Here is a 113,532-nt window from a genome sequence, read left to right as displayed (position 1 = left end):
CCTTTTCGTCCTAGGAGGGATCACATCCCGTTTTCTCTATCCCGCGTTTAGCGCTGTCCGTTACGTTAGCATCGCGGATTTTCTAGAACACATTGAAGCCATCGTAATGGCCCTTTGGGTAGCAGGGGTTTTTGTGAAGATTGCCGTCTTTTATTACGCTTTAGTGTTAGGAACAGCTCAATGGCTGAATTTGTCAGATTATCGCCCGATCACTTTTCCCATAGGATTTTTACTGCTGTTATTTGCCGTCTGGTCGGCGCCGAATTTAATCGAATTGACCCATTTTCTAGGAAGCTCTTCTCCGTTTTACCGAATTTCGATCCAAACAGGAATTCCTCTTATTCTGCTATTCATCGCAAAATGGCGCAGAAAAACCAATAACCAAAAGTTAACACAACAAGGATAAGGATAGCAACGAAACAAGGGGTAAAAAGGAGATCAATAAGAATGAGCATCGTACAAAAAGCAGCAAAAATTCTTTTCGTTTCCGTTCATCTTATTTTGCTAAGCGGCTGCTGGGACCGAACGGAAGTAAACGATTTAGCGCTAATTGTAGGGTTAGGAATTGATCAAAAAAAAGATGGGAAAATCATGATTACAGCGGAACTAATCGTCCCGCAAGCAGTCGGTGGAGGCGGTCAGATGATGGGAGGAGGTGGCGGCAGCGGTGTCAGTGGTCAAACGGTAGTAAGATCGGGAACGGGTACCACCGTGGCTGATGCGATCTCGAACCTGCAAGAAAAGCTTTCTCGCCGTGTCTTCTGGGGACACACCAAGGTGGTCGTGTTTGGAGAGAAAGCAGCAAAAGCAGGGATTCGCCAGCATCTAGACTTTTTGAGCCGCAATCCGCAAATTCGCCTTCGTTCCAATGTATTAGTAAGTAAAGGAACTGCCAAAAATGTGCTCGAATTGCTCCCTCCGATTGAACAAAGCTCAGCAGAAGTGCTGCGGGAATTGTCAGAATCGCAACTTTTATTGCGAGTAACGATAAAAGAAGCTATGCAAATGCTAAGCAGCGATGCCGATGCAGCGGCTCTTCCTATGGTGAAGATCTTGCCGCCGGAAAAAGGGAAAAAAGATCTACAAACTATTGCGTTTATTCAACGTACCGCCATTTTTAAGAAGGATAAAATGATCGGGGATATTGATGATAAGTTGACTCGAGGTGTACTTTGGCTCAGAAATGAGATCAAACGAGCGAATGTCACAGTTACGCTTAAAGGGGAAAAGGGAAATATCACAGCTACGCTGATAAGAGCGCATACGGAATTCATTCCCAAATATGAGAAAGGTAGATGGAAGATGATCGTGAAAGTGACCGCGGAAGACGATATTATATTAAACGGAACGAAATTGGACTTGCTAAACCCTAAGTATACGAAAATGATCGAAAAAGAATTGGAAAATGAGACAAATAAACGCATTAGAGCCGCATTGAAGACAGTACAAAAAGAGATGAAAGCCGATATTTTTGACTTTGCAGACATTTTCCACCGAAAATATCCAAGAGAATGGAACCAGGTAAAAAATCGTTGGGAGCAAATCTTCCCGACCGTTGAAGTGATCGTAGAGACTAAGGCGTACGTCCGCAGACCGGGAGTGAACGCCGCTCCGCAAGGATTGCCTGAACAAGAGGTGAAACAATAATGAAAGCGGGGGTTATACTAGGTACTCTTGTTCTGGTTGCGCTCATCTTTCTATACGAGTGGCCGCGAATAAATCGAACACAAAAAAAAGAAAAAGTTGTTTTTATTGTGCTGCTAAGTCTTGGAACAATTCTTGCGATTATGTTAATATTGAACCCCGATCTTCCAGGTCCGACGCAGATGATTGAATACATTTATAAACCTCTGGGGCGAATGTTTGGAAAATAAAGGAAAGTTTCCTATTCTGTCTCGTGGATTTTTTGTCTTAATAAAAATAGAAACTATATCATTCAAAACAGGTTCTTTGTCAATGGGATGATGGATGAAACATAGAAGTACAGAACAAGATTGATAATGGAGTTGATTTACGTCCACTTTCTTACTGCGATTAAAGGGGGGGACATCAAATACATTGACAAATTTCAATAATTTAAAAAAGGTTTATGTTCATGAGGTGCGTTTGATGCTCGACGTTTTCACTGCTTTGGAAGCTGACTCGATTGGTGATCATTGAGTCAGCTTTTTTGATGTTATCTTCTTGAGTCTTCCAGCGCGTGTCGGGGGCAAGCAAGTCGCTTTTGCTTTTCTTGATCGTCTAGCTTCTGCTTCCCCATTTTTCTTAGTGTTTATTTCGTTCTCTTGCCGCTTCGGGATCTTCGAGTCTTCCTGCTCCTTTGTATGTGAGGGATTGGTCGCGATCAGATTCCACACGATGCGATTGTTTAAGTTTTTTTTCTTGGCGGTCTTTACCCATTTTATAACGCTCCTTTCTTTTTTCTCATTTTTACTATAACTGTTTTTTGTTTTTCTTATACGCGGATTAACTTTCATAAAAAATGAAATAATGGAGATAGTAGGAGGTAGAAAAAGTGGAAGGGATTTATTTTTATATATTTTTTTGGATGATATGGATAATCGCAACTTTTTTTATGAAAAAAACGGAGCGACGGACAAAGTTAGCTGCGGCTACACTAATGACAATGGCATTATCTCGTTTTGGCATGAATATTGGTTCGTTTCGGGTAACACTTTCATTTTTGTTTCTTCTAGTAAGTGCTTATTATTTATTAGCAGCAAGGCAAGCAGTTTGGAATTTAGCGTATATGTTTCTTGCAACGATTACCATTACGTTCGCGTATACTTCCTTCCGCTTGCTTGCGTTATGTGACCCGATATGGATATGGACGAATCCCACATGGATGATGGCCATCATATTATTGATCATCTCTTTCATGTTTTATCGAGATATGGTTGCACGGTTTTTATGTCTTATCATTGGCAGTTGTCAAGGTGATGTGTTATATGCTTTTGTTTTGAAATCGTTTTCGTTTCCGTATATCATTGGGTCTTTTTCATTTTTTGATACCATCTCCGTGTGCTGCTTCTGTTTGCTAGGTTGGACATTGTTAGAACAGCTACCGTTGCACGTGGATTTGAAAAAGCCGGCAAAAGGGACGAAGCAAACATGAGAATATATTATCTAGTGCATTGATCGGAGTGTATTTGTTAAAAACGGATTATTGTCAATATCCTGCGCATTTACACGTACGAATTATTCAATATTGTGTGAGGAGTCGTTTCGGCTGGATTAGGAATAATTGCTGTTCCGGCGATTATGGGCACAGAGTTTGCTTTTAGTGCTTGCTGCTTCACAAATTCGTGATGCGTATAATATAGAGCGATTGATCAATATGAGCTCGTTCCGCGTGGGAAAGCATATATCGAATTGCAATATTGTTTGAAGGGCGAATTTATTTAGTTATTTTCGATGAATATTTGGCGGCGATTGTCGTAAGCATTATCGGACCATTTATGGTGCGAAAATGTATGTCTGGCAGCCGTTTAAAGGATATTGTTGATATTGAATATGTGGAGCCGCATTTTGAAGAGGCGGGATCGCATGTTGATAACATTTATATTATGAATATTGGGTTATCGGCACGACATGACATGTCGAAAAACTCTAATGCGCAGTCAACAATCGCCAACCTAGGACAACGGCAAGCGATATCACACGATAATTTTGACAGCGCCCGGTGTGTACGATGGTAGACGTGTCGGTATTTTTATTTTGACACAAGAAAAAGACATGGAAAGGGCGCAGGTGATCATTGGAAATGTTCCAAGACATAGAAAGTGCGATTCGTATGCCGACAAGATCAGAAGCGAATAAGAAAGGGAGAAGGTTATGATGACGCATGAAAAAGTCATTGTGGCGGCCATGACAACGAACAGGAAAAAATCGCTGGCGTTTTATATGCGAAACAAAAGAAGAAATGAAACAAGTGGCGGCGCATTTAGAAGAGATTCTTAACGGTATTACCCATGAGCAGTTAATTATTGTGAAGCATTAGCCTGTTTCTATTGTTGTACGCTGTTGTTTTTGATACAATAAAACAGCTGTACCCTTCTTTTGAAGGGTTCTTTTTTGAGGACAAGAAAGTATACATTTTCAAACACTGTCTAGCGTAAGCGCCTAGCTCTCTTGTTTCAAATAACCTTCACGCTTTCGAAGTGACAAACTGTCTTGTGCATGAAGAACATTTGACTTCGGGAGCTGGCCATGGCGCTTCCGCTTTTCTTACAGTCGCGATATGAAGAGAAAGGGTGATAATATGACCAATCCAGTCGTAGCTATTGTTGGTCGTCCAAACGTCGGCAAATCAACGATTTTTAATCGAATTGCTGGTGAGCGCATTTCGATTGTGGAAGATGTACCTGGAGTCACTCGCGACCGAATTTATAGTAGCGGAGAATGGTTAAATCACAAATTTCACATTATTGATACAGGCGGAATTGATATTGGCGATGAGCCACTTTTAGTGCAAATACGCCAACAGGCGGAAGTTGCAATTGATGAAGCAGATGTCATTATTTTTATGACGAATGGACGCGATGGAGTAACGGCGGCGGATGAAGAAGTCGCAAAAATGTTACATCGCTCCAACAAACCGGTTGTATTGGCTGTGAATAAAATTGATAATCCAGATATGCGCGATTTGATTTATGATTTTTATGTGCTTGGGTTTGGTGAGCCATATCCGATTTCCGGCGCGCATGGCACGGGACTTGGCGATTTATTGGATGCAGTTGTTCGCCATTTTCCAAAACGCGAGCCAAACGACTATGAAGAAGACGTCATTAAATTTTGTTTAATCGGCCGCCCGAATGTCGGTAAATCATCGCTTGTAAATGCCATTTTAGGAGAGGAAAGGGTCATTGTAAGCGATATTGCTGGAACGACACGGGATGCAGTCGATACGACGTTTACACGGGAAGGACAAGAATACGTTATTATTGATACCGCGGGAATGCGAAAAAGAGGAAAAATCTATGAAAACACCGAAAAGTATAGTGTATTGCGCGCGTTGAAAGCTATTGAACGTTCCGATGTTGTTCTTGTTGTGTTGAACGCGGAGGAAGGAATTATCGAGCAAGATAAAAAAATTGCTGGGTACGCTCACGAAGCAGGACGCGGTGTGATTATTGTGGTTAATAAATGGGATGCGGTTGAAAAAGACGATAAAACATTGATTGAATTTGAGCGGAAAATCCGCGACCACTTTCAATTTCTTGATTATGCGCCAATTTTATTCGTCTCAGCGAAAACGAAGCAGCGACTACATAAGCTGCTGCCACTCATTCAAACTGTGAGCGAAAATCATGCGATGCGCGTGCAGACGAACGTATTGAATGAAGTCATTATGGACGCAATCGCGATGAATCCAACGCCGACGCATAACGGGCAGCGGTTGAAAATTTATTATGTGACGCAAGTAGCTGTAAAACCACCAACATTTGTTGTCTTCGTGAACGATCCAGAGCTGATGCATTTTTCATACGAGCGCTTTTTAGAAAATCGTATTCGCGATGCATTCGGTTTTGAAGGTACGCCAATCAAACTGATTGCTAGACCGAGAAAATAAACTAAGGAAGTGAGAGACGGTGGAGCAAGTTGCGGTGTTAGGAGCAGGAAGCTGGGGAACGGCGCTCTCGATGGTGCTTGCTGATAATGGACATGCTGTTCGCCTTTGGGGACATCGACCTGAACAAATTAAGGAAATTAATACGAAGCGAACGAATGAAAAATATTTGCCGGGCATCGAGCTTCCTGAACTGATTGTTGGATATGCCGATCTTTGTCAAGCATTAGAAAACGTGCGAACGGTTGTATTAGCGGTTCCAACGAAGGCGATTCGCGAAGTGTTAGGAAACGTGCGTCAATGTCTGAAAGAACCGATTACGATCGTGACGGTCAGCAAAGGAATCGAGCCGGATACACATAAGCGCATTTCTGAAATTATTGAAGAAGAAATGGGCTCGCTGTTGCAAGATGTTGTTGTATTATCAGGACCGAGCCATGCGGAGGAAGTCAGTTTGCGTCATCCGACGACAGTGACGGTATCCTCAAAAAATATGAAGGCAGCGGAACGTATTCAAGATTTGTTCATGAATCATCAATATTTTCGTGTTTATACGAACCCGGATTTAATCGGTGTAGAAATCGGTGGGGCGCTCAAAAATATTATCGCCTTGGCCGCTGGAATTACCGATGGATTAGGGTATGGAGATAATGCGAAAGCCGCTCTCATTACAAGGGGATTGGCAGAAATTGCTCGATTAGGAAGCACGCTTGGGGCAAATCCACTTACATTCTCTGGGCTTACAGGGATTGGCGATTTAATTGTGACATGTACGAGCGTTCACTCACGAAATTGGCGGGCAGGACATTTGTTAGGAAAAGGGAAAAAACTTGATGAAGTGCTTGATAGTATGGGAATGGTAGTGGAAGGTGTCCGAACGACAAAAGCCGCCTATCAGCTGGCGAAAAAGCTCGGGGTGAAAATGCCGATTACGGAAGTGCTTTACGATGTATTGTTTAATGAAAAAAATCCAAAAGACGCTGTCGATTCTCTCATGTCACGTGTAAAAACACATGAGATGGAAGACTTAGTGAACATTTTGGACAAATCGGAGCAAGAAAAGTGACAAAAATAGGCATTCGATGATGCAAGGTATTTATGCGGCGCATACAATACTACGAACAATTATAGACCTGAGCTTCCGGACAAAGGGTATCATTGTCTGACTGAAGTAAAGTAGCCCCGCTTTACTTCAGTTTTTTTTTGTGTGAGTCTAGGCTAGGATAGTGAAAATAGAGCCGCTTATTGTTATAATAATTGTCGAAAAAGGGGGAAACACACGTGTCACCGGGATTAATAAAAATGTGGATTGCACTTACGTCAATGGCTTTTATGTTTATTTCTGTATTTTCGATTTATTTGAGCCGGTATAAAATAAAAAATAAAATCGTTAAATTTATATTGGCGTTAATCGCTTATATACTCATGATTTTAGCGGGTATCATTATTATTTTTGTTGTATTTAGCGGGCCGGTTCAAGAATAATGGACATGCAGCCAAAGGATGGATCGATATGAAACTCATTTTTCGACTGATCATTTCTATATGTATGATGTTCCTGCTCTCGGGGTGCTTATACCCAGAAGAACGATTAAAACAAAATCAAATTCCATATGCAGATCAAGTTGCCGCAGTACAATCAGCAGTGGATCAGTACCGTGAGGCGACAGGAGGATTGTTGCCGATTCAGACGCGCGATATGAAAACGCAGATTTATCAAAAGTACCCGATTGATTTTCATCGTCTCGTTCCACGTTATATGCAAGAGCCACCGGGGAATGCGTTTGAAAGCGGCGGTGTCTTTCAATATGTCCTTGTTGATGTGGAGAAGCACCCGACGGTCAAGCTCCTTGATTTACGTATGGCGGAGCAAATTCGCGATGTAAAACTGCGCTTAAAAATGTATCAAGATTCTCATGGGTACCCTCCATTTAAAGACATGTTAGCAAAAGGGATTTTTACGTTAGACTATAAAAAATTAGGTTATAAAGAACCACCGTATGTTGTTAGTCCTTTTTCTGGAAATAATTTACCGCTGATTATTGATTATAATGGTGAAATTTACGTTGACTATCGTATTGATTTATACGAAGCATTGAAAAAAACAAAACATTCTTACAAACCTGGAGATGATATTCGCGATATATTAGTAAAAGATTCTTTATTTGTTCCTGCCTACTCCCTTCCATATACAATTGATCCGCAAAAAAACGAGCCTATTTTTTTAACGAAATAAGTCATGAACCCTTCTCTAGCGAAATACATTCTAGAGAAGGGATTTTTTTATATATTTTAGTCATAAATGAATAGGACAACATCATATTCATATAGTGTCCTAGAGTACTAGCAAACAGGTCTATCGAACATAACGACTCAAAGACTGGAGGGGAGTCATTTGGAAAAAGTGGATATCTTCAAAGAAATCGCCGAACGCACGGGGGGCGATATTTATTTAGGAGTAGTCGGTGCCGTGCGAACCGGTAAATCGACTTTCATAAAAAAGTTTATGGAACTCGTTGTTATTCCTAATATTGGAAATGAAGCGGATAAAGCGCGCGCGCAGGATGAATTGCCGCAAAGTGCGGCAGGAAAAACGATTATGACAACAGAACCGAAATTTGTGCCAAACCAAGCCGTGAAAGTAAAAGTCGATGAAGGATTAGAAGTCAACATTCGCTTAGTTGATTGTGTTGGCTATGCTGTTCCAGGGGCGAAAGGGTACGAGGACGAAAACGGCCCGCGAATGATTCATACACCTTGGTACGAAGAACCAATTCCATTCCATGAAGCAGCGGAAATTGGCACAAGAAAAGTGATTCAAGAGCATTCCACGATTGGCGTCGTCATCACAACGGACGGCACGATTGGAGAAATTCCGCGCCAAGACTATGTAGACGCAGAAGAGCGCGTCATTAATGAGCTTAAAGAGGTAGGAAAACCATTTATTATGGTTATTAACACTGTTCGTCCGCATCATCCAGACACGGAATCACTTCGCCAACAGTTAATCGAAAAGTACGATATTCCAGTGTTGGCGATGAGCGTAGAGAGCATGCGTGATGCCGATGTATATAATGTGCTCCGTGAAGCATTATATGAATTTCCAGTTTTAGAAGTGAATGTGAACTTACCAAGTTGGGTAATGGTGCTCCGTGAAGATCACTGGCTTCGTGAAAGCTACCAAGAGGCTGTACGCGATACGGTGAAAGATATTAAGCGGTTGCGCGATGTTGACCGTGTTGTTCAGCAGTTTGGCGAGTACGATTTTATTGATAAAGCAAGCCTTGCCGGCATTGAAATGGGGCAGGGGATAGCGGAAATTGATTTATATGCTCCGGATGATTTGTACGATCAAATTTTAAAAGAAGTCGTCGGCGTCGAAATTCGGGGGAAAGATCACTTGCTTCAATTGATGCAAGATTTTGCGCATGCGAAAGCGGAATATGATCAAATTGCTGATGCGTTAAAAATGGTGAAACAAACTGGTTACGGCATTGCTGCTCCGGCCCTTTCCGACATGAGCTTAGATGAGCCGGAAATTATTCGTCAAGGGTCGCGCTTCGGGGTGCGCTTAAAAGCGGTGGCTCCGTCCATCCATATGATTAAAGTTGATGTCGAATCGGAATTTGCACCGATTATCGGTACCGAAAAGCAAAGTGAAGAACTTGTCCGCTATTTAATGCAAGACTTTGAAGATGACCCGCTATCTATTTGGAATTCCGATATTTTTGGGCGTTCGCTCAGCTCGATTGTTCGCGAAGGCATCCAAGCCAAACTCGCATTAATGCCGGAAAACGCTCGTTACAAATTGAAAGAAACGCTAGAGCGAATCATTAACGAAGGTTCCGGTGGATTGATTGCTATTATACTGTAAACGATAGACTCCAGTTTTGGGGTCTTTTTTATGTGTAAACCTCGACAAAAAAGTGTTCAGGGATGTTTTTTTACAAAAAATAAATGAAAGCCTAGAAAAACAAGGATTTTTGTCTTGATAACACATAGGACATGTGATAATCTTTTATCAGAAAAAGTTAGTTTCTTTGGTGAAATGTGCCTAAATTGCATTCATGTGCTGAAAATATGTTGAATTATGACGATAAATCATTTAATATTAGGCATGTCACCAGCTTATATGTATAGAAATGCGAGAAAGTGTGAAGAAATGGAATAAGCAATGATTTTTTTATACATTCCTTGGGAGGAGGTGAATGGCATGAACAAGACAGAGTTAATCAATGCGGTTGCAGAAACAAGCGGTCTTTCTAAAAAAGACGCAACAAAAGCAGTTGATGCTGTATTTGAGTCTATTACAGAAGCTTTAAAAAATGGCGATAAAGTTCAATTAATCGGTTTTGGGAACTTCGAGGTGCGTGAACGCGCAGCGCGCAAAGGACGCAATCCGCAAACAGGGGAAGAAATGGAAATCCCTGCGAGCAAAGTTCCTGCATTTAAACCAGGTAAAGCTCTTAAAGATGCTGTAAAGTAAGTTTTACATAAACGAGGAACAAGCTTTTCAAGAGCTTTCAAGGAAGGGTAAGCTATTGCGCTGCCCTTCTTTTTTGCTTTTTTTTCATCATCTATGCTAGAATCGGGGTACATGTAGCATTTATCTTGCAGGAGGATGTTGGTTGATGTTAAACGTAAATTATGAGCAAATTGAACATGCGGTTCGTTTAATTTTGGAAGCGATTGGCGAAGATCCGAATCGAGAAGGACTTAGAGATACACCAAAACGTGTTGCGAAAATGTATGCGGAAGTATTTGCTGGATTAGTCGAAGATCCGAAGGAACATCTTCAAACAGTGTTTAGCGAAGATCATGAAGAATTAGTTCTTGTAAAAGATATTCCGTTTTTCTCTATGTGTGAACATCACTTAGTTCCGTTCTTCGGGGTTGCTCATGTCGCTTATATCCCACGCGGTGGAAAAGTGACAGGATTAAGCAAGCTGGCGCGCGCTGTCGAGGCGGTAGCTCGGAGACCGCAGTTGCAAGAACGCATTACAGCGACGGTTGCAGATGCAATTATGGAAACATTAGAACCACACGGTGTTATGGTGGTAGTGGAAGCCGAGCATATGTGTATGACAATGCGAGGAGTGAAAAAGCCGGGAGCGAAAACGGTCACGACGGCTGTGAGAGGGACATTTGAAACAAACGATGCTGCCCGTGCGGAAGTGGTTTCGCTTATTAAAAAAGGCTAAAATCATCTTTTAGTTATGAATTCTTTCATTTTGTGGAAAAATAGAAGGGAGGGCGTCTATGTATCCAAACAGTGATTATATCGTCATTAAAGCATTAGAAGATGGGGTCAATGTGATTGGTTTGACAAGGGGGGCAGACACTCGTTTCCATCATTCAGAAAAACTCGATAAAGGTGAAGTGCTGATTGCTCAATTTACAGAACATACATCAGCGATTAAAGTACGAGGCAAAGCGCTCATTCAAACGAACCACGGCGAAATTCAGTCCGAAGGGAAAAAGTAATGGGCGATATTTTCTATGAAACTAGAGCGTTTCATAAAAAATTATGTTATAATTAAAAACGCTATGTTTTGATACGAATTTCTGGGGACAAGGGTGATTGATATTGAAAACCATCATGAAAAAAATGGTGATGTTAAAGGAACAAATTGAGCGTTTTCTTCATCATCCATACTTGTTACAACATATCTCAACAAGACAAGTTGATGAAGATCGGATTTTACTGTCATTATCTATATTAGAAGATGCACGCATCTCGTCTGAAGAAGTCGAGCATTATATCATTCCGATGATGCTTGTACAAATCGCCCTTGATACCCATGACGAAGTGACGAATTCTCTTCCTTGTTGCGAAAACGATGAGTTGAAAACGAGGCAATTAGTTGTTCTTGCAGGGGATTTATATAGCGGTTTATATTATGACTATTTAGCGAAACTGAACCAAATTCCCATTATTCGCCTTTTTGCAGAAGCGATTAAGGAAATTAATGAACATAAACTCCGCTTATATCAAAGGGATATTGAACGAATCGAAACGCTTTTTCATAGCGTTGGAGTGATCGAATCCTCCCTTATTTGTAAACTCAGTGAACATTGTTCATCGCCGCTATGGTCGAAGTTTGCGTATTATTATTTGCTGTTAAAACGTTTGCATAATGAAAAGGAGAAATTCATGAACTTAGGCTCTTCGACCATTTTTGAACAGATGGCAACTATTTTATTTCAAAAAACGAAAATAATGACGAAAGAACAAAAACATTATTTACTTCATATTTGTAATCGTTACATTGATCATTGCAAGAAAGAGCTATTGAATATGAAACTCGATTTGAACGATTTATTGCAAACGCGCATTTCCGAACTTATTGGCAACTTTTCGGTCATCGCGAAAAAGACGGTGGAAGAAGGGTAAAAGGTATGCAGCAATCGAAGGAAGAACGAGTTCATCATGTATTTGAGAAAATTTATAAAAATTATGATCAGATGAATTCGGTGATTAGTTTTCGACGCCATCTCAAATGGCGCGAAGATACGATGAAACGAATGAATGTACGAAAAGGGGCGAAAGCGCTTGACGTTTGCTGTGGTACGGCCGATTGGACGATTGCACTTGCCGAGGCGGTAGGTCCTGCCGGTGAAGTATATGGGCTTGATTTTAGCCAAAATATGCTGCAAGTGGGAGAAGAAAAAGTAAAAGCGCGCCATTTGCAAAATGTGAAGCTCATCCACGGTAACGCGATGAAATTGCCGTTTTCGGACAATACGTTTGATTATGTAACCATTGGGTTTGGGTTGCGCAATGTCCCTGATTATATGACCGTGTTAAAGGAAATGTATCGCGTCACTAAACCGGGGGGGAAAGTCGTTTGCCTTGAAACATCGCAGCCAACCTTAATCGGTTTTCGCCAATTATATTATTTTTATTTTCGTTTTATCATGCCTCTTTTTGGAAAAATATTTGCGAAAAGTTATGAAGAATATTCATGGCTACAAGAATCAGCACGCGATTTTCCGGGAATGGATGAATTAGCACAAATGTTTCGAGATGCCGGTTTCGTTGACATTGAGGTGAAACCGTATACGTTTGGTGTAGCGGCGATGCACTTAGGTTATAAAAAATGACTTGAAAGATGATGTTTTGTACCGGTTGGGCGAACGGGAAGTAACGCTTGTGGAGTGGAAGGGGCGCCTTCGACGATGAAGCAAGAATTCACGGGGCTTGCCTCGTGTGAGTGTCAAAAATGTTGATAAAGATTAAGGTGAACATCATGAAGTTAAAAGCGATGTATTCGTTTTTGAATACAGATTTGCATGCCGTTGAACAGGAATTAGAGACGGCGATTCAGTCGGACTATTCGTTGCTTAGCGAAGCGGCCCTTCATTTGCTACAAGCCGGAGGAAAACGAATCCGTCCTGTTTTTGTATTGCTTTCAGGAAAGTTTGGTGACTACGATATTCATCGAATGAAATACGTGGCTGTCGCATTAGAGCTTATTCATATGGCTTCTCTTGTTCACGATGATGTGATCGACGATGCTCAGCTGCGTCGCGGCCGGGAGACGATTAAAGCAAAATGGAGCAATCGCTTTGCCATGTATACAGGGGACTATATGTTTGCCCGTTCCCTTGAGCTGATGGCGCACCTTGAAAATCCGCTTGCTCATCGTATTTTGGCGCATACAATTGTCGAAGTGTGTCGCGGAGAAATTGAACAAATCAAGGACAAATACCGCTTTGATCAAAATCTTCGCTGTTATTTACGGCGCATTAAGCGCAAAACCGCGCTATTGATTGCCGTCAGCTGTCAACTTGGAGCGATAGCGGCCAATGCTGCCAACGATATCTCTGAGCGACTTTATTTATTTGGTTACTACGTCGGGATGTCGTTTCAAATTACAGACGATATTCTCGATTTTATCGGTACGGAAGAGCAGCTTGGCAAGCCAGCAGGCAGCGATTTGCTGCAAGGAAACATTACGTTACCGGTTCTTTTTGCCATGGAAGATCACAGGGCAAAAGAAAAAATTATACAAGTGACCCCGCATACATCAGCTGATGAAATGAAGGAGATTATTTCGTTGATTAAGCAGACGGGAGCGATTGAAAAATCGTACGCTGTTAGCGACCTTTATTTGGAAAAAGCATTTCGTGTATTAGAAACATTACCGAAGAACAAAGCGCGTTCCACGTTATATGATTTAGCAAAATATATTGGAAAGCGGAAATTTTGACAGGCATACATAAGTCGCTCAAGCAGGCGAGCTGTCTTGTCTGCTTGAGCATGATAAGCTGCATCGTTGACGAGAAAAAATAAAGCGTTTTCATGGTTGATATTGCTAATCGACGAAAACAATGGTACTATTTTGATGGGAATCCTATTTCCTAGTACATATAATGATGGCAGGGGTGGAGAATTCGCTATGGAAAGAACATTTTTAATGGTCAAACCTGATGGGGTTCAACGCAATTTAATTGGTGAGATTGTTGCTCGTTTTGAGAAAAAAGGATTTCAGCTTGTTGGTGCCAAACTGATGCAAGTGTCCCGTGAATTAGCAGAACAACATTATGCTGAACATAAAGCGCGTCCATTTTTCGGCGAGCTAGTCGATTTCATCACATCTGGTCCTGTGTTTGCAATGGTTTGGGAAGGAGAAAATGTCATTGCGACAGCACGCCAAATGATGGGGAAAACGAATCCACAAGATGCAGCACCTGGCACGATTCGCGGAGATTTCGGTTTAACCGTCGGCAAAAACGTCATTCATGGTTCCGATTCACCAGCAAGTGCTGAACGCGAAATCCATCTATTTTTTAAAGAAGAAGAACTTGTCGATTATTCAAAGCTAATGAATGAGTGGGTATATTAATGAAAATGGGGGCGATTGGCTTGATAGATGAGCTAGTCGCCTTTATCGTTCTACTAAACTGTCTCGTTCTCTTATGTCGAATAACCTTTGCCGTAGAAATAATGAAAATTTCTACAGATGAAGCACATTGGCTTCAAGATATCGCCGCAGCGCTTACATTTTTCTTATCATATCCAGAATTTAAGTCTTACTTCCTTTTTTAAGGAGAATGGTCTAGCTCGCCTCTGTTTTTCTTGTTGTCTAGCGCAGGCTCCTGACCAGTTCACTTCTTGGATAGCCATCCATGCAAAACTTGCGCCATAACTTGAAACGTGACGTTTTGCACCAATTGGAGCATACCAGCCCTCAGGGGGCAAGATGTTTTGCAAGGAAAGAGCATTTCCCATCCGCGCGCAGAGGACGCTTTTTTATAAAATCTGCTATTTTTTCTCTTTTATTTTACGATATACTAATGATGAGAGATATTGGTGAAGGCAATTTTAGACTAATGGGAAGAGGAGAAGCGCTGAATGAATGATTACCAGCAGTTTATCGTAAACATAAAAAAGAAAACGGGCATTGATTTAGCCCAATATAAAGAAGCTCAAATGAAACGGCGATTAACGTCGCTGTATGAAAAACGAGGATTTAAAAACTTTCAAGAATTTTTTCAAGCGATGGAGACCGATCAAAACTTATTTCATGAGTTCCTTGATCGGATGACGATTAATGTGTCCGAGTTTTACCGCAATGCCAAGCGGTGGGAAGTGCTGGAACAGAGGATTTTGCCGAAGCTCTTTGAGCGAAATCGCCGGCTAAAAGTATGGAGTGCCGCGTGTTCGACAGGGGAAGAGCCGTATACATTGGCGATGATTTTATCAAAATTCATGCCGCTTTCTCAAGTGTCGGTTTTAGCGACCGATTTAGATGAAAATGCGATTTCACGAGCCAAAATCGGAATTTACCCGGAGCGGTCGCTGCAAGAAGTTCCTGATGAGGTGAAGAAAAAGTTTTTCACAAAAGAAGGAATATATTATAAAATTGATGAACAGGTAAAAGGGGCTGTTACGTTTAAAAAACATAATTTGCTTGCGGATCCATTTGAAACAAACTATGATTTAATTGTGTGTCGTAATGTATTAATTTATTTTACGGAAGAAGCAAAACAATCACTTTATCATAAATTTAATCAGGCGTTGCGGCCAGGAGGCATTTTATTTGTAGGCAGCACCGAGCAAATTTTTAATCCGTTATCTTATGGATTCGAAACAGAAGATACATTTTTTTATCGAAAAGTCGAATAAGAATAGAAAGGGTTCATCGACACGATGAATTCTTTTTTTTCATAGACTCTTTTAATTTGCTGAAATTATGATATATTGTTACATAAACGCGTTAAAGAGTTGAAGGGAGAGAGAAACATGAGATATTTAACAGCAGGCGAGTCGCATGGACCGCAACTAACGACCATTTTAGAAGGGGTACCCGCTGGCTTGACGCTTCTAGCTGAACATATTAACACAGAGCTAGCAAGGCGGCAAAAAGGATATGGACGTGGAAGAAGAATGCAAATTGAAAAAGATGAAGTGAATATTTTAAGCGGTGTACGACACGGAAAAACGTTAGGGTCACCGATTACGCTCGTTGTGGAAAATCGCGATTGGAAACATTGGACAAAAATTATGGCGATTGAGCCAGTTGAAGAGGAAGAAGTGAAACGAAAAGTGAGCCGTCCGCGTCCGGGGCATGCCGACCTAAACGGTGCGATTAAGTATGGGCACCGCGATATGCGCAATGTGCTCGAACGTTCGTCAGCCCGGGAAACGACGGTGCGCGTTGCCGCTGGAGCGGTAGCGAAACGCATTTTAGCCGAGCTTGGCATTCAAGTGGTTGGTCATGTACTCGAAATTGGTGGAGTGCGTGCTCAGCATCTTTCGTATTCTTCCTTAGAAGAATTGCAGCGTGTTACTGAAGAATCACCGGTGCGCTGCTTTGATCAAGAAGCAGCGGTGAAAATGATGGAAGCGATCGATGAAGCGAAGAAAAACGGTGATTCGATTGGCGGCATCGTCGAAGTTATTGTCGAAGGGGTACCGGCGGGAGTCGGTAGTTACGTTCATTATGACCGGAAGCTCGATGCGAAAATTGCCGCAGCGATTGTTAGCATCAATGCGTTTAAAGGAGTAGAGTTCGGCATCGGCTTTGAAGCGGCACGACGTCCGGGCAGCGAAGTGCACGATGAAATTATTTGGAACGAAACGGAAGGATTTAAGCGGCGCACGAATCGCGCTGGTGGATTTGAAGGCGGGATGACGACCGGCATGCCGATCATTGTGCGCGGAGTGATGAAGCCGATTCCGACGTTATATAAACCGCTGCAAAGCGTCGATATCGACACGAAAGAACCGTTTGCTGCAAGCATCGAACGTTCCGACAGTTGCGCTGTTCCAGCGGCGAGCGTTGTCGCTGAAGCGGTCGTTGCCTGGGAAATTGCATCGGCGATTGTCGATCAGTTCGGTCAAGATCGAATGGATGTCATTAAAGAAAATGTCGATAACATGCGCCGTTATGCAAGGGAGTTTTAACGATGGAACGAATCAACATTGAAACAAAAACAAAACAATATCCGGTTTTTCTAGGAGAAGGAATCACCGAATCGCTCCCGCATCTATTAGCACAATTATCGTTTCCGAGCGGAACAAAAATCCTGATTGTCACCGATGAAACCGTCGAAGCGTTATATTGTCCAAAGCTTCGTTCCGTTTTATCCCAACAATACGATGTGTACACCTACGTGGTGCCAAGCGGGGAGAGCTCGAAATCATTTGAGAACTATTATGCATGTCAAACAGCAGCGCTTACATACGGGCTCGATCGCCATTCCCTTATCATTGCGTTCGGTGGCGGTGTTGTTGGCGATTTAGCTGGCTTTGTTGCGGCGACGTTTATGCGCGGCATCCCGTACATTCAAATGCCGACGACTTTGCTTGCGCACGATAGCGCCGTCGGAGGAAAAGTAGCGATTAACCACCCGTTAGGGAAAAACATGATTGGAGCGTTTCATCAGCCGGAAGCGGTTATTTATGATATCGCCTTTTTGCGGTCGCTTCCGGAAAAAGAGTTGCGGTCCGGTTTTGCCGAAGTTATTAAGCATGCCCTCATTCGCGATCGTGCTTTTTATGAGTGGCTGAAAAGAGAAATCCATTGCTTAGATGATTTAGAAGGACAAAAGTTGCAGTATTGTATTCACAGAGGAATCCAAATTAAAGCAGGGATTGTCCAGGAAGATGAAAAAGAAACGGGTATTCGTTCCTATTTAAATTTCGGACATACGCTCGGCCATGCGCTTGAGAGTGAGCTTGGTTACGGAACGATCACGCATGGAGATGCGGTCGCAGTCGGCATGTTATTTGCTCTGTTTGTGAGCGAACGTCTGTATGGTGTTTCGTTTCATGACCATCAGTTTTGTTCGTGGTTTCAAACATACGGTTTTCCAACTTCGCTTCCGCCGCATATTTCCCCTGAACAACTATTGCAAAAAATGAAAGGGGATAAAAAATCAAAAGCGGGAACTGTTCGCATGGTTTTATTAAGAGACATTGGAAACGTACAAATTGAAACAATCGAAGATGAACAACTGCTATCGTTACTTCATGAATTTTTGGAAAGAAAGGAAGAAAAAAATGATTAGGGGGATCCGAGGAGCGACGACCATTGAGAAGAATGAGGCGAACGAAATCATCGATGCAACGGAGGAACTGTTGCGGGAAATGATTCGTGCGAACGATGTTAAAGCGAGCGATGTTGCATCTGTACTTATTTCCGCAACAGAGGATGTAACCGCGGCGTTTCCGGCACAAGCGCTTCGCCGCATTGAAGGCTGGACGTACGTACCGGTCATGTGCATGCAGGAAATTCCTGTCCCTCATTCGTTGCCGCGTTGCATTCGCGTCATGATGACGGTTCATACGACGAAGGCACAAGAGGAAATTGCCCATATTTATTTGCGGAACGCCGTCCAACTACGACCAGATTTGTCATTGACAAGAAAAAAGGAATTATAATATGATAGAAACTAAAGTAAGGCATGAGTTGAGTGAGACGAGTATAGGGTAGATGAGAATGAGCGAGTTTAGTTGAGGTAAGCTTTACGTATCAATGAAATGAAATCTACCCAAAGACCATCCGTCTTTGGGTTTTTTTATTCCTCACAACCAGCCTCACAAACCCTCATTCTCCATCCGACAAGACGGAGGAGAGAAGGATGAAAAACTGCAATATCACCACCTTTTTGGAAGATGCCGGCCGGTTTCGAACGATTCCAATTGTGCGCCGCTTTTTTGCTGATGTGTTTGAACCGCTACAAATCTTTGAAAATCTCAAGCAGGAAGCAACGTTTTTATTAGAAAGTAAAGATGAACAATCCCCATGGTCGCGTTACTCGTTTATTGGCTTATCACCGTTTATGACGATTGAAAGTGAGACAGGGCATTCGTTTTCGGTTGTCAATGAACGGGGAGAAGAAATGACAGCTACTTCATCTTTGAAAGAAGCGTTTTTGTATGCAGAACAACAGTTGCGAGTGAAACGGATCGTTACGGAAATTCCGTTTATCGGCGGCGCCGTTGGGTTTTTAGGGTATGATTTGGTCTCTTCCATCGAAAAAGTTCCTTTCCATCCCAATCATGATTTGACAATGAAGGTTGCTCATTTTACATTTTGTGAATCACTCATTGTTTTTGATCATATGAAACGCGAGATCGTTTTCATTCACTACGTTCGTCTCCTTGATAATGACAGCGAACGAATGAAACGGCAGAAATACGAAGCAGGGGCAAAGCGGATTGAGTCATTAATGAAGAAGGCAGCAAGCGGATTGAAGCAGCCAGTATTACCGCTTGTAGATGATGAGCAAGATACGTATGTTTCGTTCGATCGTGTGATGTCGACGTACGATCAAGAAACATTTATAAGAGACGTTGAAAAAATTAAGGACTACATCGCAGCAGGGGATATTTTTCAGGCGGTATTGTCGCAACGATTTACCGTTCCGATTCGCGTAAACGGGTTTCAGTTGTATCGCGTGCTTCGCAACATTAATCCATCGCCGTATATGTTTTACATTCAGACGGACGATATCGAAATTATCGGAAGCTCACCAGAAAAGTTAGTTCAAGTGCAACACGGCCATATGGAAATCCATCCGATCGCCGGAACAAGGAGGAGAGGGAGATCGCCGAAAGAAGATGTACAGCTTGCCGAGGAGCTTTTCAACGATCCGAAAGAACGTGCAGAGCATTACATGTTAGTGGATCTAGCACGCAACGATATTGGAAAAGTTGCGAAATATGGAACAGTCCAAACACCAGTCTTAATGGAGATTGGCAAATTTTCTCATGTGATGCATCTTATTTCGAAAGTAACGGGAGAACTGAAAGACGATGTTCATCCGATCGATGCGTTGTTAGCGGCGTTTCCAGCTGGGACGGTGAGCGGGGCTCCAAAGGTGCGAGCGATGCAAATTTTACAAGAATTAGAGCCGACAGCAAGAAATTTATACGCGGGTACCATCGCTTATATCGGATTTGATGGAAATATCGATTCATGTATTGCGATTCGCACCGCTGTTGTAAAAGACGGTTATGCTTATGTGCAGGCAGGAGCGGGCATTGTTGCTGATTCCGTTCCTGAACTCGAGTGGAAAGAAACGCGCAATAAAGCAAGTGCACTCATCAAAGCGATCGAAAGGGCGGAACGATTGTTTGTGAAAGGAGAGAATCTCTATGTTTAAACAGCTATTAGCCAAATGCATCGAAGGATACACATTAACGGAACAGGAAGCGTATGATGCGATGGGCGCGATTATGTCAGGGGAAGTAACTGCAAGCCAAATAGCGAGTTTTTTGTCTATTTTGCGTTTGCGCGGCGAAACGGTTGAGGAATTAACCGGACTAGCTCGAGGAATGCGCAGCCGGATGATGACGATCCATTATGATGAAGAGGTCATTGATACATGTGGCACAGGAGGAGATGAGGCTTCCACCTTTAATATTTCCACAGCAGCAGCGATTGTTGTTTCATCACTTGGAGTGAAAGTAGCCAAACACGGTAATCGTGCTGTTTCTTCAAAAAGTGGCAGCGTTGATGTACTTGAGGCGCTTCGCATTGATATTCAAGAAACCCCAGAGGAAGCCAAAGAGTCATTGCGCACGAAAGGGTTAGCCTTTTTATTTGCACCGCTTTACCATGCTGCAATGAAATACGCAGCCGCACCGCGCAAAGAAATCGGCTTTCGCACCGCTTTTAATTTGCTTGGACCTCTTGCCAATCCGGCGAGATGTAAGCGGCAAGTTATTGGTGTTTACTCTACACGTTATGCGGAAAAAATTGCCGAAGCATTAGGGCGTCTTGGCTCGTCACACGTTGTGTTAGTAACCGGCAAAGATGGCCTAGACGAATGCAGCATTACGACAGAAACCGATGTCGTCGAATTGAAAAATGGAGAAATTCGCCGTTATATACTAACACCCGAAGAGTGTGGATTGTCGCGCGGAAGTTTGAAAGACATTCAAGTCCATACCGTTCAGCAAAGCGCCGAGTTATTGAAAGCGGTAATGGAAGGAACGGCAAACGAAAGTGCCATTAATATTGTAAGCTTAAACGCTGGAGTTGCTTTGTATGTCGCTGGAAAAGTCACGTCGATTCGCGAAGGGGTAGAGATGGCAAAAGAAGCGATCATTACCAAGCGAGCATTGATGCAATTTCAACGCTTGCAAACGAAAGAGGTCGAAAAATATGCTTGAACAAATTCTCACAACGAAACGAAAGGAAGTCACAACATTAACGTTGCCGTCAACATGGTCGGAGGTGAAACGTGCATCGTTGTCAGCGGCATTGCGAAAACCGAAACGATCGATCGGTCTCATTGCTGAAGTGAAAAAAGCGTCCCCATCGAAAGGATTGATTCGTCCGGACTTTCATCCTGTAGACATTGCCAAAGCTTACGAGCAAGCGGGCGCTGACGCGATTTCTGTCCTTACTGATGTGAAATATTTTCAAGGGCATCGCCAGTACCTGACGGATGTGAAACAAGCCGTTCAACTTCCTGTTCTTCGTAAAGATTTTATTATCGACCGCATTCAAATTGAAGAAAGTGTCAGAATCGGTGCGGATGCCATTTTATTAATCGGTGAAGCTCTTCCTCCAAAAACGTTATATGAGCTGTACAAAGAAGCGTATGAAAAAGGATTAGAGTGTTTAGTTGAAGTGCATAAACGTGAAACGTTGGAAAACATTTTAGCGATATTTACACCGGAAATCATTGGGGTTAATAACCGTGATTTATGCACGTTCGTTACTTCATTAGAGACGACAAAAGAAGTAGTGCCGTTCGTGCCGGCCGACAGCATCATTGTCAGCGAAAGCGGCATCGGTAATGCTTCTGACTTGACAACGGTGCAAACATACGGAGCAAAAGCTGTATTAGTTGGAGAATCGTTGATGAGAAAAGAAGATGTCGGTGCAGCAGTTCATGAACTGTTTCAGGAGGTGGACGGTATTGTCCGTTCTTCTTAAGTATTGCGGAAATCGTTCGGCAGCGGATTTACAAAAAAGTGCAAACAGCGGTGCTCATTATCTCGGATTGATTTTTGCAGAAAGCAAACGGAAAGTAGAGGCGCATGAGGTAAAAAAATGGCTTGAGACGGTATCATTGAACGGAAAACAACTTGTCGGTGTATTCGTTAATGCTTCAGTTGAAGACATTTGTAAGGTTGTGCGCACCGTCCCGCTTTCCGTCATTCAATGCCACGGCAGTGAAACGGTTGAACAAGTAGTAAAAATTAAAGAAGCCACCAATCTTGTTGTTTGGAAAGCGATTCATCACCAAGAAGACGCTCTTGAGAAAATGAAACAATATGCAAGTTTTGTAGACGGCTATGTCGTTGATAGCCGAGTTAGCAGCGCATGGGGAGGAACAGGCATTTCATTCGATTGGCGCCACATTCCATTCTATTTAGAAGAGGCTGAGCGCCAAGCTGTTCCTTGTTTGATTGCTGGCGGAGTGAACCCCGACAATATTGAAGAGCTGCTTTGCTATCGCCCGCATGGCATAGACATCAGCAGTGGCATTGAAAAAAACGGAGAAAAATGTACAAGAAAAATGAAACAGATTGAAGAGAAGGTGAACCGATATGTACAATGTTCCGAATGAGAATGGGAGATTTGGTGATTTCGGCGGTAAGTTCGTGCCAGAAACGCTAATGCTGCCGCTTGAAGAAATCGAGCAGGAATTAACAAAAGCGCTAGCAGATGAACAGTTTAAAGCTGAATTTGTTCATATTTTACAAGAATATTCAGGGCGTCCAACACAGCTGACGTACGCTCCCAATCTGACAGCAAAGCTAAATGGTGCGAAAATTTATTTCAAACGTGAAGATTTAAACCATACAGGTGCCCATAAAATTAATAATGCAATTGGACAGGCGCTGCTTGCAAAACGAATGGGAAAGAAAAAATTAATTGCTGAAACGGGAGCGGGGCAGCATGGGGTCGCAGCGGCAACGGTTGCAGCGCGCTTCGGAATGGAATGCATTGTATTTATGGGAGAAGAAGATATTAAGCGGCAGGAATTAAACGTTTTTCGCATGAAATTATTAGGAGCGGAAGTTGTTCCTGTCTACAGCGGAAACCGGACGCTAAAAGATGCAACAAACGAAGCGATTCGTTATTGGGTCCAACATTGTGACGATCATTTTTACATGATTGGCTCGGTTGTCGGTCCGCACCCATATCCGAAGATGGTGCGTGAGTTTCAACGCATTATCGGCGATGAAGCAAAACGTCAATTTTTAGAGCGTGAAGGAACACTACCGGATGTTGTTGTTGCGTGTGTCGGAGGAGGAAGTAATGCGATTGGTATGTTTTATCCATTTTTAGAAGATGATGTGATACTTGTTGGAGTGGAAGCAGCAGGAAAGGGAGTGGATACACCTTATCATGCCGCCACGATAACAAAAGGAACAAAAGGGGTTATTCACGGCTCTTTGACATATTTGTTGCAGGATGAGTACGGGCAAATCCTTGAGCCATATTCGATTTCTGCCGGTCTTGATTATCCGGGTGTCGGTCCAGAACATGCGTACTTAGCGAGCATTGGCCGAGTGCGTTACGAAAGTGTAACAGATGAAGAAGCGCTTGCGGCGTTCCAATTGGTCGCAAGAGAAGAAGGGATTATTCCGGCGATTGAATCCGCTCATGCTCTGGCAAAAGCGTTTCAAATTGCTGCAATGCTTCGAAAAGATGAGACGGTGCTCGTTTGTTTATCGGGACGCGGTGATAAAGATGTGCAAGCGGTCATGAATGATCTCAAAGGAGGGCTCGACATTGCAACTACTCACAACAGCTAAACCGATGTTTATTCCTTTTATTGTTGCTGGTGATCCACATCCAGATGTAACAATCGAGCTGGCGCTTGCGCTCGAGGAGGCAGGCGCCGATATATTAGAGCTTGGCGTCCCTTATTCTGATCCGCTGGCAGATGGACCGATTATTCAACGAGCAGCGGCACGGGCGTTGCGTCATCGGATGACACTGCAAAAAGCGATGGAGTTAGTGCCTGAGATGAGAAAAAAAGGCGTAAAAATACCAATTATTATCTTTACGTACTACAATCCTGTGTTACAATTAGGAGAAGAATCCTTTTTCGCTTTAGCGCGAAAAAATGGGGTGGATGGCATCCTTATTCCTGATTTACCATTTGAAGAAAGCGAACATATTCGAAAGCGGAGTGCTGAAACCGGGATCTCGTTCATTTCGTTAGTTGCACCGACGTCTAAACGGCGAATCAAAGCGATCGCTTCCCATGCTCAAGGATTTTTATATTGTGTATCATCGCTGGGAGTGACGGGGATTCGTGACACATTGCCGGATGAATTAGGCGAGTTTTTAGAGGAAGTCAAGCGATATAGCCGCGTTCCAGTTGCTGTAGGGTTTGGGATTTCTTCGAGCGAGCAAGTGAACATGCTGAAAGACCGCTGTAACGGTGTAGTGATCGGCAGTGCGCTTGTGCGAAAAATCGAGCAGCTGGCCGATAAGTTGCAGCAGGAAGAGACAAAAACGGATGCACTAAACGAATTTCGCAGCTACGCCCAATCATTGGTTGCACCGTTAGAGTGAAATGTCTTGAACCCGGTGGACAAAGTGCAAATTTTCACAATGGGGTGAGAAAATGAAAATTAAAAATCAGTTACAAGGGTTACCTCCTTATCAGCCAGGAAAACCGATAGACGAAGTGAAACGGCAATATGGGTTAACCAAAGTCATTAAGCTTGCTTCCAATGAAAATCCGTACGGCTGTTCACCATCTGTGAAAGAAGCGATCGCGAAAGAGCTAGATCAGCTTGCCATATATCCAGACGGATATGCGCGCAAGCTTCGCGAAAAAGTCGCCGAACATGTAGGGGTGAACGAAACACAATTGATTTTCGGCAACGGTTCTGATGAGCTTGTACAAATTATTTGCCGCGCCTTTTTATCAGCTGAAACGAACACAGTGATGGCGACTCCGACGTTTCCACAATACCGCCATAATGCGACGATCGAAGGGGCGGAAATTCGTGAAATCCCTCTTGTCGATGGCCGGCACGATCTCGAAGGAATGCTTGCCGCGATCGATGAACAAACTCGCGTTGTCTGGATTTGTAATCCGAACAACCCAACAGGGACGTATGTCAATGAATCAGCGTTATTATCATTTTTACAGAAAGTCCCAAAACACGTTCTCGTCGTGCTCGATGAGGCCTATTATGAATACGTCACAGCGGACGATTATCCAGAGACGGTTCCGCTGCTTCGCCAATATGATAACATCATGATTTTACGTACGTTTTCCAAAGCATACGGATTAGCGGGGTTGCGCATCGGTTATGGCATTGCGAGCGAAACGCTTGTTCGTCAAATCGAACCGGCGCGTGAGCCGTTCAATACATCAATTGTGGCTCAAGCTGCAGCGATTGCCGCTTTAGAGGACCAATCGTTCATCAAAGAATGCGTGGAGAAAAATCGACGAGGGATGGAAACTTTTTATCGCTTTTGTCAAGAAAATGGGTTACACTACTATCCATCTGAAGCGAACTTTATTTTGATTGATTTTGGAATCGAAGGAAACAAAGTGTTTCAATACTTGCTAGAGCGCGGCATTATCGTGCGCTCCGGCAATGCGCTTGGGTTTCCGACTTCTGTACGAATTACGGTTGGCTCCGAGGAACAAAACGCACAAATTTGCGAAGCGTTACAACAAATGATCAAAGAAAAACAGCTTGTATAAACGGACGGATAACGCGCCCATTGCTTATTGGGCAGCAACGGGCGCGCGTAAAAAGAGAAGGTGAAATCGTTGAAAGGAAACATCTTTGTTGTTGGACTTGGATTGATTGGGGGATCGCTAGCGTTAGCGATTAAAAAAGAACATTCAGAGGCTACGATCATCGGATTTGATGTCAATGAAGACGAAGCGAAGTTAGCGCGCTCGTTAAAAGTGATTGATGAAATTGCTGTTTCCCTTGAAGACGGTATGGAGCGCGCCGATGTCATTATTTTAGCGACACCGGTTATGCAAACAGAAAACATTTTAGCTGATATGCTGGAATTTCGCCTCAAGGAAACGGTAATCGTTACCGATGTTGGCAGCACGAAGCAACGAATTGTCAAGCAAGCGGAACGATTATTACAGCGGGGAATTACATTTATCGGTGGTCACCCGATGGCAGGTTCACATAAAAGCGGCGTTACCGCAGCGAGAGCACATTTGTTTGAAAATGCATTTTATGTATTAACACCGACATCAGAAGTTCCTTCCGACAAAGTTGAAAGATTGCAAGAATGGTTGAAAGGAACAAAAGCGCAATTTGTCATTCTTTCGCCGAGAGAACATGATCGAATTACTGGCGTCATTAGCCACTTTCCGCATATTATTGCCGCTAGTCTTGTTCATCAAGCGCAGCAATATGAAAGTGAACATGCGCTTGTCAGCCGCCTAGCAGCGGGTGGATTTCGTGACATTACGCGCATCGCTTCAAGCAATCCGGAAATGTGGCGTGATATTTTCATACATAACAAGGAAGAACTTCTCGCCCTGTTTGACCGTTGGCTGTCGGAAATGAACATGATCCGTTCATTGGTCGAGCAAGAGAACAGCGAGAAAATTTATCATTATTTTTTAACAGCCAAACAATTTCGTGATGGGTTACCGGTGAGAACGAAGGGAGCGATTCCGTCATTTTACGATTTATACGTCGATGTTCCTGATTATCCGGGCGTTATTTCCGAAATTACAGGCTATTTAGCAAAGGAAAACATCAGCATTACGAATATTCGCATCATTGAAACGAGGGAAGAAATTTACGGGGTGCTTCGGCTTAGCTTTCAAAGCGAAGAAGACCGGGCGAAAGCAAAAGCGTGCATCAAGAAGCATACAAATTATGAAACGTACGAAGTGTGAGGAGAGGAGAATCCTATGCAACCATTGCGGACGAATGTCTCGTCGCTGAACGGAACGATTCATGTTCCGGGCGATAAATCGATTTCGCATCGCGCTGTGATGCTGGGAGCGATCGCGAACGGGACAACGAAGATTTCGAACTTTTTAACGGGAGAAGATTGTTTAAGTACGATTGACTGTTTTCGTAAAATGGGTGTTTCAATTACGCAAAACGGAAGTAAAGTCGTTGTCGAAGGAAAAGGAATTAACGGATTACAAGAACCAAAAGAGATTTTAAATGTTGGAAATTCTGGAACCACGACACGATTATTGCTTGGTATTTTGGCTTCCTGCCCGTTTCATGCGTGCCTCATTGGCGATGAATCGATTGCGAAACGGCCGATGGCACGGGTAACGAAGCCGTTGCGCATGATGGGAGCGCATATTGATGGGCGGGATCATGGTAACTATACGCCGCTTTCGATTCGCGGAGGGAGCTTAGAGTCGATTCAATATGAATCACCGGTAGCCAGTGCACAAGTAAAATCAGCCATTTTATTGGCGGGGTTACATGCTCGCGGCACGACGTCCGTTACAGAGCCACACCAATCGCGCGACCACACCGAACGCATGGTGCGATTATTCGGCGGCGAAGTTGTAGTAGATGGTGTAACTGTTTCTGTTACCGGATCACAGCAACTAACAGCGACAAGCATATACGTTCCTGGTGACATTTCTTCAGCTGCCTTTTTCTTAGTGGCTGGTGCGATTGTGCCGAACAGCGAGATCGTCTTAAAAAATGTTGGTTTGAATCCAACAAGAACAGGCATTATCGACGTACTTCAACAAATGGGAGCGGACATTGTAATTGAAAATGTCCGAAATGAAGAAACAGAGCCGCTCGGTGACATTACGATCCGCACTTCCGAATTAAAGGGGACGGAAATTGGTGGTGCCCTCATTCCGCGCCTAATCGACGAAATCCCGATCATCGCCCTGTTAGCTACACAGGCGGAAGGAACGACGGTCATTAAAGACGCAAGCGAGCTGAAAGTGAAAGAGACAAACCGTATTGACACCGTTGTATCAGAGTTACGAAAACTAGGGGCCGATATTGAAGCGACAGAAGACGGGATGATCATTCACGGAAAAACTCCGCTGAAGGCGAATGGAACGATCGTCGATAGCCATGGTGATCATCGCATCGGTATGATGCTGGCTATTGCTGCCTGCATCGCCAAAGGAGAAGTCTTTTTGCAACGCCCTGAGGCGATTGCGGTTTCGTATCCGATGTTTTTTGCGCATCTTCACTCTTTAATAGAATGACGAAAAGGCAAGAAGCCGTGTTACGGTTTCTTGCTTTTTTATTCATATGTTTCTCATTTCCTTCATAGCTTGTCTTAAAAGGAGGGATGAAAACATGCCTTATATTATTGATGAAGCACATTTAGTAAAAAATCAGCGAATTGAGCGCTGCTCATTAGTTGTTGACGGGAATCGCATTGATTACATAAGCGGTCAGACAAAGCAGTATCAATGGATTCGCATGCCGGTAAGAGAATTTTTGCTGACACCCGGGCATGTTATGCTTGACTTTTCTTTTCAACAGCCGCGTACTTTTTCCGAATTTAAGCAATATGTACAGCAACACTTGATTGCAAGAGGATGTACAACATTGCTTGCTGTATGTGATGTTGTATATGAAAAACAATTACCAAAAGCATTACAACAATTGCGACAACATTTATTAAACAGCCCCATTGATTATTTCATCGGTGTGAAGATCCCTCTCCGTACGCTAACTCCATCATTTGTTCGAACATGCAAACGGCTGAAAATTCCAGTCATTTTTATTGACTTGCAAGGGGACGAAGTATTGCACGATATCCCATGGAGCTGGATTTACGAAGCGCTGTATTCGTATCCGCTTACGTTCGTTCCACATTGGATGAACAATGAACGATCAAAAAAGCTAGAAGCGCTCTGGTGCAAGGTGTTATACGCTAATCGCCTGCCATTTGTCCCGTTTTCACTACAAGAGCGTACACCATTGTCGTTAGACGTATTGAAGAAAATTGGTATTTATCCACAAAAAGGAGATCTGCGCATTGGTGGCGAAGTAGATTATAACCTGTATGAGCATGAGTTATTGAGCCGTTTAGTTGCTCAAAATGAGATTGTCGATTATGATAATCATGTTCCTGTTATTACAGTTCATAAAGGAAGACTGTTAAAAGTACAGGAGCAATTCTTTTTCTACCCCGGCTTTGGCAAAGAGCGAACGATTCGCGCGCCGGGAATGTTTTCCGCATACTTTGAGTAAGGAAGGGTTTTATACATGAAACGAATCGACGAAATCGTCCAGCTTGTTGAAAACAGGGAAATTGAAAAAGCGTTAGCGCTCGTTCCAAAAGTAAAAGCGGAATGTAGCGATGAAGAAAAATATATGCTCGCGGAACACTTGTTTTCGTGGGGAATGTTAGATGAAGCTCGCGCGATTCTCGAGGAGCTGGCGCTTCGTTATCCCGATGAAGGAGACGTGTTGCTATTTTTAGCAGAAGTGTATACGGAGCTTGATGAAGAGGAAAAGGCGCTCGACATTTTAGCGGACATTGACGAAGACGACCCGTTGTTTCCACGTGCGTGCTTGCTTGCGGCAGACCTTTATCAAATGCAAGGGTTAGAGGAAGTGAGCGAACAAAAGTTAAAGAAAGCATATGAGAAAATGCCCGATGAGCCGATTGTTCAGTTTGCTCTTGCTGAACTTTATTTTGCGAACGGACATTATCAAAAAAGCATCGACTTTTATCAGAAAGTATTGGAAAAAGAGACGACCATTGCTGGAACATATATTCCACAGCGGATGGCCGAAGCGCTTAGCTTACTCGGAGAGTTTGAACAAGCACTTCCATATTATGAGCAAGCATTACAGGAAAAAGTGGATAGCCATACGTTGTTCGGCTACGGATTTACCGCATTTCAAGCGGAATATTATCAAACCGCCATTGAAAAATTCACAGAACTAAAAACTCTTGACCCAGAATATGTACCATTATATTTGTATTTAGCGAAAGCTTATGAGCATGAGGGACAGCTCGATCAAAGCTATGAAACAGCCAAACAAGGATTGGCGATTGATGAATGGAACAAGGAGTTATTGTTATATGCTGGAAAAATTGCTTTGAAACTTGGAAAAGCGGATGAGGCGGAACCGTTCTTACGTAAGGCAATTGAAATCGATCCAGGATATATTGAGGCACTGCTGACGCTAACAAAAGTATTATTGCATCAAGAACGCTATGAGGACGTAGTTGCTTACATCGAAGAATCGATCAAACAAGGAGAGTACGATCCGCAATTTGAATGGGATTTAGCTCGTGCCAAACATAAGCTAGAGATGTATTCCGATGCATTAAATCATTACCAAGAGGCATATACTTTCTTTAAGAATGACGCCGACTTTTTGGAAGAATATGGTTATTTTCTTATTGAAGAAGGACAGCGCAAGGAAGCAAAAGCCATTTTTCAAGAGATCGTTCGCATCGATCCTACACATACAGAGGCAGCGCATATGTTACTTGAGCTAGAAGAATAATAATGTACGTGTATCGGGGGAACATGACCTCTTTCTTGGAAAACGATAGAGGAGGGAAGCAAATGATGGCCCATGTATCCGTAAATGAGAAAAAGGAGTTTATTCGCTGGTTTTTAAGTCATTATCAACTCAAAAGACGTGAGTGTGTATGGATTTTAAACTATTTAATGAGCCATGACCAGTTGATGCAAAAAGTTCATTTTGTCGAAAATGCTCAATATTGCCCGCGTGGCATCGTTATGTCCACCCATTGTGTGGACGACGTGCCGTTTCGTTTTTATAAAGGAAATGTAATGACAACAGATGCAGAAAAATCATTTCATGACATTCGTTTAAACCGCGATGAAGATATTTATATTCAGCTGAATTTCCGTGCTTCCTTCCATTCGCCGCAATACGTCGCCGTATTAGAAGAAAATCCATACGCACCAAAGCACTTGTATGTAAATGAAAAAGACCAGATGTTAGCAGAACAATTTTTAGAAAAATCGCTCCATGATTTTCAAAAAGAACGCCTAATGAAGCTTATCGATGAGGCATTAGATCGCCAAGATGAAGAAGAATTTAAGCGATTGACAGAAAAGTTAAAACGATTATAACACCTTGCTGCCGGCAAGGTTTTTCTTTTTGGCTGTAAATATGGTATGTTGATAAGGGATGATTTTGTAAAAAAGAGGAGAGAATGAATGTGAAGTGGACCGTCAATGATGTGGAATTGTATTTAAAAGAAAAAGACTATATTGATACCGCGGTGATTCCGCTTATGCCGCTTTCGCTTTCTAGCGGAGCGAAGGCTACTGCTTCTGTGGGGGAATTCGTTCAACTGTTGACAGGGGAACTGGAGCGACAATTAAAAGGACGGCTATTTTTATTACCACCGTTTACTTATTTCGTGACGGAACGACATGAGGAGCGAGTTCGGCGACTAGCAGAATGGACAAGAGAATTAAAGGAAAACGGTATGAAACACGTGTTTTATGTAGCGTGCGACCGTGAATGGAAGGAAGCAGAATCCAAGCTGGAAGGGACGCTTTTTTCATTGCCGATGATTCCGTTTTATGATATGGACGAAACGTACAAGCAACAAGTCATTCACGAACAAATATCTCAATTGTTAAGCGCATTCATTTCGCAATGGACATAGATGGATATTTTTTGAATGTTAGCGATTACACTGATGATAATATTGACCTTGTCGGCGTCTTGAGCTATCATTAGAATGTCCTAGTTTTATATGTGTTATACGATTCTGTCCGGATGGACTTAACTTTGTATAGAGGGGGGAAAACGATGAGCAACAAACATCGGGTGTCTAGACGTCAATTTTTAAACTACACGTTAACAGGTGTTGGCGGATTTATGGCTGCTGGAATGTTAATGCCGATGGTGCGTTTTGCACTCGATCCGATTCTAAAGGAAGAAGCTGGTGCAGAGATGGTACCGGTGGCGCAAGTAAAGGATATCACGACAGAGCCTCAACGCTTTGACTTTAAAGTCAAAGTGAAAGACGCATGGTATGAATCGGAAGAGCCGAAATCTGCGTGGGTGTATAAGAATGAGAAAGGCGATATCGTCGCATTATCTCCAATCTGTAAACATCTTGGCTGTACGGTCAACTGGAACGCTGATAAAGAACACCCAAATCAGTTTTTCTGTCCGTGTCACTATGGACGTTACACAAAAGATGGTACCAACGTTCCGGGAACACCGCCTATGCATCCGTTAGACCGTTACGAATACAAGGTCAAAGACGGCAAATTATACTTAGGTAAAGCGAAACCACGAGGGGGGGCGTAATACGTGTTAAATAAGATTTATGACTGGGTGGACGAACGTCTAGATATTACGCCTTTGTGGCGCGATATCGCTGACCATGAAGTTCCGGAACATGTGAACCCGGCACACCATTTTTCTGCGTTTGTTTACTGTTTTGGCGGATTAACATTCTTTGTCACGGTCATTCAAATTTTATCTGGAATGTTTTTAACGATGTATTATGTTCCGGATATTAAAAACGCTTGGGAATCTGTATATTACTTACAAAATGAAGTCGCGTTCGGGCAAATTGTACGCGGTATGCATCACTGGGGAGCAAGTCTCGTTATCGTCATGATGTTTTTACATACATTACGTGTCTTTTTCCAAGGTGCGTACAAAAAACCACGTGAGTTAAACTGGATTGTCGGCGTATTAATTTTTATGGTTATGATGGGACTTGGCTTTACAGGATACTTATTGCCTTGGGATATGAAAGCGCTATTCGCGACAAAAGTAGGTTTACAAATTGCAGAGGCAACTCCTGTCATCGGAACAGCGGTGAAAACGTTACTTGCTGGTCACCCTGAAATCGTCGGTGCCCAAACGTTAACGCGTTTCTTTGCGATTCATGTGTTTTTCTTACCGGGAATATTGCTGGGGTTAATGGCTGCCCACTTCTTAATGATTCGCAAACAAGGGATTTCTGGTCCGCTGTAAAATGTACAGGCTGTTCATGAGAGCCTATGAGAAAAAGGAGGGGAACATATGCATCGCGGAAAAGGGATGAAATTTGTCGGCGATTCCCGCGTTTCTGCCGTAAGAAAGCCGAATATTCCGAAAGACTATTCGGAATATCCTGGGAAAACAGAAGCGTTTTGGCCGAACTTCTTATTAAAAGAATGGATGGTCGGTTCCGTCTTTTTAGTCGGATTTTTATGCTTAACCGTTGCTCATCCGTCTCCATTGGAACGTATCGCTGATCCAACCGATACGTCGTATATTCCGCTTCCAGACTGGTATTTCTTATTCTTGTATCAATTGCTCAAATATTCGTATGCGTCAGGTCCTTATACGGTGGTTGGCGCTATTATTATACCGGGCCTTGCCTTTGGTGCTTTGTTGTTAGCGCCGTTTTTAGATCGTGGACCGGAGCGTCGTCCGACGAAGCGGCCAGTGGCGGTAGGAATGATGTTGTTAACGCTTGCTGCAATGATTTTCCTTACTTGGGAGTCAGTTGTTACTCACGACTGGAAAAAAGCGGCTGAACAAGGGAAAATTCGTGCACAAGTGGAAATTGATAAAAACGCCGAAGGATATAAAATTGCTCAAGCCAATACATGTACAACATGTCATGGCGAAAACCTTTCTGGTGGAGCAGCAGCACCTTCACTTGTTGGCACAGGCTTAAAACCGGAAGAAATCGCGAAAATTGCGAAAAACGGTAGAGGTAACATGCCACCGGGCGTCTTTAAAGGTACAGACGAAGAGTTGAAAAAGCTTTCTGAATTTATCGCAGGATTAAAAGAAAAATAATGATACACAACAGAAAAAAAGCTGGCTACTGTTAGTCAGCTTTTTTCTTTACGGCTACATAGAAAGTAGGTGTAACATATGAAGTGGATATTTCCTTTCCTTATTCATCGTTCCGTTTTATGGATGTTATTGATTGTTAATATCATCGGAACTGTTTATGGATACATATGGTATGGTAACCAATTATCTGAAACTCCCGCGAAATTTTTATTATTCGTTCCTGATAGTCCGACGGCCAGTTTATTTTTTGTATTCGTGCTTATTGCTTTTTTACTGAAACGAAATTGGCCGCTAATGGAAGCGTTGGCAATCGTGACATTGTTTAAATACGGCATTTGGGCGGTTGTCATGAATATATTAGTATGGAAGGTAACTGGAACGCTTGATCCGATTGCTTGGATGCTCATTTTATCACACGGGGCGATGGCGATCGAAGGGATCGTGTACGCGCCATTTTATCGTATAAAATGGCCACATTTAGCCGTTGCCGCGATATGGACCTTACATAATGATGTCATTGATTATGTGTTTCGTATGTTACCGCGATATAGTGTCCTTGAACAATATATTCCACAAATCGGCTACTTCACATTTTGGTTAAGCATTGCTTCCATTAGTATTGCATATGTTCTATGTGTTCGAAACGATCGCCTTCACTTTCCGTTAAAATAATGGTCTACTCTTGTCCACCTCCTCATACATTGATAGTAGTTAGCGGAGGAGGGACAAGAATGAGGCGAATATCGCTATTGTTTATGATAATAATATGTTTATTTCCGATCATTACTTACGCTGCTTCCGATCAAGCAGGCTGGGAAAAGCTTGATCAAATTTCCGATACAGCATTACAGCTGGCAAAAAACGAACGCTTTGAGGAAGCGAAGGAAGTACTCACATATTTTTCGAAAGAGTTTTTGAAATTGCATGCCCGTGAACAACTTAAATCGGCGGATGAGCTTCGTGCCATTACGATTACCCATGAAGGTGCCTTAAAAACGCTTACTGCATCCACATTGCCAACAGAAGAACGCATTGACAAGGTCATCCAATTTCGGCTTGTTGTGGATGCCATTCATTCGACTCATCAACCACTTTGGTCGGAAATGAAAGAACCTATTATGGAGGCGTTCCAACAACTCAAGCAAACAGTTGAGAGAGGAGAACAGCAAGCATTTGAAACATCCCTTCAGCAGTTTTTAAATCAATATGAAATCATTGAACCAAGTGTAAAAATTGATGTTGAGCCAGAATGGGCCAAGCAAGTGGATATCGACTTACAGCGGTTACAAACTCCGCAATTCCGGCAACTAAGTCAAGATGAGCAAATGAAACAACTGAATGATATGGAACAACACTTGCAAGCGGTATTTGACCATGTGAAAAAAGATGAAGCAGACTCATCATTATTATGGGTAATGATTTCTACAGGAAGCATCATTATTTTAACGTTAACCTACGTCGGTTGGCGCAAATATCGCGGTGAAAAAGAAAAAAATCGGACACATGAGCAAGAATAAAAGTAACGTTTTATACGCGACGCTAAAAGGGGCTGCGCTAGCCCCTTTCGTAATATTCTTTGGTAACCATATTTCTCAATAAAAGACTAATTTTCAATCGGTCGTTTATTTTCATCAAGAGTAAAGCCCTCGCCCAGCACATCGTGTACATCGCTCACCGCTACGAATGCATGAGGGTCAACAGAAATAATAACGCTTTTTAAGCGCGGCAATTCATTTTTAGCGACGACGCAATACAATACATCGCGGTCGCGCTTCGTATATGAACCCCTTCCTTTTAATATCGTTACCCCTCGTTCCATTTCCGTCAAAATTTTATTCGCGATTTCTTCACTTTTTTCCGAAATAATCGTCGCTCCTTTTGCCGCATATCCTCCTTCTTGCATAAAATCGATCACGCGAGCAGCGACAAAGACAGCGACAAGCGTATACATCGCTTCACGATAGGAAAGGTATAAAAGCAGCGAAAGAGTAATCACGACGGCATCGAACGTAAACATCGTTTTTCCCATGCTGATGCCTTTATATTTATAAATAAGCCGAGCAATAATATCGACACCACCTGTCGTTCCGCCGTAACGAAAAATAATTCCAAGTCCAATTCCAATAAATACGCCGGCAAATAACGCGGCTAACGTTAAATCATGCTTGAGCGGCATATGAATCGTATAGCGCTGAAAAATCCAGAGAAAAAGCGATAATCCCACTGTTCCGATAATCGTATATAAAAACGAATTGCGACCAAGCAATTTCCATCCGATAAAAAACAGAGGAACGTTGAGCACCAAATTTGTAATCGATGGATCAATCCCAAACAGGAAATAAAGAAGCAGCGTAATGCCGGTAAATCCCCCCTCAGCCAAATTATTTTGCATATTAAAATGGACAAGCCCAAATGCAAAAATCGCAGCACCAAGTAAAATAAAAAAGATATTTTTTATTTTCAGCCCGAAAACCATAATCACCCTCCATATATCCAGAAATAGTTGGCGCCCTTAATTATAGAGGAAGTTTTTCATACAAGCAATGTAGCGCAAAAATATTTGTCAAAACCCTCTCTTTTAGCTAACATGAAAGAATGAGAGGTGACATTCATGCAAGAAAAAACGATGAAACAGCTTCAACAAGAAGTCGATGCGTATATTAGTCAATTTAAAGAAGGATATTTTAGTCCGCTTGCCATGCTAGCAAGACTGACAGAAGAGCTTGGGGAATTAGCTCGTGAAGTGAATCATTATTATGGTGAAAAACCGAAGAAAAAGACGGAGAAAGAAAAAACGATTGAGGAAGAATTAGGGGACTTATTATTTGTACTCATTTGTTTTGCCAATTCACTTCACATCGACCTTCAACAAGCTCATGATCTAGTTATGGAAAAATTCCGTACGCGTGATCAACATCGCTGGACAAGAAAAGAGGAATAGGAGTGGAAAAATCATGCAAACGATTAAAGTAGTTGTGGCAGGCCCGCGTGGACGTATGGGACGAGAAGCGGTCTCTCTTGTTCATCATACTGATCATTTTGAACTTGTCGCTGTAATCGATCGTATCAATGATGGTGGAAATTTGGCAAATATCGATGGTTTTGCTGGGATTGAAGCTCCGATTTTCACCGATATTGAACGCTGCTTTCAAGAAGTGAAGCCGGATGTTCTTATTGATTTGACAACGCCGGAAGCCGGAAAAAAACATACGGAGATTGCTTTGCAATATGGAGTTCGTCCTGTTGTCGGTACGACCGGCTTTACGGAGGAGGACTTGGAGCGGTTAACAAAATTAGCGGAGGAAAAAGGACTTGGAGCGATTATCGCCCCGAATTTTGCAGTTGGTGCGATTTTAATGATGAAGTTTGCCCAAATGGCAGCGAAATACTTTACTGATGTTGAAATTATCGAGCTGCATCATGATCAAAAACTTGATGCCCCGTCTGGAACAGCGGTGAAAACTGCCCAATTGATTTCCATGGTGCGACCAACGAAAAAACAAGGACATCCAAATGAAAAAGAAACGCTTGAAGGCGCACGCGGAGCTACGTATGATGGGATTCCAATTCATAGCGTTCGTCTCCCGGGTCTTATCGCGCATCAAGAAGTCATTTTCGGCGGTCATGGACAAGTATTAACAATTCGCCATGACTCGTTTCACCGTGCTTCATTTATGTCCGGAGTAAAGCTTTCCGTTGAGACGGTGATGAACTTACATACTCTCGTGTACGGTCTTGAACATATTATTGAATAATCAATGGAGGTGTCCTTTTGAAAATCGCGTTAATCGCACATGATAAGAAGAAAGCCGATATGATTCAATTTGTCACGGCTTACAAAGCTGTATTAGAACAGCATGAACTGTATGCGACAGGAACAACCGGCTTGCGTATTCAAGAAGCGACAGGGCTGCACGTGCATCGTTTTCAATCAGGCCCATTAGGCGGCGATCAAGAAATTGGGGCGATGATTGCACGAAATGAAATGGATATGGTGCTGTTTTTCCGTGATCCGTTAACGGCGCAGCCGCACGAGCCGGATGTCAGCGCGCTCATTCGTCTATGCGATGTATATTCTGTTCCTTTGGCAACCAATATGGGCACGGCCGAAATTTTAATCAAAGGACTGGAGCGCGGCGATTTTGCATGGCGCGATATTATTCATAAAAGACAAGGTGAAACATATGATGAGTGAACGATTGCACATCTTAGCGTTTGGGGCACACCCGGATGATGTCGAAATCGGCATGGGCGGAACGATTGCCAAATATGCAAAAAAAGGTTATCGAATTGGCATTTGTGATTTAACATTAGCTGAATTGTCTTCAAACGGAACGGTAGAGATACGCCAACAAGAAGCAACGAAAGCGGCTGCAATTTTAGGGGTGTCCGTCAGAATCAACCTTGGTCTTCCCGACCGTGGATTGTACCGGACGGAAGACGCGATTCGCCGCATCGTTTCCGTTATTCGAACGTACCGTCCGCAAGTTGTGTTTGCTCCGTATTGGGTCGATCGTCATCCTGATCATGGGCATTGTGGGGCTCTTGTCGAGGAAGCTGTGTTTTCAGCGGGAATTCGTCGTTATGAGTCAGCACAATTGCCAGCTCATCGCGTCAATCATTTATACTACTATATGATTAATGCATGCGAGCGCCCGAATTTTGTCATTGATATTAGTGAAACGATCGATGCGAAACTGGACAGTTTGCGTGCGTACGAAAGCCAATTTACAAAAACAGCTGAATCTGTCGATACTCCATTAACGAACGGGTATATTGAAATGGTTGAGAGCCGGGAACGATTATGGGGAAAAGAGGTTGGTGTCGCCTTTGCCGAAGGATTTATGACGAAAAAACCTATAATCATCTCAAACGATTTGTTAGGAGAGAAGACATGAGATTAAAAATAGGAATTGTTTGTTATCCAACTGTCGGTGGCTCAGGGGTTGTCGCCACAGAATTAGGAAAATTATTAGCAGAGAAAGGGCATGAAATTCATTTCATCTCATCAAGCATGCCGTTTCGCTTGAATAAATTGTATGGAAACATCTATTATCATGAAGTTAGCGTGAATCAATATTCTGTTTTTCAATATCCACCATACGATTTAGCACTAGCGAGCAAAATTGCGGAAGTCGCTAAACGTGAAAAGCTTGATGTGCTGCATGTACACTATGCGATTCCGCATGCCGTTTGTGCTGTGCTTGCACGACAAATGGTCGGCGAGCATTTGAAAATTGTCACGACTCTGCATGGTACGGACATTACGGTTCTTGGATACGATCCATCGTTAAGCGATATGATTAAATTTGGTATTGAACAATCCGACATTGTTACTGCTGTTTCAAATGCTCTTGTCAACCAAACGTACGAACTGCTTGATGTTCAAAAACCGATTCGTACCGTTTATAACTTTGTTGATGAGCGCGTGTACCGTAAAAAAAATGCTGCTCATTTAAAAGAAGAATACGGTATTCGTGAGGATGAGAAAGTGCTCATTCACGTATCCAATTTTCGTCGGGTAAAGCGAGTACCGGATGTCGTTCGCGCTTTTTCGCTCATCCGAAAGCAAATTCCAGCGAAGCTATTGCTTGTCGGTGACGGACCAGAAATGATCGTTGTTTGCCGTTTAGTGAGACAGCTTGGCTTAACAGATGATGTACGCTTTTTAGGAAAACAAGAGAAATTAGAGGAACTGTATTCAATCAGTGACGTAAAATTACTTTTATCAGAGAAGGAAAGTTTTGGGCTTGTGTTGCTGGAAGCGATGGCGTGCGGCGTTCCATGTATTGGTACGAGTATTGGCGGTATTCCGGAAGTGATTGAAGACGGAGAGACAGGATTTCTCTGTGAACTAGGAAATATCGAAGAAGTGGCGGAAAACACGTTGCGAATTTTAATGGACGATCACCTTCATACATACATGGCAGAGCGCGCACTCCGGACCGTTTATGAAAAATTTCATTCCCAACAAATCGTACAACAATATGAAGACATTTATATTTCGCTCGTAAAAGAGGTGAAGGGATGAAAGAACCATTCCAAACAGCGCTTGGCATCATTCGCACATTGCAACAACATGGACATGAAGCATATTTTGTCGGAGGAGCGGTGCGCGATCTATTACTAAACCGGCCGATTGGCGATGTCGATATTGCGACATCTGCATTGCCGGAAGAAGTGATGCGCCTATTTCCGAAAACGATTGCCGTCGGTCTTGAACATGGAACGGTCGCTGTAATACACGAGGGAACGCCGTATGAAGTAACGACGTTTCGCACTGAAGGAAAATACGAAGATTACCGTCGACCTGAATCGGTGACGTTTGTTCGTTCACTTTATGAAGATTTACAGCGTCGCGACTTTACGATGAATGCCATTGCGATGGATGAACATGGACAATTGATTGATCCGTTTCATGGACAAGAAGCGATTTCACAGCGTATTATTCGTACTGTTGGCAATGCGAAGGAACGCTTTTCCGAAGATGCGTTGCGAATGATGCGCGCGCTTCGCTTTGTTAGCCAATTAGGGTTTCAACTTAGCGAGGAAACAAAACAGGCGATCATCGAACACACTTCACTTCTTGCCCATATTTCTGTTGAGCGAATCACGATCGAATTTGAAAAATTAATGGAAGGACCGTTTGCCCAACAAGCTTTTTCCTTGTTAGTGGAAACGCAATTATTTTTGTATTTACCGGGGCTTCGCGCCAAGGAAGCGGAACTTCGAACGCTCATCGATTATGACTGGACAGCTCTTTCTTCGCGTGGACAGCGGTGGGGATTTCTTTGCTACATGCTTCATCTATCGGATGTTCATTCATTTTTACGTGCTTGGAAATTACCAAACCGTCTTATCAAGGAAGTTGAAGCGATTTTACACATTATGAACATAATCCAGTCGTACGCGGATTGGACAAAAGAGCGTTTGTACGAATTCGGGATTGAACATTCCTGCGCAGCGGAAGCGATTCGTTCCCTTATATCTGGGGAATCAATCTTAGAAAATCAGAACCGATTGCAACAGTTATTCGCTTCTTTGCCAATTAAAGAGCGAAAAGAATTAGCGATTAACGGAAAAGATTTAATCGAATGGTACAAGCGTCCGAGCGGACCATGGATTGCGGATATGTTGGCGATGGTAGAGCGGGCTGTTATCAATGGGGTCATCGATAATAAAAAGGAGCAAATAAAGGAGTGGCTCATTCCGTGCAATCAGAAACACGAAAAAAACTGCTAGAGTTATTTTCTGAGGCAAAAGGCGATTTTATTTCCGGACAAAAAATTAGCGAAATTCTTGGCTGTTCACGCACAGCCGTATGGAAGCATATCGAGGATTTGCGCAAAGAAGGGTTTGAATTAGAGGCGGTGCGCCGCCTCGGCTATCGCATTGTGAACACACCGGATAAAGTGACGGCGAATGAAATTCAGCTCGGCTTAAAGACGGAAACGCTTGGGCGATACATTCATTTTGAAGAAGAAGTTACATCGACGCAAACAATTGCGCAAAAATTAGCGTATGAAGGGGCAAAGGAAGGGACGCTTGTTGTGGCCGAACAGCAGATAGCTGGCCGTGGACGTATGGCGCGGAATTGGTTTTCTCCAAAAGGAACAGGGATATGGATGAGCTTAATTTTACGCCCGCCGATTCCGCCGCAAAAAGCTCCTCAGCTGACATTGCTGACAGCTGTTGCGATCGCTCAAGCGATTCAGGACGTTACAGGTCTTGTTCCCGATATTAAATGGCCGAACGATATCTTAATTAACGGGAAAAAATGTGTGGGCATTTTAACCGAATTACAAGCCGAACCAGACCGTATCCATTCTGTTATTATCGGAATGGGGATTAATGTCAATCAAACGGTCGAACAATTTCCGGAAGATATTCGTGCCATCGCTACATCGCTAGCCATTGAAAAAGGAGAAAAAATCAAACGTGCTGAATTAATCCAAGAAATTTTATTCAAAATAGAGATGCTTTATCGTCAATATTTACAACATGGCTTTCGACCAATTAAATTATTATGGGAAGGGTATGCGATTAGCATTGGCAAAGAAATTACCGCTCGAACATTGAGCGGGACGCTTCGTGGAATGGCGCTCGGTATTACGGACGAAGGAGTATTAATGCTCGAAGACGCCGATGGCAACATTCATTATATTCACTCCGCTGATATTCAATTATAAAACATTCGTCTGGAAAAATTATTAAAATTTTGTTAAAATACGAACGGAAGCGGTAAGGATAGCTTCGCGCATTCCGAAAAAGGGCAGTATCTTTGATAAGAACTGCACCGACTTGAAGCGAAAACAGATGGTGAAACAATCTGCCTTGATCCGTTGAAGGACTGGGACAGAGGGATGAACTCAACCGATAGGTGTCTTGTGTCCTTCTTTCTCAAGGTAGAGAAAGAAGGTTTTTTTGTTCGGTGATTCATCTCCTCTGCAACAAAAGAGGAGGGACATAAGATGAAAACAAAAACGGATTTTTTGAAAATGAAACAAAACAATGAGCCGATTGTTATGCTGACAGCGTATGACTTTCCGTCAGCGAAATTAGCTGAAGCAGCGCAGGTCGATATGATTCTTGTCGGAGATTCGCTTGGGATGGTCGTGCTAGGATATGACTCCACCATTCCTGTCACGGTCGAAGATATGATTCATCATACGAAAGCAGTGCGTCGCGGCGCGCCAAATACGTTTATCGTTACGGATATGCCGTTTATGTCTTATCATTTATCAATGGAAGATGCACTCCGTAATGCGCAACGAATCATGCAGCAATCCGGTGCGAATGCGGTAAAAGTAGAGGGGGCCGATCAAGTCGTTGATGTCATCCGTGCGTTGACACAAGCAGGAGTCCCTGTTGTTGCCCATCTCGGACTTACTCCGCAGTCGGTTGGGGTGCTTGGCGGTTATAAAGTACAAGGAAAAGATGCTGACAGCGCCCGTAAATTAATGAATGATGCCAAATTATGTGAGCAAGCTGGAGCCATTGCGCTTGTATTAGAATGTGTCCCAAAACAAATTGCCGCGGAAATAACGAAACAGTTGTCCATTCCGATAATTGGCATCGGGGCGGGAGACGAAGTCGATGGTCAGGTGCTCGTCTATCACGATGTGCTTGGATATGGGGTTGAGCGAATACCGAAATTTGCAAAAATGTACGTCAACGTGCAAGACATTATCACCGAGGCGTTAGCTAATTATGTGGCTGACGTGAAACTGCGACAATTTCCTGAAGCTTCTCATATGTTTACGATGAAAGAAGAAGAGTGGATTGCTTTGTATGGAGGAAGACAACAATGATAGTCATAACTAAAATAAGCGATATGCAGAAAATAATGAACGAATATCGTCTCGAACGAAAAACGATCGGCTTTGTCCCAACGATGGGATATTTGCATGAAGGGCATGCAACGCTGTTACGAGAGGCACGTCGACAAAATGATATTGTTGTATTGAGCGTATTTGTAAATCCGCTTCAATTTGGTCCAAATGAAGATTTTGAACGGTATCCGCGCGATATCAAACGCGATGAACAAATCGCTCAAGAGGCCGGAGTTGATGTGCTTTTTTATCCTGACGTTACTGAAATGTATCCGCGCCCATTAAGCGTGCAAGTTGTCGTTAAAGAACGTGTCGATGTGCTTTGTGGAAAATCGAGACCAGGACATTTTGATGGAGTAGCAACAGTTTTAACGAAATTATTTAATATTGTTATGCCAACTCGTGCGTATTTTGGAATGAAGGACGCTCAACAAGTAGCTGTTGTTGATGGGTTAATTCGTGATTTTCATTTTCCGATTGAATTAATTTCTGTTCCGACTGTTCGTGAAGAAGACGGGCTTGCCAAAAGCTCACGCAATGTCTATTTATCTGATGAAGAACGGAAGGAAGCTCCTGCTTTATACGAAGCATTACAAAAGGCAAAGATAGCGATTGAAAACGGAGAACGCAATCCTGCTGCGATTTGTTCACTCATTGAGGATCATATCAAAACAAACACGCATGCGGTCATTGATTATGTAGAAGTGTATTCATACCCTGACTTGACACCGCTGCAACGGTTGTCGGGTAGGATTATCATTGCGCTTGCAGTACGGTTTACAAATGCACGTCTCATTGATAATATAACACTTGACGTGAATTAATGGATTTATACATTTCATTCATATTATTTTAGGGGGTCCCTTGTATGTTTCGAACATTAATGAATGCAAAAATTCATCGTGCCCGCGTAACCGAAGCGAATTTAAATTATGTTGGAAGCATTACGATTGACGAAGATATTTTAGATGCAGTCGGCATGGTTGCTAATGAAAAAGTGCAAATTGTTAACAATAATAACGGGGCGCGTTTTGAAACATATATTATTCCCGGTGAACGTGGCAGCGGCGTATTTTGCCTAAACGGTGCGGCAGCACGTCTCGTTCAAAAAGATGATATTATTATCGTCATTTCGTACGCGCTTATTCCAGAGGAAAAAATTGCCCAACACCGTCCTAAAATTGCGATTATGGACGAGCAAAATCGCATTCAACAATTAATTGTCGAAGAACCAGCCAACACGATTTTATAAGAAAAGAAGAGGTAGCGCGATGAGCTCTTGAAGCCATGCGTTTTTCACCTAGAGAGGTGCTTGTCACCTTGAAGGGGTTGGTTTGGTGTAACTAGCTTCTAAACTGAACGACGCAGAAAAGCGAGGGCGAACGTGTCTAACGTTTAATGAAAAAGATTCTTTGCCTGCCTTGCTGGTTTGAGATATAAGAGTAACGAAACAATCGTAACGGAGAATGACAAAAGGGGGCTGTTTCTCAAAAGAGAAAGCCCCTTCTATACGTTTTTCTGTGTATTGAGGTGAAACAATGAACGAACGATTTGTTGTCATAGATTTAGAGACAACAGGCAATACACCAAAAAAGGGAGATCGCATTATTCAAATTGGAATGATTGTCATTGAAAATGGACAAATTATCGAACGATTCTCGAGCTTTGTTAACCCAGAACGCGATATCCCGCCATTTATTCAACAATTTACAAATATTGATGAACAAATGGTCAAACATGCTCCCGTATTTGCGGAAGTGGCGCCTAAGCTCGTTGAAACGTTGCAAGAAGCTTATTTTGTTGCCCATAATGTCTCGTTTGATTTAATGTTTCTACAAGAAGAATTAAAAATGGCAGGGCTTCCTTTATTTTCTGGACCGACGATTGACACTGTGGAGTTGGCACGCATTCTTTTTCCCACTTCATCTAGTTATAAATTGAATGAGTTAGCTCAAAAGTTGCAAATCGCTCATACACAACCGCATCAAGCCGATAGCGACGCGGAAGTGACCGCAAAATTATTATTGGCATTGTTTGAACAATTGCGCGCATTGCCGCTTGTAACCTTGCAGCAATTGCAGCGATTATCGCGAGACTTACATAGCGATTTGTCTTCTTTACTTGAAGCGATGGTTATGGAAAAAATGAAATCGTTACATGATGAGCGCTCATATATGTTTTATCGTGGAATCGCGCTGAAAAAACCAACGACTTCAGTGTCAAAACAGCAAACATGGGCTAATGATACGATGTCATTTTCCGGATTTTTGGAAGGGTCCCATACGCTTCCACTCGCGGATTATGAACAGCGAGATGGACAATGGGAAATGATGAAAATTGTTCATGAAGCGCTTGAAACATCGCAACATGCAGTTATCGAAGCAGGAACGGGCATTGGCAAATCCCTCGCGTATTTAATTCCAAGCGTTTTTTTTACCTATGAAAAGCAAAAGCGTGTCGTCATTAGCACCCATACATTGCAGCTGCAACAACAACTAGTCGAGCGTGATATTCCTTTAGTAAGAAAAATCGTTCCGTTTCCGTTTCAAGTCGCTGTATTGAAAGGAAAGCGAAATTACCTTTCCCTTAACAAGTTTATTTCCTTTCTTCACGACGAAAATAAAAATTATGATGTCGTTTTAATGAAGTGTCAGCTTCTTGTATGGTTAACGCAAACGGAGACGGGAGATATGGATGAACTTAATTTGTCATCGGGCGGCCGACTATTTTGGACATCTTTGGAAATGGATGAAGAGAGCAGGGAAGAAAAATACAACTTTTTCATTCGTGCCAAACAAAAAGCGAAAGAAGCGCATCTCATTATTACGAACCATGCTTTTTTATTACAAGATGTAACGGCTTCAACGCCGCTCATTCCCGAGTATGAACACATCGTGATTGATGAAGCCCATCATTTAGAGGAAGTCGCGTCTAATTATTTTGGGCAGCAAGTCGATTATGTGACCGTTCGTTTATTATTAACGCGAATGGGAAAATCACATGAGGATGGCTCACTTTATAAACTCAATCAGTGGTTTAAACAGCAGGGGATAGATGCCGACACGTACTTTGCACGCTGTGATCAAATCATTACGGATCTTGAATTTGAATGTGATGAATTATTTCGCATGATTCGTCGCTATGCCTTAGTACGAAAAACGAATGAAATAACAGGACGGTGTCGCTATCGTTTTCAGCCGGAAAAAGAACATGGTCGTCAGTGGGAAGCCATTCAAGAATTGCTATGGCGTGTGCTTGGCCATACGTCACAGCTTGTGGAGTACACAAATCAATTGTATACCTTTTTTCAACCATTCAATTCGCAGTCAGATCATCATTATTTTACGGATGTTTCTTTATTTGAAAAACTAATCCGATCGTTACACCATCTTCTTGAAGCTGATGATCCGATGGTTGTACGCTGGATTGAAGCAGAGGCAAAAGGGGCTGCGAATGCAACAACGATTTACTCCCAGCCGATCCAATTGGGAGAATTTTTTGCTGACCAATTATTTGCAAAGAAGAAAAGCGTTGTGTTAACTTCAGCGACATTGACGATGAATAACAACTTTACTTACATCATGTCGCGTCTCGGATTAGAAGATTTTTATCCTATTTGTCGCGCCATTCCGTCCCCGTTCTCTTATGAACATCAGGCAAAACTAATGGTTCCTAGCGATGTACCAGCGATTTCCGCTGTTTCCATAGAAGATTATGCCAATGTCGTGGCTGATCATATTTTACAAATTGCTGATAGCACGAACGGAAAAATGCTTGTTTTATTTACATCATATGAACTGTTAAAATTAACGGCCTCGGCTCTGAAAGACAAAAATAAAGATGAAACATTTGTACTTCTTGCCCAAGGAATGCAAGGTGGAAGTGCCGCGAAGCTCACGAAAACGTTTCAACAGTTCGACAAAGCGGTATTATTTGGAACAAGCAATTTTTGGGAAGGCGTTGATTTGCCTAAGGAGCAATTATCGATTGTCATTATTGTGCGTTTACCCTTTGCTCCACCGGATGATCCTGTCATCGAAGCAAAAAGCGAACAAATTCGTGCCAGTGGCGGTAATCCGTTTTATGATTTATCACTGCCACAAGCGGTTATTCGGTTTAAGCAAGGGTTTGGTCGACTCATTCGTACAAGTAAAGATAAAGGTGTTGTCTTTGTGTTTGACCGACGGCTCACTTCTGCTTCGTACGGAAAGTACTTTTTAGCTTCATTGCCGCCCGTTTCCGTTTACGAAGAGCCGCTTGAATCGCTTTTGCAAAAACTTAAAGAGTGGTTGTGATAAATTGGCGCCAAACGACACAATCTATAGCTAGAATTGGCTAACTAGGAGATGGCGCCGTTGAAACTTTTTCTACTCACTTGGTCATTGCTTGCTTCATGGTCATTAGGAATATTTGCTGAGGAGTCATTCGATGAGACGGTAAAGAAAATCGACTTACAGCTTGAGGAAGAGGCGCTTGCCTTTGTTTGCCTTCCGGTGGCCAGCGGGGAGGCAATGCTTGTGAAAAATGCTTCCGGGCAAACGGTGTTGATCAATACAGGAGGAAGAGGGAGCATAAAGCAGATAAAAACATGGTTAGAGAGGCTTCACGTTCGAAAAATTAACAAAATTTTATTGACGAATAATGATAAAGATATTTCTTCTTCTTTTGCATTTTACAAAGAAAAATACGGCGCTCGTGAAGTCATAGCCGGGAAGAATCAAAAAGGGGTTACAACGGTTTGGAAGGAAGGGGAACGCCATCTGCTTTTGCCCAATGTAACAGCAGACGTGCTGAATGTTCATGATGGTGCATTGACATTACGATTTCAATATGGACGTCTTTGCATGTTGTATATGGCGAGTGATCAGCCTGCTGTTGTAAAGAGCCTTATCCATATACCGCTTAAAAATGTTAACATTTTAAAAGTCGCTAATTTCGCGAAACATGATCATTTAAGCACGGCGTTTTTAAAACGCGTTGATCCGCAAGCGGCGATTATTTTTCCTAAACAAGGAATTCATCCAAATGAACATCTTCTAGAAAAGCTTTATCAATTATGGATCGATATTTATCAAATTGACAAAGTAGGGATTATGATGATTAAATGCAATCTCACTCATTATAAAATCATCACTTTTTGAACGAAAACAACCTGCAGCATTAAGGAGATGCTGCAGGTTGTCGGCAGGATCGGCTCGCTTTCATTTTTTTGGAACGGCTGGCTTAGGTGTTTCGGCTTTCGTTTTTCTTTTTCCGGTGTAGGCGGGATAATTTTTTTATGAAATGAAACGGCGAACCTGTTATAATAGTGGGAAGATACAACATAAGGTTGTTGTATTTGTATTGTTGCCTTTGGACCATGCTTATATAAGTAACAAAATTTGTGGCATATAGGGGGAAACTGTGTAATGGAAAGCAAAATAGAAGTATTAGCTACCGTAAAAATCCAGAACTCACCAGACCTATATAAAATCGTGGATTGTTTAAATCGGACATTAAAAAAAGATGATTTAATGTTCGGCTTAGCGTTGGACGAAAAAGATCAAAATCAAGCAATTTTTACGATTTATCGTACATAAGAAGATGTGATGGCGATGAAAAAGTGGGGTATATTGTTTTTCATCTTGTTGTGCGGCGTTATTTGGCAAGCGATAAGCGTCTATCATGCAGCATTGGAGACGAAACAGTCATTGCAATCCAAAGCACTAGAACGTGCTAAGCGTGAGGTCGCATTTACCGATATTGACCGAGTCTATACATATTATGGAGAACAAGCCTATGTTGTTTTTGTTGGCACCGGTCGGAATGGCAAAAAATATATTGTTTGGGTTCCTGAAAAGAAAGGGCATGTAGTCGTGAAACGAGCAGATCGTGGAATAACAGAAAAGGAAGCCGTTTCTAAACTGAAAGAAGAACGCAATCCGAAGCGTCTTATCTCTGTCAAACCCGGTATGGAAAAGGGAGTACCTCTTTGGGAGTTAACATATATTGACGAATATAACCGTTATTCATTTTACTATTTAAGCTTTGAAGACGGTACATTCCTAAAGAGATACAGTTTTCAACAATAATGATTGTAGGGGGAAAGGAATTATGAAATTAGCGAAACGTGTCTCATCACTCACACCTTCGACAACGTTGGCGATTACAGCAAAAGCAAAAGAACTAAAAGCAGCGGGCTACGACGTAATCGGTTTAGGAGCGGGGGAACCTGATTTTAATACGCCGCAACATATTATCGATGCTGCTGTGAAAGCGATGAATGAAGGGCATACGAAATATACGCCATCAGGCGGATTGCCGTCATTAAAAGCGGAAATCATCAAAAAATTTCAAGAGGATCAACAACTTACCTATGAATCATCGGAAATCATTGTTTGTATCGGTGCAAAACATGCGTTATATACATTATTCCAAGTTATTTTAGATGAAGGCGATGAAGTCATTATTCCGACGCCATATTGGGTTAGTTATCCAGAGCAAGTCAAACTCGCTGGCGGTGTACCTGTCTATGTCGAAGGGCGGGAAGAGAACGAATTTAAAATTACTCCAGAGCAGTTAAAAGCCGCGATTACGGAACGGACAAAGGCGCTGATCGTTAACTCGCCAAGCAACCCGACCGGTATGATTTATACGGAAGAAGAGCTAAAGGCACTTGGAGACATTTGCTTACAACATGATATTCTGATTATTTCCGACGAAATATATGAAAAATTGATTTACGGAAATCATCGACATGTATCAATCGCTCAGCTTTCCCCAGAATTAAAAGCACAGACAATTATTATTAACGGTGTGTCCAAGTCCCATTCGATGACAGGATGGCGCATCGGTTATGCAGCAGGGAATAAAGAGATCATTCGGGCGATGACAGACTTAGCAAGTCATAGTACGTCAAACCCGACATCGATCGCGCAATATGCGGCGATTGCTGCTTACAGCGGACCGCAAGAACCAGTTGAAGAGATGCGCCAGGCATTTGAGGAACGTCTCAATATCATTTATGAAAAATTAATTCGAATTCCCGGCTTTACATGCGTAAAACCGCAAGGAGCGTTTTATTTGTTCCCAAATGCTCGTGAAGCGGCAAACATGGCTGGCTACCATACAGTCGATGAATTTGTCGAAGCGCTGTTAGAAGAAGCAAAAGTAGCACTTGTACCGGGTTCCGGCTTCGGTGCTCCGGATAACGTCCGCTTATCTTATGCAACTTCGCTTGAGTTGCTGGAAGAAGCGGTAGAACGAATGAAGCAATTTATGGAACAGAAAATAAATCGCTAAGGATAAAGGGAAGAAGCATCTAACGTAAAAGCTTAAGGTAAAGAATAGCAAAAAGCCCAGAAAGCAGGTACGGCTGCTTTTGGGGTTGAGAACATGAATGTCATATTAAGGATTAGATGCCATTGGATGAGTTTGCACGATAAGCTAATTTTTATTGCTGAAAGCGGTATTGAGAAAATGAAGTGGATAGAAGAAATTTTACCTAGGTAGTCTGATAGGTCGCTGGATCGCGTTTGTTCATGCTCCTACTAAGCGGTAGATGATTGAACTGATAGAAAACTCAGAAAAAAGGTCGGGATTAGTTGAAACTCCCTAATACCGAGCGAAGAATGCGATGTAAGAGGACGGGGGCTAATCCCTGTCCTCTTGTTTATTTGAACATCTTTGCTTTTTAGAGAGAGAAAAACCGTTTCAACAGATTCCTCTGAAAGGTTGTTTCATTTCTTCGAACCCTATTTTATGCTTCGGAAGAGGTTTTTGCCGATTCGTCATGAAAGGTTAGTTGTGCTCATCGGATTGGCTTGAATTTTTTTATTAGAAGAATAAATGGTTTATATTTCCAATGTTTCTTGTACATTCTTGAACATTATTGAGCAGTGGTACTGTCTGTTGGAAATGATACGTTTGTTTCGTCATTTTTCATTATATGCTTTCCTTTTGTTTTCTAATTCCTGATTTGATCTTTTCAAGAAATTCATAGTTGTCAATTTTTTATTTCTTTGCTAAGCAGGGAGTACCGCCGCTTTTCGTTCTTGCTTCATTTTTTGTCGAAAGGTATAATATGAATTATGTACATAGCATAGTTTTGCGATGATTTTTGGAGGGACTTGTACGTGAAGACAACAATTGCAGAAGTAAGCAAATATGTAGGACAAGAAGTAACAATCGGTGCTTGGCTTGCGAATAAGCGTTCAAGCGGAAAAATCGCGTTTTTGCAACTCCGTGATGGTACGGGCTTTATTCAGGGAGTTGTCGAAAAATCGCAAGTGACCGAAGAAGTTTTTAAAATTGCAAAATCGGTTACACAAGAAACATCTTTGTATGTGACGGGAACAGTTCGCGTAGACGAACGTTCTCCATTCGGTTATGAATTATCAGTAACAAACTTGGAAATTATTCATGAAGCGGTTGATTATCCAATTACACCAAAAGAGCACGGCGTTGAATTTTTAATGGATAATCGTCATCTATGGCTTCGCTCGAAGCGGCAACATGCTATTATGAAAATTCGCAATGAAGTAATTCGTGCTACATATGAATTTTTTAACAACAACGGGTTTGTAAAAGTTGACCCGCCAATTTTAACAGGTAGTGCGCCGGAAGGGACAACAGAATTATTCCACACAAAATACTTCGATGAAGATGCGTACCTTTCCCAAAGCGGCCAGCTTTATATGGAAGCAGCGGCAATGGCGCTTGGTAAAGTATTTTCGTTCGGTCCAACGTTCCGTGCGGAAAAATCAAAAACGCGCCGTCACTTAATCGAGTTTTGGATGATCGAGCCGGAAATGGCGTTTTATGAGTTTGAAGACAACTTGAAAGTACAGGAAGAGTATGTATCACATATTGTTCAATCTGTTTTGCAAAATTGCCAGCTTGAATTGAAAACGCTTGGACGTGATACATCTAAGCTCGAGCTTGTAAAACCGCCATTCCCGCGCATCACATACGATGAAGCGATCAAGCTCCTTCACGAAAAAGGTTTTGATGACATTCAGTGGGGAGATGATTTCGGTGCTCCGCATGAAACGGCCATTGCTGAAAGTTTCGACAAACCGGTATTCATTACTCACTATCCGACGACATTAAAGCCGTTTTATATGCAGCCGGATCCAAACCGCCCTGAAGTTGTCTTATGTGCGGACTTAATCGCTCCGGAAGGCTATGGAGAAATTATTGGCGGTTCTGAACGCATTCATGACTACGATTTGTTAAAACAGCGATTAGAAGAACATAACCTGCCGCTCGAAGCATATAAATGGTATTTGGAATTACGTCAATACGGTTCAGTTCCACATTCTGGATTCGGTCTGGGATTAGAGCGGACAATTGCTTGGATTTGCGGAGTGGAACACGTCCGTGAAACGATCCCGTTCCCTCGTTTGTTAAATCGCCTTTACCCATAAGAAAATCCCCCATGTAGGGGGTTTTTTTATCGGTTTATGTTATACTATATTTGAGGTGTATTCCTATGGATAAAGGAAAAATAGCGGAATGGCTTGCGCAAGGAAGTGTTGCAATTCCCAAGTTGCTGTTACAGCATTATAAACAGCTCGGTTTGTCTGAAGTGGAATTTATGGCGCTATTACATATGCATTCATTTATGCAAGAGGGGATATGGTTTCCAACCCCTGCCGAATTGGCAGAACGAATGACCTTAACACCGGCACAATGTATGGAAACATTACGAAAGTTATTGCAAAAAGGATTTATCTCAATCGAAGAGCAAGTAGATGAGCAAGCGGTCCGCAGTGAAACGTATTCGCTCAAGCCACTATGGGAAAAACTTGTTCATTATTTGCTTGCGCAGTCGCTTACAGAGGAGAAAAAAGAGCGGCAAGAAGAAGAACAAAGTTTATATACCATATTTGAACAAGAGTTTGGCCGACCGCTTTCTCCGTTTGAATGTGAAACATTAGCGATGTGGATGGACGAAGATGGGCACGATCCTGTCATTATTAAGGCGGCGCTGCGAGAAGCGGTGTTATCAGGAAAGTTAAATTTCCGTTATATTGACCGTATTTTATTTGAATGGAAAAAGAACGGCATTCGCACGATTGAGCAAGCGCAAAATTACGGAAAAAAATTTCGCAAACATCAACAAACGACGAAAACAACGCAACCGCCACAGAGCGAGTATAAACAAACGATTCCATTTTACAATTGGCTAGAATCGTAAGCGAGAGGCGATGTCTCTCGTTTTTCTATGCGAAAAGGAAGGAGGAAGAGGTTTGCTTACCAAGCAACAAATTCGTTATTGTTTGGATAAAATGGGAGAGATGTTTCCTGATGCCCATTGCGAATTAGTGCATAAGAACCCGTTCGAATTGTTAATTGCTGTTGTATTATCAGCGCAATGTACGGATGCGTTGGTCAATAAAGTAACGAAACATTTATTTGAGAAATACAAAACACCTGAGGATTATTTGGCTGTTCCGCTTGAGGAATTGCAACAAGATATTCGCTCAATCGGCCTATATCGAAACAAGGCAAAAAATATTCAAAAATTATGTGCGATCTTGTTAGAAAACTATAACGGGGAAGTTCCAAACGATCGCGATGAACTGATGAAGTTACCGGGGGTCGGACGAAAGACAGCGAACGTTGTAGTATCCGTGGCTTTTGGAGTTCCGGCGATTGCCGTTGATACGCATGTCGAACGGGTTAGTAAGCGGCTTGGCTTTTGTCGCTGGAAAGACTCCGTGCTTGAAGTTGAGGAGACGTTAATGCGCAAAATTCCAAAAGAAGAATGGTCGATCACGCATCATCGTATGATTTTTTTCGGCCGTTACCATTGTAAAGCGCAAGCTCCCCAATGTGACCGCTGTCCGCTGTTTGACTTATGTCGAGAAGGAAAAAAACGAATGCGGCAGCGAGGTGAGAGTCGTGCGCGTGCCAAATGAGTTTGTTCATCCGTTATTTTTTGAAGGAAACGAAATAATCGAAGAAGAACCGGACGTTCCGTTTCCGATGATGATGAAGCAGACTTATTTTTACTACGATCTTATCGCGACAAACGACAGCGTATGGAAACCATGGGAACATAGTGAACAGTCGATTCCTGCTGTATTAGAGTTGTGGAAAGAAGAAGAAACCGTTTTACAACAATGTTTTGCCAAGCGCGATCGCAAAGCAGCACGCGAACCGATGCGCCGGGCTTTATCGTATTTGATGGTTTGCCTTTTTTGGCTAAATGGGACGAGAACGAAAAATGTGAATCATTGGGAACAAGAAGTGAGTAAATTACCGCTTAAGCCGATCAACTGTGTTGAGCGCCTACAGTTCGTTTTCGAACGTTATGATGTATACCATTCCTTTGTTCAACTTAGTGAACTGTTTGCCGAAGTAATGAAATTATTTTACAAACAAATAGCGATGATGAAAAAAGGGATGTCTCATTAATGAGACATCCCTTTTTATCTAACGATTGGGATTGGCTGCCGGTACATCGTCGGGCCGCTGTAGCGGATTAGTTTGGTTTGTGTTTGTTCCAGTATTATTGTTGTTTGTTGAGTTATTGCCGGTACCGCCACCATTGCCGCCATTTTGCGGTGGAGGAGTTGTTGGATTGGTTGCCGGCGGTGTTGGTGTCGTGTTATTGCCGGAATCTCCATTATTGTTATTTTCTCCGCTGTTCCCATTATTTGTACCGTTATTTCCACTGTTATTGTTATTTTCGTTTCCATTTGGCTGTTGGCCGTTATTTCCATTTTCGTCGGAAGGTGATGTTTGTCCTTGGTTATCGCCATTTTGTTCGTTTTGTTCCCCGCCTGGTACTTGGACGGTTGTTGATGCTGGTTCACTTCGGTTTTCTTCCTCTTTATTGATGACATATACTTCAAATGTATACACAGCACCTGGAGTCGGATTATTGACCGTCAATGATGACTCATTCGTTGTCACAACATTTGACTCGCCTTTGTCATTTTTTATGTGTACTTCAAAGGATCCATTTTCTAATTGACCACCATATTTCCATGAAACAGTAATAGTGTTTGTCACTGGATCGTATACCCCTTGTAAATTTGTCACTGGGGATAACGGTTCCGGACGGTCTTCAGCCACTTCCGTCGGTTGAGTTCCTCTCACAAAGCATTCATACACAATTTCGCTTTCTGGCGTGTATTTACCAGCAAGTTTCGGTGGGTTGGACCCTTTTTTAATCGGCAGTTTAACGACACTCTTTGGCATTTTAAAGTCGCCGCTACCGTCATCAACATGGGCGATCACTTTTTTGAATAGAAGGCGTGGAATTTTTTGCTCATATGTTGACAAGTACGCCTCACTGCTTCGTTTGCTGAATCCGGTCCATACCGCCGCCGTGTAATTTGGTGTATAGCCGACAAACCAGCTATCTGGTACGGCTCCGTCTGGCAGACCGTATTTGCGAATCGTGTCATCATCGTAGTTTGTCGTTCCTGTCTTTCCAGCGATATGCAAGCCCGGAACATTGGCAAGGGTACCCGTACCATATTGAACAACCGATTTTAGCATATCGGTAATCATGTACGCCGTATAATCTTTCATTGCTACTTTTGGTTTTGGTGTTAAATCCATTTCCGTATCATCCGGAAAGACGATTTTTGTTACCGCATGTGGCTTAATATACACCCCGTTATTGCCAAAGGCGCTGTATGCACCGGCCATTTGCAATGGAGATACACCTTTTCCAAGGCCACCGATCGCATACGATTCATAAATCTCATCAAATCCCATGCCGAGCTTATTGGCAAATTGCTTCGCTCGCTCTTTTCCGACCGCTTGAAGCGCTTTTAAGGCTGGAATGTTACGCGACTTGGCTAACGCCATTCTCATCGTCATCGGACCTTCGTAAGTCCCATTCCAGTTTTTAATCGGCGTTCCGTCGGAATACGCATACGGTTCGTCAACAAGCTGATGAGCAGTCGACCATTTTAAATACTCGACAGCTGGACCATAGTCAAGAATCGGCTTAATCGTGGAACCCGGCTGCCCTACTCGCTGGATGGCATAGTTAAAGCCGAATGCTACATTATTTTTGTTTCGTCCGCCACCAAGCGCGCGAATTTCGCCCGTTTTTGTATCAATAAGCGCAATTGCTGATTGCAAGTTTTCTTTATTTGTAAACAAATCGTTTGAATTTAATAAATCGTCAACGTAATTTTGTGCATCTGGATCTAGGGTTGTGTAAATTTTTAGCCCATCTTCATACACGTTGACATTTGCTTGGTCGGTTACTTCCTTAATTACTTCCTCGATAAATGAATCGTACGGAACAGAGTTAGAGTTAGAATTCTTATGTTTTTTCTTGTCCACTAGCATCGATTGAATCGGCACTTTTTTTGCTTTTTCTGCTTCTTCTTTTGTAATAAAGCCGTGTTTTGCCATTAACGATAGGACCACATCGCGTCGTTTTTTCGCTGCTTCTGGGTATTCATATGGGTTATAGTTATTTGGACTTTGCGGCATTCCAGCAAGTAGCGCTGCTTCTGGAAGCGTTAAGTCTTTTAAATCTGTTTTTCCAAAGTAAAATTCTGCCGCTTTGGCAACACCGTATACGTTATTAGAGTAATAAACTTTATTTAAATACATCTCTAAGATTTCATGTTTTGAATACTTTTGTTCAAGGCGAAGAGCTAGCCATAATTCTTGTGCTTTGCGCTTTAGTGTTTTTTCGGATGATAGGAAGGTTAGCTTTACTACTTGTTGAGTGATCGTACTTCCTCCCTCAGCTCCGAATCCATCTTTCAAGTTAGCGACAACCGCGCCGCCTAGACGAATCAAATCGAACCCATGGTGCTGATAAAAGCGGACATCTTCTGTCGCTAATACAGCATCTTCCAGTACTTTCGGGATATCTTTATAAGAAACATACGTTCGTTTTTGACCTTGTGCACCTAACTCTGCAATCTTATGACCGTTCATATCATAAATGGTTGATGATAACGGGTCTTTAATTTTTGCTTCGTCAAGCGGTGGAGCGTCTTTCACAAAGTAAGCAAATGTGGCAATCCCGCCCACCATTCCAATCATCATAAACAATAACAACGTAATCATCAATTTCTTAAAAAACGATGTCGTTTTTCGTTTCTTTGCCTTTTTTTGTTGCACTTGTTTTGTTGCTTTTTTCCGTTCTACACGAGAACGATAGTCACCAGACATAAGCAAATCCTACCTTTCTAATAGTTGTAAGAAAGTGTATCTGTTTCTCTTGTTTCTTGCTTTTTTGTAGAGACAAGAAACATTTTTTAGAAGTAGATTTTTTCTACTACTTTAATATAATCAATTCGTGGTTGATAGCCAAGTGAAATGTAATGACCATATTGTTCGATCTCTTGTTTTGTCATTGATTTTCTTCCCCCATTTTTTTGTCGTTCCCAAAAAGTTAGTAAATGATTGGCATCAAGAAGATATATCTCATTAAGGGTAGTAAATCGTAAAATAACAAAACAAATTGCACCGTGTTCGAGAACTTGTTTCATATGGTAAATTTGGTGCTCGTGAAAATTTTGCAAAGGAAATGATGTTTTATTCCTTGTTTCTTTTGCTTCAAAATCGATATATTTGCCGCGATATACGCCGTTATAGTCGGTCGTTGACGCTTGTTTAAAATACGCTTCTTTAATGACGGCTGCGCTTCGTTTCGGATAGTCAACGCGAACAATTTGAATCGGGGTTGGTTTTTTATGAATAATGGCGATGCCATGTTCCCGATAGTACTCATTTGTTGCGTTTAAATCTTCTTCTAGCGACATTCCACGATTCCCGTAGTTCGGTTGAAAATGGTGGACTAACTCGCTTTCCTGTTTGGTTTTATACGTTTTGCCGCCCGGATATTTAAACGTCATTGGCCTCATCTCCTTTGAATGCCTTTTATTATACCACAGGAAATGGAGAAGCGGGTGTATAATGAATGTTTTGACGATTTCCCCCTTTACATATTTACGTCGGCCAACTCGTTTCTTGACCGTTCCTGGGACGAATGAACCATGTCGAAATCACACGAAAAAGTGAGGAGAACCACTTTCTTTGCCGAAATCGTTCTAGTTTTGTCATGTGTGAAGGGAGCAGGAAATCATTAGCGAATCTTTTATAAGCAAAAGGTGGATGGGAGGAGATCCAATGGAAAAACGGTGGGTTAAAAAAGAAGATGTGGAAAAACAATTGTATGAAATTGTTCAACTTATGCAACAAGTCGATAAAAAAATTGGAAACGTCATTGAAGGAATGATTCATGAGCAATATGAGCAAAGTCAAACTAAAATAGAGAAGTTGGAGCTGCACCTTGAAAACATAGAAAACCGAGTAAGCGATGAGAGCGAAAAAGTGGAGGAATTTCAACAACAGTTACCGCTTCCTACAAGTGTTTCCTCGAAGCTGAATTTTGTGTAATCCGTAGCGGCTTTCTCGCACATGATTGATTCGTTTTGTATACTAAAGAAGACGAAACAATGTTGAGAGGAAGTCGTGTTTATGCACAAGCAGTTAGAGGAATTAACAAAGCAATTACAAAACTATAATGACGAGATTTTACAGATTGCTGAACAAACCCGTCATCATCATGAATCCCCTGATTTTTTTGGAACAGTCAAGCCGTTTGTTGACGAGGTAAAACAAGTCGTTGACGAATGGAAACGTACAGCGCTTGCTTGGATTCAGTCAGCACGGCCAAAATATGTTTATCCTCAGCAAATCGAAACAACGGGAGAAAATATTGAGAAAATTGCTATTGAAGCGTTTTACCCAAACGCGAAAATCAGTCGAATTAAGCAATTTCATCAATCGATCGAATATACGCTTTTGCTTGTATGTGAACGCTTAAAGGAAAACGAATAGCAATTGATAGGACATCATTTTTATTGTAGATAGGCGAGACCACTTCCGCTTTGACATGTACAGGTATGGTCCGATGAAAGTGGGAGATGGCTCGTTTGTTTGTGGCCGTGTTCGAACATATGTGATGCAATCGAAATATCTTGCAAATGTTGAGTGACAAAAAAGCTGTTTAAATTTACAATCATGTTGTTTGAAAACTTCGGCTATATTGTTTCATTAAAAAAGGGCCAGATTGTTAAGGAACATTTTTTCAATGTAACCGGAATATAGCATGAAAATGGGGAAGGTTTTCATGTAAACAAACGGGACAGGACAGTGGTAATAATATAACAAGAGATTTTTAACACAGATAATACTAGAAATCCAAAAAGGTAAATAACCTTTTTGGATTTCCGAATTATTAATGCTCGTTTTTGTCCTCTTTGAATTTTTTTATCACTTCTATAATATTCATTTCACCAAGGTTTCCTTCCTTACGCTTTCTTATGGATAAGGACTCTTTCTCCACCTCTTTATCACCAATTATAATCATATAAGGAACCTTTTGTATTTCAGCCTCTCTAATCTTTAATCCAATTTTCTCAACTCTGTCATCGATTTCAACTCGAAATCCAGCAGATTCTAATTGTAATTTAATTTGGTTGGCGTAAGATAAATGAGAATCAGAAATAGGCAAGATCTTTGCTTGCAATGGAGCCAGCCAAAAGGGGAAATCACCTGCAAAATGTTCAATTAAAATTGCCATAAACCGTTCGATAGAACCATAAATCGCTCTATGAATAATAATCGGGCGATGAGGTTTATTATCTTCGCCTATATAATTACAGTTAAACTTTTCAGGCATTTGAAAATCAAGCTGAACTGTCCCACACTGCCAACTTCGTCCGAGTGAATCTAGAATGTGGAAATCAATCTTTGGACCATAGAAAGCACCATCACCTTGATTGATTTGATAATGTAATCCTTTTTTCTTTAATACTGATTCCAGAGCTAATTCTGCCTTTTCCCATATTTCAACTGAACCCATAAAATTTTCTGGGCGAGTAGAAAGTTCAATCTTATAACTAAAGCCAAATTCAGAGTAGAACTCATCAATTAAATCCAATACTTTATCAATTTCAGATTCAATTTGCTCTTCTCTAACAAACAAATGTGCATCGTCTTGAGTAAAAGAGCGAACCCGTAAAAGCCCATTTAAAGATCCTGAAAGTTCGTGACGATGAACTAGGCCAAGTTCTGCAAAACGAATAGGAAGTTCTCGATAACTTCGTCGCTTACTATTAAAAATTAATACAGCACCTGGACAATTCATTGGTTTAATGGCGTAATTTTGTTCGTCGACATTTGAAAAATACATATTTTCGTGATAATGTTGCCAATGACCGGATTGTTCCCACAGCTCTTGTTTCATCATAATGGGTGTTTTTATTTCTTGATAACCAGCTTTTTGATGCTTTTTTTTCCACATATTTTCAAGTTCATTTCGAATGACCATCCCTTTTGGTAAGAAAAAAGGCATTCCAGGTGCTTCTTCCATTGACATAAACAACTCTAGTTGTTGACCTAATTTTCGGTGATTTCGTCTTTCTGCTTCCATTTTAATTGACATTTTTTATTCCTCCTAATTTTTAAAATATAAATAAAAACCGCACCCATCCCAAAAATAAGGGACGAGTGCGGTCGTGGTTCCACCCTAATTCCGTAACATACCGAAAGTGTACATTACGCTCAAAAAGATAACGGTTTTCCCGATTATGGATACTCAGGTTTATCCTTTCCCCATAATAGCTCCAAGGTGGTAAATCAATCTCTTTTCTTCAGGGCTTTCAGCCGATGACCCTGTTCTCTGGTAAGAAAATAAAGATTGATTCGTGTCCTTTTCTTAGCTTTTATAAAATATAATATTTGGTATATTTAGTAAATATTTTTTATGAATTATAAGGTAGGAATTCTTAAAAGTCAAGTATCTAAATGAACATCTTGGTTTATATTTAACTAACGGGCGTGATAGTTGAATAACAGAAGATTTGTTACTGCTGCTTAAAACCAATTTAAGTATTCATCTAAAATGAAATAATTATTTTTTGAATATCGTTCGGAATCGAACGGTGTTATGCGTGTTTAGAGTATTAAAATGAACCAACTTTATTGTAAGTGAACAGCAAAGATGGCACTTTGAGAGCGGAAGGAGATAAGGGGATAGGAAAAAAGGGGGTTGTCATGTAGCAACTTCACCCACCATGTGCCCGCGCTATCCTTGCGCTGTGTGTCAGCGTGTCGAGTCCAACGTGCAAGTTTTTCGTATTCAGGGCTGGGACAGTCCCAAGACCTTGCTCAGTTTTCCTTCAGTGGATGACCTAGAAATCTCCCGCTTTCAAGCGAAGAGAAAGTGGGAGTGATTCAAAGGTTTTTTTCTACTTTCGCGGACACGGGCCCATTTTGTTCGGTGGCTACGTTCCCGATTTCATACTCGACTCGCTCTGTATGTTTTGGAGGGACATTTTCGCCACGCTTTGGTTTTTGGTGGTCATGACCTTTTAATTTATGCTGAAAATGAACGCCTCTACTCATTTTGAACACCTCCCTTGTTCATTAATTTGTGATGAAAGAACGAGAAATATGCAAAAAGCCGAGAGGAAAGCGTTCCTCTCGGTTATAGTTCGATATATTCGTTGTTAAAATCTGGCTTACAGGCACCTGCCTTTTCCAGTTCACGAGCAATATCGCGATACTCAGCAATAGTGATTTCCCCGCGTAAATAAACTTGGCGTGCAAAATCAAGCAATTCATTCATATCGGTTGGTTCGTAATTTTTGGATGCGATAAATTTATGTTTAAACTCTGCTATGTTCATCGCACTCTCCCCCTTTGCGATTTCTTTACTACATAGTACCATAAACGGTTATGATTCATGTAAATTCAAAAAATTAAAACTTCCGACAATTCATGACATGTCCGTTTTCACTTTTTTGATTCATGACACATATACTAATGGTAGCTTAGAAAGTGGGGGAAGATGTTATGTACCGGTATCCTCATTCGTTTCCAACACCAAATTCTTCCTATTCACCATATCATGCTGCATTATATCAGCCATATCCATATTCCCAAGTGGCTCATCATTGGCCGGCTGGGCAACAAGTGTCACAAATGTCGCCTTATCCGACTCCCTATCCGACACCAAGCCCGGTTTTAAAGCCTCCGGCACCGGCTCTTCAGTCCATTATGTCGCAATTTAAAACTTCCGAAGGGACATATGATATTAATAAAATGATGAACACGATGGGACAAATGATTAATACGGTTAATCAAGTAGGCGGAATGCTGAAAGGATTAGTCAATACGTTTAAAGGATAATGATGGAATCCTCCACCAACATATGTGGAGGATTAATTTTTTAAAATAGTAACTCATACACCTCATTTAATTGATAAACGCGCTCAAAATCTCGCTCGTCCATTGCATATTTGATTTCATGTGGCAAAATGCGATCGAGAAAAGCGATTTCTTCCCTCGACAAGTCGCGGACAAACTCTTCTTCACTTGTATATGGCTTTGCGAGTAATTTTTTATAAATGTGACGAGGGATATTCGTGTGATAATCAGTATAATTGGATAAAATTTCGCGCAAATAGGCTAATGTTTTTTCCATTACGATTCGTCCCCTTGGAAAAATGCTTCGAATGTCTTGCTGACACGTTGTGCCCCTTCGGCATACGGATTTTCTTCGGTGGCTTGTTGCGGATCAAGGTTTGTTTCAATGACTAATTTTGGCTCATGGGACGGTTCTGCAATGATGCGATCATTCAGCTGCTTAAAATCCGGTAGCGTTTTCTTCATGTTTTTTGGCACCTCCTACAAGTAGAGTGGGTCAACTATTAAGAAAGTATGTATGGCTAATTGAAAACGATTAATGGATATAAAAATGACATATGCTAATTAAAGAAGATCCATTTTTACACTAAGAGGTGAAACACGATGACAAATCGAAATGACAATCGCAGACCAAAACACAAATATCCAAATGATCAAGAAAAAGAGTGGGATATTCAAAAAGATCCCACACCAGAGGAAAACGCAAAATACGGAAGCAAGTCCCACAAAAATTCATAACACAAAGAAGATGAGAAGCGACCTCATCTTCTTTGAAGATTGTAGAACATTTGTCTTTGAGGAAGATAGGTGGCGACATTTCACCGTTGCCTACAGGATGTGGGCAGCTTTTAGACGAAATTGGATACCTTTGTTTTTCTTATTGTCCAGCTTCAGTTCGCAACGCTTTGTGGGAAATAACCTTTTGCCGTTGGAATGCAGGCATTTCTTAGCGGAAGAACACTTTTCGGTCAGCGGTAGGCGCTCGTTTCTGCTTTTCTTAATCAATATCGATGTATTTTCGTTTTTGCGGAAGGCGGATGATTAATCGACCGTCTTCAAATGAAGCTTTAATTTCTTTTTCTGTTACCGGGTAGGGTAAAGGAATAGTGCGCGTAATGTTTTGAGACATTTGCCGTTTTTGATATACATGATTTCCTTCATCGGTGGATTCAATGATTTCGTGATTTTTGACAGTCAAGTGTAAATAGTCATCTGTAAACTCTAGTTGAATTTGATCTCGTTTCACATGAGGAAGATGAGCGGTAATCGTGTAGTCATGTTTCGTTTCATGAACTTCGACTGGGATATACGCGTGTGAGAACGTTTTATGGAAATATTCATCGAGTGTTTCAAACATTTTTTTCAACGGTCGTTCGTCAAAAAATTGATCAATCATTCCCCATAAACGTTGGAAAGGTTCATCATCTTGCTTTTTCTTCATCGGAGGTTGAAAATGATCATTCATCAAGCCTATCTCCTTTCATTACTTGTTTCTTAGTTTAAATGTATGTACTACATGAAAAAAACGTCACTCTAATTTTTTTAGTGAAATTTAATGTATTTTTAAGGTTTTTTGTTTATGATGTAGTTGCAGTTGGTAATCAGAAAGCCGGCATTGCAATATTTGTCAGAGTAATATTTTTAGAAGCACATGTTCATTCTTCAATAATAATGCATCCGACGCTCTATCCATGTTCGACAACTCGATAGACCGGCAACAAAGAGGGAGGAGAACAGGATGCATACCATTCGTCTAATCATTACACTTTTTTTCTCAGGAACTGCTGTATCGTTGTTAGCATATCAGTTTGTGGAAATCGTTCATGCGTTTATTGATTTCATATTGGAACGACATTCGTAAGCAAAATGTGAATTGCTGATCGCGTTAAGCGGTTGGCATTTCTTTTTGATATGATACGGAATAGGAGGGAAAGAAAATGAACAAACGCATTTTAATTATTGAAGATGAAGCAAATTTGGCTCGGTTTATTGAGCTTGATTTAACCCATGAAGGGTATGAAGTATGCGTGAGTCATGATGGCAGGGAAGGATTGGAGATGGCGTTGTCGGAGGATTGGGGACTCATCCTATTAGATTTAATGCTTCCGAATTTAAATGGAATGGAAGTGTGCCGCCGGGTGCGGTCAGTGAAACAAACTCCGATTATTATGATTACAGCAAGAGATAGCGTATTCGACCGTGTTATGGGATTAGATAGCGGTGCGGATGACTATATTGTCAAGCCATTTGCAATTGAAGAATTATTGGCGCGAATTCGCGCTTTATTCCGTCGCGTCCAACTTCCTTCTGAAGGTGAACAAATATTAACGTTCAAAGACCTTACCGTTGACTTGAATGCACGCACGGTTAAAAAAGGAGACGAAATCATTGAATTGACAAAACGAGAATACGATTTGCTTGTGACGTTTTTACAAAATATCAATATTGTTTTGACACGAGATACATTGTTGAACAAAGTATGGGGATTTGATACAGAAGTTGAAACGAACGTCGTCGATGTATATGTCCGTTATTTGCGCCATAAATTAGATGAAAACGATAAGGAAAGTTATATCCAAACAGTACGCGGTGCAGGATATGTGATGCGGCCATGAAACTTTTTCGCATTAAAAACGTCTCTTTAAAATGGAAGCTAACGTTTCTTTCTGCGGCGGCCATTTTTATTATTTATTTTATTTTTACGAGCTTGCAATATGAGATTGTAAAACAATGGTTGCTGAATGAAGAAGAAAAAACAATGAAAAAAACCATCGAAGAAATTGAAACTTATTACGCGGAAAAACGTAATCTATCGTGGAAGGACGTTCGCGAAAGCGGGCAATTACTTGAAAAGTTAAACGAAAAATACCAGACCATCCGCGTTCTTGATGCCAAAGGAAACATCATTGTTTCTGTTTCCAACCATGCATCCGTTTCGCTGTCGCCGACTGCTGCTCCGAAAAGTTTGGAGATTGATTATCATTCTGTCAATGATGAACGATCAATTATTTTACGAAAGCCTTTACATCTTTCGTCCGTCAATGGGACGATTGAGATTGTTCGTCATCTTGCGAAATTTAAACAAATGACAAGAATGTTGTTTCTTATTATGACGTTAATCGGGATAGCGGCAATGATTACGAGCGCCTTCATTGGAATGTTTATTGCCCAGCATTTTGTAGGTCGGCTAAAGGCATTAACAAAAACGATGATGAATATTAAAAATAAAGGGTTTCAACAACGAATTGATATTCCACCTTCAAACGATGAAATGTCTAAATTAATGGTGATGTTCAACGAAATGATGGATGAAATTGAACATTCGTTTCATCAGCAAAAGCAATTTATTCAGGATGCCTCGCATGAGTTGCGAACGCCGATTGCCATTTTAGAAGGACATCTTTCACTGTTAAAACGCTGGGGAAAAAATAACCGCGACATCCTAGAAGAATCGTTAGAGGCTGCTTCCCAAGAGGTTGCCCGGTTAAAAACACTAGCGTTAGAACTTTTAGACTTGTCGCGTGCGGAAGTCATTACAGTTCCTGCGGATATTCCACCGCTCTCTCCGAAAGACGCAGTGGAGCAAACGATAAGAAATTTTCGCGTTTTGTATCCAGCGTTTCAGTTTGTGGTGGACAATTCGTTAGAAGAGACGATATCAATTCGAATGACGAAACATCATTTTGAACAGCTCCTGTTAATTTTACTTGATAATGGGGTGAAGTATTCACAACAGCATAAGCGAATTACCATTCGCTTGAAAGAAGAAGGAAAATATGTATGCATTTCTGTAATCGATCAAGGAATCGGCATTCCTCGTGATGAATTAGAGAAAGTGTTTTTGCGCTTTTATCGCGTCGATAAAGCGCGGAGTCGTGAAAAAGGAGGAGTAGGGCTTGGTCTAGCTATTGCTAAAGAGATCGTTGATAAATACGGTGGACAAATTACGCTTCAAAGCGAAGTCGGAAAAGGAACGACAGTCGAGCTGTTAATTCCAAAAATGTCCTCTCTAACATAACGGAAGGTGAGAAAATATGGATCATTTTCATGAAGAAACCATTGTACAAAAAAAAGACATTCAACATGTCGTCGAAAAATTTCGCAAGAGGGGTATTAAAGTCAGTGCATGCAAACCGAGAATAATGTTGTCTTTATCTTGCTTGACAACACCTGTGACAAAAAGCAATGAATGAAGGAGGGAAAAGGAAAATTTGAACATTCATCAACAAAAAATTATTCCTTCCATCAAAACATTGAAAGACTTTGAAAAGTTTTTGAGCAGCTCATATGCACATGGAGTGTTATTAGAATTACATATTTCACAGCTAAAAAGCGTTTTTCAATACGCGCGCCAATGTGGAAAAAATTTAATCATTCATACCGATTTAATCCAAGGATTAAGCCATGATGAATATGCAGCGGAATATTTATGCCAAGAATTTCAGCCGTGCGGGTTGATTTCAACAAGAGGCAATGTGATTGTAAAAGCAAAACAAAAAAAGGTACTGGCGATTCAACGCATTTTTTTACTTGATTCGCATGCACTTGAGAAAAGTTACCAACTGATTGAAAAGACGCAGCCAGACTGTATCGAAGTCATACCGGGAGCGATGCCGCATATCATTCGGGAAGTAAAGGAACGGACGGGAAAACCGATTTTTGCTGGAGGGTTCATCCGCACTGTAGATGATGTCGAGCGCGCTCTTGAGGCAGGAGCGGTGGCTGTTACGACATCGAATAAAGAATTGTGGAAATACTACGAAATAAACTAGCGAACTTTTTTACTAGGCAAACGTGCTGTTTTCGTTTATAATAAAAGTAAGTTAATAAGTTGTCAGGAGATAAGGAGAGACCATGCATACATGATAAGCGAAGGCTTGTCGTGTTTGTCATGGTCTCTTTTTATCTTTAAAAGGGAGGAGATTTTTCATGGGATCATCATTTTCTAGCGTCCAACGTTATCAGCGTTTAGAGGAGATGAGCCGAGAACGTTACGACATTCTTATTATTGGCGGGGGAATTACCGGTTGTGGGATTGCCTTAGACGCAGTCACAAGAGGCATGAACACAGCGTTAGTCGAGATGCAAGATTTTGCAGCGGGAACATCAAGCCGTTCTACGAAACTTGTACATGGTGGGCTTCGGTATTTAAAACAGCTGGAAGTAAAAATGGTCGCCGAAGTTGGAAAAGAACGGGCGATCGTATATGAAAACGGTCCGCATGTCACCACTCCGGAATGGATGTTACTGCCAATTCATAAAGGTGGAACGTTCGGCAAATGGAGTACATCCATTGGCTTATGGGTGTACGATTATTTAGCGGGCGTGAAAAAAAGTGAGCGCCGCACGATGTTAAGCGCTGAGGAAACATTAAAAAAAGAACCGCTCATTAAAAAGGAAGGTCTCCTTGGAGGTGGCTATTATGTCGAGTATCGTACTGATGATGCCCGCTTGACAATCGAAGTCATCAAAAAAGCCGTCGAACAAGGAGCGCACGCGGTAAACTATGCAAAAGTAGAGGAACTTCTTTACGAAAACGGCAACATCATTGGCGTACGTTGCCGCGATCAAATCATCGGCCGCTCTTACGAAATATATGCGAAAAAAATTGTCAATGCCGCCGGTCCATGGGTTGATACATTACGAGAAAAAGATCGCTCCAAAAACGGAAAAATGCTGCGACTCACAAAAGGGGTTCATATTGTCATTGACCAAAAACGGTTTCCGTTAAAACAGGCCATCTATTTTGATACGCCGGACGGCCGCATGGTGTTTGCCATTCCGCGCGATGGCAAAACGTATGTCGGCACGACCGATACGTTTTACAATGATGATATCGCTCATCCAAAAATGACGTCCGATGATCGTGACTATTTAATTAACGCCATTAACTACATGTTCCCAAGTGTGCATATAGCAGAGAAAGACATTGAATCAAGCTGGGCTGGCGTGCGGCCGCTCATTTATGAAGAGGGAAAAAGTCCATCAGAAATTTCTCGTAAAGATGAAATCTGGCAGTCACCATCAGGGCTCATTACGATTGCAGGAGGAAAATTAACCGGCTATCGCAAAATGGCAGAAACGGTCGTTGATCTTGTTGCCAAGCAATTGGAGAAAGAGGAAGGGAAAACGTTCCGTCCTTGCCAAACGAAACATTTGCCGATTTCCGGGGGAGATGTCGGTGGTTCTCACAATTTGCCGGCCTTTACGGCAAAAAAAGCGGAAGAAGCGGTGCAGTATGGCTTTACGAAAGAGGAAGGGGAACGACTCGCCAAACAATACGGCGCAAACGTCGACCGCTTATTTGCTCTGAGCAAACAGTACGATGCAAACAGCGGGCTTTCCCGCGAGGAATTCGTTCGGCTCGTTTACTCCATTGAAGACGAAATGGTCGTCAAACCGGTCGACTATTTCATTCGCCGCACTGGTGCCCTATTCTTTGATATCGCTTCGGTACGTCGTTGGAAAGAACGCGTCATCGCTTTCATGGCTGATTACTTACAATGGTCCGCCGAGCAAACAACTGTTTATACGAAGGAGCTGGAACAAGCACTGCATGATGCGGTCGTGCCATGCGACCAAAACGGTGTCTAGAATTTCTTAGACACCGTTTTTTATTTTAACTGTTAAGAATATGTGGATGGTAAAAGGTTTCGTATTCTAACCGATGACGGTACTGAATATTCTAGTAATGCAGAGTTAGGCGCTTATGAAAACGAGGATATCAGCTTCTTTTTTCGAGTAAACAGGGAAAATTGTATTTGAGCTTCCATCTCAAACTAAGAAATACAAATTACAAGTTTCTTCTGGTTTAGGTTGATCGGGTGGCGAATATGAAACGATTCAACCTAAGGAAAGAGGGCATAATTACATGCTCTCTTTTTTATAACTGAATAATATTAATTTTATTGTAAAAATCACCTTTTTAGGAGTCACATCCGGGACTAAAGGGGGATTATCGTGGCTATTACATACAACATCGACACAAAAATGTTCCATTTGCAGGCGAAGGATACAAGTTATATTATGCAAACAGTGCATTCAGGATATTTAGCACATCTATACTGGGGAAAAAAGATAAGAACGGCTCATCTATCAAGAAAGTTACGGTTTATAAAGCGCGCCTTTTCTCCCAATCCTGATCCATCAGACCGAACGTTTTCTTTAGATACGTTGCCGCAAGAGTATCCGGCTTACGGCAATACAGACTTTCGCACGCCAGCTTATCAAGTGCAATTGGAAAATGGATCGACCGTATCGGATTTACGATACAAAACGCATCGAATTTATAAAGGAAAGCCGAAATTAGAAGGGCTGCCAGCAACCTATGCGGAAAATGAAAACGAGGCGGAAACGCTAGAAATTTTTTTGGAAGATCGTCTGACACGTTTAAGGGCGATTTTGCTTTATACGGTATATGAGCAGTTGAATGTCATTACACGTTCTGTTCGTTTTGAAAATAAAGGCTCTGAACGTATTAAATTATTGCGGGCGTTAAGCATGAATATCGATTTTTACGATGATAACTTTGATTTTCTGCATCTTTTCGGTGCTCATTGCCGAGAGCGGTATATAGAAAGAAAACCGCTTTTTGTCGGAACGCAATCGATCGAAAGCCGAAGAGGAGCAAGCAGTCATCAACATAACCCATTTATTGCGTTATTAAGAAAGAATGCGAATGAAGACGAAGGTGAAGTATACGGTTTTAATCTCGTGTACAGCGGCAATTTTCTTGCGCAAGTAGAAGTGGATCAATTTCATACAGCGCGTGTGTCGCTAGGGATTAATCCGTTTGATTTTACTTGGTTATTAGAACCGGGTGGATCGTTCCAAACGCCCGAAGTGGTGATGGTCTATTCCGATTGCGGGCTGAATGGAATGTCACAAACGTTCCATCAACTGTATCGAACGCGTTTGGCACGTGGATCGTTTCGTGATAAGGAACGCCCGATTTTAATTAACAACTGGGAAGCAACGTATTTTCATTTTAATGAAGAAAAAATTTTGCAAATTGCTGAAGAAGCGAAAGAATTAGGCATCGAACTGTTTGTATTGGATGACGGGTGGTTTGGTAAGCGAAATAACGACAAAAGCTCGTTAGGAGATTGGATTGTGAACAAAGATAAACTCCCGAATGGGCTAGCGAGTCTTGTGAAAAAAGTTCGTGACATGGGAATGCAGTTTGGCTTATGGTTTGAACCAGAAATGATTTCAGTCGACAGCGAGCTGTACCGCAAACATCCGGACTGGTGCCTTCATGTGCCGAACCGGCCGCGTTCGGAAGGAAGAAATCAGCTTATCTTAGATTTGTCACGCAAGGACGTGTGTGATTATATCATTTGTGCTGTTTCGGATATTTTGGCCAGTGCACCGATTTCATATGTAAAGTGGGATATGAACCGCCATATGACAGAAATCGGTTCTGCCGCTTTACCGCCTGAGAGACAGCGCGAAACGGCTCATCGTTATATGTTAGGGCTGTATCGCGTGATGGAGGAAATTACATCCCGTTTTCCACACGTCTTGTTTGAAAGCTGTTCTGGCGGCGGGGGACGGTTTGATCCAGGCATTCTCTATTATATGCCGCAAACATGGACGAGTGATAATACAGACGCGGTTTCGCGTTTGAAAATTCAGTATGGTACGAGCCTTGTTTACCCAATTATTGCCATGGGAGCTCATGTGTCGGCTGTTCCCAACCATCAAGTTCATCGCATGACCTCACTTGATATTCGTGGGCATGTTGCGATGTCGGGGAATTTTGGCTACGAGCTTGATTTGACGAAGCTAAGCAAGAAAGAAAAGGAAATTGTTAAGCAACAAGTCGCTTTTTATAAAGATATTCGCCGTCTTGTGCAATTCGGAACTTTTTATCGAATAGTAAGTCCGTTTGAAGGAAATGAAGCAGCATGGATGTTTGTATCTGAAGACAAATCAGAAGCGTTCGCTGCTTATTTTCGAGTGCTAGCAGAAGCAAATGCCCCTTTATCTTTCTTGCGGCTCAAAGGACTTGACCCTGACAAAAATTACGAGTTAATGGGTAGCGGAGAAGTATATGGAGGGGATGAACTCATGTACGTGGGACTGAATGTGCCGAAGCGCCACGGCGATTTTATTAGTGTCATCTGGCGATTAAAAGAATATCGCTAATGGAAAAAGACCGGTGTCTAAAATGTAGCTAGACACCGGTTTCTAGTTGAGCAAGCTTTTCTAAAATGCGGCGTTTTCTATACAACATTTTTCCTGTTTTAGCAATATCCTCAATAAAACTTTTATTGAACATTGCTCCAAAGATAATTCCGACAATCGGAACAAATTGAAAGAGCTTTTTCCACCCATATTGATCGCGAAATGTCATGATGACTTCGCGCCATCCTTGAAGTTGGGAAAATACTTGTTGATGGTCGTTGGAGAACGAAGTGAGCTGCTCAAGAATCGCTTTTTTTCCTACGATGTCAGCAGCAGTAAACTGCAAACATTTCACGATAAAAAGCCGCTCTTTTTTTTCTTTCGGATTGTATCCGTAGGCAATCGCAATTTCCTGCAATGTCTTTAGTGCGAGACCAAGGAGTGTCGGAATATCGATGGCGAGCGTAAAAACGCCGCCGATACCGGTAGTCGCACCTTGATATTGGGCAAACGTCACTCGTGACGTAATAATCTCATCACAAACGCGATCCATCGTCTCAAGAGGAGCATGTGCAACCTGTTCGAGCGTTGGAATGGTGCCGTCTTCCTTAAATTTTTCTAAAATATTTTGCTCTTTTACAAGATATTGCCCACCCGTTTGAATATATCCACCAAGTTCATCCAACAACTGTCCGAGCTTTTTATGTACGAAGTTTGGTGTTAATTTATCCAAAATCTTAAATGGCAACCGCCCAATCTTTTCCCAAAACCATAGATCTTTTTGGTCTTGTTCCCATTGGTTGATCTTTTTGAGTTCATCTTTCAGAAATAGTTTTGTTTCCATTCAGCAACCTCCCTTATATATAAAATGGATTGATTAGCTGTCTATTATACGTTTTAAAAAAAGAATTGTTTCAAACTTCATTGATTCTTCATAAAATTTTTACTAAAATATTTACTATAATTGGTGGGTTAGGGGGCATAAAGATGATGGAGCAATTAAAAGAAGATTTTATTGCGTTGTTTGGTGGTGTAAAAGAGAAAGTTCGTATTTTTTTCGCTCCGGGGCGTGTGAATTTAATCGGTGAACATATCGATTATAATGGAGGGTATGTGTTGCCGTGTGCGCTGCAAATAGGCACGTATGCGCTTGTGCGAAAAACGGGGAATCCATTCATTCGGTTTTACTCTAAAAATTTTCCCGAAGAAGGTGTGATTACTGTTTCGTATGAGGACTTATCGTATCATGTAAAACATGGATGGGCGAATTATCCAAAAGGGATCATCACTGCATTTCAATCATTTTGTCCTATCCATATGGGATTAGATATTTTGTATTACGGGAATATTCCGAATGGGGCAGGATTGTCATCTTCGGCTTCCATCGAGCTTGTAACCGCTGTTATGTTGAATGAAGTATTTGAGCAAAACATTGACATGATAGATCTTGTGAAATTAAGTCAAAAGGTAGAAAATGAATATATCGGCGTTAATTGCGGCATCATGGATCAATTCACGGTAGGAATGGGCAAGTTGGACCATGCGATACTATTAAACTGCCAAACATTAGAGTATCGCTATTTACCTTTAGAAATGACCGATTGCTCGATTGTCATTGCAAATACGAATAAAAAGAGGGGATTAGCGGACTCCGCTTACAATGAAAGGAGAGCGACATGTGAAGCTGCCCTTTTGAAATTACGGCAACATGTGAACATTGAGTCACTCGGCGATTTGACAAGCAAACAACTCGAGCAATACGAACATCTTCTTTCTCCGGTGGAGAAAAAACGTGTTCGACATGCAGTGACCGAAAATGAACGAACAAAGCAAGCGACTAACGCTTTAGAGCAAGGCGATTTATTCCGTTTCGGCGAATTAATGAAGCAATCCCATATTTCGTTGCGCGACGATTATGAAGTGACAGGAACAGAACTTGACACCCTTGTCGAAGCGGCATGGAAACATGAAGGGACCATTGGGGCCCGAATGACGGGGGCAGGATTTGGTGGCTGTACAGTGAACATTGTGAAGGATGAATATATCCCTTCTTTCATTGAGCAGGTCGGACGCGAGTATACGCAAAAAAGCGGATATGAAGCTAGTTTTTACGTCGTAAAAATTGGCGATGGAGCCAGAGAGATCACAGAAGAAAAGGAGATGAGATTATGATTCTTGTTTGCGGCGGTGCTGGCTATATTGGCAGTCATGCCGTTTATCGTTTAATCGAAAAAGGGGAAAAGGTGGTTGTTGTTGATAATTTGCAAACAGGGCACCGAGAAGCTGTTCATCCGGAAGCAATGTTTTACCAAGGTGATATTCGCGACCGCACTTTTTTAAGAGAAGTGTTTCAAAAACACGACATCGATACAGTTATTCACTTTGCGGCGAACTCTCTTGTTGGCGAAAGCATGCAAGAGCCGCTTAAATATTATGATAACAACGTATATGGTACACAGATTTTATTAGAAGTAATGAACGAATTTGGCGTTAAACAAATTGTTTTTTCGTCGACAGCAGCCGTCTATGGGGAGCCGAAACAAATTCCAATTGTCGAAACAGATCCAACTACTCCAACAAACACGTATGGAGAAACGAAATTAGCGATGGAAAAAATGATGAAATGGGTCAATCGTGCTTACGGAATCCGCTATATTTCGTTGCGTTATTTTAACGTCGCCGGGGCTTATGGCACAGTGATTGGCGAAGACCATGACCCGGAAACGCATTTAATTCCATTGATTTTAAAAGTGCCGCTTGGACAGCGAGAAGAGATTCATATTTTTGGGGACGATTACGACACGCATGATGGAACGTGCATTCGTGATTATATTCATGTCCTCGATTTAGTCGATGCTCACATTCTGGCTGTAGAAAAATTACGGAGCGGGTCGGAAAGTAACATCTACAATTTAGGAAACGGTAATGGATTTACTGTTAAAGAAGTGATTGAAGCGGCACGAGTTGTCACAGGGCATCCAATTCCTGCCCGGGTGATGGCACGGCGTCCGGGTGACCCAGCAAAGCTTGTCGCTTCTTCGGAAAAGGCAAAACGTGAGCTCGGCTGGGAACCAAAATATCCAAACATTACAGACATTGTCGCCTCCGCATGGGAATGGCATCAGGCAAAACCAAACGGATATCGAGGTGCTTGATGTTGGTCAACATTTACGAAGAGATTGAAAAGCTAGTTCAATACGGAATCGCCAACGGATTGCTTTATCCGGAAGATGCCATTTATACTCGGAACCGTTTGCTAGCTACGTTAAAGATTGAGGATTGGAAACCGGTAGAGGTTGAGATTCAAGAGAATCTCTCCTCTCCTTCTCCAGTTTTAGCAAATATAGTAGATTGGGCATACGAAAACGGTCGACTACAGACAAATACGACAACCGAACGGGATATATGGGACGCGAAGCTGATGAATTGTTTAATGCCGCGTCCATCGGAAGTTATTCGCGAATTTTACGGACGGTATGTTAAACGACCGGAAATGGCGACAGACTGGTTTTATTCGCTCAGCAAAGCTTCAAACTATATTCATGTGGATCGAATTGCGAAAAATAAAAAATGGAAAGCAATGACGAACTATGGAGAAATCGATATTACGATTAATCTATCAAAACCGGAAAAAGATCCAAAAGAGATTGCAAAATTAAAAGATTTGCAGGCATCGACATATCCAATGTGCGTGCTTTGCGCGGAAAATGAAGGATATGAAGGGACGTGGCGCCATCCGGCTCGCTCCAACCATCGCGTCATCCCGATCACGTTATTAGATGAACCATGGTGTTTTCAGTACTCTCCGTATGTATACTATGACGAACATTGTATTGTATTTAGCCGCGACCACGTCCCGATGAAAATGGAGCGAAACACATTTGCGCGATTGCTTGCGTTTATCGAAAAATTTCCGCACTATTTTATTGGCTCCAACGCTGATTTACCGATTGTTGGCGGCTCGATTTTGGTGCACGATCACTTTCAAGGCGGAAAATATACGTTTGCGATTGAACGAGCTGAAATGGAGGAAGAATTTGATTTGCCTTCCTATCCCTCATTGACCGCTGGAATCGTTCGTTGGCCAATGTCGGTGATTCGCGTTCGTGGCAGAAAAGAGGAAGTGCTCGAAGTAACGGATTTAATTTACCGTACATGGAAAGCATATAGCGACCCGTCTGTTGATATATACGCCCAAAGCGGCGATACCCCGCATAATACGGTAACACCTATCGCTAGACGACGCGGGAAGCTATTTGAAATGGACGTCGTCTTACGCAATAACCGGACATCGGAGGAGCATCCATACGGCATTTTCCATCCTCATGCAGAATTGCATCATGTTAAAAAAGAAAATATCGGTTTAATTGAAGTTATGGGGCTTGCGGTGCTGCCGGGAAGACTTGCAACGGAACTAGAAACATTAGCCGAGTATCTCGTGCAAAAAACGAGAAAAGAAGACTGGGCCCCCTCGCTTCTCAAACATTGGGACTGGTATGAAGAAATATCCGATACGTACCCTTCGATTACTGCAGAAAATGTGTCAGGCATTCTTCAGCATGAAGTAGGAGAACGCTTTATAACCGTATTAGAGCACGCTGGTGTTTTTAAGCAGACAGAGAAAGGAAAAAAAGCGTTTCGCGCTTTTTGTCAGAAAGTGAGGGAGAACTGTCTTGATGAACGACATACTTAGGGGTTGGGAAAACACAAGGTGGCTATCGGAGTGATCACAATCTTGCGCTCGAACCATGTACCGTAATCTATATGATCATTTATACGTCGCTGATGCGATTCGGAAAGCTGCTTTTGTCGAAGCAAAACGGGCGGCTCCACATCGGGATAAGAGGAGAATGAAGAGAAATTACGCCATTTGCATCTAAAATATTTGAAAAGGTTTGTGACGATCAATAATTGGCAACCAAAATCATAAAAGCGTTGAAGAGCATAGGACTGACATTTCAAGAAGAAATGTAATGGTTCAAATGACATCTAGGAACTAAAAAGCGTAAAGGAAGTGAAATGTTTTTCATCGATGGCAACATTAAAAGAAATCGCAGAAAAAGCAGGTGTATCCGTAGCGACCGTATCACGTGTCTTGAATTATGATACGACTTTGTCGGTATCAGACGAAACAAGAAAACGAATTTTTGAGGTAGCCCAAGAATTGAACTATAAAACATTGCGGGAGCGCAATCAACAGACAGCAAAGGACCGATTACGATTTGGTCTTGTTCATTGGTATTCTGAGCTACAAGAATTAGGAGATCCTTATTACATGGCTATTCGTCTCGGGGTTGAGAAAGAATGTTTTCACCGTCAAATTGAGCTTGTCAAGCTGTTTAAACAAAATGATTCCTATCATTCTGAATGGCTAACTGCTCTTGATGGCATTATCGCGATTGGAAAGTTTGGTCCAAAAGATATCGAAGTGTTTACGTCTAGTACGAAGCATATTGTATTTGTTGATTTTTCACCCGATGAAGAGCAATTTGATTCTGTTGTTGTTGACTTTCGCCAATCTGTGCTGGAAGTATTAGACTATCTCATCGAGCTTGGTCACGAGAAGATTGGTTATATTGGCGGGCGTGAATATGTAGATGGAGAAAGTCTCATCAAAGATGAACGCGAAGCGACCTTTTACGAATATTTGTATTTAAAAGGAATGTATGACCCGCAACATGTATTTACCGGCCATTTTACTGCTGAGGATGGATACCGCTTGATGAAACAAGCCATTTCTCATGGCGCGTTGCCAACCGCCTTTTTTATCGCGAGTGATTCCATGGCGATTGGGGCCTTACGGGCGCTCCATGAAGCAAAAATTAGGATTCCGGATGATGTGTCAATTGTTGGCTTTAATGATATCCCAACGTCTAAATTTATGCAACCTTCATTAACGACCGTGAAAGTATATACGGAATTTATGGGAGAGACAGCGGTGGAATTGTTAGTCGAACGGCTAACGACAAAGCGGCATATTTCAAAAAAAGTCGTCGTTCCAACAAAGCTCATCATTCGCGAAAGCAGCCATGTTCGCTGAAAATCTATGACGAAATAGAAAAAAAGGTGGAACATAGAGATGCCAATGTTCCACCTTTTGTATTTCTATCCGCTTGATAGAGGCACTTTTCATGGAAACAGCCACAAGGATGGACAACCCGTTACTTAATGTCGTTTGAAGAGGGAGTTTCAAGCGCTTTGTATGTAGTTGTTAAACTCAAAAGCATTTGCAGTATCGAAAATCGGCAACTTCGTTTGAAGAAACGAATTAATGGAACTCAATATCGACGTGCTTTTTCTGATCGGACATCATTTTTGGAATATGAATATCAAGTACGCCATTTTTATAAGTGGCTTTAATGTTATCAGCCGTGGCATCCGATGGTAATGTAATCGAGCGCTGGAAGCGACCGAAAAAGCGCTCGCGGCGATGCATTTGTTCTTCTTTAATATGTTGATTCCGCTGAATCGTGCCGCTAATGGTCAATACATGATTGTGAACATCGATATGAACATCCTCTTTTCGCTCAAGTCCTGGAATATCACAGGAAACGATATATTCACTCTCTGTTTCATGCATATCAATGCGCGGCATTCCCATATGTTCGTCCATATGTGCGAACAAAGATGGGAATTCATTTGAGAAAAAACGATTAAAATCTCGTCTCATTGTTTCTAAATAGCGAAACGGATCGTAAGGAATCAAAGACATAAAAATCCCTCCTTGACATCATTTCGCTACATAGTCTGTTCAAATGTCATTGTTTTATGCGAAACAAATCAAACAGGAAAATGAAAAGGGAAAATCCCTTCTGGAGTTGTTATTGCTGATGGTTTAAATGAACAAAAAACGAATTTACATCAGTCTGGAATTATAAGAGGTAGATATAAGTGTCCTGAAATCTGGCGATTAGGTCATAAGATAACTGTATGCGTCGGAAGCAGAAAATACAGAAACAATGTTATTTTGATTTATACCAACAGGAACACAAACAAGGAAAGAGAAGGAGCTTATCAGATATGATCAAGATGGAAATGACGGTTGGTGTTTGACGATAGATCTATCCAATCGATGGTTACATTCTCATCTGCATATGGTGATAGGGGATGATCCGGTTGCCAATACGGATCATAAACGTTGTAACAAAATGAAGACAAAAGAAGGTAAGCTCCGAATTGGCTTACCTTCTACAGGGCTATTCGTTCCATAATATCTATATGAAGCTGAATTAGTGCCAGTTTTTCCGTTTCAGTTAGAGAGGACATGATAACCCTTTTAACAGCATAATAAAATTTCACTTCGGGAGATTGGCGGACGCGAGGATGAGTCATTTCATCGCGCAATTCTTTTTCAATCGCCTCATAAAGAAGAGATTTACAGCTTTCCTCCGTTAGTTCTGCTTTTGTTAAAGAACGGTTCGACCACAATGTTCGATATGCTTCGAATAGTTGAATAAACGAAAGCCCCATACCATTCATTCCTTTCTTATCTATACTTAGTATTGTTTTTTAGTTAAAAGATTTACTAAAGTTCGCTAAACGAGAACACATTATTATTAGTTGATGAGGGAATCGACGAAATAAAAGAAAGAATTGAAAGCCCTTTTTCGACGTTTAACAAGCTAAGATACAAGAGTGAGAAATTTACTTAATTATTTAATAATAATAGCAAAAACTAATGGAAGTGCACATTTTTTAATCATGAACAAAAACTCCTGAAAAATATATTGACAAAAAAATAATAAAACTATAAAATGAAATGCGTCGTTAATAAAATGATCGCAGATGTCTTTGAATCATTAAACGTCATACAGTTAAAGAAATTATATTGACAATGCAATTCGTTTGTTTATAATAGTACTTACGGAAAGGGCTCATGGACTTTGATATATCTTGAATTCCGTTATGGTTCTTCATGAACATCATATAGTCATGATGATTGGATTTTATTTGCGGAAGTAGTTCAGTGGTAGAACACCACCTTGCCAAGGTGGGGGTCGCGGGTTCGAGTCCCGTCTTCCGCTCCATGGAAATCATGCGCTCGTAGCTCAATTGGATAGAGCATCTGACTACGGATCAGAAGGTTAGGGGTTCGAATCCTCTCGAGCGCGCCATTTATTCATTGGAGCGGGAAGTAGCTCAGCTTGGTAGAGCACATGGTTCGGGTCCATGAGGTCGCAGGTTCAAATCCTGTCTTCCCGACCAGCCAACGAGGGGCCTTAGCTCAGCTGGGAGAGCGCCTGCTTTGCACGCAGGAGGTCATCGGTTCGATCCCGATAGGCTCCACTCATATTGGAGGAGTACCCAAGGCTGGCTGAAGGGGTCGGTTTCGAAAACCGATAGGGGTGTCAAAGCCCGCGGGGGTTCGAATCCCTCCTCCTCCGCCATACATACTTTACTTATCAATAAATAGTATACATATATATTCGATTGATAAAGCGATACTTAAGTAAATTTGTAAGTTGTCCTGATAATCTTTCCTTCTCTGATTGTTTAGAAGAGAAAAGGGGAATAAGTAAATTTCCTTGCAGCGCACTACTCGAATTGATAATTGAGAGGCTATCTGTGAGTAGGGCGAAGGAATTCAGAGTGAAAATGGATAAGATTTTCATATTTTAATGTGGCTCGATAGCTCAGTCGGTAGAGCAAAGGACTGAAAATCCTTGTGTCGGCGGTTCGATTCCGTCTCGAGCCATCTTTTTATAGGGAGGGGTAGCGAAGTGGCCAAACGCGGCGGACTGTAAATCCGCTCCCAGTGGGTTCGGCGGTTCGAATCCGTCCCCCTCCACCATGTTTAGGGGCATAGTTTAATGGTAGAACAGAGGTCTCCAAAACCTCCGGTGTGGGTTCGATTCCTACTGCCCCTGTAAATGGCGGCTATGGCGAAGTGGTTAACGCACCAGATTGTGGCTCTGGCATGCGTGGGTTCGATTCCCACTAGTCGCCTTATTTGTATATTATTTTATAAAATGTTTTTTGTAATCTATACTTAAAGAATTGTTCATATCATAACGTTTTGTTATTGATACATCAATGTCAGATGATTTCCACAATTTCCTTATAGAAATTCAGGGGAATAATTCTGCGGTATGAATTGTAACAGCTAGAACCGATTCATTGTCGAAATTATTTCGTGGATTTCCTTCAGAAATCCCCAAAATAATTTCTGCGGTGCCAATTCACGAAGTTAGTTCTGAGATGTTTATTCATGATGGTTAATCATTGGGCTATAGCCAAGCGGTAAGGCAACGGACTTTGACTCCGTGATGCGCTGGTTCGAATCCAGCTAGCCCAGCCAAATTGCGGAAGTAGTTCAGTGGTAGAACACCACCTTGCCAAGGTGGGGGTCGCGGGTTCGAGTCCCGTCTTCCGCTTAGATGGCGGCATAGCCAAGTGGTAAGGCAGAGGTCTGCAAAACCTTTACCCCCGGTTCGAATCCGGGTGCCGCCTCCAATGTGCGGGTGTAGTTTAGTGGCAAAACTTCAGCTTCCCAAGCTGACGTCGTGGGTTCGATTCCCATCACCCGCTTTTTTATGGGCCTATAGCTCAGCTGGTTAGAGCGCACGCCTGATAAGCGTGAGGTCGGTGGTTCAAGTCCACTTAGGCCCACCATACTCTGTATTGTTTCTCCGAATTGTGCTTTCTTTGGTTCGGAAGGATATGTCGTGCTTGAGTAAGCATTGGGAAAGCAGCTTCAGCGTACCGTACGAATGGAATTTTGGATCAATGTGTTGAGTGCAGGGCGGAGAAAAAATATCTTAAATATTGTGTCCCAGTAGCTCAGCTGGATAGAGCAGCGGCCTTCTAAGCCGTCGGTCGGGAGTTCGAATCTCTCCTGGGACGTTAAAAAATGGGGCAGGCTCAAAATGGTCTTGCCCCCTATCAAGTAAGCAGAATAACGGAAAGTTTATGCAACCTTTCTCCGATATTCCATTGGGGAAAGGTTGTTTCATTTCTTTTGGGCTGTTCTTTGTTATAAAATTGGATGTATTTATGAACGGCTTTTTGACTTCCCATGCCTGTTGGGAAGTCATATTGCTCAAAGCATTCGGATGTTTCTAAACGAATAAGTTTTTGTCACTTAATGAATTCTTTCGAGCTCTTCTTTTTCGTTTCCCTTTGGAGGTTGTAGTCCTTCTGCCTCTTCTTGAAGGGATTGGTTGCCCCATCTTTCGCAATATTGAATTATATACATGGTCGTGATCGAAAATCATACTCTGGCTCCAGCCTTCAGATACTTTTGGGCCATTTTTAATTTTGAAAAAATCGACAGCACAGCCTTTTCTGTTTCCTGTCTATTGCACGAGTCAGTTCCAATTTAAGACTATAATAACAAAACATAAGTTCTATTCTTTTTTCTCAAAAGTGCTATAATAAGTAAAGAATATCAGAAAGGGGGCTTAGGGATGGAAGTATCAAGAATCAGCCCAGAAGGACAAGAGACTGAAATCCGTGCACTCTATCAACAGTTATTGGATGGATGGAACAAGCGTAGTGCAGATGCTATGGCTGAACCGTTTGCGGAGGATGGTGAACTCATCGGATTTGATGGGAGCCAGGTAATAGGGAAGACAGAGATCGTTGCACATCTTCAACCAATCTTTGCCGACCACCCTACTCCCGTCTACGTAGGCAAAGTTCGAAATGTGCGCTTTTTGGGTCCTGAAGTTGCCGTCCTACGCGCGATTGCAGGCATGGTGCCGCGCGGACAGTCAGACATTGATCCCAAACTTAACACGCATCATACACTCGTTACTGTGAAGCGGGAGGGTAAGTGGTACATTGAGCTCTTTCAGAATACCCCAGCTCAGTTTCACGGAAGACCGGAGTTGGTTCAAAAGATGACAGAAGAGTTACAGCAGTTGCTATAATGTAGGTCATGGTAACGAAATTATGTTTAAAATATGAACTTCCATCACTCATTCGTGATGGAAGCCTTCGTTCAGTATACTGTTAAATTTGTTTTGCATTGGTATTTGGTCCAAAAAGAGCTAATAGTACAGCACAAGCTAACCAACAACCTCCAATAAATAAAAAGACACTCACATAGCCTAAATGTATAGCAATAAAGCCTACAATTAAAGAACCAAATATATTGGAAAAACGACCAAGCCCGTAAGCTAAGCCGCTCCCGGAAGAGCGATATTCTGTTGAATATGGTTCAGAGGTATAAGCATATAAATTTGATGTGAAAACACGTTCCGTGACATTCACAATGAAGCCGAAGACGATAATGATTAGTGGAATAAATGTCATGCCGTACAACAATCCTGCCATAGCTGTCAGGAATGCACTAACAGCTAAAATCCACTTGCGTTGAAATTTTTCTGAGATCATCGATCCGATAAGGGCTCCTAACGGGGCACCAATAGACTGTAAAACGTTATACCACAGCGTTTTTTCAATGGTAACACCGTTACTTTTTAACAGGCTGGGAACCCATGATGCAAATCCGTAAAATCCAAACGTTTCAAATATCCATACCCCAGCCAATACTAATGTGATCTTAAGATTTCTTCCTTTAAATAATCCTAAATAGCCCGCCTTTTGAATCGTTTTGACAGGCATTGGTTCTTTGGGGATAGGGAGTGCGCCTTTTTCCTGTTCAACGCGTTGCTCAATCCGTCTCATAATTGCATTGGCTTTATCAAATTCTCCACGATTTTCGTGCCAGCGTGGCGACTCTTCCAAATGACGAGAGAAAAGAGAATAAATCATTCCAACTGCCCCCCACACAAACACAAGTCTCCATCCCCAAGGTCCTAACGGAATGACTAATGCGGACACGACATTTGTGATAGGTACACCAATTAAACCAACCATCGCACAAAAAGAAATGTATTTTCCACGTACGTGGGTAGGAAAAAACTCTGCTAAATAGCTATTTGTAACAATCATGGCAGCTGCTACTCCAACTCCTGTAAGGAATCGAAACACGATCAATGACGGTACATTCCATGCAAGAGCATTTAACATAGATGATATAGAAAATAATAGTACAAACCAAGATAATGCCTTCTTTCGTCCGATCCGATCTGATACCCATCCACCTAAAGAAGCTCCTAAAAACATCCCCAAGAAAGAGAAAGCTGTTACGTTTGCAATGGTTTTTAAACTGATGCCCCACTGATCGATAAGAGCAGGTGCAACATTACTTAACGTAAACAAATCAGCAAGATCAAAGAAATAGACAATACAGAGAGCAAATAGTACTTGGTAATGTACACGTGAAATAGGAAGGCGATCTAACCGATTTGCTACATTGGAAAACTCTCGATTGTGAGTATGTACTTGTTTAATGCTAGTATTGACCTGCATAAATACATCAACTCCTTCTTTTTTTGAAAGCACTTTCAAAATTTCGTGTTATAAACTGTTAAAAAGGATAATATAGCAGAATTATACAATTATAACACTTAATATTCAATATATTCACAAAATTACAGTTATTATATCAAGAGGTGAAATAGTATTTAATTTAATATATTACACTCATAAGGACCACACAATCACAAAAGCACCCTTGATTTTGTATTGCCATTATCACCTTGGATTTTTTACTCTTAGCTATATTCTCATCTAACCACACTTTTATAAGAGTGAGTGTATGGTCATAACCATAGATTTTTATCTTCTGCTCTAAATATGTATCTAGTGACTCTAATTGTTCTGAGGACATACTCAGTCCTTGACGCTGCTTACCATACTCCTCTAATCTTTCTTCTTCCTCCCAGTTTTATAACCTTTTGTAGGAAGGATATGGTAGGTTTATAATTTAACAGATATTCTTCTCCTTATGATAATAAGTTCCAGGCTAAATTTTGATTCTACATATGTCTTGAAACCTTTTCGTGCATTGAAAAGATAAAGGATTGCTTTTTTAGCCGGCGCTCTTCTCTGATAAGAACCTTGCATCGCTAATTTTTGATATTCTACAAGTTCTTTCTGTAATTCTTTTAAACTACTCATTCTAATTATTCCTCTAGACGATATGAACACCGAAAGTATCTTTGATTCATTTTACGGTTCTAGTACAAACCTCATTTTTTAAAAAGGCTCTGTTCAATTAAACTGTTGATATTTGACTTTTACGAACGTTAGTTCTAAAACGCTGATAAGAATATATGTTCGGAGGTGTTTGTTGTGAATGTATCTGATATTATTCGTGAGATTCAAAAACTACCGTCTGCTGATAAAGAACGTGTTTTAAATCACTTTAAATATTTGTTAATGCCAATGCACGATACAAGACCAATCTTTCAAGAAGTTACAGAGCGTAAAGCAAAAGAAGGGCTTTGTTGTATTCATTGTAGCGAAAAAAATGTCGTTCGCTTCGGAAAATTTGAAGTAAACAATGGACTAGCAAAAATCAAACGTCAACGTTATCGTTGCAAAGATTGCAAAAAGACATTCACTGAAACGAACAAAACACCTATTTACTGAGCAAAGAAAGTCAATCGTTGGTTAGAATTTATTGAGTGTATGTTAAACGGATTAAGCCTTCGAGAATCGGCTAAAAAACTGAAAGACATTACACATACAACACTGTTCTATTGGCGACATAAAATCCTGCCTGCTATTGCTCAAATTGATGTTGCTTCCTTTGAAGGCATTGTTGAAATGGATGAAACATACTTCCTTTATTCAGAGAAAGGAAGTCGTTCTATTCAAGGTCGTAAGCCTCGCAAACGTGGTGGAACATCGCAATTTAGAGGGATTAGTCATGAACAAGTTTGTGTCTTAGTAGCCCGTGACCGAACGAAAAATACTTTCGTTAGGTTACTTGGTCGTGGGCGTATTCAGAAAACACAATTAGATAATGCTATTGGTCATAAACTAAATGATACGACTGTGCTGCTATGTACAGATGCTTGGCGAGCGTTTAAAGCCTATGCAAATGAAAAAGGTCTTACTCACTATCGTTTCAAAACGGGAAAAGAACGCACAAAGGGAATCTACCATATCCAAAACGTGAACAACTATCATCAACGATTGAAACAATGGATACAACGATTTAAGGATGTTGCAACAAAATATCTGCAACACTATTTGGCATACTTTAATTTCTTGGATAAGATTGCATTTGATACAGATGAACGTAGTATTCGCATTTGCAGTAGAGAGTTGTCTATATCCAATCAATGAAAAAAATACAACAATTCCTTTAAGAACAATTCCAGCATAAAAGGGTTTTGGGAATAATTGTCGAAATTAAATCTATAATAAGTAAATAGAAAAAAGTTGTTCATATTGAATAATTGGACAAGATAAATTTAAAGTGGAAGGTGTGTTCATGTCAAATAGAAAAGAAACTCCAGAAGAACAGCGTGAACGTTTACGTCAAGAAGAATTAAAAAATAATCCTTCGGGCACATTTAGAGATGGCTTAAATCGAGCAGATAATACGAATTTAGCAGATTTAGTCGGAGGATTAGGGTGGAAAGGAACGGGCATTTTAATATTAGTTCTTATAGGTGGATATTTTTTATACAAATTATTATTTTAACAGTAGGGTACAATTTTAATTTATTCGTTTTTTGAAAAATAAGCGTATTCAAAGTTAATTTTGAGTACGCTTATTTCTTTCTAATAAAATCAACAATCAAGTTAAACAGAGCCTTTAAAAAATATAACGCAAGTAACGAGCATTCTGGTTATGTCGTGTCATTAAAATTCGTCATAAAGTTTTTAATTACGAACAGAGTGTACTCCTGTTGATTGGTTCATATTCATTTTGGTCTTGCTATCTGATTCTTTTTGCACCAGAACCATTAAATCAGCGCTTTGATTTCCGTTAAAAAAATCCCGATAATAAAACCGCAAATAGCTCCATTCACCCGAATCCACTGCAGGTCTTTTCCGATTTTATCTTCCATCATATGAATAAGCGTTTCATCATCTAACTTATCCAGATTCTCTTGTACAAGCTTGCCTATTTTTGAATGATTCTCTTCAACAAGATTTGTGATTTGCTTTTGTATCCAGTTTTCAATGGTATTGATTTTTGCTTGATCTTCTTTTAAATGGTTCAGTAATCGTGTTAAAAAGGGGAGAAGATACATATCCGTAAACTTGCTGTCTTGAACAAAGGCCAACACTTTCTGCTGAGTTTTCTGCAAGATTTCAGTTATTTTTTCAGCAGGTTCCCACTCAGCAATAAGATGGTCTTTCCAATTTTCGATTTCTTTTAACAGGTTCTTATTGTCTTTTATGCCTTGCAACTCCGTACGAACATGTAAAAGCAAAGCCTTCCTGTTCGTATTATCAATCTGGCGCAAATTGCTTACAACTCTAAGGAGAAGATTTTGTAGTATGCTGCCGAGTTTTTCTTCATTCAACAGAGTCTGAAAAGACTTCAGCGCAAATTGCAGAAAACCGTCTACCTCTATATTGTCAAGTGCGCGTATTGCTATGTTGCCGAGTTGATTCTTCGTATTACTTTTCTTTATCCATTCCTCTACCTTGCCAAGAAGATAATCTAACGCCTTCTCATCATATTCCCGAATGAGTACCTGATTGATGGCAGACTGAAGGACCGCGCTCATTTCCATTGAGTGAAAAGCAGACTTTATTTCTTTTTCAACAAAAGGGGTAACTTTTTCAAGATTAATCTGGCTGATCATTTGTGTAGCGAGTGACACAGCGCCCTTTTTAATTGGATCAGAATGAAGCTCTCTCTCAAGGACAGGAAATATTTTCTCTGTAAAATTGATTTGTTTGATTTTATTTCTAATACTTTCTTTTGAAAGCCAGTCATTTTCAAGTGTAGAGACAAGTGCTTTTGTCATTCTTTTCCGATTTTTAGGCAAAAGAGCCGTATGGGGGATAGGCAACCCCATTGGATGTCGGAATAAGGCAGTAACGGCGAACCAGTCAGCTAATCCACCCACAAGCCCTGCCTCAAAGCCTCCTTGTAATAGATCTCCTAGAAACGATCCTTGAAAAGGAAGGGTTGCGACAAAGCCTGTCCCCATAACGGCAAGCGAAAAACTAGCTAAGCGCTTTGATTTCTTTGATTGTTTTGGCCTTTTAGATATCATGCTTTCCTCATCCTTTATGATATAAATTTACTATAACCAAATGATTGTGAAATGATACATAAGGGAGTCCGATGTCCAGCTGTCCCCGAAAGAGTACTAAAAATTTCATCAAGCTTCTTATGTACAAGATAAGGATTATGTTTTGCTGTTTCAATAGGTTGATATGTAATAGTATCTACGAGGAAATGGACAAAGCTAGTTTTTTTCCAATGCAAGATTCTTGAATAAAGTTTCTTCCCTTTCCTTAAAAGCTTCTTCCTGTTTACAGGTTCAATCACTCATGAAAACTAATACGGATTCTAAAACTATCTTAAGATTATAACATTTTATTTTGTCATTTACGACTTTCCATATAGTGTTGGTAGATCCAAATAGCTGCAGCTAACCAGAACCCACCTGCTAAATAGCCGCCTAGCACATCGCTCGGATAATGTACGCCGAGGTAAATACGGCTTGTGCCAATTATAACAATCATTATTATGCTGATAAGAATTAAAAAACTGCGGCCAATTCGAGTAGAGGTATGGCGCCATAGTAAAAATGCAAGTATGCCATATAAAGCGAATGCCTCCATAGAATGCCCACTAGGAAAACTGTATCCACTTTCCTGGATAAGCCGGTGCGCAGTTGGACGAGCACGTTCAAATGTAAATTTTAATGCTTGATTAAGAATTGCCGCGCCTATAATAACTGCCAAAAATAATATAAGCTCTGTACGATGATGTAACACTTTGTACAAAAAAAGGAGTACAAGAATAGAGAGAATAATAACGACAGGTATAGATCCAATCGTAGTAAAAAACTTCATAATTATTGTCATTGTAGGTGACTCAAGCCCTTGAATGAACGATGTAACCGCACTGTCAAATTGTGCAATCTTTTGTTCACCAACTAGGATAGCTACTAAACCAAACCCTATAACCGAAGCTAAACTTAAGAAGAATGCCCGTGTAAGCTGTAGTTTTAAGTTCATATTGTATTGAACTTGCTCCTTATATGCTTATATTGGTTTATTCCCACATACAAAGGATTTTTTATATTCAGAAGTTCGTAACTTCACCTAAATATTTAATATTTGTATTACTTCACTTTATTGAATCTAATGGCTATATATCGTACTCCATTCTCTTTGCTGTCGTTTTTGTTATTTCAATCTCGAGAAGGCGTTTTGCAATATGGAATATGGAATAACATATTGATATCAGCTGAAATTCCGCCAGATGTTATGCTTCGTCCTTCGTCTACAACATCTACTTTAGGAAATTTATTCTCTAAGCGATCGTAAGAGGTCCAATGGGTAGTTGCCCGTTTACTATTTAATAGCTTACCTTAAACCGAAAATAGCTGAAAAGAAAAAAGTATGCCGGTCGGCATGCAACTTAGACAAATTCGATATCTGAACAATATTGTAGAACAAGATCGCTGTTTCATAAAGAGACGGATTTGTTCTATGTTAGGATTGAAATTATTCTTAACATATATCTATCATATGGGGAATTAAAGCGATGGATATGGTTGAAAAAGGATAACTTTTTTACGAGAGAAGTCTGTCCAAAATCAAGTAGAGTCCATTGATCAATTATTTAAAATTGTAGCAAAATCTTAGTGTCGTTAGGAATGAACCTATATGCCTTTTTCAAACCTTAATATTTGTATCAGAACTGCAATCATTATAAATCTGAAGAAAGTAATATTTCAAATTGTGACGATACAAGTAAAGAAGCTGATCGAAGAATAAGTAAGACATGGCGCCATGTATTAATCAATAAAGTAGATTTCATTACCGAGGAAGAACGGGGGTGAGTTCAAAAAGAAATAATAGAAATCATCCAAGATCGAAGGTAGATTTAACTAATTATTTCAACATTCGATGGAAGTGCTCAGCCAGCCAAATCGTTCTTCTGTCGATAGCCATGAAGAATTGCATGTGCATCATTACTTGCACATGCAAACCAGGGCTTATCAATTTCAAGGTTCAGTAATAAAAGAGGAATTTGATGAATGGTTTGAGTCTACTAACCGTATCAAAGGCTTTCTGCAGTTTCGAGGCGATGAAGAGCACACTCATTTATTTCAGTATGTCTATCAGTGACGATCAATAAAATTCCCTAAAAACCTCGTATTTATTGGAGAAAACCATAATAAAGAAAGAATTAATGCAGCTAGAATAGAATGCCAAAAGAAAAGTCACGACGCGAAAACAGAAAATAGTTTGATTTTGCTCTTTATGGTCTTATCCTTCTTGTGTAGACAGTTGGAAAAAGGGGACATATGTCTTCTTGGTCTTCCCCCTGTCAAGCAGACGATTATAAAAAGACTAAGAATCCAGTATGTTCCAGTATTCTTCGGTGCACACTGGTTAGTTTTTTCTGAAAGCATTCATGATTGCAAAAAACAGATGTGTTGTGCGGTGCTTTATAGAAGCTTTTCCTCTATTTTAAGATGGGAAAAAGAAGGACTCGGTGCAAGTTTCCCTTTCCATGGATGAAGGGCTAAGATTTCCCCTCAATCCGATTATATATGGGTTGGATATATGCTGAAACCCTTGATCGGAATGTGGGCTGGCTCCGTGCACAGTTCGATCTTCTGACGTGCCCATCACTAAACGAGATTGAGCCTCTCCAAGCGCAATTTTGCTGTTATACAGATCGATAGGTGATAAGAGGGGCTCAAATGCCACATGCATAACACCTGTGACAAGATTGGTGGGACTTTCGGTTCGAGTGGTTCGGATGTACAACGGAGGATTTTGTCTCCTGAAATCGAGAATTTCAAGCGAAAAGCCCAAGTGAAAAAGGGGAAACGGATATTATGTAGCTTCAAAATATTTCAGAATCATAAAAAACATTTCACTTGACAAAAATTTCATATTATGTCCGTTGATAAGAATTTATGGGAGTGCTACGTTTAATATGTGAACTGATTTATGGAAATGATTTCTATATTTATGAGGCAAAAAGGAGAGGTGAAATCATGACAACCGGAAAGAATACAACATCCGAAACAGAGCGTTATGCAAACCTTATTCCTATGAAAGAGATTCAATCCATTCAAGATCGATTGTTTCCTTTTTCAATCTATAACACTCTTCGTAAAACAACGCCAGTAAGATATGATCAAACTCGAGCATGTTGGGATGTATTTAGGTACGAGGATGTTCATTACATCTTAAAGAATCCAAAGTTGTTTTCGTCTAATCGTGGGGTTGGCAACAAACAAGGAAATATATTAAAAATGGATCCGCCCAAACATACAAAAATGAGAAATCTTATTAACAAAGCTTTTACTCCCAAAGCCGTTAACGAGCTCACCCAACGAATTCAGGATGTGACCACCTTCCTTTTAGATCAAGTAAAGGCAAAAGGAACAATGGATATGATTCAAGATTTTGCTGGTCCGCTTCCTGTCATTATTATCGCCGAATTATTAGGAGTCCCTACCAAAGATAGAGAACTTTTCAAAACCTACTCTGATATTCTTGTTGCAGGAGCTGAGGATGGTTCGGATGAAGCCTTCAAAGTGATGATGAAAAAGCGACAGGAAGGAACGATGTTTCTGAATGGATATTTTAAAGAGATTATTCAGGAGCGACAACGTAGCCCTAAAGATGATTTCATCTCTTTATTATTGGCAGCAGAAATTGATGGAGAAAAATTAACAGAAGAAGAGCTGCTGGGCTTCTGTATTTTACTATTAGTCGCAGGAAACGAAACGACAACGAATCTAATTGCTAACGCTGTTCGTTACATGGTAGAAGATACAGATATACAAGAACAAGTCCGAACAAATCTTTCTTTAGTTCCCAATTTAGTAGAAGAAACTCTTCGTTTCTATCCCCCAGTCCAAGCAATTGGTCGTATGGCGACGGAAGATGTAGAAATCGGTGGTTATACGATTCGTAAGGGAGCTCAAGTGATTAGCTGGGTAGCGGCAGCAAATCGGGATGAGCAAAAGTTTGCACAACCTGATCGTTTTATGCTGGAACGCCATCCAAATCCGCATTTATCCTTTGGGTTTGGCATTCATTTCTGTTTAGGTGCTCCTCTAGCCCGACTAGAAGCAAAAATTGCCCTTTCTATGTTATTAACGTCCTTTTCTAAGCTAGAACGAGTAGAACATGTTGAACTTGAACCCATTCAAAGTCCGTTTGTTTTTGGTGTGAAAAGCTTACCTATACGATTAAGTCTCTAATTTTGTTGAACGATTAGGATACTCTTCCATACACAAGATATAGCCACGTCCTCCCAAGCATGCAGAAAGACGTGGCTAGCCAGTTCGATAACCTATGAAGCGTACATATTCAGTTTTGTGGCCAACTAGTGATCAATAAAGAGTATAAAACGGTGTCCCGGCTTATCACTTCAATTATTCTAGCTCAAACGCCCAGTTTCCGTTGCGGAAGATCGGTTCACGCTTGCCATCTTTTGTTACGCCGTCGATGTTGAGTTCAGCAGAGCCAATCATAAAGTCTTCGTGAATGAGGCTATCGTTGACGCCATGCTGGGCCAATTCTTCTTTCGACATCGCGGCTCCGTCTTTGATGTTTGTTGGGTATGCTTTGCCTAGTGCTAAGTGACAAGCAGCATTTTCATCAAATAACGTATTGTAAAAAATAAGGTTCGATGTTGAAATCGGCGATTGGTGCGGAACGAGGGCGACTTCGCCTAAATGGCGCGCTCCTTCATCGGTATCTAACAAATGCTTTAATGTTTCGTAACCTTTTTCTGCCGTAAAATCGACTACCTTTCCGTCTTTAAACGTAAGGGAGAATCCGTCGATGAGGTTGCCGCCATAGTTTAACGGTTTTGTGTTGCGGACGGTTCCGTTTACGCCGTCTTTATGTGGCATCGTAAACACTTCTTCGGTTGGGATATTTGGGTTAAAGCGAACACCGTTTTCACTCACCGCCGCGCCACCGTGCCAGACGTGATTGTCGACAAGGTCTACAGTTAAATTCGTTCCGGGTGCCTCATAAATAAGTTGTTTATACTGTTTGCTGTTTAAATATTCAACCATTTTTGCAAGTCGGTCATTATGCTCTTGCCATGCTTGAATAGGATCTGCCAAGCTAACCCGTGTGACATCAAAAATGACATCCCAAAGCTTGGATATCGCTTGTTCTTCTGTTAAATCTGGGAATATCTTTTTCGCCCATGCGGGAGTTGGGACGGAGATAAGCGACCAACAGTTTTTATCGGCCATCAAAGCACTGCGGTAGTTGCTTAGTGCCTGAGAAGCTGTTTTGGTGAAGTTTGCGATTCGTTTTGGATCGATGTCTTTCAATAAATCAGGATTCGGTGAGTAAATCGTTAAAAAAGCAGCCCCTTCTTCAGCAAGCTGTTCCATTCCTTTAGCGCGCCACATTGGATATTCCAAAAACGCTTCATCAGGAGCATGTTTGTATTTAATGTATGTAAGGTCCTCATCATTCCATTCGACGTATACATGTTTTGCTCCGGCTTCGTATGCTTTTTTTGCGATTTTTCGAACGAGCACGGCAGCGTCAAGTGGTGCGTTGACCACAAGCGTTTGTCCGGATTGAACGTTCACACCAATAGAAACGGCAAGCGCAGCATACTTCTCAAGGTTTTGCTCTAATTCATTCATCTGTTCTCACTCCTTGTTTTTCAGGATATGTAGAATTCTAGTATAATACGAAATAGGTGGAATGTTCAAATTTTTGAAGAGGAAGAGGGCTTATGATCAAATATCAAATGTATAACGGTATGCCTCCGAACGATGTTGTGAAACAAATCATGGATCTTGTATGAAACGATTTTCCAAACATCTTCTGTGACGATTCGCGAAAAAATGAGAAAGGTTGAAAATCTTCTTGTTCTTTTGGCATTGGACGGGGAAAAAGTAATTGGATTTAAAATGGGATACGAACAAGAAAAAGGGGAATTTTACAGCTGGATTGGCGGTGTGGACAGCGCCTATCGCCAAATAGGAATCGGCTCGACGTTAATGAAGATGCAGCATGATTGGTTGAAAGAACGTGGTTATCAAGTTGTCACGACAAAGACGAAAAATAAATGGCGGCATATGCTCATTTTAAATTTGCGTCACGGGTTTGACATTATTGGCACTTATACAGATGAAAAAGGAGAACCAAAAATCATCTTAAAAAAGCTGTTATAACAAACGCATATTCATGATGTTTAGAAAAATGTGCTGCTGTTTAAACAGTTGTTTGACATGCATGCTGTTTTATCATAGCTATTGTAGACCGAGACAGAAAATTTTCAACGGGTCACCGAAGAAGAATCGTTCGTAAAGTATTTGTCTTGTACCGAATGCGTTCATCGTCGTATTTTACGCTAGTCGAAATAAGCGAACGTTGTCTTCAACGGTCAATGTTCCAGTTTGTGATTACTGGCCTAAACCCGGACAAATCGGAGAGGCAAAGTCGTTTTCACCATCCCGCTTGAACTAAGAAATTGAACGATTTCAGAACAGCGCGGATACAGACATCGATATAAAATAAAAAGAGAAAGATCGGGAACCATTGTTCCATATTGCTCTGTTTTCGCGTCCATTTCTTAATCTAGATCTCCAGACGTATCATGTCTTGTTTGTTCGGATCGAGCTGTAAGTCGTGCAGTTTGGCTCGGCTGTTTATCATACCGGTGAGGGCAGGGGGATCTGATAACCGGATATGCTTCCTTCTATTTGTTTGCCATGCTCCATACGGTCGACTTCAATCGATTGATTCGTTCAATAGATTCACAGCCCTAATGTTTTCACCGCAAAATGCGTCTTCTTTTCTTACAAGAAAAGGGATGTACGATTGACAAAGGAAAAATAGGTTTTAATATACAAAATATACAATAAAAATATTATGGTAACTTAAAAGATAAAAGGGAAAGGAAAGAACCGATGAAAGGAAATGACCGAGAGTTATTGCTTATCGACGGAATGGCGTTATTATTTCGCTCGTTTTATGCCACGGCGATCAACGGTGATTTTATGTTCAATAGCCAGGGAATCCCGACGAACGCTATACATGGATTTGTCAAACACCTAATAGCAGCTGTTCGCGCAATCGGGCCGACTCATGTCGTATGTTGCTGGGATATGGGAAGCACAACGTTTCGGACGGAAATGTTTCCGCAGTATAAAGCAAATCGTGGAGAGCCCCCGCTTGAACTCGTGCCGCAGTTTGAGTTGGTTAAAGAAGTTGTTTCTGCTTTTGACATTCCGAACATCGGAGTATTAGGAGCGGAAGCGGATGATTGTATCGGAACTCTCACAAAGCAATGGGAAACAAAAATGAACATCTCCATTTTGACGGGCGATCAAGATATTTTGCAACTTCTTTCGGAAACGGTAACCGTATATTTGCTTGGAAAAGGAATCGGAAATTACAATGTTTATACGCTGGAGCGTTTTCAGCAAGAAAAAGGAATTTTACCGCGGCAATTTATCGATGTGAAAGCGCTGATGGGGGACGCGAGCGACAATTATCCAGGAGTTCGTGGCATTGGAGAGAAAATAGCACTGAAACTTGTACAACAGTATGGCTCCATTGAAGGGATTTTAGAAAATATTCATCTGCTGACAGAGTCGCAGCGGCAAAAACTGCGAGAACATTTGGACATGTTACATTTATCAAGGAAACTTGCGAAGATTTATTGTGATATTCCAATTGCCTTGCGTTTGGAAGAAGCAAAATGGGAAGCGAACGAAGACAAAGTCCAGCAAATCTTTGACCATTTAGAACTGAAAGGATTGGATAAGCTCATCAACGTATAAAAGCCAGCCGGAAAAGCTGGCTTTTTCTCGCGACGTCTATAGGTCCGTTTTTGCCCATACTTGTGCCCATTGTTCAATTGCTTCAATGACGGACTTGAGCGCTTGTCCTTTTTCTGTTAAAGAGTATTCGATCCGTACAGGTGTCTCAGGATATACTTTCCGTTCGACAATATCTGCTTCTTCTAACTCTTTTAACCGTTCTGATAGCAATTTGCCGCTGATTGGAATAGATGCCTCAATCTCAGAAAATCGCTTCTTTCCTTCTAATAATTGACTAATAATGAGCCCCACCCATCGTTTGCTTAATAATTTCATTGCCGCTTCGAATTTAGGGCAAAGATTTGATGGGGAGCAAGAGGTTCGTTTCTTTTTTTCATTCATTGACCTCACCTTTGAATATCTATTCATTGAATAGCATTCCATTTATAGTTTAATTTTACGACATAATTTAAAAAAGAAAAAGGTGTGGAGTTTAAGACCGCTCCAAATATACGAACTAAGGTGAAAGGAGATTAAAAGTTCCAGGGATTTACGAATTTTGTAATAGATTTATTAATAATTTGTGAAATGGTGAACAAAATCATTTTGTTTGAGAAAAAACGTGATACGATAAAAGCATAAGGAAGAATAAAAAGAAGGGGAGATGGACAATGGTTGTGAAATGGTTGCGGGAACGTGTTAGTGCTGCTGCGATATTAACGATATTCCGTCTATATCTTGGATATGCTTGGCTTACAGCAGGATGGCACAAAATCACAGAAGGATTTGATGCAACGGGGTTTTTAAAAGGAGCACTTGCTCAAGCATCTGGGGAGCATCCGGCGGTCCAAGGCTGGTGGGCTTCCTTTATAGAAAACGTTGCATTACCAAATGTCAGACTGTTTAACGTATTAGTCCCGTGGGGGGAAACATTGGTAGGGATTGCGCTTATTCTTGGTATATTCACAACTTTCGCTGCATTGATGGGAGCTGTAATGAACTTTGCGTTTATGTTTTCGGGAACAACAAGTACCAACCCGCAAATGATATTGCTCACCGTTTTCATTCTTGTCGCTGGTGCAAACGCCGGAAAATTCGGATTCGACCGTTGGATCATCCCTTATATTCGTAAATTTTCAAAGAAAGGGCGGCACCGAAACGTTGTAACAGTTTCATAACGCTTACTTAACGGCCATGCACTTATCGTTTATTGTAGGTGCATGGCTGTTTTGTTGAGCATAGAGGACATCCCTCAAAAGTATATTTTAGTAAGAATGATTAAGGGGGAATTGGATGTTTTGCACAGCAACGCCATAGCCAAATAAATTGATGCAACGATAGTTACCGGATTCATATTTGTTTGTGCTGCTTTTAACGCTTGTCGTCTTTGTTCCTGCATAGACGCTCACACTGACATCACCAGCTGAGTCGGAATCATTCCAACGAGCGAGACGATTTTCTTGCCACTTAACCATCGTTGTAATACAACGAAAAAGAAGCATTGACAGTAGGCCCGGTCTGCTAGCAGAAGAAACGAAAGATGAGGATTTAACCTTTTGACCGTCGACACCGACAGAAAAATTGGGAAATAGTACACTTATGTCGTTCATGATCGCATATCGTGTTTTATTTTGTGAAAAACAGATTCAAGATCGATTTAAGCATTGTGAATTTTAGAGATTTTGCTTCATGTTCGTCCGCGTCGCTTTTGGAAAGAGGTCCAGTAAGCAGTAAAGGGAGCAAGCAGCATGATTATCCAATTTCCGTTTTTGCGGGGATCATGGGCATTGTGGTGTCAGCGGGGTTAGGAGAGAGATTTTCACAATGGTTTGTGTCGATTTCCAATGAAGTCACGTGTCCGATTTTCACGTTTTTAAGCGCCGGGCTCCGTACCCTTCGGTGGCAGACAATGGGCTGTACAAGCGCAGCTGATGCTCGCGGATCTGGGCATTCCGCCCGCAGTAACGGTCATGGCAGTGGTGTGGGGAGAACCTCATTTAACCGTTTTGGGCACTTTCGGTCTTGGCGATTGCTGGATCAAAAGCAAAAGACATTATGGAATTTTGTTTGATTCATTTATTTGTCACAGGGTTGATGATCGATATCGTGTTTTTATTTACATAAGAGCAAGAAAAGGTTCGCTCTTTCCTCTTTTTTATGATACATTAAATGTAGAATTTAACTAATTTTATAAATATTAAAAATGAGGGATTATTTTGTCTGTCACACTATCACTACACGGAAAAATTGCTATCGTAACAGGCGTCAGCCGAACTAAAGGAATTGGCGCAGCCATTTGTCAGGCGTTAGCAGAAGCGGGAGCTCACATCTTTTTTACATATTGGAGTGCCTACGATGAGTCCATGCCATGGGGGATGGAACAAAATGAACCAGAGCTTATCAAAAGAAAAGTAGAGCAATTAGGAGTAACGTGTGAATGTATCGAAATAGACTTATCACGGGAAGAGTCACCAAGCCAAGTATTACAAGCTGTCATAGACACGATAGGGGAGCCGAATATTTTAGTGAATAATGCGTGCTATTCTGATCGGGCTGATTATCAATCGTTAACTAGTGAGATGCTTGATCGCCATTATTGGCTGAATGTAAAGGCACCGGTCATGTTAAGTGTCGAATTTGCGAAGGCATTCCAAAAACATCAGGGAGGTCGGATTATCCTGCTTACATCTGGCCAATCGTTAGGCCCGATGCTAGGAGAGGTTGCCTATGCTACGACCAAAGGAGCGATGGAGGCATTTGTCAAAACATTTGCTGCTGAAGTGGCTGCGAAGGGAATTACGGTTAATGCCGTAAACCCGGGACCGACAGATACAGGGTGGATGGATGAGGAAATCAAACATAAGCTCATTCATAAGTTCCCATTTGGGAGAATTGGCGTTCCGTATGATGCTGCGCGCTTAATTCGCTTTTTAGCGAGCGAAGAAGCCCAATGGATTACGGGGCAAGTGATTCACTCGGAAGGTGGCTTTCTAAGAATCTAGCGTGCGACGTAAGGAGGAGAGCAAACATGAATGTGCAAGGATTTAGCCATGTGACCATCAATGTAAGTGATTTGTCGCGTTCTCTTCGCTTTTATGTCGATGTGCTTCATATGAAGCTCGTTCATCGCGGACGAAAGGATGCGTATCTTGAATGGGGAAGCGCATGGGTTTGTTTGCAGGAGCGACCGGAGATGGAAAGACAGCGTCAGCAGCTTGGTGTGGACCATGTGGCCTTTTTTATTGATGAACAAGATTTTGCTGAAGCGGTACAGCGGTTAAAAGAAAACGATGTACCGATTGTCCGGGAACCGGTTCAGCGTGGGCGTGGGTGGTCGGTCAACTTCCTTGATCCGGACGGCACACAGCTGGAGTTACATACATCGACGCTGGCGGAACGAATGACAGTATGGGAATAAAAATTGAAAAGAGGGAGATAAAATGATTAGCGCTTTTACCATGGCAGGCATGGTCGTTCAGCTGCTTATTTCACTTTTCTTTCCGATAGGGTTGCTCCTTTATTTACGTAAAAAGCAATTGTTCTCATGGAAGCCGTTCGGTGTAGGGGTACTTATTTTTATTTTATTTTCACAAATTCTCGAAAAAGCCTTGCATGTTGTCATGATAGACGCAAGCGGTACATCGTTAAAATGGACAGGTAGTGTAGTTTGGTTTGTCGTGTATGCGACGCTAGCGGCGGGAATCTTTGAAGAATTTGGTCGCTATGTAGGATTCAAATGGATGTTGAAGAAGCAGCGCGATTATAAAGACGGATTATCGTTCGGTTTAGGACATGGCGGTATAGAGGCAATATTGATCGGCGTGCTTGGAGCGGTGAATGCGCTCATTTTGGCAATTCTCATCCATTCCGGAGCGTTCGACCATACAATAGCCTCTACCCTTCCGAAGGAACAAGCAGATTTATTGAAGGAAAGGATACAAGATACGCCTTTTATTATGTACGTGTTAGGCGGTATTGAACGAGTGTTCGCGATCTCTTTCCATATAGCAATGTCACTGCTTGTGTTGCTTGGAGTTCGCGAGCAGCGGTTCATATTTGTCATCTATGCGATTCTTTTGCATGCGCTGATGGATGTCATGCCTGCTCTATATCAAGCCGGTGTTGTAACAAACATTTGGCTTGTTGAAGCGGTTGTGTGGATATTTGGAATGGCGGCGTTCATGTTTACACGCCGAATCGGTGGAAAATTTCAAGATTGAAAAGGGGAAGAACGATGAATATTCTTGTGAAACGACTTGACCATGTGCAAATTTGTATTCCAATTGGCGCTGAGAATGAGGCGCGCGCATTTTATACTGATTTGCTCGGCTTTACAGAAATTGAAAAACCAGAGTCTTTAAAAGGAAACGGGGGCCTTTGGTACAAAGTCGGCGATATTGAACTGCATATTGGCATGGAAAAGCGTGACGGTTACAACAGTAAAAGCCATCCGGCATTTGAAGTGGAAAATATTGAGGAAGTACGACGTTATTTGGAAGAAAACGGCGTACCAACGCAAGACGAAAAACCGATTCCAAACGTCATTCGCTTTTCCTTCCGTGACCCGTTTCACAATCGGATTGAATTTTTATCGAAACAAGAGTCAAGAAGTTAAGTGAATGAAGACCGACAACCTCTCTCGGGAGAGGTTCATAGTAGGAGCCTCCTTGCATAGCGTTTTCTGCCTTTTAGCAAGATAAATATATCTAAGATTTTTTGCTACTTAGCTTTGTGGTGTCAACGGTGAGGTATTGAACCTCATCGTTTATTTTTTGGTTAGAGAAGATACAAGGAGTGTCTATCAATTTTTTCATCCGTACGGGCTGCTTCCACGCTCATAGAAAAAGAAGATACTGGCATAGCGTCGATATGTGTATTAAGTAACGTGTTGTAAATGACTATCTTTTTTCTCGTACAAAATAGCCGATGTGTGCAAAAGGCATTGCTTATTTTTACTTTTAAAAAGATTCGTAAAAAAACATTTAATTTAAAAAACATTGTTCTAAATAAACAATAAAAAAGAAAATCATTTTCAGTTTTCAGGGGCAAAAATACTTCGAAGTGCTGTGCATATTCAAGGCATATAGTTATAATGTAAACAAAATAATAATAAAGGTTAACAATTAGGGGGATGGGGATGAAAGAGCAGATCCAAGCGGAACTTCGACAATTAGAAGAAAAAACACAAAAACGGGTATTAAAAGATATATCCTTTTTCGACGATCCGTGGATTGTAATGAATGGTCGAAAGCTTTTGAATCTAGCTTCGAATAATTATCTAGGCTTAGCGAGCGATGAACGGTTAATCGAAGCAGGATGTAAGGCGATGCGTACATACGGAGCCAGTGCTACCGCTTCGCGTCTCATTGTGGGCAACTATGAACAATATGCCAGAACAGAAAGAGCGTTAATAAAGTGGAAACAGGCTGAAGCGGCTTTAATTATTAACAGTGGATATACAGCGAATATTGGAATCATCACCGCACTGATCGGTCAGGATGACATCGTGTTCAGCGATTGGCTGAACCATGCCAGTATTATCGATGGAATCATGTTAAGCCGAGCGGAGCGGCATCGCTATTATCATAACGATTTGAATCATTTAGAATCGCTATTAAAAAAGGCACCGTCGCATAAGCGAAAACTGATCGTGACCGATACTATTTTTAGCATGGATGGTGACATTGCACCGCTTGAAGGACTGGTGACCTTAAAAAAGCGCTATAATGCCATACTGATGGTCGATGAAGCACATAGTAGCGGCATTTACGGCGAACAAGGGGAAGGTCTCGCCCATCATTTCCGCTTACAAAACGAAGTTGACATTCAAATGGGTACGTTCAGTAAGGCGTTAGGATGTTTTGGAGCTTACGTCACCGGAGAACAGTGGCTCATTGATTACTTGATGAATAAGATGCGCAGTTTTATTTTTACAACGGCTTTACCTCCAGCTGTTCTTGGCTCGATAGAAAAAGCGATAGAAATTGTTCAAACGGAACAAGAGCGAAGGGAAACACTGCAAACCCACAGTCACTATTTTCGTCACGAGCTAAAAAAATTAGGGTTTCACATTGGAGAAAGCACCACACACATTGTACCGATTATCATCGGCCCAAACGACCTCACTGTGCGGTTTAGCGAGCGGCTTCAAGAACATGGAATTGCCGCTGTTGCGATACGCCCGCCGACGGTTCCAGAGGGAACATCAAGAATTCGTTTTTCCCTCACATCGGCCTTCACCAAAGCTGAGCTCGACTGGGCGCTTGAGCAGATTGCTTGTGTAGGAAAAGAAATGGGGATCATTCCTTAAGGTTTTAGAAGATCGGACAACACGCTACAACTTTTGACGGAGATGATAATCATACCGATTAAGAATCAAAGTTCCATCCGCGCTCCGATGTAGAGAGTTACTTTCTTTTTTATAATGAACAACAAATAAGCTAGCGGAGCGTGAGGAACATGATTATGGTGAACGATGTGATTCATAAAATGATTTATGATCTTGAAAAAAAGCAGGATGAACTTAATAAAAAATCGATCAAACGAAAAGGCCTCTAAACATATGATGTGTTTAGAGGTTGTCTTTTTGTCTACATAACGATCAGCTGACGGGGCATAATAAAAAAAGGTGATAAATGATGTACACTGCAATAGAATTGCAACGATTTGTGGAACAAGCGAAACCATACGCGAAATATGGAAAAGTGGCCAATTATATTCCTGCTCTTAGCAAGGCCAACCCTGATGACTTATCCATTGCCATTTATTATCCTGATGGAACGGTTGTTTGTGCGGGAGATACGGAGAAAAACGTAACGCTCCAGAGCATTTCGAAAATCATTACTCTCGCGTTTGTGTTAATGAATCGTGGAGAGAAAGCTGTATTTCATAAAGTCGGAATGGAACCGACGGGCGATCCGTTTAACTCGATTGCCAAATTAGAAGAAGTACAACCAGCAAAGCCGCTGAATCCAATGATTAACGCTGGTGCGTTAGCGGTCACACATATGATTGATGGCACAACCGTAACGAAACGGTTTCATCAATTGTTAACGTTCGTGCACAGTCTGACGGGGAATGCGGCGATCACGTACTCTAAGGAAGTAGCTCAATCGGAGTTTGAAACGGCATTTTTGAACCGCTCGTTATGTTACTTTTTAAAGCAGCATGGCATCATTGACGAGGATGTCGAACAATTAATGGATTTATATACAAAGCAATGTGCCATTGAAATGACTTGTATCGATTTAGCGAGAATAGGACTTGTTTTTGCGATGGATGGGTTTGACCCTATCACAAAACAACGGATCATGCCGCCTCATGTCGCCCGCATTTGCAAAACATTTATGGTCACATGCGGCATGTATAATGCTTCAGGGGAGTTTGCGATTAAAATTGGCATTCCAGCCAAGAGCGGAGTCTCAGGCGGAATCCTCGCCGCTGTCCCAGGACGTCTTGGCATCGGCATCTTTGGCCCCGCCTTAGATGAAAAAGGAAACAGTATTACCGGCATGAAACTGTTAGAACTGTTATCCAAAACCTATTCGCTGAGTATATTTTAAGCCTATAGAATAACTCTAGTATGGAGGGATCATAGCCATGAAATCCTTTACTGTCCATTTTCATAGCGAAGACCAGATGGAAAGCATCACTGTTCAAAAGCTAAGTGCGGATGATTATAATAAGGTGACTGAAGGCGGGACAAGACATTTGTTTGATTTGGACACCAATATAGGTTTTTTTGTATTTTTTGATGCGGAAGACACGAATGGGAATGAATCATATCTTGTTCTTCAATATGAAGACGATAGCGAAGATCCGAGCGCTTGCTACTCTTTTGAACTGAAAGATTTTTATGAATTTGCGGCATTATATTTAAACGATTTGGCATTCAGCGACGAAATCAATGAGGAAGAGGAAGAATATGGACCGATTCACCATTTGGCCCATCTGATGTATCACATCGTCGAGGAAGGAAAAGCAGTAGAAGTTTGACAAAGCACATCCTGGATCGATTTTGATCCAGGATGAAAACATGGTTGTCGCTTGCCTTACATGGCGAGCCGCAACTGCTTTTCTATATTTCCCTTAATAAGCTTTAACTCTTGACCGTCAACGATCAAATCGATCAATACACCATTGAATATATCTTGATTTGTCTTTTTATAGTTGGATTGTAAATATTGAACGCGGTACCATTTTCCATCATGCTGGAAGTACATGTAACGGCCTCTTGTAAAATCAATCCAAAATTTTACGTACTTCCCATTCAATATTTTAAGGACATACCCCCATGATCTCCCTTGATGGGAATCCGTCATTTTTGGTCTGCCTGAATTGATTACTTTATAATATAATCTATTTTTCATATCATAGAGCATCATCGCTTGATTACCTCCTGTTTTGTTATCTATTACATATATAGATAGGATGATAGAAGATTAGACTCGTTTTTAGTACAAAAAATTTTCGTATTGAACTGCTGCATTATACATTGCAAGGAGAATGGCTATGAAGGATGCCCGGGTTCATTATGATAACTGGTGCTTTAAAGCACGATCATATTATGACGATTCACGTGTTCACATTGAAGCTAGAGGGCTTGAAGAGGGGAATACAAGTGTTTACATCTCCACTCCTTAGTTTAACAAAGGCCCGCATGTCTTCGGTACGTGTTTTATTTCATATGTACAGATTAAAGGAATGCTGCACACTTGTTTCTTTTCTATTGTTGAACTGCCTCTCTATCCATTCCTTTTAATTGTTTTGATCCGATATCGATAACATGTAAATGTTAAGCTGGATATGCTATTGGCTACAAAAAGGCTTAATAAAAATAGCTTCTTTATATAAAGGATTGAATTGAATGGTTTGCCAATAAAGCGGTTCGGTCATTTTGGTATAAACAGGAATATAGGGTCCTTTTGTGGAATGGATATAAATAGAGGATCTTTATGGAGGTGTGGATATGAGCATTGGGAAAGAGTACTTAAAGGTTGTTAGGGAACGTTTTTTGGATATGAAAAACACAGCAGAACGAGCAATGGAGCAATTGTCTGAAGAAGAGCTTTTTTACTGTTTCAATGAAGAATCAAACAGTATCGCGATTATTGTCAAACACATGAGCGGCAACATGATTTCCCGATGGACCGACTTTTTTATTTCCGACGGTGAAAAACCGAACAGAAACCGTGATGCTGAATTTATCAATGATCTGAAAAGCAGGGAAGAACTCCTCGCTTGCTGGGAAAAAGGATGGGAGACATTTTTGAACACTTTAAATGAAATGCACGAAAATGACCTTTTAAAAACTGTTACCATCCGAAATGAACCTCATTCCGTCATTCAAGCCATCGAACGGCAAATGTACCATTACTCTTATCATGTTGGACAGATTGTCTATATCGCCAAACAAATTAAATCTAAGCATTGGAAGACGCTGACGATTCCAAGGAGGAAGTAATTAGAGTGGCATTATTTTTGGAAATGAATATTTAAAAACTTTTTCGATATTTTTAACTTTTTCTAAAGACTAGCTTTTTTTAAAGAGGTGGATAGAATTAGCCAAATGACGTGTTTTAGTTTTAGAACAGCAGCAAGACTCAGTTTTTAATTAGCTATCTCAAAAAAGAAAGTTGCTATAAAGCTAACCTTCTTCAAAAATGATTATCTATTTGTATTTCAGGATTTCGCTTTTGTAATTGATAAATAAATTCATCTTTATTTTTCGGTGAGATGGTAACGATTTCAAAGTTTCCATAATTAATTTCTATTTTATCCATGGATAAAGCAGGTGCTGCAAATGGATTTTTTGTTGTCCTTACACTGCTTATTTCTTTGATGTTTATTGTTTTCCTGTAAGGTCCACTTTTGACCATAATCTTGGACTCCTCAATTTTATATCCCGTATCAAACCAGATCCAAGATAGTAACAGAGCCGGAACAATCATGATGATCATCGTAATGAGTTTGTTGTTTAATATAGAAGGAAGCATAATGACTCCTATTGGCTCTATAGCAAAAATTGGTGGGATAATAAAAACGAATATGGATAACCAAATAATGATTGCCATCCATACGTCTTTTTTTGATGGAAAATACATTTCAACGCCCTCCCTTCATTACCAATTATACGTTCTTAGCGAATGATAAGTTTCATTAATTGGAAATAAACAACTTTCTACAAGCATTTTTTATTGACTTGTTATTATTTCGATGTTTCACAATATCTAAATCTAAGAATGAAACCAGCTCAAATATGGTTGAGCATTTTCTCACCAATCCATTGAATCGTTGTATCCAGCCTTTCAAACGGCTGTTGTTTACGTTTTGGATATGGTAAATTCTTTTAAACTCTTTCTATACCATCTGATTTAAAACGAAAAAGTTCTCCAAAGCGTATTGTACATTGACAATTTAGAGTTGATTTCACAATTCGTCCTCTATCAAGAACGTCTGAATAAGTGGCTTCTTGACGGTCACTTGCGATTAAAACGCATACTTGTTCGTGATTAACGCCACGAAATTTTGAAGAATTGCCACGTTTGCGTGGTGTCCTCTCTTTAACTTTAATGTTTCTTTTTCCTTTTTCAGAGGATAGGAAGTACGCGTTTTGTCCATTTCTACAATTCCTGAGATGCGTTAAAATTCATTTGTATAACAAATGTCCTCCTTCATTTGATGTTTTTAGAGGAGAAGTTCCGTTCCTCCCTTATTTTTCAAGAGAAGCTGACATTCAATGAATTCTTCCATAAACATCACTCTGAAAATCTAGGAGATGGACCTCAATGGTCTTTTTTAAGTTCAACTACAAACGTTGGCTTGAAACTATCATTACATATGTTTGCTATATATCCCTCAGCCTTTTTATGAGATTAAGGTTTCCTGTTATTTCTTTTTTAATGTAAAGTCCTATAAATAAAAAGACTTTCAAGTTCAAGATAAAACCCGCCTTGAGTTGAGAGCCTCTAGTGATTTAGTGATATATTAAATCTAATGAAAAAGATATGTAAAGTCAGAGTCTTAAAAAGCAGGGAAAAAATTTCTGCATTTACTTACTTGGCTCAGAAATTTTTTTAAAAATTAACTTTACTTATCGGAATAATATGAATAAAATGAATAAAAATCACGTGAAACTGATTAGTCATCCAAGAGCTCTTGAGTGCATCTACATTCGGGAGCTTTTTGTTTTCATATTTAAAAAAAGAGGGGGAGAAACATGAACATTGATTATATTGAAGCGTTTATGTATGTCGTCCATTTTAACAGCATTCATAAAGCAGCAGAAGCGTTGTTTTTATCACAGCCAACGGTTACGGCGCGGATCAAAGCATTGGAGCGAGAGCTGGATACGGAACTGTTTAAACGGCAAGGCAGAAGCATTACACTGACGGAAAAAGGAAAAATGTTCGTTCCATATGCTGAGCAGATTCTCCGCACTTTCCATCAGGGGAAAAAACAACTGAAAAAAAGAGCGGATCAGGAAGAGGTTGTCATTGGAGCCAATCTCATTACATCTCAATATTTTATTCCGTTTGCACTGCCGCTCTGGAAAAAAGCGCATCCAGATCTTCGTTTTAAGTTTATTTCAGCGTCTAACGAGGTGCTGATAGATAAGCTGCTTCAAAAGCAGATTGATGTGGCGTTTATGAAAGAAGTGTCGCATCATGCGTTGCAGCATAAACCGCTCCTTGACAATTCGATCCGGCTTGTTGTCAAGCCGGGACATCCATTTCAGTTTCAGTCAAAGTTGTCCGCGCAACAGCTGGCACGTGAACCGTTAGTGTTTTTTGAGTGCGGCGCATTTGACTGGAATCGCGTTCACAAAATCTTTGAAGTAGAGAACGTGGAACCACGAATTGAATTTCAGGTGGATCATCTGGAAGTGGCAAAATCGCTCATTCAAAGTGGATGCGGGATCGGATTTTTGCCTTATTTATGCATTAAAAGTGAACTGGAAGCTGGCCAACTGGTGGAAGTCAACGTCGATCATCTGATGATGCTAAAACAGTATATCCATGGAACATATTATGGACCTGAGTCCCCTTTTATATGGAATACCATTCTTTCATCGGTTGAAAAATTTAAAAAAATGCAATTACATCAGTATCGCAAACGAATTGATAGATTTTTTGGATGAATTGTATAAATCTTTCTATCACCGGAAGTATTGCCTTTTCACTATTTCCGGTGGTAGGATAAATCACAAAAACAAAACCTATTATTCATATATATAAACTAAGAATAAAAACAGGGGGAATACATATGAGTTATCGGCTTGGTTTGTTAGATCAAAGCCCAATTCCTGAGGGGGCTTCGGCATTTGATGCCTTGCAGCAGACAGTCCATCTCGCTCAAAAAGCCGAAGAATGGGGATATTCGCGTTTCTGGGTATCGGAACACCATTACACGGAGCAACTGGCGGGGGCGTCGCCAGAAGTATTAATTTCATATTTGCTTGCCCGGACGAATTCGATTCGGATCGGGTCAGGAGGAGTCATGCTTCAACATTACAGTCCTTTTAAAGTTGCGGAAAATTTCCATGTTTTGTCTTCTCTTGCGCCTGGGAGAGTTGATCTTGGCATTGGGAAGGCGCCGGGGGGACTTCCATTGTCAACAAAGGCATTACAGTTCGGAACGATGAATGACGGAAAAGACTTTAAAGAGCGCCTCGTTTTTTTACAAAAGTTAATTGAAGATGCAGTCGACGAACATCATCCGCTCGCTGGCATTCGAGCTACACCAATCCCTCCAGAAAAACCTGAAATCTTTTTACTTGGAGCTAGTCCCCAAAGTGCGCAACTAGCCGCTGACCTTGGCGTTGCTTTTGTATTCGGCCTATTTCTTAATGGTGATATTAAGGTGCTTGAAGAAGCGGCACGCGTTTATCGAAAGAACTATCCGGATGGGTGTTTTCTCGTATCCGTTGCCATTGTCGCTGCCCCTTCACAACAAGAAGCGGAGCAATTGGCGGGAGAGCAAAAAATATTCAAAGTGCATCTTCAAAGCGGTCGTACAGTAACAGTTCAATCATTGGAGCAAGCGCATGCCTTCGGAAAGCAAGCTGACGAAGCTTACGAAGTGGAAGAACAAGCTAGCAATATTATTGCAGGCACGCCTTTATATGTCAAAGACGTTTTAACAAATTTTCATAAAAAATATCAAGTGGATGAATTTATTTTGCACACCCCGCTTCAAAAAACAGAAGAACGGATTCGGACTTTTCAATTGCTAAGTCCAATTCATTCGAATGAGGACTACACCAATGAAGAAAGGGATGAAGAATATGTCTCATAAAAAACAGATTCAATTAGGAATTATGTTGCACGGTCCAGGCAGTCACATGAACGCATGGAAAGACGCAAGTGTTCCAAAAGATGCCAGTGTTAACTTTCCGTATTATAAATCCATTATCCAACAAGCAGAGGCAGCAGGATTTTCTTTCGCCTTTGTTGCAGATGGATTATATATTAATGAAAAATCAATTCCTCATTTCTTGAATCGCTTTGAGCCGCTGACCATTTTATCTGCCCTTGCAGCAGTAACATCGAGAATAGGGCTGGTTGGCACGGTATCGACGACTTATAGTGAACCATTTACTGTTGCCCGCCAATTTGCATCACTGGATAAAATAAGCGGTGGCCGTGCTGGATGGAATGTAGTCACTTCTCCTTTGGAGGGGTCTGCAAGAAACTACAATAAAGGAGAACATCCACCGCATTCGCTTCGGTATGAAATAGCGGAAGAATTTTTACAAGTCGTAAAAGGACTGTGGGATTCATGGGAAGATGATGCTTTCGTACGAAACCGTGAAACCGGGCAATTTTTTGACCGAAATAAGCTTCATGTTTTGAATCATAAAGGCCGTTTTTTTTCTGTTGAAGGTCCATTAAATATCGAACGTTCGAATCAAGGGCAGCCTGTCATTTTCCAGGCAGGTTCTTCCGAAGCCGGCAAGAATCTGGCTGCAAAAGAGGCAGATGCTGTTTTCACCAATGCAGAGACGCTTGAACAGGCACAGGCTTTTTATGAAGATGTGAAACAGCGGGCGGAAGCGAATGGACGGAACAGAGACGAGATTCTCATTTTCCCGGGGATTCATCCGATTGCTGGAGCAACTATTGAAGAAGCGGAAGAAAAATACAAAGCGATTCAAAACCTTGTGTCGATCGAAGAGGCGCTTCATTATTTAGGACGGTTCTTTGATCACTTCGATTTCAGTGTATTTCCGCTTGATGAGCCGTTTCCGGATGTGGGCGATGTCGGGAAAAACAGCTTCCAATCGACAACCGATCGGATTAAGAAGAACGCGCGTGAAAAGAACCTAACGCTGCGGGAAGTGGCTTTGCAGGTAACAACTCCAAAAGGAGCTTTTTTTGGAACATATGAGCAGGTGGCCGATCAATTAATTGCCTGGGTGGAGGGAAATGGAGCGGATGGATTCATTTTCGCTCCACCTGTTCTCGGCAGCGGCTTAACCGATTTTATTCAGCACGTCATCCCGATTCTGGAAGAGCGGGGCTACTACAGCCGGGAGTATCAGAGTGATACACTACGTGGAAATTTAGGGTTGCCGTACAAAGAGAATCAGTATATGAAAAAACCAAAAGAAACGACTCATTTTCTATAAAAGGATGTTCTTTTCAAAGCCGCTGCCCGCTTGCGTATAATAGGTGCAAATTTGAACAGCCAAAGCCAATAAATCTTGATAATAACCGGATGGTTAGCTGCCATTTATATTCATAAGAAAGTGTGGAAGACATTTGAAACCCATCGAATTACTTCAGTCCTGCAGATAAAGACTTCCCCGCGCTTTTCGGGCTAACTAGGGAGCTTACGCTTTTTTATAGCTAATAAAACTTAAAACGAATATATATAGTTTCTTTAGAAAATTTAGAAAAGAAAATTGACATTTATAGATTTTAGGAGTAAATTTTTGTATATAAAACTAAACCTATATATTTACTTAGATAAATAAAATCTTGCATACTTTTCACATTTGCCGGTTAGTCAACTAAAGGCATCTTCTTTTTATTCTTAAGCAAAGAAGATAGGTGTCTTTTTTGAAAATTTTTATCAAGATTAAATTGGAAGGGAGAAAATGATTATGTCAAATGAAAGAAAGCTTCAGCCTGAAACTTTAGCGGTGCATGCGGGGCAAGTGCCAGATCCCACAACTTTATCAAGAGCAGTACCGATTTATCAAACAAGCTCGTATGTATTTAATGACAGTCAACATGCTGCTGATTTGTTTAGCTTAAAAGAAGAAGGTTATGTTTATACAAGAATTATTAATCCAACGACCGATGTATTTGAAAAACGGGTTGCTGAGCTTGAAGGCGGGGTGGGGGCGCTTGCGCTTTCATCTGGTCAAGCAGCTGTTTTTTATTCCATCATCAATATTGCTTCCGCTGGAGATGAAATTGTTTCTTCGTCAAGCATTTATGGCGGAACGTATAATTTGTTTGCTCATACGCTGCCTAAATTCGGGATTACCGTTAAATTTGTGGATTCTACCGATCCGAAAAACTTTGAACATGCGATTACAAGCAAAACAAAAGCAGTGTTTGCTGAAACGATTGGCAATCCAAAAGGTGACGTATTAGATATCGAAGCCGTTGCGGAAATTGCTCATAATCACTCTATTCCACTAATTGTTGATAACACAATTCCTAGCCCATACTTACTTCGTCCAATTGACTTTGGTGCAGATATTGTTGTGCATTCTGCAACAAAATTTATTGGAGGGCATGGAAATTCAATTGGTGGAATTATTGTCGATAGTGGAAAGTTTGACTGGAAGAAGAGCGGAAAGTTCCCAGGCCTAACTGAACCAGATCCAAGCTATCACGGTCTCATTTATACAGAAGCTGCCGGAGAAGCTGCCTATATTACGAAAGCACGCGTCCAACTGCTTCGAGATCTTGGTGCGGCATTGTCACCATTCAATTCATTCTTGTTTTTACAGGGACTTGAAACTTTACATTTGCGCTTGGAACGTCATAGTCAAAATGCTTTGGAGGTAGCGAAGTTTTTAGAAAAAGAGGAAGCCGTCGAATCCGTAAGCTATCCTGGTTTAGAAAGCCATCCTTCTTATGAGTTAGCGAAAAAGTATTTACCAAAAGGGCAAGGTGCCATCTTAACCTTTGAAATTAAAGGCGGCGTTGAAGCAGGGAAAAAATTAATTGATTCTGTTCAACTATTCTCTCACTTAGCCAATATTGGTGATTCTAAATCGTTAATTATTCATCCTGCTAGCACTACGCATCAGCAATTAAGCAGTGAGGAACAATTAGCTGCTGGGGTTACACCAGGACTTATTCGTTTATCTGTTGGTACAGAGGCAATTGATGATATTCTATATGATCTAAAGCAAGCAATCAAAGCTAGTCAAGCTGTCACTTCTGTTGTGAGGTAAACTTTTTCTGTTTTATTCCCCTCTTAATTTAATATACCTATTTTGAGCTCAATCGAATGATGATTGAGCTTTTTTTGGTGTGACGAGCATGCTCATCAACTAGTCAGCAACGTGCCAAACATCGGTTAAAAAATGCAATTATATCAGTATCTCAAACGAATTGATAGATTTTTTGGATGAATCGTATAAATCTTTCTATCACTGGAAGTATTGCCTTTTCACTGTTTCTGATGGTAGGATAAATCACAAAAATAAAACCTATTATTCATACCTATAAACTAAGAATAAAAGCAGGAGGAAAACGCATATGAGTTATCAGTTGTTTTGGTAGATTAAAGTCCGATATCTGGCTGTAAAAGAAGCAGATGCTGTTTCCACAAATGCAGAGATGCTCGAACAGGCTTTTTATGAAGATGTGAAACAGCAGGCAGAAGCGAATGGACGGAGCAGAGAAGAGATTCTCATGTTCTTGGGGACTCATCCGATTGTCGGTGCAACCACGGAGTTAATGGAAGAAAAATACAAATAGATTTATTCATAAGGAGGAATTTATGATGTCAAAACCATTATCAGTTGTCGTCTGGTCAAAAGAAGGATGTCACTATTGCCAAGAGGTCAAACAATTTTTAAAAGAAAAGCAGGTAGACTATCAAACCATCGATGTGACGAATCGGGATGAACTGCGTGATATTTTAGAAGTTAAATATGGCATTCGACACGTACCAGTTGTTGAAATTGGTCGCGGGGATGTATACAAAGGGGTGACAAAAGTCGGGCTCAGTTATCTTGCGAAAGTATTGAACGCTCATCTGTAAATTAACTGACTCATTTTCGGCAACTACATTCTGTATGAACGAAGATATTCAAAAAATTTCGGGAATTTTAAATGAACCGTTGTCTTGCATTATCGAAAATAGGGACTCGATTGTGAGTAATAACTGGGAGGAAAGAGGATGAATAAAACGAATCATGTACAGATACATGATATGCTAGCTGAAGATAAAGAAGCGGTGCGGCAGCTTCTGATTGACAGTTACCGGCAGTATGAGCGGGATTATCAAGATCCGAATGTGTGGTTTGATTATTTGGCAGATATTACGGCGTCTGTTGATAATCCGAATGTGGATCGGATTTTGGTGGCGAAGAGCGGCCAAGATATTCTCGGAACCCTTCAACTGTTTGAGTCATCGGAAAAGGCATATGGCCGGCCGGAATTAAACATTTTTTCACCGATTGTCCGACTGCTGGCAGTTCATCCGAAGGCGAGAGGGCGTGGTATTGCGCAAAAATTGTTGAAAGAAAGTATCCGATATGCGCAATCCAAAGGGGCGGTTCACTTGTACTTGCATTCCAGCGATAAAATGCAAAAAGCGATACAACTGTATGAATGGATCGGATTTAAGCGAGATCAGTCAAAGGATTTTCAAAACCATGATATTTTAGTGAAGTGCTATCGGTTCGATATTAAAAAGGAGGTGCCCGTTTGTGGGGCAATCTAATCTGGAAGAGCGCTTAATTGCGATCCGGCGCCACTTTCATCAATACCCAGAATTGTCGGGCGAAGAGTTCGAGACAACGAAAACCATTCGTTCACTTTTAGAGCAAGCAGGTATTCCGATTTTAGAAACAAGCCTCCAAACGGGATTAGTAGCGCAGATAAGCGGGAAAAAGCAAGATCCAATCATTGCTTTGCGCGCTGATATCGATGCTCTTCCCATTCAAGAAGAAACGGACTTGCCTTATGCTTCAAAAATACCGGGGAAGATGCATGCTTGCGGTCACGATTTTCATACCGCTGCTTTAATTGGTGCCGCTTATTTGTTGAAGGAAGAAGAGGAAAAGTTGAATGGTTCTGTTCGCTTCATTTTTCAACCGTCTGAGGAGATTGGTGGGGGAGCAGAAAAAGTCATCGCTGCTGGTCACTTGGA

General features: G+C 41.3%; 122 protein-coding genes, 15 tRNA genes, 4 pseudogenes and 1 other annotated feature (2 of these 142 cut by a window edge). Of the genes and pseudogenes, 117 read left to right on the top strand and 24 right to left on the bottom strand.

Annotated elements, in window-relative coordinates; all coding sequences use genetic code 11:
- The 3 genes in view from ISX45_RS09110 to ISX45_RS09100 are tightly spaced (at most 41 nt apart) and all read left to right on the top strand, a layout consistent with a single transcriptional unit that may run on beyond the window.
- A protein-coding gene (locus tag ISX45_RS09110; protein WP_194520667.1) for a GerAB/ArcD/ProY family transporter crosses the window boundary here: on the top strand, positions 1 to 406 show its final stretch. The gene continues 704 nt to the left of window position 1, outside the view; the window shows 406 of its 1,110 coding nt (coding positions 705-1,110); its start codon lies off the left edge, out of view; it ends in the stop codon at positions 404 to 406.
- A gap of 41 nt (positions 407 to 447) precedes the next feature.
- Positions 448 to 1,647, top strand: a complete 1,200-nt coding sequence (locus ISX45_RS09105; RefSeq protein ID WP_194520562.1) for a Ger(x)C family spore germination protein — start codon at positions 448 to 450, stop codon at positions 1,645 to 1,647.
- A complete protein-coding gene (locus ISX45_RS09100; protein WP_194520561.1) occupies positions 1,647 to 1,874 on the top strand; it encodes a hypothetical protein in 228 nt (75 codons plus the stop codon). Before ISX45_RS09105 ends, ISX45_RS09100 begins: the two co-directional genes overlap by 1 nt.
- A gap of 391 nt (positions 1,875 to 2,265) precedes the next feature.
- Here ISX45_RS09100 and ISX45_RS09095 read toward each other — a convergent pair whose 3' ends face one another.
- A complete protein-coding gene (locus ISX45_RS09095) occupies positions 2,266 to 2,400 on the bottom strand; it encodes a YpzI family protein (RefSeq protein WP_181555884.1) in 135 nt (44 codons plus the stop codon).
- 115 nt (positions 2,401 to 2,515) lie between these two features.
- Between ISX45_RS09095 and ISX45_RS09090 the strand changes: the two genes are divergently transcribed.
- The 40 genes and pseudogenes from ISX45_RS09090 (at position 2,516) to ypjB (ending at position 35,278) form a co-directional block, all read left to right on the top strand.
- A complete protein-coding gene (locus ISX45_RS09090; RefSeq protein ID WP_194520560.1) occupies positions 2,516 to 3,115 on the top strand; it encodes a YphA family membrane protein in 600 nt (199 codons plus the stop codon).
- 4 nt (positions 3,116 to 3,119) lie between these two features.
- Positions 3,120 to 3,838: pseudogene (locus tag ISX45_RS09085) on the top strand (YIEGIA domain-containing protein).
- Positions 3,835 to 3,960, top strand: coding sequence for a hypothetical protein (locus ISX45_RS19930; protein WP_267240220.1), 126 nt, complete (start codon positions 3,835 to 3,837; stop codon positions 3,958 to 3,960). The pseudogene ISX45_RS09085 and the gene ISX45_RS19930 overlap by 4 nt, the downstream one beginning before the upstream one ends.
- A complete protein-coding gene (locus ISX45_RS20270; protein ID WP_373367364.1) occupies positions 3,932 to 4,000 on the top strand; it encodes a hypothetical protein in 69 nt (22 codons plus the stop codon). The genes ISX45_RS19930 and ISX45_RS20270 overlap by 29 nt, the downstream gene beginning before the upstream one ends.
- Positions 4,001 to 4,261: 261 nt before the next feature.
- Positions 4,262 to 5,572, top strand: coding sequence for a ribosome biogenesis GTPase Der (der, locus tag ISX45_RS09080; RefSeq protein ID WP_181555886.1), 1,311 nt, complete (start codon positions 4,262 to 4,264; stop codon positions 5,570 to 5,572).
- A 19-nt stretch (positions 5,573 to 5,591) separates the two neighbouring features.
- Positions 5,592 to 6,635, top strand: a complete 1,044-nt coding sequence (locus ISX45_RS09075; RefSeq protein WP_181555887.1) for an NAD(P)H-dependent glycerol-3-phosphate dehydrogenase — start codon at positions 5,592 to 5,594, stop codon at positions 6,633 to 6,635.
- A 215-nt stretch (positions 6,636 to 6,850) separates the two neighbouring features.
- Positions 6,851 to 7,054 carry a DUF2768 domain-containing protein gene (locus tag ISX45_RS09070; RefSeq protein ID WP_181555888.1) on the top strand — a complete coding sequence of 68 codons (204 nt, stop codon included), beginning with the start codon at positions 6,851 to 6,853 and terminating at the stop codon, positions 7,052 to 7,054.
- A gap of 28 nt (positions 7,055 to 7,082) precedes the next feature.
- Positions 7,083 to 7,805, top strand: coding sequence for a hypothetical protein (locus ISX45_RS09065; protein WP_181555889.1), 723 nt, complete (start codon positions 7,083 to 7,085; stop codon positions 7,803 to 7,805).
- 159 nt (positions 7,806 to 7,964) lie between these two features.
- Positions 7,965 to 9,443, top strand: coding sequence for a stage IV sporulation protein A (gene spoIVA / locus ISX45_RS09060; protein WP_181555890.1), 1,479 nt, complete (start codon positions 7,965 to 7,967; stop codon positions 9,441 to 9,443).
- 339 nt (positions 9,444 to 9,782) lie between these two features.
- The gene (locus ISX45_RS09055; RefSeq protein WP_149917072.1) at positions 9,783 to 10,055 is read left to right on the top strand and encodes an HU family DNA-binding protein; all 273 of its coding nucleotides are present in this window, start codon (positions 9,783 to 9,785) and stop codon (positions 10,053 to 10,055) included.
- A gap of 145 nt (positions 10,056 to 10,200) precedes the next feature.
- Positions 10,201 to 10,770, top strand: a complete 570-nt coding sequence (gene folE / locus ISX45_RS09050; protein ID WP_181555891.1) for a GTP cyclohydrolase I FolE — start codon at positions 10,201 to 10,203, stop codon at positions 10,768 to 10,770.
- A gap of 58 nt (positions 10,771 to 10,828) precedes the next feature.
- Complete coding sequence (mtrB, locus tag ISX45_RS09045; protein ID WP_181555892.1) at positions 10,829 to 11,053, top strand: trp RNA-binding attenuation protein MtrB; 225 nt, start codon at positions 10,829 to 10,831, stop codon at positions 11,051 to 11,053.
- Positions 11,054 to 11,168: 115 nt separating this feature from the next.
- Complete coding sequence (locus ISX45_RS09040; protein ID WP_181556107.1) at positions 11,169 to 11,963, top strand: heptaprenyl diphosphate synthase component 1; 795 nt, start codon at positions 11,169 to 11,171, stop codon at positions 11,961 to 11,963.
- A gap of 5 nt (positions 11,964 to 11,968) precedes the next feature.
- Positions 11,969 to 12,673: a demethylmenaquinone methyltransferase gene (gene menG, locus ISX45_RS09035; RefSeq protein ID WP_181555893.1), complete on the top strand. Its 705-nt coding sequence runs from the start codon at positions 11,969 to 11,971 to the stop codon at positions 12,671 to 12,673.
- 146 nt (positions 12,674 to 12,819) lie between these two features.
- The gene (gene hepT / locus ISX45_RS09030; protein ID WP_181556108.1) at positions 12,820 to 13,782 is read left to right on the top strand and encodes a heptaprenyl diphosphate synthase component II; all 963 of its coding nucleotides are present in this window, start codon (positions 12,820 to 12,822) and stop codon (positions 13,780 to 13,782) included.
- Positions 13,783 to 13,971: 189 nt separating this feature from the next.
- A complete protein-coding gene (ndk, locus tag ISX45_RS09025) occupies positions 13,972 to 14,418 on the top strand; it encodes a nucleoside-diphosphate kinase (RefSeq protein ID WP_181555894.1) in 447 nt (148 codons plus the stop codon).
- On the top strand, positions 14,418 to 14,621 hold the full coding sequence (locus tag ISX45_RS09020) for a hypothetical protein (RefSeq protein WP_181555895.1): 204 nt from the start codon (positions 14,418 to 14,420) through the stop codon (positions 14,619 to 14,621). The genes ndk and ISX45_RS09020 overlap by 1 nt, the downstream gene beginning before the upstream one ends.
- A gap of 80 nt (positions 14,622 to 14,701) precedes the next feature.
- Positions 14,702 to 14,935 carry a hypothetical protein gene (locus ISX45_RS09015; RefSeq protein WP_194520559.1) on the top strand — a complete coding sequence of 78 codons (234 nt, stop codon included), beginning with the start codon at positions 14,702 to 14,704 and terminating at the stop codon, positions 14,933 to 14,935.
- Entirely contained in the window at positions 14,928 to 15,701 is a 774-nt protein-coding gene (locus tag ISX45_RS09010; protein WP_194520558.1) for a CheR family methyltransferase, read from the top strand. The genes ISX45_RS09015 and ISX45_RS09010 overlap by 8 nt, the downstream gene beginning before the upstream one ends.
- Before the next feature lie 117 nt (positions 15,702 to 15,818).
- Complete coding sequence (aroC, locus tag ISX45_RS09005) at positions 15,819 to 16,982, top strand: chorismate synthase (RefSeq protein WP_194520557.1); 1,164 nt, start codon at positions 15,819 to 15,821, stop codon at positions 16,980 to 16,982.
- Positions 16,983 to 16,984: 2 nt separating this feature from the next.
- Positions 16,985 to 18,088, top strand: coding sequence for a 3-dehydroquinate synthase (aroB, locus tag ISX45_RS09000; RefSeq protein WP_194520556.1), 1,104 nt, complete (start codon positions 16,985 to 16,987; stop codon positions 18,086 to 18,088).
- A complete protein-coding gene (aroH, locus tag ISX45_RS08995; RefSeq protein WP_194520555.1) occupies positions 18,081 to 18,461 on the top strand; it encodes a chorismate mutase in 381 nt (126 codons plus the stop codon). The genes aroB and aroH overlap by 8 nt, the downstream gene beginning before the upstream one ends.
- Before the next feature lie 200 nt (positions 18,462 to 18,661).
- On the top strand, positions 18,662 to 20,188 hold the full coding sequence (gene trpE / locus ISX45_RS08990) for an anthranilate synthase component I (RefSeq protein WP_194520554.1): 1,527 nt from the start codon (positions 18,662 to 18,664) through the stop codon (positions 20,186 to 20,188).
- Positions 20,181 to 21,200, top strand: a complete 1,020-nt coding sequence (gene trpD / locus ISX45_RS08985; protein WP_194520553.1) for an anthranilate phosphoribosyltransferase — start codon at positions 20,181 to 20,183, stop codon at positions 21,198 to 21,200. Before trpE ends, trpD begins: the two co-directional genes overlap by 8 nt.
- Entirely contained in the window at positions 21,193 to 21,972 is a 780-nt protein-coding gene (trpC, locus tag ISX45_RS08980; protein WP_181555902.1) for an indole-3-glycerol phosphate synthase TrpC, read from the top strand. The genes trpD and trpC overlap by 8 nt, the downstream gene beginning before the upstream one ends.
- On the top strand, positions 21,956 to 22,609 hold the full coding sequence (locus tag ISX45_RS08975; protein WP_407649736.1) for a phosphoribosylanthranilate isomerase: 654 nt from the start codon (positions 21,956 to 21,958) through the stop codon (positions 22,607 to 22,609). Before trpC ends, ISX45_RS08975 begins: the two co-directional genes overlap by 17 nt.
- Positions 22,590 to 23,804 (top strand): tryptophan synthase subunit beta, encoded by a 1,215-nt coding sequence (trpB, locus tag ISX45_RS08970; RefSeq protein ID WP_194520551.1) that lies wholly within the window; start codon positions 22,590 to 22,592, stop codon positions 23,802 to 23,804. The genes ISX45_RS08975 and trpB overlap by 20 nt, the downstream gene beginning before the upstream one ends.
- Positions 23,805 to 23,808: 4 nt before the next feature.
- Entirely contained in the window at positions 23,809 to 24,573 is a 765-nt protein-coding gene (gene trpA / locus ISX45_RS08965; protein WP_228485718.1) for a tryptophan synthase subunit alpha, read from the top strand.
- Between the two features lie 52 nt (positions 24,574 to 24,625).
- A complete protein-coding gene (gene hisC / locus ISX45_RS08960; RefSeq protein ID WP_194520550.1) occupies positions 24,626 to 25,723 on the top strand; it encodes a histidinol-phosphate transaminase in 1,098 nt (365 codons plus the stop codon).
- A gap of 69 nt (positions 25,724 to 25,792) precedes the next feature.
- Positions 25,793 to 26,896 carry a prephenate dehydrogenase gene (locus ISX45_RS08955; RefSeq protein WP_181555907.1) on the top strand — a complete coding sequence of 368 codons (1,104 nt, stop codon included), beginning with the start codon at positions 25,793 to 25,795 and terminating at the stop codon, positions 26,894 to 26,896.
- A gap of 15 nt (positions 26,897 to 26,911) precedes the next feature.
- On the top strand, positions 26,912 to 28,201 hold the full coding sequence (aroA, locus tag ISX45_RS08950; protein ID WP_194520549.1) for a 3-phosphoshikimate 1-carboxyvinyltransferase: 1,290 nt from the start codon (positions 26,912 to 26,914) through the stop codon (positions 28,199 to 28,201).
- A 94-nt stretch (positions 28,202 to 28,295) separates the two neighbouring features.
- On the top strand, positions 28,296 to 29,198 hold the full coding sequence (locus tag ISX45_RS08945) for a hypothetical protein (RefSeq protein WP_194520548.1): 903 nt from the start codon (positions 28,296 to 28,298) through the stop codon (positions 29,196 to 29,198).
- Between the two features lie 15 nt (positions 29,199 to 29,213).
- Entirely contained in the window at positions 29,214 to 30,470 is a 1,257-nt protein-coding gene (locus ISX45_RS08940) for a tetratricopeptide repeat protein (RefSeq protein WP_194520547.1), read from the top strand.
- Between the two features lie 65 nt (positions 30,471 to 30,535).
- Positions 30,536 to 31,069 (top strand): ReoY family proteolytic degradation factor, encoded by a 534-nt coding sequence (locus tag ISX45_RS08935; protein ID WP_181556109.1) that lies wholly within the window; start codon positions 30,536 to 30,538, stop codon positions 31,067 to 31,069.
- An 83-nt stretch (positions 31,070 to 31,152) separates the two neighbouring features.
- Complete coding sequence (locus ISX45_RS08930; protein WP_228485683.1) at positions 31,153 to 31,614, top strand: YpiF family protein; 462 nt, start codon at positions 31,153 to 31,155, stop codon at positions 31,612 to 31,614.
- Positions 31,615 to 31,760: 146 nt separating this feature from the next.
- Positions 31,761 to 32,267 (top strand): Rieske (2Fe-2S) protein, encoded by a 507-nt coding sequence (locus tag ISX45_RS08925; protein WP_181555912.1) that lies wholly within the window; start codon positions 31,761 to 31,763, stop codon positions 32,265 to 32,267.
- Positions 32,268 to 32,270: 3 nt separating this feature from the next.
- A complete protein-coding gene (gene qcrB, locus ISX45_RS08920; RefSeq protein WP_181555913.1) occupies positions 32,271 to 32,945 on the top strand; it encodes a menaquinol-cytochrome c reductase cytochrome b subunit in 675 nt (224 codons plus the stop codon).
- Positions 32,946 to 32,993: 48 nt separating this feature from the next.
- Complete coding sequence (locus ISX45_RS08915; RefSeq protein ID WP_181555914.1) at positions 32,994 to 33,761, top strand: menaquinol-cytochrome c reductase cytochrome b/c subunit; 768 nt, start codon at positions 32,994 to 32,996, stop codon at positions 33,759 to 33,761.
- A gap of 78 nt (positions 33,762 to 33,839) precedes the next feature.
- Entirely contained in the window at positions 33,840 to 34,433 is a 594-nt protein-coding gene (gene lhaT, locus ISX45_RS08910) for a lipoprotein heptaprenylglyceryl N-acetyltransferase LhaT (protein WP_181555915.1), read from the top strand.
- 59 nt (positions 34,434 to 34,492) lie between these two features.
- Positions 34,493 to 35,278 (top strand): sporulation protein YpjB, encoded by a 786-nt coding sequence (gene ypjB / locus ISX45_RS08905; RefSeq protein WP_194520546.1) that lies wholly within the window; start codon positions 34,493 to 34,495, stop codon positions 35,276 to 35,278.
- 86 nt (positions 35,279 to 35,364) lie between these two features.
- Here the strand turns inward: ypjB and ISX45_RS08900 are convergent, their stop codons facing one another.
- Complete coding sequence (locus ISX45_RS08900; protein ID WP_181555917.1) at positions 35,365 to 36,237, bottom strand: YitT family protein; 873 nt, start codon at positions 36,235 to 36,237, stop codon at positions 35,365 to 35,367.
- A gap of 135 nt (positions 36,238 to 36,372) precedes the next feature.
- Here ISX45_RS08900 and ISX45_RS08895 point away from each other — a divergent pair, with 135 nt between their 5' ends.
- From ISX45_RS08895 to ISX45_RS08805, 19 genes are all read left to right on the top strand, one after another.
- Entirely contained in the window at positions 36,373 to 36,702 is a 330-nt protein-coding gene (locus ISX45_RS08895; RefSeq protein WP_181555918.1) for a nucleotide pyrophosphohydrolase, read from the top strand.
- 13 nt (positions 36,703 to 36,715) lie between these two features.
- A complete protein-coding gene (dapB, locus tag ISX45_RS08890) occupies positions 36,716 to 37,516 on the top strand; it encodes a 4-hydroxy-tetrahydrodipicolinate reductase (protein ID WP_194520545.1) in 801 nt (266 codons plus the stop codon).
- Between the two features lie 17 nt (positions 37,517 to 37,533).
- Entirely contained in the window at positions 37,534 to 37,956 is a 423-nt protein-coding gene (gene mgsA, locus ISX45_RS08885) for a methylglyoxal synthase (RefSeq protein ID WP_181555920.1), read from the top strand.
- Positions 37,949 to 38,659 (top strand): bacillithiol biosynthesis deacetylase BshB1, encoded by a 711-nt coding sequence (bshB1, locus tag ISX45_RS08880; RefSeq protein WP_194520666.1) that lies wholly within the window; start codon positions 37,949 to 37,951, stop codon positions 38,657 to 38,659. The genes mgsA and bshB1 overlap by 8 nt, the downstream gene beginning before the upstream one ends.
- The gene (bshA, locus tag ISX45_RS08875) at positions 38,656 to 39,792 is read left to right on the top strand and encodes an N-acetyl-alpha-D-glucosaminyl L-malate synthase BshA (RefSeq protein ID WP_181555922.1); all 1,137 of its coding nucleotides are present in this window, start codon (positions 38,656 to 38,658) and stop codon (positions 39,790 to 39,792) included. The genes bshB1 and bshA overlap by 4 nt, the downstream gene beginning before the upstream one ends.
- Positions 39,789 to 41,003, top strand: coding sequence for a CCA tRNA nucleotidyltransferase (locus ISX45_RS08870; protein ID WP_194520544.1), 1,215 nt, complete (start codon positions 39,789 to 39,791; stop codon positions 41,001 to 41,003). The genes bshA and ISX45_RS08870 overlap by 4 nt, the downstream gene beginning before the upstream one ends.
- On the top strand, positions 40,961 to 41,950 hold the full coding sequence (locus ISX45_RS08865; RefSeq protein ID WP_194520543.1) for a biotin--[acetyl-CoA-carboxylase] ligase: 990 nt from the start codon (positions 40,961 to 40,963) through the stop codon (positions 41,948 to 41,950). The genes ISX45_RS08870 and ISX45_RS08865 overlap by 43 nt, the downstream gene beginning before the upstream one ends.
- Positions 41,951 to 42,232: 282 nt before the next feature.
- Positions 42,233 to 43,072: a 3-methyl-2-oxobutanoate hydroxymethyltransferase gene (panB, locus tag ISX45_RS08860; protein WP_181555925.1), complete on the top strand. Its 840-nt coding sequence runs from the start codon at positions 42,233 to 42,235 to the stop codon at positions 43,070 to 43,072.
- Entirely contained in the window at positions 43,069 to 43,917 is an 849-nt protein-coding gene (gene panC / locus ISX45_RS08855) for a pantoate--beta-alanine ligase (RefSeq protein WP_194520542.1), read from the top strand. The genes panB and panC overlap by 4 nt, the downstream gene beginning before the upstream one ends.
- A gap of 44 nt (positions 43,918 to 43,961) precedes the next feature.
- A complete protein-coding gene (panD, locus tag ISX45_RS08850) occupies positions 43,962 to 44,345 on the top strand; it encodes an aspartate 1-decarboxylase (protein WP_181555927.1) in 384 nt (127 codons plus the stop codon).
- A gap of 286 nt (positions 44,346 to 44,631) precedes the next feature.
- Complete coding sequence (dinG, locus tag ISX45_RS08845) at positions 44,632 to 47,388, top strand: ATP-dependent DNA helicase DinG (protein ID WP_194520541.1); 2,757 nt, start codon at positions 44,632 to 44,634, stop codon at positions 47,386 to 47,388.
- Positions 47,389 to 47,448: 60 nt separating this feature from the next.
- Positions 47,449 to 48,234 carry a ComEC/Rec2 family competence protein gene (locus ISX45_RS08840; RefSeq protein WP_181555929.1) on the top strand — a complete coding sequence of 262 codons (786 nt, stop codon included), beginning with the start codon at positions 47,449 to 47,451 and terminating at the stop codon, positions 48,232 to 48,234.
- A 267-nt stretch (positions 48,235 to 48,501) separates the two neighbouring features.
- The gene (locus ISX45_RS08835) at positions 48,502 to 48,672 is read left to right on the top strand and encodes a YpmA family protein (protein WP_181555930.1); all 171 of its coding nucleotides are present in this window, start codon (positions 48,502 to 48,504) and stop codon (positions 48,670 to 48,672) included.
- A 15-nt stretch (positions 48,673 to 48,687) separates the two neighbouring features.
- A complete protein-coding gene (locus tag ISX45_RS08830) occupies positions 48,688 to 49,164 on the top strand; it encodes a cell wall elongation regulator TseB-like domain-containing protein (RefSeq protein ID WP_194520540.1) in 477 nt (158 codons plus the stop codon).
- Between the two features lie 22 nt (positions 49,165 to 49,186).
- The gene (locus ISX45_RS08825) at positions 49,187 to 50,374 is read left to right on the top strand and encodes a pyridoxal phosphate-dependent aminotransferase (protein ID WP_194520539.1); all 1,188 of its coding nucleotides are present in this window, start codon (positions 49,187 to 49,189) and stop codon (positions 50,372 to 50,374) included.
- Positions 50,375 to 51,207: 833 nt separating this feature from the next.
- Positions 51,208 to 52,500 carry an asparagine--tRNA ligase gene (asnS, locus tag ISX45_RS08820; RefSeq protein ID WP_181555933.1) on the top strand — a complete coding sequence of 431 codons (1,293 nt, stop codon included), beginning with the start codon at positions 51,208 to 51,210 and terminating at the stop codon, positions 52,498 to 52,500.
- A gap of 65 nt (positions 52,501 to 52,565) precedes the next feature.
- A complete protein-coding gene (locus ISX45_RS08815; RefSeq protein WP_181555934.1) occupies positions 52,566 to 53,273 on the top strand; it encodes a DnaD domain-containing protein in 708 nt (235 codons plus the stop codon).
- Between the two features lie 52 nt (positions 53,274 to 53,325).
- Entirely contained in the window at positions 53,326 to 53,997 is a 672-nt protein-coding gene (nth, locus tag ISX45_RS08810; protein ID WP_181555935.1) for an endonuclease III, read from the top strand.
- A complete protein-coding gene (locus tag ISX45_RS08805) occupies positions 53,981 to 54,496 on the top strand; it encodes a YpoC family protein (protein ID WP_181555936.1) in 516 nt (171 codons plus the stop codon). The genes nth and ISX45_RS08805 overlap by 17 nt, the downstream gene beginning before the upstream one ends.
- Before the next feature lie 18 nt (positions 54,497 to 54,514).
- Here ISX45_RS08805 and ISX45_RS08800 read toward each other — a convergent pair whose 3' ends face one another.
- Together ISX45_RS08800 and recU are read right to left on the bottom strand one after the other, a co-directional pair.
- The gene (locus tag ISX45_RS08800; protein WP_194520538.1) at positions 54,515 to 57,235 is read right to left on the bottom strand and encodes a PBP1A family penicillin-binding protein; all 2,721 of its coding nucleotides are present in this window, start codon (positions 57,233 to 57,235) and stop codon (positions 54,515 to 54,517) included.
- 86 nt (positions 57,236 to 57,321) lie between these two features.
- Entirely contained in the window at positions 57,322 to 57,921 is a 600-nt protein-coding gene (gene recU / locus ISX45_RS08795) for a Holliday junction resolvase RecU (RefSeq protein ID WP_194520537.1), read from the bottom strand.
- 274 nt (positions 57,922 to 58,195) lie between these two features.
- Here recU and ISX45_RS08790 point away from each other — a divergent pair, with 274 nt between their 5' ends.
- Both ISX45_RS08790 and ISX45_RS08785 read left to right on the top strand, forming a co-directional pair.
- Positions 58,196 to 58,465, top strand: a complete 270-nt coding sequence (locus tag ISX45_RS08790) for a hypothetical protein (RefSeq protein WP_194520536.1) — start codon at positions 58,196 to 58,198, stop codon at positions 58,463 to 58,465.
- Positions 58,466 to 58,546: 81 nt separating this feature from the next.
- Positions 58,547 to 58,909: a YppE family protein gene (locus ISX45_RS08785; RefSeq protein ID WP_194520535.1), complete on the top strand. Its 363-nt coding sequence runs from the start codon at positions 58,547 to 58,549 to the stop codon at positions 58,907 to 58,909.
- 400 nt (positions 58,910 to 59,309) lie between these two features.
- On the opposite strand, the gene thrS is transcribed toward ISX45_RS08785, so the two are convergent.
- From thrS to ISX45_RS08770, 3 genes are all read right to left on the bottom strand, one after another.
- Complete coding sequence (gene thrS / locus ISX45_RS08780; RefSeq protein ID WP_228485682.1) at positions 59,310 to 60,518, bottom strand: threonine--tRNA ligase; 1,209 nt, start codon at positions 60,516 to 60,518, stop codon at positions 59,310 to 59,312.
- A gap of 54 nt (positions 60,519 to 60,572) precedes the next feature.
- Positions 60,573 to 60,802, bottom strand: a binding site (T-box leader).
- A 507-nt stretch (positions 60,803 to 61,309) separates the two neighbouring features.
- Positions 61,310 to 61,480: a hypothetical protein gene (locus ISX45_RS08775; RefSeq protein WP_194520534.1), complete on the bottom strand. Its 171-nt coding sequence runs from the start codon at positions 61,478 to 61,480 to the stop codon at positions 61,310 to 61,312.
- A gap of 82 nt (positions 61,481 to 61,562) precedes the next feature.
- Positions 61,563 to 61,763, bottom strand: a complete 201-nt coding sequence (locus ISX45_RS08770) for a YppF family protein (protein ID WP_181555942.1) — start codon at positions 61,761 to 61,763, stop codon at positions 61,563 to 61,565.
- 167 nt (positions 61,764 to 61,930) lie between these two features.
- On the opposite strand from ISX45_RS08770, the gene ISX45_RS08765 reads away from it, so the two are divergent.
- Positions 61,931 to 62,266: a YppG family protein gene (locus ISX45_RS08765; protein WP_181555943.1), complete on the top strand. Its 336-nt coding sequence runs from the start codon at positions 61,931 to 61,933 to the stop codon at positions 62,264 to 62,266.
- A 40-nt stretch (positions 62,267 to 62,306) separates the two neighbouring features.
- Here ISX45_RS08765 and ISX45_RS08760 read toward each other — a convergent pair whose 3' ends face one another.
- Positions 62,307 to 62,561: a sigma-G-dependent sporulation-specific acid-soluble spore protein CsgA gene (locus ISX45_RS08760; RefSeq protein WP_194520533.1), complete on the bottom strand. Its 255-nt coding sequence runs from the start codon at positions 62,559 to 62,561 to the stop codon at positions 62,307 to 62,309.
- Positions 62,561 to 62,749: a hypothetical protein gene (locus ISX45_RS08755; protein ID WP_181555945.1), complete on the bottom strand. Its 189-nt coding sequence runs from the start codon at positions 62,747 to 62,749 to the stop codon at positions 62,561 to 62,563. The genes ISX45_RS08760 and ISX45_RS08755 overlap by 1 nt, the downstream gene beginning before the upstream one ends.
- A gap of 138 nt (positions 62,750 to 62,887) precedes the next feature.
- Between ISX45_RS08755 and ISX45_RS19925 the strand changes: the two genes are divergently transcribed.
- Positions 62,888 to 63,022: a hypothetical protein gene (locus ISX45_RS19925; RefSeq protein ID WP_258561040.1), complete on the top strand. Its 135-nt coding sequence runs from the start codon at positions 62,888 to 62,890 to the stop codon at positions 63,020 to 63,022.
- 259 nt (positions 63,023 to 63,281) lie between these two features.
- Here the strand turns inward: ISX45_RS19925 and ISX45_RS08750 are convergent, their stop codons facing one another.
- Positions 63,282 to 63,749 carry an Hsp20/alpha crystallin family protein gene (locus ISX45_RS08750; protein ID WP_181555946.1) on the bottom strand — a complete coding sequence of 156 codons (468 nt, stop codon included), beginning with the start codon at positions 63,747 to 63,749 and terminating at the stop codon, positions 63,282 to 63,284.
- A 273-nt stretch (positions 63,750 to 64,022) separates the two neighbouring features.
- Here ISX45_RS08750 and ISX45_RS19920 point away from each other — a divergent pair, with 273 nt between their 5' ends.
- The 6 genes from ISX45_RS19920 to ISX45_RS08725 all read left to right on the top strand — a co-directional run bounded on the left by ISX45_RS19920 (position 64,023) and on the right by ISX45_RS08725 (position 71,434).
- Entirely contained in the window at positions 64,023 to 64,145 is a 123-nt protein-coding gene (locus ISX45_RS19920) for a hypothetical protein (protein WP_258561041.1), read from the top strand.
- A 76-nt stretch (positions 64,146 to 64,221) separates the two neighbouring features.
- Positions 64,222 to 64,899 (top strand): response regulator transcription factor, encoded by a 678-nt coding sequence (locus ISX45_RS08745; RefSeq protein WP_181555947.1) that lies wholly within the window; start codon positions 64,222 to 64,224, stop codon positions 64,897 to 64,899.
- Positions 64,896 to 66,302, top strand: coding sequence for a sensor histidine kinase (locus ISX45_RS08740; RefSeq protein WP_194520532.1), 1,407 nt, complete (start codon positions 64,896 to 64,898; stop codon positions 66,300 to 66,302). The genes ISX45_RS08745 and ISX45_RS08740 overlap by 4 nt, the downstream gene beginning before the upstream one ends.
- Positions 66,303 to 66,495: 193 nt before the next feature.
- Positions 66,496 to 67,056 carry a glycerol-3-phosphate responsive antiterminator gene (locus tag ISX45_RS08735; RefSeq protein ID WP_194520531.1) on the top strand — a complete coding sequence of 187 codons (561 nt, stop codon included), beginning with the start codon at positions 66,496 to 66,498 and terminating at the stop codon, positions 67,054 to 67,056.
- Between the two features lie 157 nt (positions 67,057 to 67,213).
- Entirely contained in the window at positions 67,214 to 68,878 is a 1,665-nt protein-coding gene (locus tag ISX45_RS08730) for a glycerol-3-phosphate dehydrogenase/oxidase (RefSeq protein WP_194520530.1), read from the top strand.
- A gap of 366 nt (positions 68,879 to 69,244) precedes the next feature.
- Positions 69,245 to 71,434, top strand: a complete 2,190-nt coding sequence (locus ISX45_RS08725) for an alpha-galactosidase (RefSeq protein WP_194520529.1) — start codon at positions 69,245 to 69,247, stop codon at positions 71,432 to 71,434.
- A gap of 28 nt (positions 71,435 to 71,462) precedes the next feature.
- Here ISX45_RS08725 and ISX45_RS08720 read toward each other — a convergent pair whose 3' ends face one another.
- The gene (locus ISX45_RS08720) at positions 71,463 to 72,257 is read right to left on the bottom strand and encodes an EcsC family protein (protein WP_181555952.1); all 795 of its coding nucleotides are present in this window, start codon (positions 72,255 to 72,257) and stop codon (positions 71,463 to 71,465) included.
- A gap of 143 nt (positions 72,258 to 72,400) precedes the next feature.
- On the opposite strand from ISX45_RS08720, the gene ISX45_RS08715 reads away from it, so the two are divergent.
- The 4 genes from ISX45_RS08715 (at position 72,401) to ISX45_RS08700 (ending at position 77,453) form a co-directional block, all read left to right on the top strand.
- Positions 72,401 to 73,585 carry a galactokinase gene (locus tag ISX45_RS08715; protein WP_194520528.1) on the top strand — a complete coding sequence of 395 codons (1,185 nt, stop codon included), beginning with the start codon at positions 72,401 to 72,403 and terminating at the stop codon, positions 73,583 to 73,585.
- Positions 73,582 to 74,568, top strand: coding sequence for a UDP-glucose 4-epimerase GalE (gene galE / locus ISX45_RS08710; RefSeq protein WP_194520527.1), 987 nt, complete (start codon positions 73,582 to 73,584; stop codon positions 74,566 to 74,568). Before ISX45_RS08715 ends, galE begins: the two co-directional genes overlap by 4 nt.
- Positions 74,569 to 74,570: 2 nt before the next feature.
- Positions 74,571 to 76,106 carry a UDP-glucose--hexose-1-phosphate uridylyltransferase gene (gene galT, locus ISX45_RS08705; protein ID WP_194520664.1) on the top strand — a complete coding sequence of 512 codons (1,536 nt, stop codon included), beginning with the start codon at positions 74,571 to 74,573 and terminating at the stop codon, positions 76,104 to 76,106.
- 339 nt (positions 76,107 to 76,445) lie between these two features.
- Positions 76,446 to 77,453 (top strand): LacI family DNA-binding transcriptional regulator, encoded by a 1,008-nt coding sequence (locus ISX45_RS08700; RefSeq protein ID WP_194520526.1) that lies wholly within the window; start codon positions 76,446 to 76,448, stop codon positions 77,451 to 77,453.
- Between the two features lie 228 nt (positions 77,454 to 77,681).
- Here ISX45_RS08700 and ISX45_RS08695 read toward each other — a convergent pair whose 3' ends face one another.
- The gene (locus ISX45_RS08695) at positions 77,682 to 78,125 is read right to left on the bottom strand and encodes an Hsp20/alpha crystallin family protein (protein ID WP_181555956.1); all 444 of its coding nucleotides are present in this window, start codon (positions 78,123 to 78,125) and stop codon (positions 77,682 to 77,684) included.
- Positions 78,126 to 78,601: 476 nt separating this feature from the next.
- Positions 78,602 to 78,883 carry a hypothetical protein gene (locus tag ISX45_RS08690; protein WP_194520525.1) on the bottom strand — a complete coding sequence of 94 codons (282 nt, stop codon included), beginning with the start codon at positions 78,881 to 78,883 and terminating at the stop codon, positions 78,602 to 78,604.
- A 482-nt stretch (positions 78,884 to 79,365) separates the two neighbouring features.
- Between ISX45_RS08690 and ISX45_RS08685 the strand changes: the two genes are divergently transcribed.
- The 16 genes from ISX45_RS08685 to ISX45_RS08610 all read left to right on the top strand — a co-directional run bounded on the left by ISX45_RS08685 (position 79,366) and on the right by ISX45_RS08610 (position 82,284).
- A tRNA-Gly gene (locus ISX45_RS08685) sits at positions 79,366 to 79,440 on the top strand.
- A gap of 10 nt (positions 79,441 to 79,450) precedes the next feature.
- Positions 79,451 to 79,527: transfer RNA gene (locus ISX45_RS08680), tRNA-Arg, on the top strand.
- Positions 79,528 to 79,541: 14 nt separating this feature from the next.
- A tRNA-Pro gene (locus ISX45_RS08675) sits at positions 79,542 to 79,618 on the top strand.
- 8 nt (positions 79,619 to 79,626) lie between these two features.
- Positions 79,627 to 79,699 (top strand) — tRNA-Ala (locus ISX45_RS08670).
- 8 nt (positions 79,700 to 79,707) lie between these two features.
- Positions 79,708 to 79,800 (top strand) — tRNA-Ser (locus ISX45_RS08665).
- Between the two features lie 235 nt (positions 79,801 to 80,035).
- Positions 80,036 to 80,108 (top strand) — tRNA-Phe (locus ISX45_RS08660).
- 11 nt (positions 80,109 to 80,119) lie between these two features.
- Positions 80,120 to 80,204 (top strand) — tRNA-Tyr (locus tag ISX45_RS08655).
- Positions 80,205 to 80,209: 5 nt separating this feature from the next.
- Positions 80,210 to 80,280, top strand: a tRNA-Trp gene (locus tag ISX45_RS08650).
- A gap of 6 nt (positions 80,281 to 80,286) precedes the next feature.
- Positions 80,287 to 80,359 (top strand) — tRNA-His (locus tag ISX45_RS08645).
- A gap of 277 nt (positions 80,360 to 80,636) precedes the next feature.
- Positions 80,637 to 80,711 (top strand) — tRNA-Gln (locus tag ISX45_RS08640).
- Between the two features lie 4 nt (positions 80,712 to 80,715).
- Positions 80,716 to 80,787 (top strand) — tRNA-Gly (locus tag ISX45_RS08635).
- 5 nt (positions 80,788 to 80,792) lie between these two features.
- A tRNA-Cys gene (locus tag ISX45_RS08630) sits at positions 80,793 to 80,866 on the top strand.
- Between the two features lie 4 nt (positions 80,867 to 80,870).
- A tRNA-Gly gene (locus tag ISX45_RS08625) sits at positions 80,871 to 80,941 on the top strand.
- A gap of 7 nt (positions 80,942 to 80,948) precedes the next feature.
- Positions 80,949 to 81,025, top strand: a tRNA-Ile gene (locus ISX45_RS08620).
- Between the two features lie 157 nt (positions 81,026 to 81,182).
- Positions 81,183 to 81,256 (top strand) — tRNA-Arg (locus ISX45_RS08615).
- 563 nt (positions 81,257 to 81,819) lie between these two features.
- Positions 81,820 to 82,284 carry an SgcJ/EcaC family oxidoreductase gene (locus tag ISX45_RS08610; RefSeq protein WP_194520524.1) on the top strand — a complete coding sequence of 155 codons (465 nt, stop codon included), beginning with the start codon at positions 81,820 to 81,822 and terminating at the stop codon, positions 82,282 to 82,284.
- An 82-nt stretch (positions 82,285 to 82,366) separates the two neighbouring features.
- On the opposite strand, the gene ISX45_RS08605 is transcribed toward ISX45_RS08610, so the two are convergent.
- The 3 genes from ISX45_RS08605 to ISX45_RS19615 all read right to left on the bottom strand — a co-directional run bounded on the left by ISX45_RS08605 (position 82,367) and on the right by ISX45_RS19615 (position 84,382).
- Positions 82,367 to 83,731: an MFS transporter gene (locus tag ISX45_RS08605; RefSeq protein WP_194520523.1), complete on the bottom strand. Its 1,365-nt coding sequence runs from the start codon at positions 83,729 to 83,731 to the stop codon at positions 82,367 to 82,369.
- Between the two features lie 160 nt (positions 83,732 to 83,891).
- Positions 83,892 to 84,092, bottom strand: a complete 201-nt coding sequence (locus ISX45_RS19620; RefSeq protein WP_228485681.1) for a DUF2695 domain-containing protein — start codon at positions 84,090 to 84,092, stop codon at positions 83,892 to 83,894.
- Between the two features lie 89 nt (positions 84,093 to 84,181).
- Positions 84,182 to 84,382: a hypothetical protein gene (locus tag ISX45_RS19615; protein ID WP_228485680.1), complete on the bottom strand. Its 201-nt coding sequence runs from the start codon at positions 84,380 to 84,382 to the stop codon at positions 84,182 to 84,184.
- A 174-nt stretch (positions 84,383 to 84,556) separates the two neighbouring features.
- Between ISX45_RS19615 and ISX45_RS08595 the strand changes: the two are divergent.
- Both ISX45_RS08595 and ISX45_RS08590 read left to right on the top strand, forming a co-directional pair.
- Positions 84,557 to 85,598 (top strand): annotated as a pseudogene (locus ISX45_RS08595) (IS1595 family transposase).
- Positions 85,599 to 85,706: 108 nt separating this feature from the next.
- Positions 85,707 to 85,919 (top strand): DUF6366 family protein, encoded by a 213-nt coding sequence (locus ISX45_RS08590; RefSeq protein ID WP_194520151.1) that lies wholly within the window; start codon positions 85,707 to 85,709, stop codon positions 85,917 to 85,919.
- Between the two features lie 265 nt (positions 85,920 to 86,184).
- On the opposite strand, the gene ISX45_RS08585 is transcribed toward ISX45_RS08590, so the two are convergent.
- Both ISX45_RS08585 and ISX45_RS08580 read right to left on the bottom strand, forming a co-directional pair.
- The gene (locus ISX45_RS08585; protein WP_194520522.1) at positions 86,185 to 87,453 is read right to left on the bottom strand and encodes a DUF445 domain-containing protein; all 1,269 of its coding nucleotides are present in this window, start codon (positions 87,451 to 87,453) and stop codon (positions 86,185 to 86,187) included.
- 334 nt (positions 87,454 to 87,787) lie between these two features.
- Positions 87,788 to 88,426, bottom strand: a complete 639-nt coding sequence (locus ISX45_RS08580; protein WP_194520521.1) for a phosphatase PAP2 family protein — start codon at positions 88,424 to 88,426, stop codon at positions 87,788 to 87,790.
- A gap of 375 nt (positions 88,427 to 88,801) precedes the next feature.
- On the opposite strand from ISX45_RS08580, the pseudogene ISX45_RS19605 reads away from it, so the two are divergent.
- Positions 88,802 to 89,059: pseudogene (locus ISX45_RS19605) on the top strand (IS6 family transposase); the annotation flags it as partial.
- A 1,367-nt stretch (positions 89,060 to 90,426) separates the two neighbouring features.
- On the top strand, positions 90,427 to 91,644 hold the full coding sequence (locus ISX45_RS08575; RefSeq protein WP_194520520.1) for a cytochrome P450: 1,218 nt from the start codon (positions 90,427 to 90,429) through the stop codon (positions 91,642 to 91,644).
- Positions 91,645 to 91,818: 174 nt separating this feature from the next.
- Here ISX45_RS08575 and ISX45_RS08570 read toward each other — a convergent pair whose 3' ends face one another.
- Positions 91,819 to 93,060 (bottom strand): aminopeptidase, encoded by a 1,242-nt coding sequence (locus ISX45_RS08570; RefSeq protein WP_194520519.1) that lies wholly within the window; start codon positions 93,058 to 93,060, stop codon positions 91,819 to 91,821.
- Positions 93,061 to 93,216: 156 nt separating this feature from the next.
- Between ISX45_RS08570 and ISX45_RS08565 the strand changes: the two genes are divergently transcribed.
- Together ISX45_RS08565 and ISX45_RS08560 are read left to right on the top strand one after the other, a co-directional pair.
- Positions 93,217 to 93,594 carry a GNAT family N-acetyltransferase gene (locus ISX45_RS08565; RefSeq protein WP_323744667.1) on the top strand — a complete coding sequence of 126 codons (378 nt, stop codon included), beginning with the start codon at positions 93,217 to 93,219 and terminating at the stop codon, positions 93,592 to 93,594.
- A 738-nt stretch (positions 93,595 to 94,332) separates the two neighbouring features.
- Positions 94,333 to 95,208 carry a 5'-3' exonuclease gene (locus ISX45_RS08560; protein ID WP_194520518.1) on the top strand — a complete coding sequence of 292 codons (876 nt, stop codon included), beginning with the start codon at positions 94,333 to 94,335 and terminating at the stop codon, positions 95,206 to 95,208.
- A gap of 36 nt (positions 95,209 to 95,244) precedes the next feature.
- On the opposite strand, the gene ISX45_RS08555 is transcribed toward ISX45_RS08560, so the two are convergent.
- Positions 95,245 to 95,589, bottom strand: coding sequence for a winged helix-turn-helix transcriptional regulator (locus ISX45_RS08555; RefSeq protein WP_181555965.1), 345 nt, complete (start codon positions 95,587 to 95,589; stop codon positions 95,245 to 95,247).
- Positions 95,590 to 95,858: 269 nt separating this feature from the next.
- Between ISX45_RS08555 and ISX45_RS08550 the strand changes: the two genes are divergently transcribed.
- The gene (locus tag ISX45_RS08550; protein ID WP_194520517.1) at positions 95,859 to 96,365 is read left to right on the top strand and encodes a DoxX family protein; all 507 of its coding nucleotides are present in this window, start codon (positions 95,859 to 95,861) and stop codon (positions 96,363 to 96,365) included.
- Positions 96,366 to 96,452: 87 nt separating this feature from the next.
- Here ISX45_RS08550 and ISX45_RS08545 read toward each other — a convergent pair whose 3' ends face one another.
- On the bottom strand, positions 96,453 to 96,689 hold the full coding sequence (locus ISX45_RS08545; RefSeq protein WP_194520516.1) for a hypothetical protein: 237 nt from the start codon (positions 96,687 to 96,689) through the stop codon (positions 96,453 to 96,455).
- 278 nt (positions 96,690 to 96,967) lie between these two features.
- Between ISX45_RS08545 and ISX45_RS19600 the strand changes: the two genes are divergently transcribed.
- The 9 genes from ISX45_RS19600 (at position 96,968) to ISX45_RS08505 (ending at position 103,182) form a co-directional block, all read left to right on the top strand.
- On the top strand, positions 96,968 to 97,258 hold the full coding sequence (locus ISX45_RS19600; protein ID WP_228485742.1) for a hypothetical protein: 291 nt from the start codon (positions 96,968 to 96,970) through the stop codon (positions 97,256 to 97,258).
- Positions 97,243 to 97,311 carry a hypothetical protein gene (locus ISX45_RS20265; RefSeq protein WP_233414507.1) on the top strand — a complete coding sequence of 23 codons (69 nt, stop codon included), beginning with the start codon at positions 97,243 to 97,245 and terminating at the stop codon, positions 97,309 to 97,311. Before ISX45_RS19600 ends, ISX45_RS20265 begins: the two co-directional genes overlap by 16 nt.
- Before the next feature lie 92 nt (positions 97,312 to 97,403).
- Positions 97,404 to 98,189 carry an SDR family oxidoreductase gene (locus ISX45_RS08535; RefSeq protein ID WP_194520515.1) on the top strand — a complete coding sequence of 262 codons (786 nt, stop codon included), beginning with the start codon at positions 97,404 to 97,406 and terminating at the stop codon, positions 98,187 to 98,189.
- Positions 98,190 to 98,215: 26 nt separating this feature from the next.
- Entirely contained in the window at positions 98,216 to 98,605 is a 390-nt protein-coding gene (locus ISX45_RS08530) for a VOC family protein (RefSeq protein ID WP_181555970.1), read from the top strand.
- A gap of 22 nt (positions 98,606 to 98,627) precedes the next feature.
- Positions 98,628 to 99,407: a YhfC family intramembrane metalloprotease gene (locus ISX45_RS08525; protein ID WP_194520514.1), complete on the top strand. Its 780-nt coding sequence runs from the start codon at positions 98,628 to 98,630 to the stop codon at positions 99,405 to 99,407.
- Between the two features lie 14 nt (positions 99,408 to 99,421).
- Positions 99,422 to 99,802, top strand: a complete 381-nt coding sequence (locus ISX45_RS08520) for a VOC family protein (RefSeq protein ID WP_194520513.1) — start codon at positions 99,422 to 99,424, stop codon at positions 99,800 to 99,802.
- 522 nt (positions 99,803 to 100,324) lie between these two features.
- Complete coding sequence (gene bioF, locus ISX45_RS08515; RefSeq protein ID WP_194520512.1) at positions 100,325 to 101,497, top strand: 8-amino-7-oxononanoate synthase; 1,173 nt, start codon at positions 100,325 to 100,327, stop codon at positions 101,495 to 101,497.
- A gap of 328 nt (positions 101,498 to 101,825) precedes the next feature.
- A complete protein-coding gene (glsA, locus tag ISX45_RS08510; RefSeq protein WP_181555974.1) occupies positions 101,826 to 102,749 on the top strand; it encodes a glutaminase A in 924 nt (307 codons plus the stop codon).
- A 37-nt stretch (positions 102,750 to 102,786) separates the two neighbouring features.
- Complete coding sequence (locus ISX45_RS08505; protein ID WP_194520511.1) at positions 102,787 to 103,182, top strand: cytosolic protein; 396 nt, start codon at positions 102,787 to 102,789, stop codon at positions 103,180 to 103,182.
- Between the two features lie 56 nt (positions 103,183 to 103,238).
- Here the strand turns inward: ISX45_RS08505 and ISX45_RS08500 are convergent, their stop codons facing one another.
- Positions 103,239 to 103,571: a hypothetical protein gene (locus ISX45_RS08500; protein ID WP_181555976.1), complete on the bottom strand. Its 333-nt coding sequence runs from the start codon at positions 103,569 to 103,571 to the stop codon at positions 103,239 to 103,241.
- A 584-nt stretch (positions 103,572 to 104,155) separates the two neighbouring features.
- Here ISX45_RS08500 and ISX45_RS08495 point away from each other — a divergent pair.
- Positions 104,156 to 104,650, top strand: coding sequence for a DUF1572 domain-containing protein (locus ISX45_RS08495; RefSeq protein WP_194520510.1), 495 nt, complete (start codon positions 104,156 to 104,158; stop codon positions 104,648 to 104,650).
- A gap of 193 nt (positions 104,651 to 104,843) precedes the next feature.
- Here the strand turns inward: ISX45_RS08495 and ISX45_RS08490 are convergent, their stop codons facing one another.
- Positions 104,844 to 105,290, bottom strand: a complete 447-nt coding sequence (locus ISX45_RS08490) for a PH domain-containing protein (RefSeq protein ID WP_194520509.1) — start codon at positions 105,288 to 105,290, stop codon at positions 104,844 to 104,846.
- Between the two features lie 18 nt (positions 105,291 to 105,308).
- Positions 105,309 to 105,825 (bottom strand): annotated as a pseudogene (locus ISX45_RS19590) (IS1595 family transposase); the annotation flags it as partial.
- Between the two features lie 580 nt (positions 105,826 to 106,405).
- Between ISX45_RS19590 and ISX45_RS08485 the strand changes: the two are divergent.
- The 8 genes from ISX45_RS08485 to ISX45_RS08450 form a co-directional block, all read left to right on the top strand.
- Positions 106,406 to 107,326, top strand: coding sequence for a LysR family transcriptional regulator (locus tag ISX45_RS08485; protein WP_194520508.1), 921 nt, complete (start codon positions 106,406 to 106,408; stop codon positions 107,324 to 107,326).
- A 125-nt stretch (positions 107,327 to 107,451) separates the two neighbouring features.
- Complete coding sequence (locus ISX45_RS08480; protein ID WP_194520507.1) at positions 107,452 to 108,483, top strand: LLM class flavin-dependent oxidoreductase; 1,032 nt, start codon at positions 107,452 to 107,454, stop codon at positions 108,481 to 108,483.
- A complete protein-coding gene (locus ISX45_RS08475; protein WP_194520663.1) occupies positions 108,473 to 109,816 on the top strand; it encodes an LLM class flavin-dependent oxidoreductase in 1,344 nt (447 codons plus the stop codon). The genes ISX45_RS08480 and ISX45_RS08475 overlap by 11 nt, the downstream gene beginning before the upstream one ends.
- A gap of 477 nt (positions 109,817 to 110,293) precedes the next feature.
- Positions 110,294 to 111,604 (top strand): homocysteine synthase, encoded by a 1,311-nt coding sequence (locus tag ISX45_RS08470; protein WP_194520506.1) that lies wholly within the window; start codon positions 110,294 to 110,296, stop codon positions 111,602 to 111,604.
- A 388-nt stretch (positions 111,605 to 111,992) separates the two neighbouring features.
- Positions 111,993 to 112,133 carry a hypothetical protein gene (locus tag ISX45_RS08465; RefSeq protein WP_194520505.1) on the top strand — a complete coding sequence of 47 codons (141 nt, stop codon included), beginning with the start codon at positions 111,993 to 111,995 and terminating at the stop codon, positions 112,131 to 112,133.
- A gap of 25 nt (positions 112,134 to 112,158) precedes the next feature.
- Positions 112,159 to 112,419, top strand: a complete 261-nt coding sequence (locus tag ISX45_RS08460; protein ID WP_181555983.1) for a glutaredoxin family protein — start codon at positions 112,159 to 112,161, stop codon at positions 112,417 to 112,419.
- Between the two features lie 138 nt (positions 112,420 to 112,557).
- Positions 112,558 to 113,103 (top strand): GNAT family N-acetyltransferase, encoded by a 546-nt coding sequence (locus ISX45_RS08455; RefSeq protein WP_228485679.1) that lies wholly within the window; start codon positions 112,558 to 112,560, stop codon positions 113,101 to 113,103.
- Positions 113,090 to 113,532, top strand: the start of a protein-coding gene (locus ISX45_RS08450) for an amidohydrolase (RefSeq protein WP_194520504.1). Its footprint extends 697 nt past the window's final position; the window shows 443 of its 1,140 coding nt (coding positions 1-443); the start codon lies at positions 113,090 to 113,092; its stop codon lies beyond the right edge, outside the window. Before ISX45_RS08455 ends, ISX45_RS08450 begins: the two co-directional genes overlap by 14 nt.

The sequence above is a fragment of the Thermaerobacillus caldiproteolyticus genome, assembly GCF_015326725.1.
GTDB classification, from domain to species: domain Bacteria; phylum Bacillota; class Bacilli; order Bacillales; family Anoxybacillaceae; genus Thermaerobacillus; species Thermaerobacillus caldiproteolyticus.
Note: the sequence above shows the minus strand (reverse complement) of the source record. Positions and strands in the feature narration are given on the sequence as shown.

Excerpts from the sequence above, each read along its gene's own strand:
- ISX45_RS08585 (WP_194520522.1), bottom strand. The coding sequence starts at position 87,453 with ATGATATCTAAAAGGCCAAAACAATCAAAGAAATCAAAGCGCTTAGCT.
- ISX45_RS08760 (WP_194520533.1), bottom strand. The coding sequence starts at position 62,561 with ATGGAAAAAACATTAGCCTATTTGCGCGAAATTTTATCCAATTATACT.
- bshB1 (WP_194520666.1), top strand. The coding sequence starts at position 37,949 with ATGAGTGAACGATTGCACATCTTAGCGTTTGGGGCACACCCGGATGAT.
- ISX45_RS08830 (WP_194520540.1), top strand. The coding sequence starts at position 48,688 with ATGAAAAAGTGGGGTATATTGTTTTTCATCTTGTTGTGCGGCGTTATT.
- ISX45_RS08470 (WP_194520506.1), top strand. The coding sequence starts at position 110,294 with ATGTCAAATGAAAGAAAGCTTCAGCCTGAAACTTTAGCGGTGCATGCG.
- trpC (WP_181555902.1), top strand. The coding sequence starts at position 21,193 with ATGCTTGAACAAATTCTCACAACGAAACGAAAGGAAGTCACAACATTA.
- ISX45_RS09100 (WP_194520561.1), top strand. The coding sequence starts at position 1,647 with ATGAAAGCGGGGGTTATACTAGGTACTCTTGTTCTGGTTGCGCTCATC.
- hisC (WP_194520550.1), top strand. The coding sequence starts at position 24,626 with ATGAAAATTAAAAATCAGTTACAAGGGTTACCTCCTTATCAGCCAGGA.
- panD (WP_181555927.1), top strand. The coding sequence starts at position 43,962 with ATGTTTCGAACATTAATGAATGCAAAAATTCATCGTGCCCGCGTAACC.
- ISX45_RS09040 (WP_181556107.1), top strand. The coding sequence starts at position 11,169 with ATGAAAAAAATGGTGATGTTAAAGGAACAAATTGAGCGTTTTCTTCAT.
- lhaT (WP_181555915.1), top strand. The coding sequence starts at position 33,840 with ATGAAGTGGATATTTCCTTTCCTTATTCATCGTTCCGTTTTATGGATG.
- ISX45_RS08930 (WP_228485683.1), top strand. The coding sequence starts at position 31,153 with ATGAATGTGAAGTGGACCGTCAATGATGTGGAATTGTATTTAAAAGAA.
- ndk (WP_181555894.1), top strand. The coding sequence starts at position 13,972 with ATGGAAAGAACATTTTTAATGGTCAAACCTGATGGGGTTCAACGCAAT.
- ISX45_RS08700 (WP_194520526.1), top strand. The coding sequence starts at position 76,446 with ATGGCAACATTAAAAGAAATCGCAGAAAAAGCAGGTGTATCCGTAGCG.
- folE (WP_181555891.1), top strand. The coding sequence starts at position 10,201 with ATGTTAAACGTAAATTATGAGCAAATTGAACATGCGGTTCGTTTAATT.
- aroH (WP_194520555.1), top strand. The coding sequence starts at position 18,081 with ATGATTAGGGGGATCCGAGGAGCGACGACCATTGAGAAGAATGAGGCG.
- ISX45_RS08835 (WP_181555930.1), top strand. The coding sequence starts at position 48,502 with ATGGAAAGCAAAATAGAAGTATTAGCTACCGTAAAAATCCAGAACTCA.
- ISX45_RS08900 (WP_181555917.1), bottom strand. The coding sequence starts at position 36,237 with ATGGTTTTCGGGCTGAAAATAAAAAATATCTTTTTTATTTTACTTGGT.
- ISX45_RS08745 (WP_181555947.1), top strand. The coding sequence starts at position 64,222 with ATGAACAAACGCATTTTAATTATTGAAGATGAAGCAAATTTGGCTCGG.
- ISX45_RS08490 (WP_194520509.1), bottom strand. The coding sequence starts at position 105,290 with ATGTATTTTCCATCAAAAAAAGACGTATGGATGGCAATCATTATTTGG.
- dinG (WP_194520541.1), top strand. The coding sequence starts at position 44,632 with ATGAACGAACGATTTGTTGTCATAGATTTAGAGACAACAGGCAATACA.
- ISX45_RS08695 (WP_181555956.1), bottom strand. The coding sequence starts at position 78,125 with ATGTCTTTGATTCCTTACGATCCGTTTCGCTATTTAGAAACAATGAGA.
- ISX45_RS08730 (WP_194520530.1), top strand. The coding sequence starts at position 67,214 with ATGGGATCATCATTTTCTAGCGTCCAACGTTATCAGCGTTTAGAGGAG.
- ISX45_RS19615 (WP_228485680.1), bottom strand. The coding sequence starts at position 84,382 with ATGAGTAGTTTAAAAGAATTACAGAAAGAACTTGTAGAATATCAAAAA.
- ISX45_RS19930 (WP_267240220.1), top strand. The coding sequence starts at position 3,835 with ATGATGACGCATGAAAAAGTCATTGTGGCGGCCATGACAACGAACAGG.
- ISX45_RS19920 (WP_258561041.1), top strand. The coding sequence starts at position 64,023 with ATGCATACCATTCGTCTAATCATTACACTTTTTTTCTCAGGAACTGCT.
- trpD (WP_194520553.1), top strand. The coding sequence starts at position 20,181 with ATGTTTAAACAGCTATTAGCCAAATGCATCGAAGGATACACATTAACG.
- ISX45_RS08715 (WP_194520528.1), top strand. The coding sequence starts at position 72,401 with ATGATGGAGCAATTAAAAGAAGATTTTATTGCGTTGTTTGGTGGTGTA.
- ISX45_RS08550 (WP_194520517.1), top strand. The coding sequence starts at position 95,859 with ATGGTTGTGAAATGGTTGCGGGAACGTGTTAGTGCTGCTGCGATATTA.
- ISX45_RS08935 (WP_181556109.1), top strand. The coding sequence starts at position 30,536 with ATGGCCCATGTATCCGTAAATGAGAAAAAGGAGTTTATTCGCTGGTTT.
- ISX45_RS08520 (WP_194520513.1), top strand. The coding sequence starts at position 99,422 with ATGAATATTCTTGTGAAACGACTTGACCATGTGCAAATTTGTATTCCA.
- ISX45_RS09095 (WP_181555884.1), bottom strand. The coding sequence starts at position 2,400 with ATGGGTAAAGACCGCCAAGAAAAAAAACTTAAACAATCGCATCGTGTG.
- trpB (WP_194520551.1), top strand. The coding sequence starts at position 22,590 with ATGTACAATGTTCCGAATGAGAATGGGAGATTTGGTGATTTCGGCGGT.
- ISX45_RS08940 (WP_194520547.1), top strand. The coding sequence starts at position 29,214 with ATGAAACGAATCGACGAAATCGTCCAGCTTGTTGAAAACAGGGAAATT.
- bioF (WP_194520512.1), top strand. The coding sequence starts at position 100,325 with ATGAAAGAGCAGATCCAAGCGGAACTTCGACAATTAGAAGAAAAAACA.
- trpA (WP_228485718.1), top strand. The coding sequence starts at position 23,809 with ATGTTTATTCCTTTTATTGTTGCTGGTGATCCACATCCAGATGTAACA.
- ISX45_RS08605 (WP_194520523.1), bottom strand. The coding sequence starts at position 83,731 with ATGCAGGTCAATACTAGCATTAAACAAGTACATACTCACAATCGAGAG.
- ISX45_RS08925 (WP_181555912.1), top strand. The coding sequence starts at position 31,761 with ATGAGCAACAAACATCGGGTGTCTAGACGTCAATTTTTAAACTACACG.
- ISX45_RS08580 (WP_194520521.1), bottom strand. The coding sequence starts at position 88,426 with ATGAACTTAAAACTACAGCTTACACGGGCATTCTTCTTAAGTTTAGCT.
- ISX45_RS08455 (WP_228485679.1), top strand. The coding sequence starts at position 112,558 with ATGAATAAAACGAATCATGTACAGATACATGATATGCTAGCTGAAGAT.
- thrS (WP_228485682.1), bottom strand. The coding sequence starts at position 60,518 with ATGTCAATTAAAATGGAAGCAGAAAGACGAAATCACCGAAAATTAGGT.
- ISX45_RS08945 (WP_194520548.1), top strand. The coding sequence starts at position 28,296 with ATGCCTTATATTATTGATGAAGCACATTTAGTAAAAAATCAGCGAATT.
- ISX45_RS09065 (WP_181555889.1), top strand. The coding sequence starts at position 7,083 with ATGAAACTCATTTTTCGACTGATCATTTCTATATGTATGATGTTCCTG.
- ISX45_RS09055 (WP_149917072.1), top strand. The coding sequence starts at position 9,783 with ATGAACAAGACAGAGTTAATCAATGCGGTTGCAGAAACAAGCGGTCTT.
- ISX45_RS08770 (WP_181555942.1), bottom strand. The coding sequence starts at position 61,763 with ATGAACATAGCAGAGTTTAAACATAAATTTATCGCATCCAAAAATTAC.
- ISX45_RS08895 (WP_181555918.1), top strand. The coding sequence starts at position 36,373 with ATGCAAGAAAAAACGATGAAACAGCTTCAACAAGAAGTCGATGCGTAT.
- ISX45_RS09015 (WP_194520559.1), top strand. The coding sequence starts at position 14,702 with ATGCAAAACTTGCGCCATAACTTGAAACGTGACGTTTTGCACCAATTG.
- ISX45_RS08485 (WP_194520508.1), top strand. The coding sequence starts at position 106,406 with ATGAACATTGATTATATTGAAGCGTTTATGTATGTCGTCCATTTTAAC.
- ISX45_RS08750 (WP_181555946.1), bottom strand. The coding sequence starts at position 63,749 with ATGAATGATCATTTTCAACCTCCGATGAAGAAAAAGCAAGATGATGAA.
- der (WP_181555886.1), top strand. The coding sequence starts at position 4,262 with ATGACCAATCCAGTCGTAGCTATTGTTGGTCGTCCAAACGTCGGCAAA.
- ISX45_RS08525 (WP_194520514.1), top strand. The coding sequence starts at position 98,628 with ATGATTAGCGCTTTTACCATGGCAGGCATGGTCGTTCAGCTGCTTATT.
- dapB (WP_194520545.1), top strand. The coding sequence starts at position 36,716 with ATGCAAACGATTAAAGTAGTTGTGGCAGGCCCGCGTGGACGTATGGGA.
- trpE (WP_194520554.1), top strand. The coding sequence starts at position 18,662 with ATGAAAAACTGCAATATCACCACCTTTTTGGAAGATGCCGGCCGGTTT.
- ISX45_RS08785 (WP_194520535.1), top strand. The coding sequence starts at position 58,547 with ATGCACAAGCAGTTAGAGGAATTAACAAAGCAATTACAAAACTATAAT.
- ISX45_RS08870 (WP_194520544.1), top strand. The coding sequence starts at position 39,789 with ATGAAAGAACCATTCCAAACAGCGCTTGGCATCATTCGCACATTGCAA.
- ISX45_RS08560 (WP_194520518.1), top strand. The coding sequence starts at position 94,333 with ATGAAAGGAAATGACCGAGAGTTATTGCTTATCGACGGAATGGCGTTA.
- ISX45_RS08475 (WP_194520663.1), top strand. The coding sequence starts at position 108,473 with ATGTCTCATAAAAAACAGATTCAATTAGGAATTATGTTGCACGGTCCA.
- ISX45_RS08755 (WP_181555945.1), bottom strand. The coding sequence starts at position 62,749 with ATGAAGAAAACGCTACCGGATTTTAAGCAGCTGAATGATCGCATCATT.
- ISX45_RS08545 (WP_194520516.1), bottom strand. The coding sequence starts at position 96,689 with ATGCTTCTTTTTCGTTGTATTACAACGATGGTTAAGTGGCAAGAAAAT.
- bshA (WP_181555922.1), top strand. The coding sequence starts at position 38,656 with ATGAGATTAAAAATAGGAATTGTTTGTTATCCAACTGTCGGTGGCTCA.
- ISX45_RS09020 (WP_181555895.1), top strand. The coding sequence starts at position 14,418 with ATGAAAATGGGGGCGATTGGCTTGATAGATGAGCTAGTCGCCTTTATC.
- ISX45_RS08765 (WP_181555943.1), top strand. The coding sequence starts at position 61,931 with ATGTACCGGTATCCTCATTCGTTTCCAACACCAAATTCTTCCTATTCA.
- ISX45_RS08460 (WP_181555983.1), top strand. The coding sequence starts at position 112,159 with ATGTCAAAACCATTATCAGTTGTCGTCTGGTCAAAAGAAGGATGTCAC.
- ISX45_RS08495 (WP_194520510.1), top strand. The coding sequence starts at position 104,156 with ATGAGCATTGGGAAAGAGTACTTAAAGGTTGTTAGGGAACGTTTTTTG.
- ISX45_RS08530 (WP_181555970.1), top strand. The coding sequence starts at position 98,216 with ATGAATGTGCAAGGATTTAGCCATGTGACCATCAATGTAAGTGATTTG.
- hepT (WP_181556108.1), top strand. The coding sequence starts at position 12,820 with ATGAAGTTAAAAGCGATGTATTCGTTTTTGAATACAGATTTGCATGCC.
- panC (WP_194520542.1), top strand. The coding sequence starts at position 43,069 with ATGATAGTCATAACTAAAATAAGCGATATGCAGAAAATAATGAACGAA.
- ypjB (WP_194520546.1), top strand. The coding sequence starts at position 34,493 with ATGAGGCGAATATCGCTATTGTTTATGATAATAATATGTTTATTTCCG.
- mtrB (WP_181555892.1), top strand. The coding sequence starts at position 10,829 with ATGTATCCAAACAGTGATTATATCGTCATTAAAGCATTAGAAGATGGG.
- ISX45_RS08480 (WP_194520507.1), top strand. The coding sequence starts at position 107,452 with ATGAGTTATCGGCTTGGTTTGTTAGATCAAAGCCCAATTCCTGAGGGG.
- recU (WP_194520537.1), bottom strand. The coding sequence starts at position 57,921 with ATGACGTTTAAATATCCGGGCGGCAAAACGTATAAAACCAAACAGGAA.
- ISX45_RS08575 (WP_194520520.1), top strand. The coding sequence starts at position 90,427 with ATGACAACCGGAAAGAATACAACATCCGAAACAGAGCGTTATGCAAAC.
- ISX45_RS08690 (WP_194520525.1), bottom strand. The coding sequence starts at position 78,883 with ATGGGGCTTTCGTTTATTCAACTATTCGAAGCATATCGAACATTGTGG.
- ISX45_RS08740 (WP_194520532.1), top strand. The coding sequence starts at position 64,896 with ATGAAACTTTTTCGCATTAAAAACGTCTCTTTAAAATGGAAGCTAACG.
- ISX45_RS08800 (WP_194520538.1), bottom strand. The coding sequence starts at position 57,235 with ATGTCTGGTGACTATCGTTCTCGTGTAGAACGGAAAAAAGCAACAAAA.
- glsA (WP_181555974.1), top strand. The coding sequence starts at position 101,826 with ATGTACACTGCAATAGAATTGCAACGATTTGTGGAACAAGCGAAACCA.
- ISX45_RS08720 (WP_181555952.1), bottom strand. The coding sequence starts at position 72,257 with ATGGAAACAAAACTATTTCTGAAAGATGAACTCAAAAAGATCAACCAA.
- aroB (WP_194520556.1), top strand. The coding sequence starts at position 16,985 with ATGGAACGAATCAACATTGAAACAAAAACAAAACAATATCCGGTTTTT.
- ISX45_RS08610 (WP_194520524.1), top strand. The coding sequence starts at position 81,820 with ATGGAAGTATCAAGAATCAGCCCAGAAGGACAAGAGACTGAAATCCGT.
- ISX45_RS08570 (WP_194520519.1), bottom strand. The coding sequence starts at position 93,060 with ATGAATGAATTAGAGCAAAACCTTGAGAAGTATGCTGCGCTTGCCGTT.
- ISX45_RS19925 (WP_258561040.1), top strand. The coding sequence starts at position 62,888 with ATGACAAATCGAAATGACAATCGCAGACCAAAACACAAATATCCAAAT.
- ISX45_RS09010 (WP_194520558.1), top strand. The coding sequence starts at position 14,928 with ATGAATGATTACCAGCAGTTTATCGTAAACATAAAAAAGAAAACGGGC.
- ISX45_RS08465 (WP_194520505.1), top strand. The coding sequence starts at position 111,993 with ATGCTCGAACAGGCTTTTTATGAAGATGTGAAACAGCAGGCAGAAGCG.
- menG (WP_181555893.1), top strand. The coding sequence starts at position 11,969 with ATGCAGCAATCGAAGGAAGAACGAGTTCATCATGTATTTGAGAAAATT.
- ISX45_RS08775 (WP_194520534.1), bottom strand. The coding sequence starts at position 61,480 with ATGAGTAGAGGCGTTCATTTTCAGCATAAATTAAAAGGTCATGACCAC.
- panB (WP_181555925.1), top strand. The coding sequence starts at position 42,233 with ATGAAAACAAAAACGGATTTTTTGAAAATGAAACAAAACAATGAGCCG.
- ISX45_RS08825 (WP_194520539.1), top strand. The coding sequence starts at position 49,187 with ATGAAATTAGCGAAACGTGTCTCATCACTCACACCTTCGACAACGTTG.
- ISX45_RS08915 (WP_181555914.1), top strand. The coding sequence starts at position 32,994 with ATGCATCGCGGAAAAGGGATGAAATTTGTCGGCGATTCCCGCGTTTCT.
- aroC (WP_194520557.1), top strand. The coding sequence starts at position 15,819 with ATGAGATATTTAACAGCAGGCGAGTCGCATGGACCGCAACTAACGACC.
- ISX45_RS08505 (WP_194520511.1), top strand. The coding sequence starts at position 102,787 with ATGAAATCCTTTACTGTCCATTTTCATAGCGAAGACCAGATGGAAAGC.
- ISX45_RS09105 (WP_194520562.1), top strand. The coding sequence starts at position 448 with ATGAGCATCGTACAAAAAGCAGCAAAAATTCTTTTCGTTTCCGTTCAT.
- ISX45_RS19600 (WP_228485742.1), top strand. The coding sequence starts at position 96,968 with ATGGGCATTGTGGTGTCAGCGGGGTTAGGAGAGAGATTTTCACAATGG.
- ISX45_RS08500 (WP_181555976.1), bottom strand. The coding sequence starts at position 103,571 with ATGATGCTCTATGATATGAAAAATAGATTATATTATAAAGTAATCAAT.
- galE (WP_194520527.1), top strand. The coding sequence starts at position 73,582 with ATGATTCTTGTTTGCGGCGGTGCTGGCTATATTGGCAGTCATGCCGTT.
- ISX45_RS08790 (WP_194520536.1), top strand. The coding sequence starts at position 58,196 with ATGGAAAAACGGTGGGTTAAAAAAGAAGATGTGGAAAAACAATTGTAT.
- aroA (WP_194520549.1), top strand. The coding sequence starts at position 26,912 with ATGCAACCATTGCGGACGAATGTCTCGTCGCTGAACGGAACGATTCAT.
- ISX45_RS08555 (WP_181555965.1), bottom strand. The coding sequence starts at position 95,589 with ATGAATGAAAAAAAGAAACGAACCTCTTGCTCCCCATCAAATCTTTGC.
- ISX45_RS19620 (WP_228485681.1), bottom strand. The coding sequence starts at position 84,092 with ATGTCCTCAGAACAATTAGAGTCACTAGATACATATTTAGAGCAGAAG.
- ISX45_RS08590 (WP_194520151.1), top strand. The coding sequence starts at position 85,707 with ATGTCAAATAGAAAAGAAACTCCAGAAGAACAGCGTGAACGTTTACGT.
- ISX45_RS08815 (WP_181555934.1), top strand. The coding sequence starts at position 52,566 with ATGGATAAAGGAAAAATAGCGGAATGGCTTGCGCAAGGAAGTGTTGCA.